The 115,343-nt window shown below is 56.2% G+C and carries 101 protein-coding genes (2 of these 101 running past the window's edge); 74 read left to right on the top strand and 27 right to left on the bottom strand.

The window, feature by feature from the left end:
* The 3 genes from ruvB to CI070_RS11895 all read left to right on the top strand — a co-directional run.
* Nucleotides 1-127, top strand: the end of a protein-coding gene (ruvB, locus tag CI070_RS11905) for a Holliday junction branch migration DNA helicase RuvB (protein ID WP_094136979.1). The gene continues 893 nt to the left of window position 1, outside the view; only the last 127 of its 1,020 coding nucleotides appear in the window; the start codon falls outside the window, past its left edge; it ends in the stop codon at nt 125-127.
* Nucleotides 128-248: 121 nt separating this feature from the next.
* Nucleotides 249-1,268 carry a beta-ketoacyl-ACP synthase III gene (locus CI070_RS11900; RefSeq protein ID WP_094136820.1) on the top strand — a complete coding sequence of 340 codons (1,020 nt, stop codon included), beginning with the start codon at nt 249-251 and terminating at the stop codon, nt 1,266-1,268.
* Between the two features lie 27 nt (nt 1,269-1,295).
* Nucleotides 1,296-2,426, top strand: a complete 1,131-nt coding sequence (locus tag CI070_RS11895) for a hypothetical protein (RefSeq protein ID WP_094136819.1) — start codon at nt 1,296-1,298, stop codon at nt 2,424-2,426.
* A gap of 305 nt (nt 2,427-2,731) precedes the next feature.
* Here CI070_RS11895 and CI070_RS11885 read toward each other — a convergent pair whose 3' ends face one another.
* Nucleotides 2,732-3,796 carry a glycosyltransferase family 2 protein gene (locus tag CI070_RS11885; RefSeq protein WP_143245674.1) on the bottom strand — a complete coding sequence of 355 codons (1,065 nt, stop codon included), beginning with the start codon at nt 3,794-3,796 and terminating at the stop codon, nt 2,732-2,734.
* Nucleotides 3,797-4,355: 559 nt separating this feature from the next.
* Between CI070_RS11885 and CI070_RS11880 the strand changes: the two genes are divergently transcribed.
* Nucleotides 4,356-4,703: a glycosyltransferase family 2 protein gene (locus tag CI070_RS11880; RefSeq protein ID WP_094136816.1), complete on the top strand. Its 348-nt coding sequence runs from the start codon at nt 4,356-4,358 to the stop codon at nt 4,701-4,703.
* 122 nt (nt 4,704-4,825) lie between these two features.
* Nucleotides 4,826-6,073 (top strand): hypothetical protein, encoded by a 1,248-nt coding sequence (locus CI070_RS11875; RefSeq protein ID WP_143245672.1) that lies wholly within the window; start codon nt 4,826-4,828, stop codon nt 6,071-6,073.
* A 56-nt stretch (nt 6,074-6,129) separates the two neighbouring features.
* Here CI070_RS11875 and CI070_RS11870 read toward each other — a convergent pair whose 3' ends face one another.
* Nucleotides 6,130-7,689, bottom strand: a complete 1,560-nt coding sequence (locus tag CI070_RS11870) for a sugar transporter (protein WP_094136814.1) — start codon at nt 7,687-7,689, stop codon at nt 6,130-6,132.
* A gap of 356 nt (nt 7,690-8,045) precedes the next feature.
* On the opposite strand from CI070_RS11870, the gene CI070_RS11865 reads away from it, so the two are divergent.
* From CI070_RS11865 to CI070_RS11820, 10 genes are all read left to right on the top strand, one after another.
* Entirely contained in the window at nt 8,046-9,269 is a 1,224-nt protein-coding gene (locus tag CI070_RS11865) for a glycosyltransferase family 4 protein (protein WP_143246916.1), read from the top strand.
* 22 nt (nt 9,270-9,291) lie between these two features.
* On the top strand, nt 9,292-10,437 hold the full coding sequence (locus tag CI070_RS11860) for a glycosyltransferase family 4 protein (RefSeq protein WP_094136812.1): 1,146 nt from the start codon (nt 9,292-9,294) through the stop codon (nt 10,435-10,437).
* Complete coding sequence (locus CI070_RS14240) at nt 10,437-11,054, top strand: acyltransferase (protein ID WP_297576291.1); 618 nt, start codon at nt 10,437-10,439, stop codon at nt 11,052-11,054. Before CI070_RS11860 ends, CI070_RS14240 begins: the two co-directional genes overlap by 1 nt.
* Nucleotides 11,055-11,102: 48 nt before the next feature.
* Entirely contained in the window at nt 11,103-11,867 is a 765-nt protein-coding gene (locus tag CI070_RS11850; RefSeq protein ID WP_094136810.1) for an acyltransferase family protein, read from the top strand.
* A gap of 63 nt (nt 11,868-11,930) precedes the next feature.
* Nucleotides 11,931-12,206 (top strand): hypothetical protein, encoded by a 276-nt coding sequence (locus CI070_RS11845; RefSeq protein WP_143246915.1) that lies wholly within the window; start codon nt 11,931-11,933, stop codon nt 12,204-12,206.
* Nucleotides 12,187-12,927, top strand: a complete 741-nt coding sequence (locus CI070_RS11840; RefSeq protein WP_094136808.1) for a GDSL-type esterase/lipase family protein — start codon at nt 12,187-12,189, stop codon at nt 12,925-12,927. Before CI070_RS11845 ends, CI070_RS11840 begins: the two co-directional genes overlap by 20 nt.
* Before the next feature lie 44 nt (nt 12,928-12,971).
* Nucleotides 12,972-13,916, top strand: coding sequence for a tRNA (adenosine(37)-N6)-dimethylallyltransferase MiaA (gene miaA, locus CI070_RS11835; protein ID WP_094136807.1), 945 nt, complete (start codon nt 12,972-12,974; stop codon nt 13,914-13,916).
* 278 nt (nt 13,917-14,194) lie between these two features.
* Nucleotides 14,195-15,268, top strand: a complete 1,074-nt coding sequence (mnmA, locus tag CI070_RS11830; RefSeq protein WP_094136978.1) for a tRNA 2-thiouridine(34) synthase MnmA — start codon at nt 14,195-14,197, stop codon at nt 15,266-15,268.
* Nucleotides 15,265-16,614, top strand: coding sequence for a tRNA uridine-5-carboxymethylaminomethyl(34) synthesis GTPase MnmE (gene mnmE / locus CI070_RS11825; protein ID WP_094136806.1), 1,350 nt, complete (start codon nt 15,265-15,267; stop codon nt 16,612-16,614). The genes mnmA and mnmE overlap by 4 nt, the downstream gene beginning before the upstream one ends.
* Nucleotides 16,615-16,667: 53 nt before the next feature.
* On the top strand, nt 16,668-17,216 hold the full coding sequence (locus tag CI070_RS11820; RefSeq protein ID WP_094136805.1) for an HNH endonuclease: 549 nt from the start codon (nt 16,668-16,670) through the stop codon (nt 17,214-17,216).
* 6 nt (nt 17,217-17,222) lie between these two features.
* Here the strand turns inward: CI070_RS11820 and CI070_RS11815 are convergent, their stop codons facing one another.
* Complete coding sequence (locus CI070_RS11815) at nt 17,223-17,885, bottom strand: trimeric intracellular cation channel family protein (RefSeq protein WP_179218458.1); 663 nt, start codon at nt 17,883-17,885, stop codon at nt 17,223-17,225.
* Between the two features lie 52 nt (nt 17,886-17,937).
* Nucleotides 17,938-18,717, bottom strand: coding sequence for an MBL fold metallo-hydrolase (locus CI070_RS11810; RefSeq protein ID WP_094136803.1), 780 nt, complete (start codon nt 18,715-18,717; stop codon nt 17,938-17,940).
* A 156-nt stretch (nt 18,718-18,873) separates the two neighbouring features.
* Here CI070_RS11810 and CI070_RS11805 point away from each other — a divergent pair, with 156 nt between their 5' ends.
* From CI070_RS11805 to CI070_RS11695, 23 genes are all read left to right on the top strand, one after another.
* A complete protein-coding gene (locus CI070_RS11805) occupies nt 18,874-19,329 on the top strand; it encodes a division/cell wall cluster transcriptional repressor MraZ (RefSeq protein ID WP_046437709.1) in 456 nt (151 codons plus the stop codon).
* Nucleotides 19,330-19,338: 9 nt separating this feature from the next.
* The gene (gene rsmH, locus CI070_RS11800; RefSeq protein ID WP_256943572.1) at nt 19,339-20,901 is read left to right on the top strand and encodes a 16S rRNA (cytosine(1402)-N(4))-methyltransferase RsmH; all 1,563 of its coding nucleotides are present in this window, start codon (nt 19,339-19,341) and stop codon (nt 20,899-20,901) included.
* A 22-nt stretch (nt 20,902-20,923) separates the two neighbouring features.
* On the top strand, nt 20,924-21,268 hold the full coding sequence (locus CI070_RS11795; RefSeq protein ID WP_046437711.1) for a hypothetical protein: 345 nt from the start codon (nt 20,924-20,926) through the stop codon (nt 21,266-21,268).
* A gap of 16 nt (nt 21,269-21,284) precedes the next feature.
* Nucleotides 21,285-23,384: a peptidoglycan D,D-transpeptidase FtsI family protein gene (locus CI070_RS11790; protein ID WP_094136802.1), complete on the top strand. Its 2,100-nt coding sequence runs from the start codon at nt 21,285-21,287 to the stop codon at nt 23,382-23,384.
* A 7-nt stretch (nt 23,385-23,391) separates the two neighbouring features.
* Entirely contained in the window at nt 23,392-24,897 is a 1,506-nt protein-coding gene (locus CI070_RS11785) for a UDP-N-acetylmuramoyl-L-alanyl-D-glutamate--2,6-diaminopimelate ligase (protein WP_094136801.1), read from the top strand.
* A gap of 22 nt (nt 24,898-24,919) precedes the next feature.
* A complete protein-coding gene (locus tag CI070_RS11780) occupies nt 24,920-26,293 on the top strand; it encodes a UDP-N-acetylmuramoyl-tripeptide--D-alanyl-D-alanine ligase (RefSeq protein WP_179218457.1) in 1,374 nt (457 codons plus the stop codon).
* Between the two features lie 5 nt (nt 26,294-26,298).
* Nucleotides 26,299-27,402, top strand: a complete 1,104-nt coding sequence (gene mraY, locus CI070_RS11775) for a phospho-N-acetylmuramoyl-pentapeptide-transferase (protein WP_094136799.1) — start codon at nt 26,299-26,301, stop codon at nt 27,400-27,402.
* 12 nt (nt 27,403-27,414) lie between these two features.
* Nucleotides 27,415-28,725 carry a UDP-N-acetylmuramoyl-L-alanine--D-glutamate ligase gene (gene murD, locus CI070_RS11770; RefSeq protein ID WP_094136798.1) on the top strand — a complete coding sequence of 437 codons (1,311 nt, stop codon included), beginning with the start codon at nt 27,415-27,417 and terminating at the stop codon, nt 28,723-28,725.
* Between the two features lie 23 nt (nt 28,726-28,748).
* Nucleotides 28,749-29,549: a LysM peptidoglycan-binding domain-containing protein gene (locus tag CI070_RS11765; protein WP_094136797.1), complete on the top strand. Its 801-nt coding sequence runs from the start codon at nt 28,749-28,751 to the stop codon at nt 29,547-29,549.
* Nucleotides 29,550-29,573: 24 nt separating this feature from the next.
* Nucleotides 29,574-30,716, top strand: a complete 1,143-nt coding sequence (locus CI070_RS11760) for an FtsW/RodA/SpoVE family cell cycle protein (protein WP_094136796.1) — start codon at nt 29,574-29,576, stop codon at nt 30,714-30,716.
* Nucleotides 30,713-31,837, top strand: coding sequence for an undecaprenyldiphospho-muramoylpentapeptide beta-N-acetylglucosaminyltransferase (murG, locus tag CI070_RS11755; protein ID WP_094136795.1), 1,125 nt, complete (start codon nt 30,713-30,715; stop codon nt 31,835-31,837). The genes CI070_RS11760 and murG overlap by 4 nt, the downstream gene beginning before the upstream one ends.
* Nucleotides 31,830-34,127, top strand: a complete 2,298-nt coding sequence (gene murC / locus CI070_RS11750) for a UDP-N-acetylmuramate--L-alanine ligase (protein WP_094136976.1) — start codon at nt 31,830-31,832, stop codon at nt 34,125-34,127. The genes murG and murC overlap by 8 nt, the downstream gene beginning before the upstream one ends.
* A 22-nt stretch (nt 34,128-34,149) precedes the next feature.
* Nucleotides 34,150-35,085, top strand: a complete 936-nt coding sequence (locus CI070_RS11745) for a D-alanine--D-alanine ligase (RefSeq protein WP_094136794.1) — start codon at nt 34,150-34,152, stop codon at nt 35,083-35,085.
* A gap of 44 nt (nt 35,086-35,129) precedes the next feature.
* Complete coding sequence (locus CI070_RS11740; RefSeq protein WP_094136793.1) at nt 35,130-36,080, top strand: cell division protein FtsQ/DivIB; 951 nt, start codon at nt 35,130-35,132, stop codon at nt 36,078-36,080.
* Between the two features lie 225 nt (nt 36,081-36,305).
* Nucleotides 36,306-37,346, top strand: coding sequence for a recombinase RecA (gene recA / locus CI070_RS11735; RefSeq protein ID WP_094136792.1), 1,041 nt, complete (start codon nt 36,306-36,308; stop codon nt 37,344-37,346).
* Between the two features lie 160 nt (nt 37,347-37,506).
* Nucleotides 37,507-38,526 carry an N-acetylmuramoyl-L-alanine amidase family protein gene (locus tag CI070_RS11730; protein ID WP_179218453.1) on the top strand — a complete coding sequence of 340 codons (1,020 nt, stop codon included), beginning with the start codon at nt 37,507-37,509 and terminating at the stop codon, nt 38,524-38,526.
* A gap of 35 nt (nt 38,527-38,561) precedes the next feature.
* Nucleotides 38,562-39,200, top strand: coding sequence for a lipoyl(octanoyl) transferase LipB (gene lipB / locus CI070_RS11725; RefSeq protein WP_094136790.1), 639 nt, complete (start codon nt 38,562-38,564; stop codon nt 39,198-39,200).
* 202 nt (nt 39,201-39,402) lie between these two features.
* Nucleotides 39,403-40,815, top strand: coding sequence for a 3-isopropylmalate dehydratase large subunit (leuC, locus tag CI070_RS11720; protein ID WP_094136789.1), 1,413 nt, complete (start codon nt 39,403-39,405; stop codon nt 40,813-40,815).
* A gap of 18 nt (nt 40,816-40,833) precedes the next feature.
* Nucleotides 40,834-41,442 carry a 3-isopropylmalate dehydratase small subunit gene (locus CI070_RS11715; protein ID WP_094136788.1) on the top strand — a complete coding sequence of 203 codons (609 nt, stop codon included), beginning with the start codon at nt 40,834-40,836 and terminating at the stop codon, nt 41,440-41,442.
* Between the two features lie 43 nt (nt 41,443-41,485).
* Nucleotides 41,486-42,607, top strand: coding sequence for a hypothetical protein (locus CI070_RS11710; RefSeq protein WP_094136787.1), 1,122 nt, complete (start codon nt 41,486-41,488; stop codon nt 42,605-42,607).
* A gap of 41 nt (nt 42,608-42,648) precedes the next feature.
* Complete coding sequence (locus CI070_RS11705; RefSeq protein ID WP_094136786.1) at nt 42,649-44,223, top strand: S1C family serine protease; 1,575 nt, start codon at nt 42,649-42,651, stop codon at nt 44,221-44,223.
* A gap of 5 nt (nt 44,224-44,228) precedes the next feature.
* Nucleotides 44,229-45,785, top strand: a complete 1,557-nt coding sequence (locus tag CI070_RS11700) for a PDZ domain-containing protein (RefSeq protein WP_094136785.1) — start codon at nt 44,229-44,231, stop codon at nt 45,783-45,785.
* A 39-nt stretch (nt 45,786-45,824) separates the two neighbouring features.
* Nucleotides 45,825-46,988: a 3-dehydroquinate synthase gene (locus tag CI070_RS11695; RefSeq protein ID WP_094136784.1), complete on the top strand. Its 1,164-nt coding sequence runs from the start codon at nt 45,825-45,827 to the stop codon at nt 46,986-46,988.
* Between the two features lie 212 nt (nt 46,989-47,200).
* Here the strand turns inward: CI070_RS11695 and CI070_RS11690 are convergent, their stop codons facing one another.
* From CI070_RS11690 to CI070_RS11675, 4 genes are all read right to left on the bottom strand, one after another.
* Entirely contained in the window at nt 47,201-47,989 is a 789-nt protein-coding gene (locus CI070_RS11690) for an ATP-binding cassette domain-containing protein (RefSeq protein WP_094136783.1), read from the bottom strand.
* A gap of 316 nt (nt 47,990-48,305) precedes the next feature.
* Nucleotides 48,306-49,184, bottom strand: a complete 879-nt coding sequence (gene tsf / locus CI070_RS11685; RefSeq protein WP_094136782.1) for a translation elongation factor Ts — start codon at nt 49,182-49,184, stop codon at nt 48,306-48,308.
* Nucleotides 49,185-49,213: 29 nt separating this feature from the next.
* Nucleotides 49,214-49,909, bottom strand: coding sequence for a 30S ribosomal protein S2 (gene rpsB, locus CI070_RS11680; protein ID WP_094136781.1), 696 nt, complete (start codon nt 49,907-49,909; stop codon nt 49,214-49,216).
* 237 nt (nt 49,910-50,146) lie between these two features.
* Nucleotides 50,147-50,869 carry a CbiX/SirB N-terminal domain-containing protein gene (locus CI070_RS11675; RefSeq protein ID WP_143245669.1) on the bottom strand — a complete coding sequence of 241 codons (723 nt, stop codon included), beginning with the start codon at nt 50,867-50,869 and terminating at the stop codon, nt 50,147-50,149.
* Between the two features lie 322 nt (nt 50,870-51,191).
* Between CI070_RS11675 and kdsA the strand changes: the two genes are divergently transcribed.
* The 10 genes from kdsA to CI070_RS11615 all read left to right on the top strand — a co-directional run bounded on the left by kdsA (nt 51,192) and on the right by CI070_RS11615 (nt 65,004).
* Nucleotides 51,192-52,007 (top strand): 3-deoxy-8-phosphooctulonate synthase, encoded by an 816-nt coding sequence (gene kdsA / locus CI070_RS11670; protein WP_094136779.1) that lies wholly within the window; start codon nt 51,192-51,194, stop codon nt 52,005-52,007.
* The gene (locus tag CI070_RS11665; RefSeq protein WP_094136778.1) at nt 52,004-52,483 is read left to right on the top strand and encodes a hypothetical protein; all 480 of its coding nucleotides are present in this window, start codon (nt 52,004-52,006) and stop codon (nt 52,481-52,483) included. The genes kdsA and CI070_RS11665 overlap by 4 nt, the downstream gene beginning before the upstream one ends.
* Before the next feature lie 12 nt (nt 52,484-52,495).
* Nucleotides 52,496-53,455, top strand: coding sequence for an LptA/OstA family protein (locus CI070_RS11660; RefSeq protein ID WP_094136777.1), 960 nt, complete (start codon nt 52,496-52,498; stop codon nt 53,453-53,455).
* Nucleotides 53,452-54,198, top strand: coding sequence for an LPS export ABC transporter ATP-binding protein (gene lptB / locus CI070_RS11655; protein ID WP_012419731.1), 747 nt, complete (start codon nt 53,452-53,454; stop codon nt 54,196-54,198). Before CI070_RS11660 ends, lptB begins: the two co-directional genes overlap by 4 nt.
* 20 nt (nt 54,199-54,218) lie before the next feature.
* The gene (locus CI070_RS11650) at nt 54,219-55,103 is read left to right on the top strand and encodes a haloacid dehalogenase-like hydrolase (RefSeq protein WP_094136776.1); all 885 of its coding nucleotides are present in this window, start codon (nt 54,219-54,221) and stop codon (nt 55,101-55,103) included.
* Between the two features lie 26 nt (nt 55,104-55,129).
* Complete coding sequence (gene mpl, locus CI070_RS11645) at nt 55,130-56,512, top strand: UDP-N-acetylmuramate:L-alanyl-gamma-D-glutamyl-meso-diaminopimelate ligase (RefSeq protein WP_094136775.1); 1,383 nt, start codon at nt 55,130-55,132, stop codon at nt 56,510-56,512.
* Between the two features lie 24 nt (nt 56,513-56,536).
* Nucleotides 56,537-57,856 carry an OmpA family protein gene (locus CI070_RS14000; protein ID WP_218823931.1) on the top strand — a complete coding sequence of 440 codons (1,320 nt, stop codon included), beginning with the start codon at nt 56,537-56,539 and terminating at the stop codon, nt 57,854-57,856.
* Nucleotides 57,857-57,940: 84 nt separating this feature from the next.
* Nucleotides 57,941-59,950, top strand: coding sequence for an ATP-dependent helicase (locus CI070_RS11635; RefSeq protein WP_094136774.1), 2,010 nt, complete (start codon nt 57,941-57,943; stop codon nt 59,948-59,950).
* Between the two features lie 834 nt (nt 59,951-60,784).
* Nucleotides 60,785-63,919, top strand: a complete 3,135-nt coding sequence (locus CI070_RS11625; protein ID WP_179218451.1) for an autotransporter family protein — start codon at nt 60,785-60,787, stop codon at nt 63,917-63,919.
* A gap of 656 nt (nt 63,920-64,575) precedes the next feature.
* Complete coding sequence (locus CI070_RS11615; RefSeq protein ID WP_143245668.1) at nt 64,576-65,004, top strand: PEP-CTERM sorting domain-containing protein; 429 nt, start codon at nt 64,576-64,578, stop codon at nt 65,002-65,004.
* Nucleotides 65,005-65,174: 170 nt separating this feature from the next.
* Here the strand turns inward: CI070_RS11615 and asnS are convergent, their stop codons facing one another.
* The 4 genes from asnS to CI070_RS11595 all read right to left on the bottom strand — a co-directional run bounded on the left by asnS (nt 65,175) and on the right by CI070_RS11595 (nt 69,206).
* The gene (asnS, locus tag CI070_RS11610; protein ID WP_179218497.1) at nt 65,175-66,542 is read right to left on the bottom strand and encodes an asparagine--tRNA ligase; all 1,368 of its coding nucleotides are present in this window, start codon (nt 66,540-66,542) and stop codon (nt 65,175-65,177) included.
* Nucleotides 66,543-66,650: 108 nt separating this feature from the next.
* Nucleotides 66,651-67,931 (bottom strand): C39 family peptidase, encoded by a 1,281-nt coding sequence (locus CI070_RS11605; RefSeq protein WP_094136769.1) that lies wholly within the window; start codon nt 67,929-67,931, stop codon nt 66,651-66,653.
* 229 nt (nt 67,932-68,160) lie between these two features.
* A complete protein-coding gene (trxA, locus tag CI070_RS11600; RefSeq protein ID WP_012419743.1) occupies nt 68,161-68,478 on the bottom strand; it encodes a thioredoxin in 318 nt (105 codons plus the stop codon).
* Between the two features lie 38 nt (nt 68,479-68,516).
* Nucleotides 68,517-69,206 carry a hypothetical protein gene (locus CI070_RS11595; RefSeq protein WP_094136768.1) on the bottom strand — a complete coding sequence of 230 codons (690 nt, stop codon included), beginning with the start codon at nt 69,204-69,206 and terminating at the stop codon, nt 68,517-68,519.
* A gap of 188 nt (nt 69,207-69,394) precedes the next feature.
* On the opposite strand from CI070_RS11595, the gene CI070_RS11590 reads away from it, so the two are divergent.
* The 6 genes from CI070_RS11590 (at nt 69,395) to CI070_RS11565 (ending at nt 75,414) form a co-directional block, all read left to right on the top strand.
* Nucleotides 69,395-70,075, top strand: a complete 681-nt coding sequence (locus CI070_RS11590; protein ID WP_143245667.1) for a hypothetical protein — start codon at nt 69,395-69,397, stop codon at nt 70,073-70,075.
* Between the two features lie 15 nt (nt 70,076-70,090).
* A complete protein-coding gene (locus tag CI070_RS11585) occupies nt 70,091-71,275 on the top strand; it encodes an HlyD family efflux transporter periplasmic adaptor subunit (RefSeq protein WP_094136766.1) in 1,185 nt (394 codons plus the stop codon).
* Nucleotides 71,276-71,294: 19 nt separating this feature from the next.
* The gene (locus tag CI070_RS11580) at nt 71,295-72,521 is read left to right on the top strand and encodes a prenyltransferase/squalene oxidase repeat-containing protein (protein ID WP_094136765.1); all 1,227 of its coding nucleotides are present in this window, start codon (nt 71,295-71,297) and stop codon (nt 72,519-72,521) included.
* Between the two features lie 3 nt (nt 72,522-72,524).
* Nucleotides 72,525-73,778, top strand: a complete 1,254-nt coding sequence (locus tag CI070_RS11575) for a prenyltransferase/squalene oxidase repeat-containing protein (protein WP_094136764.1) — start codon at nt 72,525-72,527, stop codon at nt 73,776-73,778.
* 8 nt (nt 73,779-73,786) lie between these two features.
* Nucleotides 73,787-74,920 carry a glycoside hydrolase family 43 protein gene (locus CI070_RS11570; RefSeq protein ID WP_256943570.1) on the top strand — a complete coding sequence of 378 codons (1,134 nt, stop codon included), beginning with the start codon at nt 73,787-73,789 and terminating at the stop codon, nt 74,918-74,920.
* An 86-nt stretch (nt 74,921-75,006) separates the two neighbouring features.
* Entirely contained in the window at nt 75,007-75,414 is a 408-nt protein-coding gene (locus CI070_RS11565) for a hypothetical protein (RefSeq protein WP_143245666.1), read from the top strand.
* Here the strand turns inward: CI070_RS11565 and CI070_RS11560 are convergent.
* Nucleotides 75,411-75,830, bottom strand: a complete 420-nt coding sequence (locus CI070_RS11560; protein WP_094136761.1) for a hypothetical protein — start codon at nt 75,828-75,830, stop codon at nt 75,411-75,413. The two genes, CI070_RS11565 and CI070_RS11560, sit on opposite strands and share 4 nt — an antisense overlap.
* Before the next feature lie 175 nt (nt 75,831-76,005).
* Between CI070_RS11560 and CI070_RS11555 the strand changes: the two genes are divergently transcribed.
* The 7 genes from CI070_RS11555 to CI070_RS11515 all read left to right on the top strand — a co-directional run bounded on the left by CI070_RS11555 (nt 76,006) and on the right by CI070_RS11515 (nt 84,655).
* Entirely contained in the window at nt 76,006-76,905 is a 900-nt protein-coding gene (locus CI070_RS11555; RefSeq protein WP_094136973.1) for a LysR substrate-binding domain-containing protein, read from the top strand.
* Between the two features lie 118 nt (nt 76,906-77,023).
* A complete protein-coding gene (locus tag CI070_RS11550; RefSeq protein WP_094136760.1) occupies nt 77,024-78,046 on the top strand; it encodes a YeiH family protein in 1,023 nt (340 codons plus the stop codon).
* A gap of 377 nt (nt 78,047-78,423) precedes the next feature.
* Nucleotides 78,424-79,497 (top strand): pyridoxal-phosphate-dependent aminotransferase family protein, encoded by a 1,074-nt coding sequence (locus CI070_RS11540; protein WP_094136758.1) that lies wholly within the window; start codon nt 78,424-78,426, stop codon nt 79,495-79,497.
* Nucleotides 79,498-79,826: 329 nt separating this feature from the next.
* The gene (locus CI070_RS11530) at nt 79,827-81,080 is read left to right on the top strand and encodes a DUF1015 domain-containing protein (protein WP_094136756.1); all 1,254 of its coding nucleotides are present in this window, start codon (nt 79,827-79,829) and stop codon (nt 81,078-81,080) included.
* A 19-nt stretch (nt 81,081-81,099) separates the two neighbouring features.
* The gene (locus CI070_RS11525) at nt 81,100-82,671 is read left to right on the top strand and encodes a 3-phosphoglycerate dehydrogenase family protein (RefSeq protein WP_094136755.1); all 1,572 of its coding nucleotides are present in this window, start codon (nt 81,100-81,102) and stop codon (nt 82,669-82,671) included.
* A gap of 144 nt (nt 82,672-82,815) precedes the next feature.
* A complete protein-coding gene (locus tag CI070_RS11520; protein ID WP_094136754.1) occupies nt 82,816-83,865 on the top strand; it encodes a hypothetical protein in 1,050 nt (349 codons plus the stop codon).
* Between the two features lie 106 nt (nt 83,866-83,971).
* Complete coding sequence (locus CI070_RS11515) at nt 83,972-84,655, top strand: 7-carboxy-7-deazaguanine synthase QueE (protein WP_094136753.1); 684 nt, start codon at nt 83,972-83,974, stop codon at nt 84,653-84,655.
* Nucleotides 84,656-84,748: 93 nt separating this feature from the next.
* Here CI070_RS11515 and rho read toward each other — a convergent pair whose 3' ends face one another.
* Nucleotides 84,749-86,722 (bottom strand): transcription termination factor Rho, encoded by a 1,974-nt coding sequence (gene rho, locus CI070_RS11510; RefSeq protein WP_256943569.1) that lies wholly within the window; start codon nt 86,720-86,722, stop codon nt 84,749-84,751.
* Between the two features lie 51 nt (nt 86,723-86,773).
* Nucleotides 86,774-87,529 (bottom strand): YebC/PmpR family DNA-binding transcriptional regulator, encoded by a 756-nt coding sequence (locus CI070_RS11505; RefSeq protein ID WP_094136752.1) that lies wholly within the window; start codon nt 87,527-87,529, stop codon nt 86,774-86,776.
* A gap of 537 nt (nt 87,530-88,066) precedes the next feature.
* Between CI070_RS11505 and CI070_RS11500 the strand changes: the two genes are divergently transcribed.
* Entirely contained in the window at nt 88,067-89,485 is a 1,419-nt protein-coding gene (locus tag CI070_RS11500) for a cation diffusion facilitator family transporter (protein ID WP_094136751.1), read from the top strand.
* A gap of 151 nt (nt 89,486-89,636) precedes the next feature.
* Here the strand turns inward: CI070_RS11500 and CI070_RS11495 are convergent, their stop codons facing one another.
* Nucleotides 89,637-91,382 carry a cation:proton antiporter gene (locus tag CI070_RS11495; protein WP_094136750.1) on the bottom strand — a complete coding sequence of 582 codons (1,746 nt, stop codon included), beginning with the start codon at nt 91,380-91,382 and terminating at the stop codon, nt 89,637-89,639.
* 508 nt (nt 91,383-91,890) lie between these two features.
* On the opposite strand from CI070_RS11495, the gene CI070_RS11485 reads away from it, so the two are divergent.
* Nucleotides 91,891-92,553: a hypothetical protein gene (locus CI070_RS11485; RefSeq protein WP_094136748.1), complete on the top strand. Its 663-nt coding sequence runs from the start codon at nt 91,891-91,893 to the stop codon at nt 92,551-92,553.
* 60 nt (nt 92,554-92,613) lie between these two features.
* Here CI070_RS11485 and queA read toward each other — a convergent pair whose 3' ends face one another.
* Nucleotides 92,614-93,603: a tRNA preQ1(34) S-adenosylmethionine ribosyltransferase-isomerase QueA gene (gene queA, locus CI070_RS11480; RefSeq protein WP_094136747.1), complete on the bottom strand. Its 990-nt coding sequence runs from the start codon at nt 93,601-93,603 to the stop codon at nt 92,614-92,616.
* Between the two features lie 93 nt (nt 93,604-93,696).
* Here queA and floA point away from each other — a divergent pair, with 93 nt between their 5' ends.
* The 3 genes from floA (at nt 93,697) to CI070_RS11465 (ending at nt 96,338) form a co-directional block, all read left to right on the top strand.
* Nucleotides 93,697-94,746 (top strand): flotillin-like protein FloA, encoded by a 1,050-nt coding sequence (gene floA / locus CI070_RS11475; RefSeq protein ID WP_022197821.1) that lies wholly within the window; start codon nt 93,697-93,699, stop codon nt 94,744-94,746.
* Nucleotides 94,747-94,797: 51 nt separating this feature from the next.
* The gene (locus CI070_RS11470; RefSeq protein WP_094136746.1) at nt 94,798-95,448 is read left to right on the top strand and encodes a hypothetical protein; all 651 of its coding nucleotides are present in this window, start codon (nt 94,798-94,800) and stop codon (nt 95,446-95,448) included.
* Between the two features lie 107 nt (nt 95,449-95,555).
* Nucleotides 95,556-96,338, top strand: coding sequence for a thiazole synthase (locus CI070_RS11465; protein WP_094136745.1), 783 nt, complete (start codon nt 95,556-95,558; stop codon nt 96,336-96,338).
* A gap of 42 nt (nt 96,339-96,380) precedes the next feature.
* Here the strand turns inward: CI070_RS11465 and CI070_RS11460 are convergent, their stop codons facing one another.
* Complete coding sequence (locus CI070_RS11460; RefSeq protein WP_179218449.1) at nt 96,381-97,685, bottom strand: APC family permease; 1,305 nt, start codon at nt 97,683-97,685, stop codon at nt 96,381-96,383.
* A 141-nt stretch (nt 97,686-97,826) separates the two neighbouring features.
* Between CI070_RS11460 and CI070_RS11455 the strand changes: the two genes are divergently transcribed.
* From CI070_RS11455 to fbaA, 4 genes are all read left to right on the top strand, one after another.
* Nucleotides 97,827-98,492: an HAD family hydrolase gene (locus CI070_RS11455; RefSeq protein WP_094136743.1), complete on the top strand. Its 666-nt coding sequence runs from the start codon at nt 97,827-97,829 to the stop codon at nt 98,490-98,492.
* 59 nt (nt 98,493-98,551) lie between these two features.
* Nucleotides 98,552-99,664 (top strand): AI-2E family transporter, encoded by a 1,113-nt coding sequence (locus CI070_RS11450; protein WP_143245665.1) that lies wholly within the window; start codon nt 98,552-98,554, stop codon nt 99,662-99,664.
* A gap of 3 nt (nt 99,665-99,667) precedes the next feature.
* Nucleotides 99,668-100,957: a diaminopimelate decarboxylase gene (lysA, locus tag CI070_RS11445; protein ID WP_094136741.1), complete on the top strand. Its 1,290-nt coding sequence runs from the start codon at nt 99,668-99,670 to the stop codon at nt 100,955-100,957.
* Between the two features lie 300 nt (nt 100,958-101,257).
* Nucleotides 101,258-102,289: a class II fructose-bisphosphate aldolase gene (gene fbaA, locus CI070_RS11440; protein WP_012419773.1), complete on the top strand. Its 1,032-nt coding sequence runs from the start codon at nt 101,258-101,260 to the stop codon at nt 102,287-102,289.
* A 402-nt stretch (nt 102,290-102,691) separates the two neighbouring features.
* On the opposite strand, the gene typA is transcribed toward fbaA, so the two are convergent.
* Nucleotides 102,692-104,527, bottom strand: a complete 1,836-nt coding sequence (gene typA, locus CI070_RS11435) for a translational GTPase TypA (RefSeq protein ID WP_094136740.1) — start codon at nt 104,525-104,527, stop codon at nt 102,692-102,694.
* A gap of 207 nt (nt 104,528-104,734) precedes the next feature.
* Here typA and ilvE point away from each other — a divergent pair, with 207 nt between their 5' ends.
* Nucleotides 104,735-105,601: a branched-chain-amino-acid transaminase gene (gene ilvE, locus CI070_RS11430; RefSeq protein WP_094136739.1), complete on the top strand. Its 867-nt coding sequence runs from the start codon at nt 104,735-104,737 to the stop codon at nt 105,599-105,601.
* Between the two features lie 291 nt (nt 105,602-105,892).
* Here the strand turns inward: ilvE and CI070_RS11425 are convergent, their stop codons facing one another.
* Together CI070_RS11425 and CI070_RS11420 are read right to left on the bottom strand one after the other, a co-directional pair.
* Nucleotides 105,893-106,765, bottom strand: a complete 873-nt coding sequence (locus CI070_RS11425) for a glycoside hydrolase family 16 protein (protein ID WP_179218447.1) — start codon at nt 106,763-106,765, stop codon at nt 105,893-105,895.
* Between the two features lie 278 nt (nt 106,766-107,043).
* Entirely contained in the window at nt 107,044-107,634 is a 591-nt protein-coding gene (locus CI070_RS11420; RefSeq protein ID WP_094136737.1) for an FHA domain-containing protein, read from the bottom strand.
* Nucleotides 107,635-108,138: 504 nt separating this feature from the next.
* On the opposite strand from CI070_RS11420, the gene obgE reads away from it, so the two are divergent.
* The 3 genes from obgE (at nt 108,139) to CI070_RS11405 (ending at nt 111,531) form a co-directional block, all read left to right on the top strand.
* Nucleotides 108,139-109,191: a GTPase ObgE gene (obgE, locus tag CI070_RS11415; RefSeq protein WP_094136736.1), complete on the top strand. Its 1,053-nt coding sequence runs from the start codon at nt 108,139-108,141 to the stop codon at nt 109,189-109,191.
* 30 nt (nt 109,192-109,221) lie between these two features.
* Nucleotides 109,222-110,379 carry a phosphotransferase enzyme family protein gene (locus tag CI070_RS11410; protein ID WP_094136735.1) on the top strand — a complete coding sequence of 386 codons (1,158 nt, stop codon included), beginning with the start codon at nt 109,222-109,224 and terminating at the stop codon, nt 110,377-110,379.
* A 180-nt stretch (nt 110,380-110,559) separates the two neighbouring features.
* Nucleotides 110,560-111,531 (top strand): hypothetical protein, encoded by a 972-nt coding sequence (locus CI070_RS11405; RefSeq protein WP_256943568.1) that lies wholly within the window; start codon nt 110,560-110,562, stop codon nt 111,529-111,531.
* 48 nt (nt 111,532-111,579) lie between these two features.
* Here the strand turns inward: CI070_RS11405 and CI070_RS11400 are convergent, their stop codons facing one another.
* From CI070_RS11400 to CI070_RS11375, 6 genes are all read right to left on the bottom strand, one after another.
* Nucleotides 111,580-112,620, bottom strand: a complete 1,041-nt coding sequence (locus CI070_RS11400) for a glycosyltransferase (protein ID WP_094136733.1) — start codon at nt 112,618-112,620, stop codon at nt 111,580-111,582.
* Between the two features lie 366 nt (nt 112,621-112,986).
* Nucleotides 112,987-113,460: a hypothetical protein gene (locus CI070_RS11395; RefSeq protein ID WP_094136732.1), complete on the bottom strand. Its 474-nt coding sequence runs from the start codon at nt 113,458-113,460 to the stop codon at nt 112,987-112,989.
* A complete protein-coding gene (locus CI070_RS14625) occupies nt 113,448-113,585 on the bottom strand; it encodes a hypothetical protein (protein ID WP_094136731.1) in 138 nt (45 codons plus the stop codon). The genes CI070_RS11395 and CI070_RS14625 overlap by 13 nt, the downstream gene beginning before the upstream one ends.
* A gap of 3 nt (nt 113,586-113,588) precedes the next feature.
* Nucleotides 113,589-113,987, bottom strand: coding sequence for a hypothetical protein (locus CI070_RS11385; RefSeq protein ID WP_094136730.1), 399 nt, complete (start codon nt 113,985-113,987; stop codon nt 113,589-113,591).
* Nucleotides 113,984-114,808: a hypothetical protein gene (locus tag CI070_RS11380; protein ID WP_143247173.1), complete on the bottom strand. Its 825-nt coding sequence runs from the start codon at nt 114,806-114,808 to the stop codon at nt 113,984-113,986. Before CI070_RS11380 ends, CI070_RS11385 begins: the two co-directional genes overlap by 4 nt.
* 124 nt (nt 114,809-114,932) lie before the next feature.
* Nucleotides 114,933-115,343 carry the 3' portion of a hypothetical protein gene (locus CI070_RS11375; protein WP_143247172.1) on the bottom strand. Its footprint extends 120 nt past the window's final position, so 411 of the gene's 531 nt are visible here — the last part of the coding sequence; the start codon falls outside the window, past its right edge — the gene reads right to left on this strand; the stop codon is at nt 114,933-114,935.

Here is a 115,343-nt window from a genome sequence, read left to right as displayed (position 1 = left end):
GCACGAACCTTTCCTGATTATGCAGGGGTATATCAGCCGCACCCCCAGGGGGCGCGTGGCGATGCCCTCCGCCTATCTCAAGATGGGCGCCGCGCCGCCCGCCAACGGCCAGGGGTGGCTGTTGTAGGCCATTCATTTACGGCATGGAAGGAGTGCTGCGTTTTGTGCTGGTCATCAGGCCCGCTTTCTTTTAGACTGTTTCCACATAAAACGTCAGGACGTTTTCTGTTCATCATACGCCCAAAGCTATGGCCGCACATTCTGATACTCCCTTTAAAAGACTGCCCGTCAAAATTATCGGTACGGGTTCCTATGTTCCGGAACGCCGCCTGACCAATGCGGATCTGGAAAAGATGGTGGACACTTCCCACGAATGGATTATTGAACGCACGGGCATTGTGGAACGCCGCATCGCCGCCCCTGACGAGTACACTTCCCATATGGGGACGAAGGCCGCCCAGCGCGCTCTGGAATCCTGCGGGCTGAAGCCGGAGGATATTGACCTGATTATCGTCGCCACCATCACGCCGGATACGTTCACCCCTTCCACTTCCTGCTATATCCAGGATGCCCTGGGCGCCAAGAATGCCGCCGCCTTTGACATTTCCGCCGCCTGCTCCGGCTTCCTGTTCGCTATGAAGACCGCCGTCCAGTACATCGGCACCGGCCAGATGAAGACGGCGCTCATCATCGCCGCGGAAAAACTTTCCACCGTCGTCAACTGGGAGGACCGCAGCACCTGCGTCCTGTTCGGGGACGGCGCCGGGGCAGCCGTGCTCCAGGCCTCCACAGGGGAAGAGGGGGAAGGCTCCGTGCTTGCCACGGATATCGGTTCGGACGGCTCCCTGCATGACCTGCTCCAGATTCCGGGCGGCGGCTCCCGTTGCCCCACCACCGCGGAAAACGCCCATGAACGCCTGGCCACCCTGGCCATGCGCGGCAATGAAACCTTCCGCCATGCCGTCACGCGCATGAAAGCCTCCGCCGCCAGCGTCATTGAACGCGCCGGCCTCACGGCGGACGATATTCAACTGATTATTCCCCACCAGGCCAATCTCCGCATCATTAACGCCGTAGCGCAGCGCCTCTCCATTCCTGAAGATAAGGTATTCGTGAACATTGAGAAGTACGGCAACACTTCCGCGGCCGCCGTCGCCATCGCCTTTGACGAAGCGCGCCGTTCCGGCAGATTCGGCAAGGGAGACAATGTCGTCCTGGTCACGTTCGGCGCCGGGCTTACCTGGTCCGCCGCCGTTATCCGCTGGTAATATTCTTTTTCATACTCCCCCATCATCATGACCACTGAACCATACGGCAAAAAAAATCCGTTTCCCGCTCCCGTCCTCTCCGTCAAGCACATCACCGGGGAAGGCAGTCCCAAGGAAACCATCCACATTGAATACAGCCTGGACGGTTCCGGGATGAATTACATTGCCGGGGATGCCCTGGCCGTCATTCCCTCCAATGATCCGGCCCTGGCAGACGCTCTGATTGACAAGCTCGGCCTCAGCCCGAATTCCCAAGTTCCCACGCCGGAAGGGGAAACCGCAAGCCTGAAGGACGCTCTGGTTCACTGCTATGACATTACCAATGTCAACAAAGCCCTGCTGACCAAATGGGGCGCCGCCTCCGGCAGCCAGGAGCTGGACGCGCTTCTGGCCGGGGATAAAGACGCCCTCAACGATTTCCTGTGGGGCCGGGACGTGCTGGATCTGGCCACGGAATACCCCGCTTCCTTCGAATCCGCGGAAGCTTTCACCGGCATTCTGAAAAAGATCATGCCGCGCCTTTATTCCATCGCCTCCAGCCCGAACGCCCATCCCGAACAGGTTCATCTGTGCGTGGGCGCGGTGCGCTACACGGCCCGTGACCGCAGACGCGGCGGCGTCTGTTCTACCTACATGGCGGACCGCCTCCAGCCGGGCCATACGGCCAGGGTATTCGTACATACCAACAAGAATTTCCGTCTGCCGGAAGACGGGGACACTCCCATCATCATGGTAGGCCCCGGCACCGGCATCGCCCCCTTCCGGGCATTCTGGGAGGAACGCATCGCTTCCGGCGCCAAGGGCGGCAACTGGCTGTTCTTCGGCAATCCGTACAGGGCTACTGACTTCTGTTATGAAGATGAGCTGACCCAATTGACCGGCACCGGTAAACTGAAGTTGTCCGTGGCCTGGTCCCGCGACCAGGAAAAGAAGGTGTATGTGCAGCACCTCATGGTTCAGGAAGGCGAAGAGCTCTGGAAATGGCTGGAAGCCGGCGCCTGCTTCTATGTCTGCGGAGACGCCTCCCGCATGGCGAAGGATGTGGACGCCGCCCTTCATGAAGTGATCCAGACCTGGGGCCATAAGACTCCGGAGGAAGCCGCAGAATATGTGGCGGACATGAAGCAGCACCGCCGTTACCAGCGGGACGTGTACTAATATCCGGGACACGCCCCTAATTTTGCTACCGCGCCTTTCCATCATTTTTGGGAAGGCGCTTTTTCTTTTTCCAGAGAAAACCGCTACGCATCAATCCGGCCTCTCTCCCGGCTTCCTCCATGACAGCTCCGGCTGTTTTCCCGTCAATCCCAGCCGGAATAAAACAACCTCCCCTGTCCGAAAGCCGGCTTCTTTCAATCCGGAAAAGCCATCTTCCGCTCCCCCTCTCCGTAAAAAATAACGCCGGCCTGAAAAGAACCCATCCGAGCAAAAATTCTCCCCCCGCTTCAAGCGTTTCCTTACCCTCACTCCAAAGTCTGCCGAGTTCCGCAAACGGCCCTTTTTACTTTCCTGAGCTTGAAAAAGAAGACCATGCAGAACAAATACAGCTTCTGCGGCAGGCAGTGGACGATCCCCATCCATCCCGGCCGCCTTAAGGCCCATCTCCGCCCAAAGGAATAACTCCACCAATCCTGCTGCCGGTCAATGCTGTTGATTATTTTTCTCCTCTCCTCCATTTCGGCAAGCAGTTCTTCCCGCGAACGAAAAATCGGAGCAAGGCCCTCCAGTAATTCCCCGCACAATTCCAGCCCCGCCTCCTTGCTTTTTTTCAACTGGCTTTTCATTTCCAGCTCCCTTTTTTCAAATGCCTCCGCTGTCCGCATGTCGGCAAACCGAAACGCGCTGTTGACGGCGCAAATATTTTTAAGGGCAAACCGGTAATAATATAAGGATATGCCCGGCATTTCATAAATATTGCCCTGAAGCCATGCGTGAAACCCCATCAAATCGTCTTCAAAACTGGCCGTCATCCGCAGGGAGTTGCCCCATTCGCAGGCGCTCTTCCTGATCATCATGCTTCCGCCGTAATGGGCAGCAGAAGAAAAGGCCCCCTCCTGAAGCGCAAGAGTCGGCATTTCCCGCGGAGCAGCAGGGAATGCCGGGAATTCAAACGCAACGCCCGGTTCCTCATAGACGCTGGTCATCTGGCTGACTATAGCCACGGCATCCGGGCGTTCCATCACCGCCCAGGCAAAAAGCCTGCATCTCCAGGGAAAAGAACAATCGTCCCCATCCTGACGGAGAATCCATTCATGGGAAGCCAGACCAATCGCCTGCCGGATATGAGGCCCGCGCCCCAGCGGCGTTTCATTCCGGTTCAGGACTACCCGGTACGGCCCCTTATATTGAGCCGCCATTTCCTGCATGACGGCGAAGGTCCCGTCGGAAGAGCCGTCGTCCGAAAGGATGATTTCAACCGGCCCTTCATAATCCTGCCCGAATACGCTCCGGATAGCATCCCTGATGCAGCTCTCCTCATTATGCCCGGTCAGGATAATGCTGATGGAAGGAAGTTCCGAAGGGTTCATGAAGAAAAAACACGGAAAAGAAAACGTCAACCATGAAGAGGACAATGTCCTTCTCTATTCATTAATAAGGCGTCACGTTCATACCGGATTCCAAATCCGGGGTCAAGGGTTGATTTTTACACCAAGGAACTTATGTGGCGCGGACGTTTTGTCATCAAGAATCTCCCCCCTTGCGGGCAGGGAGCCCGAAGCCAGGAAAACAGGGCGAAAGATTTTGCTTTCCATTACTGCCTCCAAACCACTCATTTTTTCATAAACAATTATTTTTTAAAATGATAGAACTCTTTGAACCAGACCGAACCGGAATACCTCAACAACCCGCTACGCTCCATGAGGTATTGGGATAATTTTCTTTTGATTCGCGATGAATACGGAATTTCCCAATCGGATTTGGAATTCGCTGTGAAAGGTTCATTCACGCGCCGATAAATCATGGAGGAGGGACGACGTATTTTACCTCCCGCCATTCACCGGTCATGATGCTTACAGAACCATCGGATCATTTCCTCCATATCCTGATTTCCATTCCATTCACAAAGCAGTTCATCATTCCCCTTACATGCAGAAACCGTTTTTCAGCATTATGATTCCGGCTTATCATCTGAAAGATGATATTGCTGCCGTCCTTCAGTCAGTACTGGTTCAAACATTTCAGGATGTTGAAATCGGTTCTTCCGATGAGCTCGCTTCCATCATCCCAACAGCATTCGCCAGGATAACGGATTGTTCTACAAATATTGAAAGAAATCTCCGCGATGCCTCCTGGAAAAGGGCAAACGGCTTTTACAAGGCCGGCATCTATAAAAATACGGAAGGAGATGCCTTATTTTTTTGTTACCCGGCCATTTACAAGCCGCCTTTTATGGGGAAATGCCAGAGCCGACTATTTTTTAACAAGCCGACTTAACTCCCCTCCGGAATTTTCCCGAATCCGGGAAAAATCGTCCGTATACGCCTTCAGGAACGCCTCAACGTTTTATGCCTGATGATTTTTCCGGAGTTTTATCAATAGTAAAAAATCATTCATTTATGAAAGTTGATACTATTAAGGGAAGTTCCTATGTAATGACCTGTACAAAAGCTTGTACTGTAAGCGCCATTTTCAATTCCGGAGAGACGTCCATGCTTATTCTGGAAGCAGAGAAAAAAGGGCAATACGGTTTTGCGGCCCCGACGGACGCCATAGAAGTATCCGATGAAGACGCTTTGATCACCCAGGTTTTCAAAACAGCCGTTCCAGGGCTGCCGGGCCAGAACGGCATCAGGCAAGGAGAAAATGCCGAATTAAAAAACCTGACGGCGGAATCCGGCACTTTTACGGGGACCGTCAACGCCAACGGCGGCATTAATATCCCGCTTGCCGTGGGGGCGGCAACGGATATGTCAGCGGTCAACCGCCTGTACGCCGCCGGGCTGGCCGCCGTGACGGACGCTTTTTCCGTCAGGTGTTATCCGCTCCCGGCGGATTGCTCGTCTTCCAACGGGACGGTTTTCAAAACAGACAAGGAACCCAATTCCCTTTATTTCAATGTTCCTCCCAATTCCTCTTTTACCGTGAAATGCGGCCTCGTGACCAACGCGAGACCCATGCACAATTATTCCAGCATCCGGGGGTGGGTGGCTCCGGTGCGCCTGCCTTCCGTCAGCGCTAAATTCACGGCCAGGTTCGGACAGATGACGACGATTGCGCGCATGGGACGGGACAGGGACGCGTTTACGCTGGCACCGGATCAGGCGGCGGGCGGATATAAGATTGGGGAGATTATTGACATTACGTTTGATCATGTCCGGGATGCAGCCGCAGGGGGGTATCATATTCGTGTCCGGGAGATTTATTATTCCAATGCCGAGCAGAAATGGAAGATGAAGACGACGCAGGCCCTCGCGCCGGAGGGGTCTATCAATTCCGGTTATCCCGTCTGCGTGTACGCGGTGGTTTACGAGCAATACCAGGACGGGGGATACGATACCGAAGACAGGGGAGCGTTATGGCTGCTACATGGCGGGAATTCCACCCGCGGCTGCGTCAAGATCGCTACGGTGAAGGGGGTTCATTGCTTTGAGAGTATTTATCCCTTTTCCGGATACTATCTTGATATGGAGAATGCCAATAGCTGGGCTCTGTCCGGAGCTTTCCTTCCGGCGACGATGCACTTGCATTGCAATAACGTCAATCCGGCGTATTACGGGTTTTCCTCGATGGAGAGCAATATCATTGTCTCCGAGGCGGTGGAGGATTTTGTTGACCCGGAAGCCGAAACGGCTACCGAAGAATGAGCATGAATAACGCAGCGTTCCCCTTCCCGCTGCCGGCAACGCCTCTACGTCCCTATTCAATTTTTCTTCCGCCACGGCAACCGGGTTTCCACAATCGCCAGCGCGCGGTGCGCCATGCCGCGCATGCCCTGCGTACCGCAATACATTAAAAGAACCGTCACTCCTCCATAGGAGACGGCCATGAGAAAGGCGCATAAAAACCAGGAGAAGAAAGATGCGGAAGGCTGCAGAGGAACGAATTTCCAGATCCAGTCCATGAACACGGCCGAAATCAAAATCAGCGCCAGCTGGTAACCGAATTGGAACCAGTAGTTCATCACATTTTTCCTGAATCCCCAGTTATACAGCATGAAAGGCTTCCATATGCCCACAATAAGTATCAGGCTGGAAATGCCCCCCAGCAAAACGCCGGGCAATCCCCATAAGTAACCTCCGATGATCGCCACGGAAATGTTGATCACGCTTTCCGCAAGAGGAGCCCACACATCCCAGAACAAACCGTAACCGTACAAAAACTGATCCACAACCCCCCGCGTAATGGTGATGAACAGCCTGATAACGAGCAGCAGCATGATTTCCCGGGGAAGGATATAGCCCGCTCCCAGCCAAAGCGTGATGAATGGCTCCAAAAGCTGGTAAAGGGGGAAACATACCGTCCCGGCAATCAGCATGCGCAGGGAAAACAATTCACTGAACACCTTGCGGATTTTTCCCGCATTTCCCTCCGCAATCAAGTTGCCCACACTGGCTTCCGTACTGCCGAGCAGATTATTGACCAGAAGGTGCAGTTTATCCACAATGGTGGAATAGTTGCCGAAATAGGCCGCCATCTGGAGGGAAACAAAGGCATATACCAGAAACGGCGTCATCTGAAACTGGAAAAAGCTTCCCAGCCGATGCATAAACAGCTGCTTGGTGTATTTAGTGACTTCAGGATATTTTTTGAACAGTTCCTTCCCCAGGGCCACATTGCTTTTCAGCCAGGGATATACCTGATTGATCTTCCAATTCAGGATGAAGGAGTAAATAATGCCGAAGAACAGTTCTATCCCTATCCATAGATAATAGCTTCCCGTATACCATGCTGACAGCATCTGGCATATGATTTTGATAATGGATGCCGTCTGGAAATAAAACGCCACCACGTAATTCCTCTGGTCCGCTCCCAAAAGGGTCTGCCTGTAGTTGGCGAAATACCCAATCAGGGAAGAGGCCAGAAAGGAATAATAAGCAAAATAGATGATTCCATAGGAAAAGCCCGTGGAAGGGAAAATAACCGGGAGGAAACAGGAAAGCGCTACTCCAGCCGCGATGATCAGCCGCCCTATCCACCGGTACATGTATCCCAGCACGGAGATAATTTCATTAATCCTGGTTTCATCATGCTCAAAGATAGGCTTGTAAAGCACATACCCGATAGCCGTGCTTATGCCAAGTTCCGCCAAATTGAGGAAATTCAGCAGACTCATTAATGTTCCCGTCAAACCGACAAAATCGGCACCCAGGCAATTCAAGAATATTTTCCTTGAAAAAAAGGAAATGAGAAGAATCAAAACATAAAAAATGAGATTGACCCTGGCGTTCAACAGGCTTTTCTTTACGCGGGATTCTTCCATATTATTTATTCCATCAATTTCATCCTTTCCCGGGAAAAGTTAAAAATACCTGTTTTATTGATAACCGGATTATTTATTCAACCGGCAATACGCCAACGGGATATTGCCGGCCATACGGGTACGGAAAGCGGTGCCAATCTAACACAACATTCTGCTGCATCAATATCTTTTTATGAAGCCCAGGCCAACAGGCCTTCACAGGGAATAGAAACCGGACAGAATTGTCCGTTCCCATGCCGCCTCCTTATCCGATCACCGGATAAAAAACAAATTCCGCATTTTTACAGGGCCATGATCCGGAACAGTTCCATAAAGTGTCCTTGTTTTATTTCTTCTTTTCATCTACATTACCGCCCGTGAGCAAGGGCAGGATTCTCATCGTTACATATGTTTTTCCTCCGGAAGAAGGAGGCGTGGGCATGGCTGCCTATGAGATGGCCTGCAGCCTGAACTCCCTGGGCTGGGACATCCATGTCCTCACACGCCCTCTGGATTCACCGGAGGATTCTTTCCGCTCCCGCCCATACAGCCCTCTCACCACCCTGCCGGACACCCTGACTAAGAACAGAGCCCGCTTAAGGGAATATCTGAACGGGTTTCTGGAAGATTTCCGGCCGGATGTTATTATCTACCACTCCTGGGCGGATTGGTGCCGGGAAGAATTGCTGGACGCGGCACGGGATTCAGGCATTCCATTTTTCCTCCGCTCCCATGGAACAGCCACCAATTTCCATTCTTTTTTCCGCCTTAACTACCCTCCTTTTTTCGGTCTGAAAAAATGGCTCTGCTCCTTTTTCCAAATACGCAGGAATATCCTCAACGTATGCCGGAAATCACCTCTAAACCGCCTCGTTTTTCTCGACCCTTACGGAACACTTTTCAAAAGCTTTGATTATTATTACGCATCCAGACGCAAACTTTCCAATTATTCCTGCATTCCCAACACCTTCCCGGCTCTGAAAAGAACCGCTCCTTTTTTCCGGGAAAAATACGGACTTTCCTCCGCCCCCGTTTTTACCTGCCCTGCCGGCGCCAGCATGAGGAAACGGCAGCTTCTCTTCATCCGCCATGTGAAACGCTCCCGTCTGCGGCATATCATTTTTCTTTTTCTGATTCCCCAGCACAATGCCTACGCGGAACAAATGGAACAAGCCATCGGGGATGACCCCAGATTCAGGATTCTCTACAGGCTCCCCCGTTTGGAAGTAGAAGCCGCCATTATGGAAAGCGATGCCGTTTTCCTTTACTCTTATCAGGAACAGCAGCCCCTCTCCATTCTGGAGGCGATGTCATGCGGCGTTCCCTGGTTCGCTCCGGACGCAGGAGCTCTTTCCACCCTGGAGGGGGGAATCGTCCTGAAAAACACTTCCCCCTCCGTGCTGGGAAAAGCCGTGGAATCGTTGACGGACGAAAAAACACGCAAACTACTGGGGAGTAAAGGCCGCCGGCAATGGGAAGCCTGTTACGCCCCCGACGCAGTAAACCAGGAATGGGAGCAACTGCTTTTTTCCTCCATCCGCCCGGAAGGAAAGCCTCCGTTCGCATCTTCCATCGTCCGGGAGCATTTACCCACCTGCTAACCTTGCCTCCTCTTTCCAATCCATGCCGTTCAAACGCCTCCGTCCCGTATTAGCCATAGCAGCGGACCTCCCTCTGGGCCGGCTGCTGACGTCTTTCCGTAACAAAGACCGGCGTACGATTCCCTGGATTTTTTCCCTTTTTCATGCTCTGGAATCTCAGGAAGATTTTGACATCCACTGGATCACCCTCAGCAAAGCCGTTTCTGCCCCGGAAACCATCCGGATGCGCAACCAGACCATCCACATTCTTCCCCTGGGCAGCATGGGCAGGAATATCCTGACGGCCCATTTCCTGACCGTCCGGAGAATACGCAAGACCCTGAACGATATCCAGCCGGACCTCCTGCACGTATGGGGCGTGGAGCAGGCTTACGCTCTGGCGGGGATTGCCTTCCGGGGAAAGAAGCTCCTTTCCTACCAGGGAGCCCTCACCGCCTACTGCCAGCGCGCTCCGCAGGCCTTCCTCCTCCATATGCAGGCCCTCTGGGAACGGATGGCCGTCAAACATTATGATCTTATCACGTGCGAATCCCCCTGGGCGTGCGGCCGCGTTGCGGAAATTGCCCCCCATGCCCGTCTATCCTGCATGGAATACGGCGTGGAACCTTCCTTTTACCATCTTGCCAGAAAACCTTCCCCGGAACCGTCCTGCCTCTTTGCCGGAACCATTTACGAGTTGAAGGGCATTTCCTACCTGGTGGAGGCTTTCACGCATCCGTCCCTTTCCCATGTCCAGCTGTTCATTGCGGGCAACGGAGCCCTCAGGGAAAGGCTGGAAGCCCTGTCCACTCCCAATATCCACTGGCTGGGCAGCATTTCCCGCGCAGAACTTCAGCAGCACCTCTCCACGGCGTGGTTCCTGGTGCATCCCACCCTGGGGGATTGCTGCCCCAACATCGTGAAGGAGGCAAGAGTCATGGGCCTTCCGGTAATCACCACGGAAGAAGGCGGACAGACTCAATATGTTCAGGACGGCGTATCCGGCTATATTGTCCCTGTCCGCAACAGCGCCGCCATCAGGGAGGCCGCGCAGAAACTTTCCGTCAGCCTGGATAAAACCATGTCCATGGGAATGGAGCGGCATCAGGAATGCCGCCGCCTGCTGGACGTAAAACAGACAGTAACCGGGTGCCTGTCACGTTATCATACCATGCTGTATCCACGCTGATGAAATTATTCCTTATCCATCTGCTTTCCGGGATAGGCCGCCTGCTGCTCAGGCTCAGGGGGGTGCGCACCGGAACAGGCATCATTCTTTCCGGATTTCCCCTCATTAAAAAATTTCCGGGAGCGTCCATCACCATCGGCAACGGAGTCACCATCCACTCCCTGACCCGGATGAATCCGGTACTTTCCCATCACACCTGCCTGGCCGCCCTTTCCAATCAGGCAAGCATCATTCTGGAGGACGGCTGCGGCATCAGCGGAGCCACCCTGGTCTGCGTCAACGGCATCCGCATCGGCCGCCACACGCTGATAGGAGCAGACGCGCTGATTCTGGACAACGACATGCACTATCCCCGGAGCGGCGCCAGGTGGGGATCAACCCTGGGACAGCCCGAACAGGGACAACCCATTTCCATCGGGAAAGGATGCTTCATCGGCGCCAGGGCCACCATCTTGAAAGGAGTCACCATCGGCTCCGGTTCCGTAGTCGCCGCAGGAGCCGTCGTCACCCGGGATGTGCCTCCCGGCTGCCTGGCCATCGGAAATCCCGCAGTAAATAAACCGCTCCCCGAACGTCTCATACATCCCCGGGAAACACAAAAAGCCATCTGCCCTTGAGCATTTCCCCTGCCTGCCTCAGGGGGCTCCAAAGGCAGACTCTCTTTCATGACACCGCAAAATCCTACAATTTTATTACCCTCATCCCGGGAACATTGGATTGACATATCCCGCTTCCTCGCGGCATGCCTGATTGTATGCGTCCACGCGCCGGCCTTCTCTTTCGCCAGCCTGTTCCAGCTTCCGGTTTTCAACGGCCGCGTGGCATTTTTCCTGATTCTGGCAGGCTATTTCATGGGCCGGAATAATTCCTGGAAAAAAGCGTTCAAGCGGGGTTATACGCTTCTCATTCCCTTTCTGTTCTGGAATGTAGTCATCTCTTTCCTCCATCCGGGAATCATGAATATGGGACTGCCGGAATACTTATGCAACCTTGCAGGCTTCCGCTCCCTTTTCACTCCCGATTTTATTCCTCTTTCCATCAATGGATTGACGGGAGAACCCTTTTCCCCTCCCACATGGTTTTTGAGGGATATCATTCTCTGTTCCCTCATTTCCCCCATCCTGCTGAAATTGAAATATCCGGTTTTTGTCCTGATCCTGATCTGCTTCAGCACGGACTGGCTCCAATACCCCGTGCCGGCCAACAAGATTACCCTTGCTCCATCCACCGTCTCCCTGTTCAGTCTGGGCCTTTTCCTGTCTTCCATCAAACTGGCTGAAGTAAAACACGTTTACAAAAATTCCTTTACTCCCCTTGTCCTGCTCGCCGTAGGAACCGGGTTTCTGCTCAGCATCACCAATTACTTGAGCGTTTGCCAGAATAACCCGGAATGGAACATGCACAAAATACTGGCATCCTATGGAGTATGAAATATCTCCTGGCCGGCTGTCCATTTGAATTCCCTCTGCCCTGTCTTCGGGGCTCTTCTTCTCATGGCCCTTGGAATCTGGCTGGAAAAGAAAATTCCCGTTGCCAGAAAGCTGTCCAACTATGCCCCCGCCTGTTTCCTGATATTCGTTCTTCATTATCCTTTGATCATGCTGATCCCCTCCCACATCTGGAAACAATCCTTTTTCGCACCCTTTGTATTAATACCGGCCATCATTTTCCTTATCGTCGCACTCTATCTCTTCCTGAGAAAATTCTTCCCGGCCTGCCTGCCCTACGTCGCCAACGACCGCATCACCCATGTTCCCAATAAAAATTAAGGCCTGGATCCTCTTTCTTCTTTTAACCGTTCCGGCCGCATTAGGCGCCGTCTGGTGCGCCAAACACGCCTACCGCTACCATTTGGCTGTCCATCCCCTTCCCTATTCCCCGGAACAGGGCGCCCTGCTGGAAAAACACCGGCAGGACAAACGCAATGCCCGGCTGAATCCCCATGCCCCCGTGTTGTTCCTGGGTTCCTCCACCATGGAATTCTGGCTGAAAGAAGGGAAACATTCCTGGGAAACCTGGTTTTCCCCTCTGGGATGCCTCAACCTGGGAACCAGGAGCGAGACCACGGGCAACCTGCTCTGGCGCCTCAATGACGGCCTGACAAGCCCTCTGGCGCCCAGAATCATCGTCCTGTATTCGGGAGTCAACAATCTGGGAGTACAAAAAAGCCTGGGATGGACGGCTTTTCAGGGAAACGTGGCCATCGTCAAAAAAATCAGGGAGATTTACAGCCCGGAAACGACTGCCATCATTGTCATTCCCCCGCTCATCGCACAAAAAGGGTCGCGCATGGAAACCTTCAGGAATTGTCTGCTGCAACACGACTTTGGAGAAAATGTCCATGTCCTCCCCCTCCATTTCTTCCTTCCGGGAAAAGACGCCAGCCTTTATACTTGGGACGGCCTCCATCTCAACGCCCTGGGATATGAAGCCATTTCGCCTCCGCTTTTCCGCTTCCTCCAACAGCTTTTAAGCAGGAGCAGCTTTTAGGGCTTCACAGGAACAACAAACTTTATCCGCCATTACTCCACGTGATGATTGAATCTTCTCCACCCCAGCAGGCAACATTTCCCATGACCCTGTTTCTGGCAGGTCCCACCGGATCGGGCAAATCCGCGGCAGCCGTGGAACTGGCGGAGATGCTGGACGCAGAAATCGTCAGTTCCGACGCTTACCAGGTGTACCGGGAGCTGCCCATCCTGACGGCGGCGCCTTCCCCGGCAGACCGGGAACGGGTCCCCCACCACATGGTTTCCATCATTCCGGTCCAAAGGAACTGGAATGCCACGGAACACTACCACCGCGCCATGCGCTGCATGGAAGAAATTCACGCACGCGGAAAAATCGCCATCGTCACGGGCGGTTCCGGCCTGTACTTCAAATTCCTCTCCCACGGCCTGTCGGAAGCGCCGCCGGGGGACGCTGCTCTCCGCGCCGCTTTCGCGAACTGTTCCACGGAAGCGCTATACGCCAGACTCTCTTCCCTGGATCCGGAAGGAGCGGCCTCGACGGATGCCTCCAACCGGCGTTATGTGGAACGCAATCTGGAAATCGTCCTTGCCGGAGGGAAACCTCTTTCCTTCTGGAAGAGGAACTGGCTGACCCCGCCGCGCGGGCCCGGCTGGGTCATCAGCAGGGATGTTCCTGAACTGGACGAAAGAATCGCCCACCGTGCCGCACGCATGATGCAGGAGGGGGCCGTGGAGGAAACGGCTTCCCTCGGCCCATGCTCCGCCACAGCGGAACGCACCCTGGGCCTGGCGTTGATACGAAGCATGCTGCGCGGGGAAATCTCCCGTGAAAACTGCCAGGGCCAGCTGGCCCTCGCCACCCGGCAATACGCCAAACGGCAGCGCACCTGGCTGAAACGCGAACAATGGCTTCGGAAACTTCCGGCTTCCCCTTCCGACTCTCCCCGGGCTCTTGCAGAACGCATCATGGAAGAACTGGAACATTCACCCTTGTCCATACGGCAGTAAATATCCGGAACCGTCCCACAACGGGGAAAATGCCAGACGCCATCCATGATGCATGCCGCAACGAACCTTGAACACAGGATGCGCATGGCAAATTGAGCTTACGCCACCCGCTTAAAAGCCAGAGATCTGTCGAAAGCTCCGCCGAATAACCGGATCAGGATGCCTGTCTTCCGCGCTTTTTGTCTTGGCTTACGGAAACATCTTTGGTTTACAGGGGCAGGCGGCAAAGCCTTTCTCAAAGCGGTCCGCCTTATCACCCCCATATCTTTTCCAGCATCGTGGCACGCATCCTTGTAGGCTTATCAGGCGGAGTGGACAGCTCCGTGGCAGCGGCCCTGCTCGTGGAGCAGGGTCATGACGTAGTGGGGGCCTACATGAAAAACTGGGTGAATGACGAAGGCATTCCCGGAGAATGCCCGTGGGAACAGGACATTCAGGACGCGCTGGCCGTCGCCAAAACAACAGGTATTGAATTCCGGGTCATCGACCTGGTGGACGAATACCGCGCCCGCATCGTGAATTATCTGATTGAAGGCTACCGCGCCGGATATACGCCCAACCCGGACGTATTGTGCAACCGGGAAATGAAGTTCGGCGTCTTCTTGGATTATGCCCTGGAACAGGGATTTGACTGCGTCGCCACCGGCCATTACGCCCGCAGGATGGACACGCCGCAAGGGGCTTTTATCCTGCGTGGGCGGGACCCGAACAAGGACCAGTCCTACTTCCTGTCCCTGATGCGCCCGGACCAGATAGCCCGCGCCGTATTTCCCCTTGGGGATCTGCTGAAACCGGAAGTGCGCGTTCTCGCGGAAAAATACGGGCTCCCCACGGCACGCAAGAAAGACAGCCAGGGCATCTGCTTCATCGGCCAGGTAAAAATGAGCGATTTCCTGCGCCACTACCTACCGGACAAGCCCGGCAAAATCGTGGACACGGAAGGCAGAACGCTCGGCACGCACAACGGCCTGCATCTGTTCACCATGGGCCAGAGGAAGGGGCACGGCGTCGCCTCCCCGAGGGAGGGAGTCGCCTATGTGGTGGTGGGAAAGGACGTCCAACGCAACCGCCTGATTCTGGGATATGAAGACGCGTCCACGCGGGGATTGTACGCGTCCCGCGCCGTGGTCGGCGGCATTTCCAACACGCTCGCCCCCCTGCCGGCCCGCGTCATGGCCCAGCCCCGCTACCGGGCCAAGGCGGAATGGGCATCCTGCGAATATCTGGAAGAAGGGAAAGTGCGCCTGGCCTTTGACACGCCCCTGCGGGCACTGGCCGTGGGACAGGTCTGCGCCTTTTACGACGGAGGCAAGTTGCTCGGGGGCGGCTTTTTTGAATCCATAGAACCATGACTGACCCGGAACGCACCATAGCCGCGCAGGCCACCGCCGCAGGACAGGGAGCCATCGCCGTCATCCGCATGAGCGGCCCCGGCTGCATGGACATCCTGAAACAATGCACCCCCGCGGCTTTCACGGAACGCCTCCGGCCGCGCAGGGCGACGCTGGTCCGCATCCGGGACGCGGAAGGAGCCGCCATTGACCAGGCGCTTGTCACCTGGTTCCCCGCCCCTGCCAGTTATACGGGGGAAGACACCGCGGAAATCTCCTGCCATGGCGGCATGCTGGTGACGGACCGCCTGCTGAAACGCCTTTACCAATGCGGGGCCTCCCCTGCGGAACCGGGAGAGTTCACAAAAAGGGCCTTCCTGAACGGGCGCATGGACCTGACCCAGGCGGAAGCCGTGATGGATGTGATTTCCGCCGGTAGCGACCTGGCTCTGAAAGCCGCGCAAACCCAGCTGGACGGAGGCGTCGGCGCCCAGGTGGACGCACTGAAAGACAGCCTGGTTCATGTGCTGGCCCATATTGAAGCCTATATTGATTTTCCGGATGAAGACATCTCCCCGGACACCGCCTCCGATCTGCTGGCGCGCCTCCGGAGCATGGAGGAAAAGCTTTCCGCCCTTCTCCGAACTGCCGAAGGCGGACGCCTGCTGCGGGAAGGCATCCGCACGGCGATCGCCGGACCTCCCAACGTGGGAAAATCCAGCCTGTTGAATACCCTGCTGGGGTATGACCGGGCCATTGTAAGCAATATTGCCGGAACCACGCGGGACACGGTGGAGGAATCCGTTCAACTGGCCGGGCTGGCCCTGCGGCTGATTGATACGGCAGGCATCCGCGAATCTTCCGACGTCATTGAACAGGCTGGCATTACCCGCACCAACAGGGCGCTTGAAGCCGCGGATCTGGTTCTGGAAGTGGCGGATGCCTCCATGCCCCGGGTAAAAGACCTCCCCTCCCCTGCTCTCACCGCCCCCCGGCTGCTTATTCTGAACAAGTGCGACCTCGGAATCCACCCGGACTGGGAGGCCGTGCCCGGCATCCGGTTTTCCTGCGCCACCGGGGAAGGAAGGAAAGAATTGGAGAAAGCCATTGTTCAGGCCTTTGCCTCCTCCCTGCCCGGTGAAACGGGCAGTTCCCTGGTAGCCATCAATGCCCGCCACCAGCATGAACTTGGCCTCTGCCGGGAGCATGTCCGGCTGGCTTCGGAATCCATTTCCCGCCAGGAAAGTCCTGAATTCACGGCCCTGGAGCTGAGGGAGGCCCTGACGCACCTGGGGGAAATCACCGGAGCCGTGGATACGGAAGACGTGCTGGGCGCCATTTTTTCCTCCTTCTGCCTGGGGAAATAAAGCTCCGGAAAATCCGGACATCTGATTCAACAAACAGCTCTTATCTTTTTACCATGCCTCCTCCCGCCGTCAAATCCGTCCGCCAGATCATTTATTACCAATATGCCAAAATCATTGCCTCATCTTCCGGTTTTGGGAAGGCTCATTACGGCATGGTTATGAGCAAATGGAAAGAGCTTTGCGCAGGGACCATACATTGGTCTTCCTCCGTACGCGAATGGGTCAGGGAAATGGAACATCCCGGGGAATGTATTTATTGCGGCGGAAAAAAGGATTTGACCACGGAGCATATCCTGCCGCGCAACTGCGGGGGAGAAGATACCACGGACAACGTCGTCAGAGTATGCAAGTCCTGCAATTCTTCCAAGGGGGGAAAACGGCTTTACGAATGGAAGGGATTAAAGGAAAAGGATAACCACCACCGTATCGCGGAAGGAAAATACCTGAAATACCTTTATTCCCTTCATGAAAAACGGGGAACCCTGGACGTAACAAATGTGCGGGAGCTGTGCCCGCATTGCAACATGCGCTCCTGCTGTGAACGGGACGGGTCAGTGGAGAAGCTTTCCGTTTACTGCATAGAAGGGTGCTTCCACAAGTAGCGCGCATTACCGCGCGCCGGGCTTCCCGGAAAAAATTTCCTTTTCCTCTTCCTCCAGAGCTTCCGGCTCCGCATCCGAGGTGAATAACGGAATGTAGGAAGGCAGGTTCCAGTTCCAGCGGATGGCCGCCAAACGCACGGAAAGCGTGACTATGAAACCAGCCACGAAGCAGGTGGAAGAATCAATTCCGGCATAGTAAAGCATGGCGTACGCCACGCCGCCCAGCAGGGCCGCGGTGGCATACAGTTCCCCGGGACGGAACACGTAGGGAACGTTGCCGGTAAGCACGTCGCGCAGCAGGCCTCCCGCCACGCCGGTACAAATGCCCATCATCACGGAAACAGTAGGCGTATAGCCGTGGAGATAGGATTTTTCCGTGCCAATCATGCCGAAAAGAGCCAGAACGATGGCATCCGCCACGCGGATAGTGCCCATGGGAGGCGGATATTTCTGGGCCACATAAAAGGTTGCCAGGCTGGTGACGACGGAGGCCAGAACAAAAATTTCCCCGGTGGGGAGCGTCCAGTACACCGGTATGTCCAGCAGGATGTCGCGCACGGTTCCTCCGCCCAGAGCGGCCAGGGTGCCGCAGACAATCACGCCGAACAGGTCCATCTTCACCCGCGAGGAAGCGATGGAACCCGCCAAGGCTCCAATGATCGTGCTCATGATTTCACAGGTGGAGAGGAACATGGCGAGAGGAACAGGAAAAGAGGCGTATTCAGCAGACCCGTATCCACGGCAGGCAGGAGTCCTGGCTGGCGCAGAACAGGGAGGTGGAAGCCAGCCCCATGTCATGCAGGGTATCACGCATCAGGCTTTCTGCCAATGCCGGAGAATTGCTTTCTGCGCTCAGGTGAGCCAGCACCACGTTTTTCAGGGCGTCATGGGCAATCCGCCTCAGCAGGTCGCACGCCTGCTCATTGGACAGATGCCCGTGCGCGGAGGCGATGCGCTGTTTCAGCGGCCAGGGCCTCTTGGGAGTGGCCGCCAGCATGTCCGGATCATAGTTTGATTCCACCACCAGACTATCCACCATGGCAAGATATTCCGCGATGCAGCCGGGAGCCTGCCCCGTATCAGAAATAAAACCCAGACTGGACCGTTCTGTTTCAAATTTGAATCCCACCGGGTCCACGGCGTCATGGTAAGTGGGGAAGGGAGTAATGACGATATCCCCTATTTTGAAAGACTGGCCCTTTTCAAAATAGGCCCAGGGGGCCTCCGGTGCTTTTTCCTGGACGCACATGGCCGTATGGCGGGTGGCGTAAACACGCACGGCATGCTTTCTGGTGAACTGGTGCACGCCTTTCATGTGATCCGCGTGTTCGTGGGTGAGCAGAATAGCGGCCAGCTCATCCGGTTCTACGCCGGCGGACTTCATCTTGTCCCGCAGTCTGGCGGCGCTGAACCCGGCATCCACCAGCAGGACGGTTTCCCCCGCCCTGACAATGGTGGCATTTCCCCCGCTGCCGCTGCCCAACACGCAAAACTGCATCATGCGCGGAATATAATACCGCCCCCGGTGGGGAGCAAGACCGTATCCATGCTTTTTTCAGGATATGGGCATATGAAAAAATACTTTTTTCCAGTACGGGATTGACATTTCAGGTGCATTAAAGTGTATTGAAGTCACTACGTAGTGTACTTGCATGCGATGAGCAGTGTATCAGACAACCTTTTTGGTGCATACACGCACAAGCTGGACCCCAAAAACCGGATTGCCATTCCGGCAGAATGGAGGCCCTCCGAAGGTTGCGCCCTGCTCCTGTTATCCGGCCGGCGCCTTGATTTGCCGACCGTCAAAGCCTATACGCGGGAAAAATTCCAGCAACTCATTGACAAGATAGAAGCAACTCCCGGCTATACGGAAGCGCAAATCGACCTGTTCATCGGCAAATTATACGCCAACTGTGTGGAGGCTGTCATCAACGCTCAAGGCAAGCTGCTGATACCCAAACAAATGTGCGAACACGCACAGCTCAGTTCCTCCGTCCGGCTCGCCGCACGGAGAGGATATTTTGAATTGTGGGAACCCTCTCTCTATGAAGAAGTTTCCCGGCGTGAGAACGCCAGCATCTCCGACATCAACCAATCCTACGGCATTCTCTGACTTTCCTTCATGCCACCAGATTCTTCCATTCCGCCCGATCCCCAGGCACGCCCCTGCGCAACGCTTGCATTGCGCCCGGGCTGGCTCGCTTCCGGCCTGGGCGTCGGCGCCAGAACCGGGTTGCATGCGGAACTCACGGCTTATTCCATCGTTTTCTGGGGGCACGACGCCCTTCCGGCGCAGGATATGGTTGCCTGGCAACAGGAAAAAGCACGCCTTATGGAGGAAATGTCCCTGGCCGGGCAAAAGGGCGCCTATGGCAAGCTGGGCGCATTGTCCTCCGACCTGAACCGGGCTTTTGACGACCATATTGAGCTTTCTTTACGCGCGGGCGCGGGTACGCACATCCGCACGGAGGAAGTGCAGGCCCTGGCAAACGGACTCGCGGAAGAAACGTCCTGCCGCGTACTGGCGTGGAGCGTCTGCCGCAACCATGTGCATGTGGTTGCGGAGCTGACGGAGGAGAAGGGAGTGGATGAACTGGTCTGCTCCTGGAAGGCGCTGGCCCCCTCCATGAACTGGGAAAACGCGTACCACACGGAAGCCCTGAAAGCCCGGGAAGCCGCGGCAAGGGCGGATGCCCTGATTTCCGAACTTGGGGATGACGCCGTTGCCGCTGTTGACGCGGAAGCGGACGAAACCGTCTCCGGAAACGGTTTCCGGCACATTACCGTTTTGCTGCATGAGACGGTGGACATGCTGAAAGCGGGCCCCGGCAAATTCATCGTGGACTGCACGCTTGGCGGCGGAGGCCACACGGAGCTTCTGCTGGAACAGGGCGCCACCGTCTGGGGCATTGACCGCGATGCGGATGCCCGCCGCGCCGCCATACTCAGGCTGGCGCGCTTCGGTTCCCGTTTCAAGGCGCTCGCCGGCAACTTCCAGGATGTGGAAAGCATTCTTTCCCAGCAGGGGGTTTCCCGGGTGGACGGGCTGCTGGCGGATCTGGGCGTTTCCTCCCACCAGCTTGACACCGCCTCCCGCGGTTTTTCTTTTCGGGAAGACGGCCCTCTGGACATGCGGATGGATACCCGCGCCGCCTTTTCCGCCCGGAACCTGGTGAATGAGGCCCCGGAAGAAGAAATCGCAGCCATTCTCTGGCAATTCGGAGAGGAACGCGCTTCCCGCGCCATTGCCCGCGCCATTGGGAAAGCCCGCGCCCAGGCCCCCATCACCACTACCGCACAGCTTGCCCGCATCGTGGAATCCGTCCTGCCGCGCAAAGGAAGGCAGCACCCCGGCACCCGCACGTTCCAGGCCCTGAGAATAGCCGTCAACGGCGAGCTGGATGCTCTGGACGCCCTGCTGGATTCCTCCGTGCGTCTGCTCGGGCAGGGAGGCCGCATGGCCGTCATCACCTTCCACAGTCTGGAAGACCGCCGGGTCAAGCAGTTCTTTGAGCTGCGGAGCCGTCCGGAAATAGACCGCCCGGAATGGCCGGCTCCCCGGCCCAACCCGGATTACTGCTTCCGCCCGCTTTCCCGCAAGCCCGTCACTGCGGGAGAAGAAGAACTTTCAACCAACCCCCGTTCCCGCAGCGCCAAGTTGCGCGGCGTGGAAAAAATCATCTGACTATCTCTCTTTCCCCACCGCCATGAAAAGATTCAAACAGCGTTTCACCGGCCACCAGATCAGCGTGAGCATGATCATGTGGCTCATTGCCTTCGCCTCCCTTACCTGCGGAGCGGGCATCACTTATGCCGTTCTGAAAAACGACCAGATCCAGGTCGCGCGCGACATCAAGCAGATGAATGAAGAGATCGCCTCCTGCGAACTCACAAAGGAATATTACCGCTCCAAGACTTCCTCCCTGACCAGCCGCTGGGCCATCCGCGACAGGCTGGCTCAGGACAAGTCCAATCTACAGCCTATCGAGCCCTCAGCCGTAGAATACATTTCTTCCGAAAACGCCTCCCGAATCGCCGCGGCAGGCCATTAAACGCGTTGAGCCGTTCATGATCACGATCACGAAGTCCAGATTCGCCAGAAGAAGCCTCGTCCTGTGCGGCGTGGCGGGCGCGGCGGTCATCTGGCTGATGTTGTCGCTGGTCAATCTTCAGCTGGTTTCCCCCCAGAAAACGAGCGGCGTTTCCAGCGGCGGCATTATTGAACGGGAGGTTCTGTTGCCCCAGCGCGGACGCATCATGGACGCCAATGAGGAAATCCTCACCAGCAACATGCAAAGTTCCGAGCTGATTGCGGACGGCTATCACCTGAACGATCCCAAGACCATCAGCTGGGCTCTGGCCTATTCCAAGGCCGTCCATTCCCCCTTCTGGGAGAAAGCCGCAACGGATAAGGAAAAGGAAAAGCTCGTTTCCGGCTTCCGCAGCAAGATTCTGGGGCAGGCCGCCAGTAAAAAGGATGGCAGCAAGGAACACAACCTGGCGAAAATCCTGCTGGAAGAGCCTGAAAACGGACCGGAAGGGGTGGACATGGCCAGGAAAAAGCTGGAAGAGCTTTATGAGCCGGAAATGGTAAAAGAATACGTGCAGGCGCACCTGGAATACGCCGCCAAAGTGATTGCCCCCTTCCTGCCGGACATGAATGTGCAGGATATCATCAATACGGTGGAAAAAGACGGGGCGATTCCCAAGAAGCGCATCGTCATTGCCAAAAACCTGTCTGAGGAAAAAGCGGAACTGCTGCGGCAGGCTATCCAGAACGCCCGCGTCCAGGGGTTCCGTTTTGAGACCTCCTCCAAACGCGTTTATTCCGTGCCGGAATGCATGGTGCATATTCTGGGCTACATCGCCCAGACGAAGGACAGCGGCCCCCGGCCCGTGGCCCTTTCCGGCCTGGAAAAACAGCTGGACGACCAGCTGCTGGGCCACAACGGCATCAGGGAGTACCGGAAAGACAGCCGCGGACGCATCATTCCCTCCGCGGATTCCCGCTTCAAGGATGCCGTTGACGGGCTGAACGTGCGCCTGACGGTAAACATGGAGTACCAGACGATCGTGGAGGAGGAGCTGGACGCCGCCATCTCTTTTTACACGGACCAGACCCACAAACCCCGCGGCTGCATTATTGTGGTGGAACCCAAGACCGGAAGCATTCTGGCGATGGCCAGCCGGCCCCACTATAATTTAAATACGCGCGAGGGCCTTCAGGAAGGCGCCTACCATTTCGCCGTGCAGTCCCTGTACGAACCCGGCTCCACTTTTAAAATCGTTTCCGTCACATCCGCCGTGGACAGCGGAAAGGCCACGTTTGACACCATGATCAACTGCACCCCCTATCCGGTTCCCGGTTCCCGTCCCGTCACGGATGCCCCCCGTTCCTATGGCGGTCTGACCGTAGCGGGCGTGCTGAAAAAATCCAGCAACCCGGGCGCTTTCCGCATTGCGCTGAAATCGGGCTGGCCCACGTATAAAAAATACTTTGACCTGTACGGATTTTCCTCCAAAACGGGCATCGACCTGCCGGGGGAAACCAACAGCCAGTGCCAGGACGGAAGCAACTTCGTCAACTTTTCCCGCATCAGCTTCGGCTATTCCCTGATGGTCTCCCCCCTGCAGGTCGCCATGGCTTACGCCGCCATCGCCAATGACGGCGTGCGCATGCGCCCCCGGCTGGTTGACGGCATTTACGTGGATGACAAGAACTTCCAGCCTTCCCCTCCCGTGGAGGTATGCCGGGTCATGAGCGTCAAGACGGCCCGGGACCTTCGGAACGCCCTGTTCCACGTCACGGATCTGGACGGAACCGCCAAAAGAGCGCGGATTGAAGGCTACAACGTGGGAGGCAAAACCGGAACCGCCCACAAGGTGAAGCCTACAGGCGGCTACTTTGAAAACCGCTACACCGTCTCCTTCGTAGGAATGCTCCCGGTGGAGGACCCGGCCTTCGTCTGCCTCGTCGTCATTGACGACCCCACTTCCAAGCATTGCCACCCCGGAGGCGGCACCGTATGCGCCCCGGTCTTCCAGAAGCTGGCCACCCGCCTGGCGGCCGCCATGAACATCCCCAAAAATTCCCCTTCCGCGGAGACCAATAAAAAAGCCTCCCGAACCCAGACCTCTTCTACTCCATCCAAACCGCCGCGCAGATAATCCCGTCATGAAGCTACTTACCTTACTCAAAGACCTTCCCTCCCATACGCTCACCGGCTCCCCCCAGGTGAAAATTTCACATCTGGAATGCGATAGCCGGCGCATTCTGCCCGGCTCCTGCTACATTGCCCTGAAGGGGACCCGGGCGGACGGCCACGAATTCATCCCGGAAGCCATTCGCCGCGGGGCCTGTGCCGTCGTCGCGGAAATGCCCTGCACGCAGGAAGCGAGGGAGGCAGGAGTCAGCTGGGTGGAAGTAAACGATTCCCGTCTGGCCGTCAGCCTGATGGGCGCGGTCTGGAACGGGCGCCCCTCCCGCCACATGACCATGATCGGCGTGACGGGAACGAACGGAAAAACCACAACGGCCTACATTGCCCATTCCCTGCTCAAGCAGTCCTGGCTGCGCGCGGGGCTGATCGGCACCATCGCCTATGACAACGGGGAGGAAATCATCCCTTCCACCCATACCACGCCCGGTCCGCTGGAACTGGAACACCTGCTGAAGGAAATGTATGAAAACGGCTGCCGCGGCGTCTCCATGGAGGTTTCCTCCCACGCGCTGGATCAGGAACGCGTGGCCGGCATCAATTTCAACGTGGGCATTTTCACCAATCTGACCCAGGACCACCTGGATTACCACCATACCATGGAGAATTATTTCCAGGCCAAAGCGAAATTGTTCGAACAGATGGCGCAGGACACCGGATCCCGGAGAAAACCCGTGGCCGTCATCAACATCGACGACGCCTACGGCCGCCGGCTGGCGGAAATGTTTTCCGGCCGCATGACCGTAAAGACCTACGGGTCCGCCCTGGGGGCGGATTTCCGCATGCTGGTGCACCACGCCACCGCCAAAGGCAGCGAGTACGAACTGGAATACAAAGGGAAAAGCTATCTGGTCCGCGTTCCCCTGATCGGCAAGTTCAACATGTACAACAGTTTGGCCGCGCTGGCCGCCGTCATTTGCGCCGGCATCCCCGTGCGGGACGCCATTGCGAACCTTCAGAATATTCCGCAGGTTCCCGGCAGGCTGGAACTATTCACCCACCCCGGAGGAGCCCAGATTTTCATTGACTACGCCCACACGCCGGACGCTCTGGAAAACGTCTGCAAGACGCTCAAGGAACTGTGCTCCCGCCGCCTGATTACCGTATTCGGCTGCGGAGGGGACCGGGACAGGGGAAAACGCCCGCTGATGGGAGCCGCAGCCGCGCGCCTGTCGGACGCCTGCATCGTCACCTCCGACAATCCCAGAAGCGAGGAACCCCTCTCCATCATCAACCAGATTGCGGCGGGCATGCCGGAAGGCAGATACGCCATCATTCCGGACCGCGCCAGGGCTATTGCCACGGCCATCGACCAGGCCCGCCTGGGGGACATCGTCCTCATTGCGGGCAAGGGTCATGAAAATTACCAGGAACTTTCCACCGGCCGCATTGATTTCAGCGACGCCAAGGAAGTGCGCCGCAACATGTTCATCAAGGAACGGGAAGAATTCCCCCAGGCATAACACGTTATTCCATCTTTCTTTCATGATTTCCCTCACGGCACACGGCATCTGCAACGTCATCGGCGGAAAACTGGTCAGCGGCCCCTTCGACAGGGTCGCTTCCGGAGGCGTGTGCACGGACAGCCGCCATCTGCCCCCACATGCCGTTTTCTTCGCGCTGGGGGGAGAAAAATTTGACGGCAACCTGTTTGCGCCGGAGGCATCCCGCACTGCGGCCGCCGCCGTCGTCAGCCGTGTGGAGGAAGGCATGGATCCCTCCTGCGCCGTCATTCTGGTGGAGGACACGCTGAAAGCCCTTCAGAAGCTGGCCGCCTGGTGGCGTTCCGAGCTGCCCCTCACCGTCATCGGCCTGACCGGTTCCAACGGAAAAACCTCCACCAAGGACCTGACGGCTTCCATTCTTTCACAGGGGCTCCGCACCATCGCCACGCAGGGCAACCTGAACAACCACATCGGCGTTCCCCTCAGCATCCTCCGCGCCGCGCCGTCGGACGAAGCCGCCGTGTGGGAAATGGGCATGAACCACTCCGGGGAACTGGCCCCCCTGTGTGAGATGACGCGCCCGAAAATCGGCATCATCACCAGCATCGGCACTTCCCACATGGAATACCTGGGCTCCCGGGAAAACATCGCCCGGGAAAAATGCACGCTGGCACGCTGCCTGCCGGAAGACGGCTTCATGATTTTTCCGGCGGACTGCGATTATGCGGATATGATCCGTCAATCCACCCGCGCCGCCTGTATTGACTGCGGCATTGGCGCCGGAACCGTTCGCGCGGAAAATCCCGTCTCCACGGAAAAAGGGACACGCTTCACCCTTTCCATTCCGAATTTCTGCTGGGAAGAGGTGGAATTGCCCATCCACGGGCGGCACATGGTAACCAACGCGCTTCTGGCCGCCGCCGCCGGCTGGGTGGCAGGTCTTGCGAAAGAGCAAATCGCCTCCGGTCTCACCCAGGCGCGGCTCACGAACGGAAGGCTTCACTGCGCCCGGATCAACGGCATTCTGGTAGTGGATGACACCTACAACGCCAACCCGGATTCCATGCAGGCCGCCCTGCGTACCTTAGCAGAGCTTTCCTGCGCCGGCAGACGCTTTGCGGTGCTGGGCAAAATGGGGGAACTGGGCGTGTTTTCCGAGGAAGGGCATGTTCTGGTGGGCCGCACGGCGGAAGAGCTCCATCTTGACTGCGTCGTCAGCGTGGGAACGGACGCCGCCCGGATTACGGACGCTATTTCTCCCAATTCATTCACTCAACGCCTGAACTTCGGCTCCGCGGAGGAAGCGGCCGAATGGCTCCGCGGCCATACGGCGCAGGGAGACGTCGTCCTCTTCAAAGGCAGCCGTTTTACCCGGATGGAGCAAGTCATGAACCTCACCTTTCCGCCACAGTAAATTGTATGCATTCCCTCATTGAACAGTTCAGCCCCTCGGGGGCATTTGCAGGACCGGCAGGGAGAGCCCTTCTGGCCTGCCTGGTTTCTTTTGTCCTGACGATGATCCTCGCCCCACGGGTCATCCGGGAGCTGATTTCCCTGAAAATCGGCCAGCCCATCAGGACGGCGGAAGAGGTGCACAAACTGGCGGAACTCCACGGGGCCAAGGCGGGAACGCCCACCATGGGCGGCGTGCTGATCGTGGGTTCCATGACGGCGGCCACCCTCTTGTGCGCCAGAATGGGCAATCCTTTCATCATCGCCTGCCTGATCGTCACCCTGGCTCTGGGCCTGCTGGGATTCCGGGACGATTACCTGAAGGTGGCGAAAAAAACCTCGGACGGCATTTCCGCACGTAAAAAACTCCTCGTCCAGTTCCTGGCCGGCCTGGCCGGCGTCACCTTCCTGTACCTGTACCCTGAAGGCAGCCCCCGGGTGGAACTTCACGACTACATATCCTCCCTGTTCATCCCGTTCTACGGCCAGGTAAACCTGCCATGGTTCGTTTACATTCCCTTTGGCGTCGTGGTGGTCATGTCCGCCTCCAATGCGGTGAACCTGACGGACGGACTGGACGGCCTCGCTTCCGGCTGCTCCGTCGCCACGGGCATCTCCTACGCCATCATTGCCGCCCTTTGCGGAAGCTGGCTGACGGCGGATTCCCTGGACATCCCCTTCCATCCCGGCGCGGGAGAAATCAGCGTCTTCATGATGGCCCTGGTAGGGGCCTGCCTGGGCTTCCTGTGGCACAACTGCTACCCGGCCAGGGTATTTATGGGAGACACCGGTTCCCTGGCCCTGGGCGGCGCGTTCGGCATGGCTGCCGTCTGCACGGCGCAGGAGCTTCTCTTTATCGTCATCGGGGGCGTCTTCGTCATGGAAGCCGTGTCCGTCGTCCTGCAGGTGGGCAGCTACAAGCTGCGCCACGGCAAACGCATCTTCGCCATGGCCCCCATCCACCACCATTTCGAACTCAAGGGCTGGAAGGAAACGCAGGTGATTGCCCGTTTCTGGATGATCAGCCTCCTGTTGGCTTTCCTGGGCCTTTTCCTGATAACCACCGCCTGACAAACCACGAACATGCAGCTCAATAACCTCAACATCGCCGTTCTGGGAGCGGGAAGAAGCGGACGCGCCGCGGCGCGCCTCGCCATGAAGCATGGCGCACGGGTATGCGTGTTTGACGCTTCCGCCTCCATTGGCGGATGGCCGGAAGACATTCCCCTGCATACCGCCGCCACGGAAGAAGGCGGGCGCGCCTTCCACGCGGACCTTGTAGTCATCTCCCCCGGCATTGAGACGGACAGCCCCTTTGTCAAATCCTTTAGCCGGGAAGGCGTGGAAACCATCGGTGAAATGGAGCTGGCATGCCGCTTTTACCATGGCCGCATCATCGCCATCACCGGAACCAACGGCAAAACCACCACCACATCCCTGGTGGAAAAGATTTTGCTGCGTGCCGGAAAGACCGCCGTTGCCTGCGGCAATTACGGCGTGCCGATGGCGGAAATCCTGCTCCGGGATTCCGTGCCGGACGTGCTGGCGCTGGAGGTCAGCTCCTTCCAGCTGGAAACCATCCGCGATTTTCATCCGGACGTGGCCGTATGGCTCAATTTTGCGCCGGACCACATGGACCGCTACAAATCCGTGGAGGATTACCACCGCGCCAAACTCCATATCTTTGACAACCAGACGGGACAAGACCTGGCCGTCGTTCGCTCCGGAGAACGGCTTCCACACCTGAAAGCCTCCGTGCTCACCTTTAGTCCGGAAGATCCGGCGGCTGACCTTTATTACCGCGAACCGTTGATCATGGAGGGCGACGCCCCCCTGCTGAACCTGGAAGGGACCGCCCTGAACCAGCGCCATAATGCGGAAAACGTCATGGCCGCCGTCCTAGCATGCCGCCACCTGGGAATTCCCGCAGAAACAGCCGCAGAAGTATTGAAGGAGTTCACGCCCCCCGGCCACCGCTGCGAAACCGTCCGAACACTGGACGGCGTGCTGTGGCTGAACGATTCCAAAGCCACGAATCTGCATGCGCTGGAAGCGGCTCTGAAATCACAGCATTCCCCCGTCATCCTGATTGCCGGAGGCAAGGACAAGGGGCTGGATTACGTGCCCCTGCAGCCCATGCTGAAAGAAAAAGTGCGCGCCTGCGTGGTATTCGGCCAGATTGCGGACCAGCTCCAGCATGCTTTTTCCCCCGCAGTCCCCACGGAAAAAGCCGCAGATGTAGAGGCCTGCGTGGCAAAGGCCCGCTCTCTCGCCCGGCCGGGAGACACCGTCCTCTTCTCCCCCGGCACTTCTTCCTTTGACATGTTCACCGGGTATGTCCAGCGCGGCCAGGCCTTCCGGGACGCGGTGAACGCCCTCTCCCCCCTTTCCTGACAATTCACCAGAAAACGACCATCATGAAAACGACCAAGACACCTGATCACAATCCGACCGGACGCACCCGTCCGAAACGCAAAATGGGCACCGTACTCCGGGCCAAACTCAGCAAATACCGCGCACGCGTCTCCGAATTTGAAGACGATGCGCCCAGCAGCACCGTCGTGCGCTGGCTCGTCGTCCTTCTTCTTCTTCACCTTCTCGTCATCGGCGGCGTTTACGTCCGCAGCACCTGGTTCAGAAACACGACGGAAACCGTAGAAATGGCGGCCGCCCTGCCCGCGCCGCCCACCGTCCCGCAGCGTCCCGCTCCCACAGCGCCCCCGGCAGCCCTGCCCCAGGTTCCCCAGGCCCAACCCGCGGCCCCGGTCACCATCACGCAGCCGGAACAGGTAGTGGACGCGCGCCCCAACAGGCAGCCGGCCCCCGTGGCGGAGGAACACATTCCGGATGCGGCTCCGGTGGCAGGTCCTGCGCGCCACATCGTGCGCACGGGAGATACCTGGGAACGCGTCGCGCGTGACAACCAGGTGGCCGTCAATGACCTGAAAGCCGTCAATCCCAAAGTGCAGCGCCTTGTCAGCGGAAGCACGCTCGTCATCCCGGCACGGCCCGGAGACAAACTTGAACCGGAAAAGCCCGCCGCGGAGGAAATGGAGCCGGAAGGCGTGCCCCACATTGTGAAGAAAGGGGAAACCCTCTCCGTAATCGCCCGCAAATATAAAATGAACTGGCGCGCCCTCCAGAAATTCAACAAGATGAATGACCGGGACGTAGCGCGTCTCAAGATTGGGCAAAAAATCATGATCCCCAAAAAGTAGGCCTCTTCCTGCCCTTCCGCCGCCATGTCTTCCAAAGTCTGCATGATTCTGGTCTGGTTTTTCGTCATCTGCCTTCTGGTCGTAGGCCTGGTGATGGTATCCAGCACGGCGGCGTGGGCGGAAGAAACCAAGCACCCGTACGAACCCCTGTTCAAGCAGACCGCCTTTGCCTGCGCCGGTCTGGTGGGGGCCATGATTCTTTCCCGTATAGATTACCGGATATGGAGGAAATATATCTGGTGGATTCTTGGAGGGGCCTGCTTTCTGCTGGTTCTGTGCTATGTGCCCGGCATCGGGAAGGAAATCAACGGGGAACGCCGCTGGATCACCATCGGCATGCAGTTCCAGCCCAGCGAATGCGCCAAACTCTGCATGATGATGGCCCTGGCCAACTGGCTGGCCCTGTACCGGGACCGCACCACCTCTTTCTGGTGGGGGTTTGTGATGCCCGGCCTTATCTTCGGCCTTCCTCTTGCCCTGATTCTCTTTGAAAAGGACATGGGAACCTCCGTAGCCCTGGCCCTGGCCGCGTTCTGCGTCATGTTTGTAGCCGGGACGCGCAAAATTTACCTGGGCGGGGCTTTCGCCCTGGCCGGAACGGCCCTGTACGTTCTGGTGCAGAGCAACGCCAACCGCCTGGAACGTTTCCTGGCCTGGAAAGACCTGGACGCCCACCGCCTGGGCGCCGGCCTCCAGCAATACCGGGCTTCCATCGCCCTGTCCCGTGGAGGGCTGGACGGGGTGGGCCTGGGAAACAGCGCGGAAAAGCACGGCACGCTTCCCTTTGCTCATACGGACTTCATTTTCGCGCCGCTGGGAGAGGAATTCGGCTTTTACGGGACCATGTTCGTCCTGCTTTGCTATTTCCTGATGACGTATGCCGGCATCGGCGTAGCCATGCAGTGCCGGGACGCCTACGGACGGTTTCTGGCCGTGGGGATCGTCGCCACCATTTTCTGTCCCGCCATTCTGAACATCGCCGTAGTAACCAACGCCGTGCCCAACTCCGGCCTGCCTCTGCCCTTCATCAGCTTCGGGGGCACCAACCTGGTTTTTACGCTGGCTGCCCTGGGCATGCTTACCAGCATCCAGAGATTTTCCACCGGAGCCCAGCCCAATTGTGAAATCACCCGCAAAGACGAACGCTCCATTGACGTAAGATTATGACTGAACCCTCTCTCAAACATCCCCCCCTGAACATCGTGATCGCCTGCGGCGGCACGGGAGGGCACCTTTTTCCCGGCATAGCCGTAGCCCAGGAACTTAAAAAGCGCGGTCATCGCGTCACGCTCCTCATCTCCCAGAAGAAAGTGGACGCTCAGGCCAGCAAAAATTACGGGGATCTTGATTTCCGCACCATTGAGGCCATCGCGATGCCCAAAATCCCATCCCTGGCCCTGCTGGGCTTCGGCGTCAGGCTGTATCAGGCCGTCCGTTTCAGCCGCAGTCTTCTGGATGAGGTGGAAGCGGACGTCGTCATCGGCATGGGGGGGTTCACTTCATTCCCTCCCGTTTACGCCGCCCACCGCAAGGGAATCCGCACCTACGTGCACGATTCCAACGCGCTGCCCGGAAAGGCCAACCGCATGACCGCCAAATTCTGCACGAACGTGCTGCTGGGCATTGAAGAAGCCGGGCACTACTTCAATCCCGCCAAATGCATTGTCACCGGCACCCCGGTACGCCAGGAAATGGTGGCCCGGAAAGACAAAAACGAATCCAGGGCGGAACTCAATCTGCCCCGGGACCGCCGCGTGGCCCTGGTGATGGGCGGTTCCCAGGGGGCCAGGAATCTGAACTCCCTGGTCATTGAAGCCGCCCGTCAATGCGCAGACCTGTGCGACTTCCTCATCATCACCGGCTCCGCGGACTTTGCGCGCGTCAGTCAGCTGACGGCGGACATGCCCCACGTGCACGTCATTGAATTCTGTTCCGCCATGGCTGCCGCGTACGCCGCAGCGGATGTGGTCATTTCCCGTTCCGGGGCATCCAGCCTGACGGAACTGGCCCACATGGGGAAGGCCGCCCTGCTGGTTCCCTATCCCTTCGCCGCAGACGATCACCAGGCGCACAATGCACGCGTTTTCGCGGCCCACGGAGCGGCGCGCATGATGCGTGAAAACACCCTCACGCCGGACGATATTACGGCCTTTCTGAATGAAGTACTCAAGGATTCTTCCCTGCTGGCCTCCATGAATGAATGTGCTTTACGTCTGGACATGCCTGATGCAGTATCCCGCATCGCCAACGTCATTGAACATACGTCCCATGCAGCCCCCCATGATTGAGACCTTACGCAAACGACTGACAGACAGGGAACACCCGGCACGCCTCCATCTCATTGGAGTAGCCGGGTCAGGCATGTCCGGCCTGGCGCTCATGCTGATGGAAATGGGGCACCGGGTGAGCGGCTGCGACCGGGTGACCAGCGCGGAGACCGAACGGCTCCAAAGCCTGGGACTGTCTTTTTCCTGCCCGCATTCCGCAGACGCCGTTTCCGATGCGGAAATTGTCATTTATTCCAGCGCCATCCGGGCGGACAATCCGGCCCTGGCGGCAGCTCGCAAGCTGAATATTCCCTGCATGCGCCGCGCGGAATGCCTGGCGGCCATTCTGAACGGGAAGAAAGGAGTCGTGGTCTCCGGCACGCATGGGAAAACCACCACTTCAGCCCTCTGCGCGCACCTGATGAGGGAAGGCCGCATGCGCCCGTGCCACTATGTGGGGGCGGAAATTCCCGTGCTGGGAACCAACGCCCACTGGAATGAAGACAGCGAATACCTGGTGGCGGAAGGGGACGAAAGCGACGGCACGCTGGTCAATTACATTCCGGAACACAGCATTGTCCTCAACATTGAACCGGAACACCTGGACCACTACAGGGATCTGGATGAAATCAAAGCCGTGTTCGACCAGCTTTGTTCGCAGACGCGCGGCAAGATTATCTATTGCCGCGCGCATCCCGGCGCTGCGGATGTCTGCGCCAAATACCCCAATTCCATTTCCTACGGCTGGTCCGATGCGGACTATACCGCTACGGACGTGCAGGAACGCCGCGGCCGCACCCTGTTCACCGTATTGAAGGGGAAAGAGGAACTGGGCCGCGTGGAACTGGGCATCCCCGGACGCCACAATGTCCTGAATTCCCTGGCTGCGATTGCGCTGGCAACGGAACTGGGCGTGGATTTCCCGGCGGTGACGCGGGGCCTGGCCTCCTTCGCGGGAGCCAAACGGCGCTTTGAAACCAAATATCTTTCCACCTCCATCCGGATTGTGGACGACTACGGCCACCACCCCACGGAGATAGCCGCCACGCTCCAAACTGCCCGTTCCCTCCAGCCGAACCGTCTGGTAGTTTACTTCCAGCCGCACCGCTACACGCGCACGCAGCTCCTGGCGGATGACTTCGGCAAGGTGCTTCAGGAAGCGGACCTCGTTTTTGTGGCGGACGTGTATCCCGCCAGCGAACTGCCCATTGAAGGGGTAAGCGGGCAGACGATCATTAACGCCATGCACAGGCACGGCCCTGTGGAAACCCGTTACCTTCCCGACCTGGGCACAGCCCACCATGCCATCGGCAACGAACTGAAACCGGGAGACCTGTTCCTGACGCTGGGAGCCGGGAACGTCCATGAATGCGGCATGCGCATCGCGCACGACCTGGCCCTGCTGGAAGACCTGGAACGCACTGCGGGCGGCTCTCTGGAAGGCAAGCTGTACGAACCCATGTCACGCCATACGACCATGGGGGTAGGCGGCTGCGCCCAATACTGGCTGGAACCTTCCACCTTCTCCGGAATGCAGGCTGCCGTCAATTATTGCCGGGACAGGAATATCCCCGTACACGTCATTGGCCGCGGCTCCAACATCATTGTCAGGGACGGAGGCCTGCGCGGCGCCGTCATCCACCCCTCCGGGGGAGAATTCGATGTGCTGGAAATCCAGGGGAACCGCCTCACCGCCGGAGCGGGCGTGCGGCTGAAAAAACTGGTTTCCGCCGCTGTCCAGAACGGCCTTGGCGGCCTGGAATGGATGGACGGCATCCCAGGCAACGTGGGGGGAAGCCTCCGCATGAACGCCGGAGCCATGGGCACGGACATGGTCAACAACCTCGTCTCCGTCACCTGTCTGGATGAAGACGGGGAAATCCGCAGCCATACAAGGGAAGAATTGAATGCCCAGTACCGTTCCATTCCGGACCTGGTCCACAACTTTGTGCTTCAGGCCGTGTTTGAGGCGCGGCCCGCCCCTGCGGAAGAAATGGAACGGCTTCTGGAGGCGGCGCGGGCCAAGCGGAAGCTTTCCCAGCCCGTCGGGGCCAGCGCCGGCTGCATCTTCAATAACCCGCCGGAAATCCCGGCAGGCAGGCTCATTGATGAACTGGGGCTGAAAAGCGCCTGCGTGGGAGACGCCTGCGTATCAGACGTGCACGCCAATTTTATCATCAACCGGGGTCATGCCAGAGCGAGGGACATCACCATCCTGATCGACATGATCCGCAAGGAGGCTATGGAAAACCGCGGCATCGGCCTGAAATCGGAAGCCCAGGTCATCGGAGACCGGGACCCTCAGTTTTAACCCACTCACTATTTATTCTCATATGAACACTCTCAAGCGCGACCTCAAAATCGCCCTCCTGCTCGGCGGCCCGGGGGCAGAACGAGAAGTATCCCTCGTTTCCGGCAACTCCGTTTACGACGCCCTGTGCCGGGCCGGATTCACCGATGTAACGAAGGTGGACGTGCACGGCCCGGATTTCCGGCTGCCGGAAGGCACGGAGCTGGCCTACAACATTATCCACGGCACGTTCGGCGAGGACGGAACCCTTCAGGCTATTCTGGAAGAACGCGGCATTCCGTACACAGGGGCCGGCTCCCGTGCCAGCGCCCTGTGCTTTGACAAATCCGCATCCAAGAAAGTATTTCTGGATGCGGGGGTTCCTACACCGCAAGCGGAAATTCTGGACTGTTCCAACGGCATCGTGATGCCGTCCCTTCCCCTGCCCTTCGTCATTAAGCCTCCCTGTGAGGGCTCCAGCGTAGGCGTTCACATCGTCCGCAGGCAGGAGGATGTGCTCCCCGCCATGGAGGAAGCCGTAACCCACGGCACCACCGTATTGGTGGAAGAGTTCATTCAAGGCAAGGAACTGACGGTCGGCATCCTGGACGGGAAAGCCCTTCCCGTCATTCATATCTGCCCCCGCTCCGGCTTCTACGACCTGAGCAACAAATACCCGTGGATGAATATGGGCGGCGGCACGGATTATATCTGCCCGGCGGATCTCCCGGAAGAAACCGCCGCCAAGGTGCAGGAAGCGGCCCTGAAAGCCTACAAGGCCGCCGGCGTGGAAGTGTACGGCCGCGTGGACGTCCTGCTGCGCGAAGAAGACGGCGCCCCCTTCGTGCTGGAAATCAACACCATTCCCGGCATGACCCCTTCCAGCCTGCTTCCCAAGGCTGCGGCGGCCTCTGGATGGCCCTACGAAAACCTTTGCGAAAAAATAGCGGAATTATCGCTAGCCACCCCCCGTAAATAACGTAATATCTGACAGAGGGCGGGGAGTCGCCCCCGCACCCCCCGATGTCGCACAAAGCCACAACGCCAGTCCCCCGTTCCGCCAAAAGGCCGGAAATGCTTCTTCTGGAACGGGAGGCCAGAAGAGAGACCATCGAACGCAAGGGCAAAAACTACCGTTTTTGGCTCTTCCGGCGCAAGCTGTACCACACTGTCACCGTTTATGCGCTTATTTTCGGCCTGATCGGGGCGATCGTTTTTCTCTGGAAAGATTATATCCTCAAATACGACTGGCTTTCCATCGATACCGTCACCCTGAAAAGCAACGGCATTTTCAACTCTGAACAGGCCTTTTCCGTCATGGGCATAGGTCCACAGGACAATATTTTTTCCATAGACGCCGAAGAGCTGGAACAGCGCCTGGAAAAATGTCCCGCCATCCGCCGGGCTTCCGTCAAGCGCCAGATATCCTCCAACCCCACGCTGCTGGTGGACATTGACGCGCGCATCCCCGTAGCCTGGATTGACTGCCCGGAACTCGGAATTCACCCGGGAGACGCCAAATACGGCGCTTTGGCAGACAAGGAGGGCGTTATCTTCCCCTGCATGGAGCAAGTCCACATGCCTTATATCCGGGAAAAGCGCATGCCTTCCGTGACGCTCAGGCCGCCCAGTTCCGGCAAACTCAGCTATGGCGTCAGCATCCGGGAACTGGAAGCGCCCATGAAACTGATTGAGCTGCTTTCCGGCACAGTAACGGAATACCTCCCCAGCATCGTCTCCATCACGACACCCAACGACTGGTCTTTCTGTGTGCGTTTTACTAATGACTGCCAGGCTACTTTCAGCCACTACGGCCTGGAACACCAGGTGGAAAAATTGTCCCGCGCCCTCCGGCACGCACGCCAGACGCACCGTAAAATCAGTTCCATCAACCTGATTCCGGAGCACAACATTCCCGTCATCTTTGACGATTCCTACGAAGATATTCCCCTCGCGGAGCCGATTGCAGAATAATGCTGCCCGGACGCTCTCCGGAAAAGACGGGTTCTTCCCCGGTTCCAGACTTCTTTTCCTCTCCCGTTTCCCGGTTTTCCCTAATTTCCAGCCGAACGGGCCACCCGGTTTTCACAAGATTCTCCCCATGTCAGAATTCTGTTCTTTCTCAATGGGGAATGCGTCTGTGAAGACCTACAGAACACTTGCCAATAAAGCTGTGCCGGCTATACTGTGCCACAATATATGAGCAACGAAACACCTTTATCCCCCGAAGCGGAAAAACTGGCGGCAGCCCGCAAGCGCAACCTTGACCTGGCCCTCTCCCAAATCCAGAAAGACTTCGGCGAAAACGCCATTATGCGCCTTGGAGACAACGCCAAAATGGAAGTGGACGTCATTCCCACGGGCAACCTCCTGATTGACCGCGCCCTGGGTGTGGGCGGCTTTGCCCGCGGCCGGATTGTGGAAATCTACGGCCCGGAATCCTCCGGTAAAACCACACTGACCCTGACGGCTATTGCTCAGGCCCAGAAATCCGGAGGCCTGGCTGCGTTCATTGACGTGGAACACGCGCTGGATCCCCAGTATGCCGCCCGCCTGGGAGTGAACCTGGACGACCTGCTGGTTTCCCAGCCAAGCTCCGGCGAAGAAGCCCTGCAAATCTGCGAGGCTCTTGTCCGCTCCAACGCCATTGACGTCATCGTGGTGGACTCCGTGGCCGCACTGGTCACCAAGCAGGAGCTGGAAGGAGAAATCGGGGATTCCACGGTAGGAGCCCAGGCCCGTTTGATGTCCGCCGCCCTCCGCAAGCTCACCAGCTTCATCTCCAAGGCCCGCACCGTCTGCATCTTCACCAACCAGATCCGTGAAAAAATCGGCGTTATGTTCGGCAGTCCGGAAACCACCCCCGGCGGCCGCGCCCTGAAATTCTACGCCTCCGTACGCGTGGACATCCGCCGCACCGGCCAGATCAAGGGCAGCGACGGCGTTGTGGCCGGAAACCGCACCAAAATCAAGGTAGTCAAGAACAAGGTAGCCCCTCCCTTCACGGAATGCGAATTCGACATCATGTACAATGAAGGCATCTCCTCCGTGGGCAGCCTGCTGGACCTGGCGATGGAATATGACATCATCCAGAAGCGCGGTTCCTGGATCAGCTATAACGGCAGCCAGATCGCCCAGGGCCGCGACGCCGCCAAGGAAGCCCTCAAATCCAACCAGGAGCTGTACGCGGAAATTGAAGAACAGGTCAAGGCCAAAATGGACGAGAAAACCGCCAAATAATCCCGCCTGTTCCCGCCCCCTCACCGCCATTCCAGGGCGGCTCCCCCTCCCGGGAGCCGCTTTTTTTCTTTCCGGAACCAGAAGCGCAAAAGAATCTTTCATGGGAACTTTTCCCTTGTGCGTCATGAAAAATCCGTTAGTCTGGATGCGATATCTTCCTATGTATCCGACCTCTCGCACATCATTTGCAGCCGTGCTCGGCGTTGTGGGCATGTTTCTGCTGACGTTGTCCACGGCCTTCGGATGGAATCCGGAAATCATTAATGGAGTGCAGTATATTCCGATGTCCGAGGTGCGCACCCATTACAAACTGACCAGGGAACGCACGGAAGGGCGTCAAAAAGTTTACGAGGTGCCGGAAAAGGTTCAAATCCGTATCCAGGCGCGCAGCCAGGATATGTTCATGAACAACATGAAGTTCGTGCTGTCCTATCCTGTGGCTGACCATCCCTCCAAGGGGTTGATGGTTTCCAATATGGACCTGCACAAAATCATTGATCCGGTTCTGCGTCCCACTTACATCGCCAACCGCCGCAGCTTCAACACAGTAGTCATTGATCCCGGCCACGGCGGACATGACAGCGGCACGCGCAACCGCATCAACAGGGAAGCGGATATCAACCTCTCCGTGGGCAAAAAACTGCGCGATCGCCTCAAAGCCATGGGCTACCAGGTGGTGATGACCCGTGACACGGACAACTTCATTGCCCTCCAGGACCGCGTCCGCATTGCCAACAGGCACAACAACGCCATCTTCATCAGCATCCACTTCAATGACGGGGGCTCCTCTGCCCGCGGGGTGGAAACCTTCACGCTGGCGCCCGCGGGCACTTCCTCCTCCATGTCCCGCAATATCCGCCACGACGCTCTGCAGGGCAACGCCCAGGACAGCATGAACATCGCCCTGGCTACAGCCGTTCAGGGGCACATGCTGAAAGGGCCGCTTGCCATCAAGGAGGGTATTTCCATGGTGGACCGCGGCATCAAGCGCGCGCGCTATTCCGTGCTCTGCACCATCAAGCATCCCGCCATTCTGGTGGAAGGCGGTTTCATGTCCAACCCGCAGGAGGCCCTGCTTATCGCCACGGAGCGCTATCAGAATTTCATGGCCTCTTCCCTGGCCGCCGCCGTGCATCAATACCGCACCGCCCTTGGCCAGCAAGTGCGCAGAACGCGCTGAGTTCCCTAACTGTCCCGGGGCCTCCCTTCAGCAGCATGAACATCATCCGCATTCCCGGCCTGGCAGATTACCAGGAAACCCTGCGGCTCCAGGAACAACTGGTTCAGGCTCATCAGGAAGATCCGGACAGGGAAAACGACCTGTTGCTGCTGGAACATGCCGGGGTTTATACCATCGGACGCACGCGGAATCATGCCAGCCTGCACCCCGGTTCCGTGCTTCCCTTTCCCGTTCATGAAATCAACCGCGGCGGCCAGGCCACCTACCACGGCCCCGGCCAGCTGGTCGGATACCCCATTACGGATTTGAACCGCTGCGGCAGGGATCTGCACCGCTACGTCACCACCCTGGAACATACCCTGATTGAAACCTGTGCCCGGTTCGGCGTGCAGGCCCGCATCCGGGAAGGGCTGGTAGGCGTCTGGGTGGAAAACCGCAAAATAGCCTCCATCGGCGTCGGGGTGAAAAAATGGATTGCCATGCACGGCTTCGCCCTCAATGTAACCCGGGAATCCCTGCCTCCCTTCCTTGCTATTACCCCCTGCGGCATCCAGGGCGTACAAATGACCTGCCTGGAGGATGAAATGTCCTCCCCCCCGCCGGAAGGAAACCTGTTGAAATGTTTCGGAGACGTTTTTGCAGCGCTGTGGGAAGAAAAATTTCACCGGCATTAAAAGAATCCGAAACGTGCAGAGGGCACGAAAACCATCCTTTCCTTAAAGGCGGAAAGGCGCCAAAGGCTGGAAAGAGGCCCAATCAGACCATGAATGCAGAGGAAATGTTCAAAAAAACGCCTTCTGTAAGACACAGACCGTGTCAGCAATACGTCCTTGCATCTTGACGCGGTTCCCGAACGGACGGATGCTTATGCCAGCTATGGGGAAAACGCTTTTCCAAAAAATCTGGGACGCTCATACCGTCGGCATCCTGCCGGATGGGAGAACGCAAATATTCATCGCCACGCACCTGCTGCATGAAGTCACTTCTCCGCAGGCTTTCGGAATGGTCCGGGACCTGGGCCTGACCGTGCGTCACCCGGAACGTACCTTTGCCACCGTGGACCACATCATTCCCACGGACAACCAGGCGGAACCGTTCGCGGACGCCACGGCGGACGCCATGATCAGGGAACTGCGCCGGAACTGCGCTGAAAACGGCATCCGTTTCTTCGACATCCCCACCGGCCTCCAGGGCATCGTGCATATGGTGGGGCCGGAACTCGGCATCACCCAGCCGGGCATGACTATCGTATGCGGAGACTCCCATACGGCCACGCACGGAGCCTTTGGCTCCATTGCCATGGGCATCGGCACCACGCAGGTGCGCGATGTGCTGGCCACGCAGACCCTGGCCCTCAGCCCGCTCAAGGTGCGCCGCATCAATGTGAACGGAAAACTGGCCCCCGGCGTACGCGCCAAGGATGTGGCCCTGCACATCATCGGCCTTCTGGGAGCCAAGGGCGGCCTGGGCTTCGCCTATGAATATGGCGGCGACGTCATTGACGCCATGAGCATGGACGAACGCATGACCCTTTGCAACATGTCCATTGAAGGCGCGGCGCGCTGCGGCTACGTGAACCCCGACCAAACCACGGTGGAATACATCAAAGGACGCCTGTTCGCCCCCACCGGCACAGACTGGGACAAAGCCGTGGAACGCTGGCTGGGCTTCGCCTCCGACGCAGATGCGGAATACGATGAAATCGTGGAAATTGACGGGGCCTCCATTGAGCCTACGTTGACATGGGGCATTTCTCCGGACCAGAATACGGGCATCAGCGGCAGCACGCCCAATCCTTCCGACGCCGCGAACGACGATGAACGGAAGATGATCAACGAAGCGCTGGAATACATGAAATTCCCCGCGGGCATGCCTCTTAAAGGACTGCCGGTTCAAGTGTGCTTCGTAGGTTCCTGCACCAATGGCCGCATTTCAGACTTCCGGGAAGTGGCCGCCCTCATCAAGGGTCGCCATGTGGCCCCCGGCATCAGGGCTCTGGCCGTTCCCGGTTCCCAGATGACTGCCCGGCAATGCGAGGAGGAAGGCATCGCGGACATTTTCCGTGAAGCCGGCTTTGAATGGCGCCTGGCGGGCTGTTCCATGTGCCTGGCCATGAATCCGGACAAACTCCAGGGAGACCAGCTTTGCGCCAGCTCCTCCAACCGGAACTTCAAGGGACGGCAGGGAAGCCCCACCGGGCGCACCCTGCTGATGAGCCCGGCCATGGTGGCCGCCGCCGCTCTGACCGGGAAAGTCTCCGATGCCCGCGAAGTATTCTCCCTGAATTAACTTTCCAATTTTCTCCTTATGTCTCTGACCCAATTCACCTCCATCACCGGCACCTGCGTTCCCGTCCCGGGACCGGACATGGACACGGACCGCATCATCCCTGCCCGCTTCCTCAAATGCATCACGTTTGACGAACTGGCGGGAGTCATGTTCTGGGACGAACGCTTCGACGAAAACGGGCAATCCAAATCCCACCCGGTGGACGATCCCCGCTTCAAAGGGGCTTCCATCATTCTGGGCGGCTCCAACTTCGGCTGCGGTTCTTCCCGCGAACACGCCCCGCAAACTATCAGGCGTTCCGGCATCAAAGCCGTCATCGCGGAGTCTTTCGCGGAAATCTTCTTCGGCAACAGCACCGGCATCGGTTTGCCCTGCGTGTGCGCGTCTGCCGCCGATATTGCCGCTCTGGCACGGCACATTTCCGATCACCCGGAAACGGAAGTGACGATTGACCTCCTGGACATGACAGTTTCCTGGAAGGAAGGCTCCTTCCCCATCCGGATGCCGGCGGAAGCCCGCGAAGCCCTGACCCGGGGCCGATGGGATTCCATTGCGGAACTGCTTGTCAACATGGACGCCGTAGAAAAGAAAAACGAAGAACTGCCCCGGGTCTCAGCCTCCTGCTGATTCAGCATTCACCTTTTTCCTCCCCTTCTCCCCCCTTCCCCATATGATTTTCAGAATTACAGACTACGTCCACTACGGCACGCTGGACAACCGCGAACGCGGAACCGTCCATCTTACGCTGCAGCTCATGGGGATGCCTCATCCGGTAAACATCACCCTGCAGGGGGACTGCCTCCAGGATCTGGCCGGTTGCGTGATTGACTTCAGGAATCCTTCTCCCCAAATGCTTCCTGCGGAACTTACCCAGATCCCGGAACATATCCTGGGGGTGGTGGGAGATATGACGGCCAGCCGGCGCATGCCTGTCAAAGGCAGGAAAACCATGGAAAACGCCCTGTACCTGGAATGGTTCACCAGCCACCACGATATGGTGCTGCTGGAAAGTACGGCCTTCTCCATCAAAGTCTCCCTTCCCGAATGGATAATGGATTCCTGCGAAGAACAGGCCCAGATCATGGCGAACCAGCAGATGCTGCGGACTCAGGTAAAGGAATGGTCCAGGGCCTATTCCAACCACCAGGAGGACGGCAACCTGCCCGACCACCACTGGGACAAACGCCTGCGGGAAGCGGAAGCCATCGCCATCGCCTACCAGGAGGTATTCCAAAAATACAGGCTGAACCCCAGCGGCGACATCCGTGTGGCTTTTGTCATGGGCTGGGACGAAGTGCTGGACAACATCGCCCAGTCGGAAGAAACGGGGACGCCCTGCTCCTGCAAAAGCACCGGCATGCTCAGCCTGTTTGACATTCTCAACGAACAGGAAGCCCAGGAAGTGCAGTCCTGCATGTTCCACCCCCTTTTCCAGCAGGTGATGGAGCTGACGGACCTGTGCCAGCACCGGTTCAGCCGGGAAATCAACAAAGCCCAGAGAAACAGGACAGGGCCGCCGGAACCCCTGAACCAGATTTTTTACTGCATCCGCTACATCACCCCGCGCATTCTTTCCTGCCTCCTCCAGGAGAAGGAGGACGCTGCGGACTACTGCACCATGGCCGCCCGCATGGCCCTGTGCGTGGAACAAACGCGCCAGACGGTAGCTGCGCTGGACAACTGCGGCTGCCAGGTGGACGGCGAAGTGGCGGAACGTTTTTCATCCCTGCTGGAGGAAGTCAATTCCTTCCAGGAAAGCCTGGCAACCCAAAGCCGCAAAAGCAACCTGTAACAACAATACCTTCCCTGGCAACACAATCTTCATCTTTGCGTATGATACATTCCCATACCTGTTTTCAAGGGCTGTGCGCAGTCCTGGCCGCCGCCGCTCTTTCCCACGCGGATGAGCCGGCCGTCTCCATTTCGGACTTCGGGGTGGACAAGGTCATGTCCGGCCCCGTCGTTTCCATCAATGACCAGTACAAGGGCGTCGTGAAAATTGAAGTGGATTCTCTGACGCCCGATTATGCCACCCCATGGAACGCCGGCCGGTACCAGAGCAGTTTCGGCACCGGTTTCCTGATCGGGGAAAACGCCTTCATGACAAATGCCCACGTCGTCAGCAACGCGGAACGCATTTACATCTCCATGTACGGAGATTCCCGCAAAATCCCCGCCAGGGTCAAATTCATCGCTCATGACGCGGACCTGGCCCTGCTGGAAGCGGCCCCCCCTCACTCCTTCAAAGGCATCAAACCCTTTGAATTCAGTAAAAGCCTGCCTCATCTGGAAGACGAGGTAAGGGTGATCGGCTACCCTATCGGCGGCAACAGGCTTTCCGTCACGCGCGGCGTGGTCTCCCGCATTGATTTCACCGCGTACGCCCACCCCCGCAACGCGGAACACCTGACCATCCAGGTGGACGCCGCCATTAACCCGGGCAACAGCGGCGGTCCCGTCCTGATGGGGAACAAAGTCATCGGCGTGGCATTCCAGGGCCTGAACAACGCCAATAACACGGGGTACGTGATTCCAACCCCCGTCATCCGCCACTTTCTGGAAGACATCAAGGACGGCGTCTATGACGGCTATGTGGACATGGGCATTCAGGCTGCGCCCATCCTGAACCCGGCCATGCGCAAGGCGTTCGGCCTGCCGGACGACGAAAAGGGCGTTCTCATCGGCAAAGTGCTCAAGGGGTCTTCCGCCGACGGCGTGCTCCGCAACGGGGATCTGCTGATGAAAGTGGACGGCTATGATGTGGACAGTTCCGCCATGATTGAACTGGACGGCCAGAAAATCAGCATGAAGGAACTCATTGAGCGCTGTTTTAAAGACGACCGGCTTCCGCTGGACATCATTCGCGACGGCAAGCCCATGAAGGTGGAAATGGTGATAAAACCATCCCCCTCCAGAGACCTTCTGATGGCGGAATACGATAAAATGCCCCGTTACGTCGTCTTTGGCGGCCTGGTGTTCCAGCCCATCCAGCGCAACGTGCTCGCGGCGGCGGCCATCTCCATGCTGGACGTCGCGCTGGATATTCGGAACTACCAGGAAGACGGCGGCTGCGTGGACCATGAAGACATGGTCATCATCACCAAGGTGCTGGATGACGAAGTAAACGCGCGCCTGTCCGGCGCCGTCTCCAACTCCATTGTGGAAAAAATCAACGGCGTGAAAGTTAAGGGCCTCACCCACGCCTATGAACTCCTTTACCCGGAGAACATGCCGGAATACGTCGTCATCGAACTGAAAAACGGAGAACGCCCCCTCGTCTTTGAAGGCAAGGCCATGGAGGCGGCCAACAAGCGCATCGCCAAAACCTACAACATTCCGAAAAACGCCCGACTGGACAGCGCCATTCCCGGCCGCCAGCCTGACCGCAACACCACTCCCGCCCGTTAACCGCCATGAAAATTCTTTCTGCTTTCTTCCTCGGTTCCCTGATCCTGCTTGGCGGCTGCCAGCCGCGCGAAGCCGGCCGGACTGCTCCCGCACCCCAGCCTGAACAACAGGCGGAAACGCCCGAACCGGCCCCGCTTCCCTCCCCCACCGGCTCCATGGTCGGCATCAACGCCACTAACCAGGGCTATGCCATGATCCAGCCGTGGAGCAAGGAAAACCCGGCATACAGCCAGGGTTTCGGTATTTATCTGGGAGACGGCAATATCCTGACGGCCGCCAACATCGTTTATTCCGCCAGTTTTGTGGAAATAACTTCCGCGGACGGCGCCCGGACGGTTCCCGTGACCGTAACCGCCTTTGACCCGGAAGCCAATCTTGCCCTTCTGCGTCTGAAAAACGGGAAAGATGCCTCCTTCCTGGACAAGCTGGTCCCCGTTACGCTGGGAGAGGCTCCCCGCCTGGGCGACAAGGTGACTTTCTGGCAATTCAATGACGACGGTCTTCCCATCACCACCTCCGGGACCCTTCTGGCGACGGAAAGCGCCTGCCCGTTCACGAATGGGGAACCCTTCGTCCTGTATAACGTCAAATCCTCCGTCACTCCCCTGAAAGGCGGCGCGGGGAACCCCGTCATGAGGGGCAATGAACTTGTGGGCCTCAGCGCCAGCTGCGATCCTCCCGCCCAGAAAGTGCTGGCCGTCACCCATACCATGATTTCCCGGTTCCTGGAGCAGGCCCGGGCCGGCAGCTACATCGGTTTCCCGGCGGACGGCACGCAGGTCACGGAACTGACCGACCCCGTCTTCCGCAAATTCCTGGGCCTGCCTGAAACTGGCGGCGGCTTTTACGTGGCGAAACTTCCTGTTTACGGCTCTTTCTACAAAGCCGGAGTGCGTCCCGGAGACGTGGTGGAAAGCGTGAACGGCATTCCCCTGGACAGTAAAGGATTAATCAAGGATCCCGCGCTGGGCCCCGTTTCCGCCAACTTCCTGTTCCGTGACTCCGCCAAACCGGGGGACACCATTACGCTGGGCATCCGCCGCAAGGGAAAGGACGGCTCCAGCCAGCCCATGACGCTGGATGTCAAACTGGACAGGAGCGCCCTTGAAGGCGACCTGGTCAATCCGGCCCCCTTCATCTCCAATCCGCCCTACCGCATTTACGGGGGGCTGGTATTTGTCCCGCTGACGGGAGCCATGATGGGAGAAATCAACAAGCTCAGCAAGAACCACCCCCCCCTCAACCTGGTGGAAGCCACTCAAAAGAAAGAGGAGATACGGAAAAAAGGCGTGGATGAAATCGTGGTCTTCCTGATGGCCCTGCCCACGCAGGCTACACTGGGATACGCCCAGATGAGCCCTTCCATTGTGGAAAAAGTCAACGGCGTGCAGGTGAAAAGCTTCAAGCACCTCAACCAGCTTCTGGACCTACCCGCCCCCGGCGGCACGCACCGCATCGAAGTGACCCAGCAGCCGTACACCATGTACATGTCCCAGAAAGAAGCTGCCAAAGCGGATCGCTTCATTCAGATGAGGGCCGTTCCCGTGCTCCGCAGGGACTAGGAATCCTCAAGCCATGTTCACTTGTGCCGACCGCCTGAAATGTCCCTTCACACGCTGAATATCCGGCTTGATTTTCCCTACAGGACAGGCTTTACCCATGGAGCCTTCCGCCCGGAAAACGAGACGCTGGCCAGCCTGATGGAACAGAGGCCCGGAAGCCGCGTCCTCGTTCTCCTGGAAAAAGGGCTGGAACAGTTTTATCCGCAGCTTCCGGCGGACATTGACCGCTATTTTGAAAAAAACGCCGGGGTACTGGCCTATGCCGGCTGCCGTTCCGTTCCGGGCGGGGAGGAAGCCAAAACAGGTTTTTCCGCATGGGAAACGGCCCTGCGCCACATTGTGGAAGCAGGTATTGACCGCCATTCCTACATCATCGCCGTGGGCGGCGGAGCGTTTCTGGACGTAGCAGGCTTCGCCGCCGCCACCGCCCATCGCGGCATCCGGCTGTTGCGCATCCCCACCACCACCCTCTCCCAGGCGGACTCCGGAGTGGGTGTTAAAAACGGCATCAATTTCATGGGCCGGAAAAACTATCTGGGCACCTTCGCCGTCGCGTGGGCCACGCTTGACGACTTCCTGTTCCTCCATTCCCAGCCCCTCTCCCTGAAAAGAGCCGGACTGGCGGAAGTAGTGAAAGTGGCCGTGGTGAAAGACGCCTCTTTCTTCAACTGGCTGGAAGCGAACGCCTCCGCGCTGGCCGGATGCGAACGGGATGCTCTGGAATATGCCGTGGAGCATTCCGCTTTGCTGCACGCCTCGCACATTGCATGCGGAGGGGACGCCTTTGAACTGGGTTCCAGCCGTCCCCTGGACTTCGGGCACTGGGCCGCCCATTACATGGAAACCATGTCCGGCTACACACTGGGGCACGCGGAGGCCGTTTCCGTGGGCATGTGCCTGGATATTCTTTATTCCGTCAGGAAAGGATGGCTGCCTGCCGCAGAGGCGGAAAGAATCGTCTCCGTGCTGAAAACCCTGGAACTGCCCGTATTCCACCCCCTGCTCTCCCGCAGGACGGAAGACGGCGCCTGCGAAGTGCTGAAAGGTCTGGAAGCTTTCCGCGAACATCTCGGCGGCCACCTGACGGTATTGATGCTCACCGGAATAGGCCGGGGAAAGGACGTCCATGAGATAGACGCCGCTCTGATAGAGGAATGCATCCGGGAAATGCAGGAGGCTGCCGGAGATTCCGTTCAGGAATAGCAGCCCTTTCCTCGCAGCCTCCCCGTCAGGAAACAAACAGGAAGATATCTGCGTATTACAGAGAAATACCGGCTGGACGGCAATATGGAAAAATCAACAACGTTTTTCCTTCCTGCGATCTCCATATAACCGTTTCTTTTAAACCTGTGCGGATAACTCCACGGGAAACGGGCTTTTCCGTATTCGTCCAGACTGACGCCGTGCCGCCCCGTTTACAGACGCGGCACGGCGGCGAGAAGCGCCTTCGTGTATTCGTGGGCAGGGGAAGAAAACACTTTGTCCGCCTCCCCGTATTCCACAATGCGGCCTCGGCGCATCACGGCAATGCGGTCCGCGATGTAATGAACCACGGACAAATCATGGGAAATGAATATCATGGTCAGGTTCAAGTCGCGGGCCAGGGCAATAAGAAGGTTCAGAATCTGGGACTGGATGGAAACGTCCAGCGCGGAAACGGGTTCATCCGCAATCACCAGCCTGGGTTCCGGAGCCAACGCGCGCGCAATGGCGACGCGCTGGCGCTGGCCGCCGGAAAATTCATGGGGATATTTGCGCATCAGGGAGGGGCTCAGCCCTACCTTTTCCATCAGTTCCGCCACATCATCCCTCGTCTGGGCAAAAGTCCTTTTGCGGCGGCGGCACTGCAACGCCTCCTTTAATGTCGCATATACCGTAAAGCGGGGATTCAGGGAAGCGTAAGGGTCCTGAAAAACCATCTGGAAATCCGGACGACGCTTCCTGACTTCGGATGCGGAAAGAGCCGTCAATTCCTCCCCTTCCAGAAAGATGCGGCCCTCCGTGGGTTGCTGGAGCAGCATCACCGTGCGGGACAGCGTGGATTTGCCGCAACCGGACTCACCCACCAGCCCCAGGATTTCCCCCTTTTCCACGGACAAAGACACCCCGTCCACCGCCACAACGGAGGCGGATTTGCGGGATGAGAGCAGCCCCTGCACCGCAGGGAAGACAACGCTCACATGATCCAGTTCCAGAAAAGCCATGCCGCCACCCTAACAAGCCTTCCGGTGCAAGACAAGACCCCAACCGCGCCAGTTCCTCCCATATCGGGACATCCATGCGCACCTCCCATGCCATTCCCCCCCACAGAAAAGCACCGGAGACCGCCTGTCAGGATGGAGGCCGTCATCAACAGCAGGACTGGATCTTTTCTCTCCCGCACATTCTGATGATCCATATCCGGGCTTCCGGGTTCTCTCTGAATCAGGTTCATGAATAAATCCCCTTCATGGAGCCGTATCAAGCAAAAGAACCGTTCCCCGCAAAGGGAACGGTTCCAGAGATATTCTGACTCAGAGCTTACGCGCCGAGCTGGTAGCGGACGAAGGAGACGACGGAGATATCGTCGCCGAGTTCCTTGCCGGTCTGATTGAGAAGGGCCTCCACCGTCATCTTTCCGGCAGGGTCTTTCACAAATACCTGGTTCAGCAGGCAGGACTGGGCGTACAGAGCCTTCAGCTTGCCGGGAAGAATCTTTTCCAGCAGGTGTTCGGGCTTGCCTTCCTGAATGAGCTGCTGCTTGGCGATTTCCTGTTCCTCGGCCACGAAGGCGGGATCCAGGCTATCGGAGCTGACGCTCTTGGGAGCGGCGGCGGCGATGTGCAGGGTCAAATCCTTGGCAAGGGCCTTGAACGCATCAGACTTGACGGTTTCTTCCTTGCCGGCCTTGATGGACAGCAGAACGCCCACTTTGCCGCCCATGTGGATGTAAGAGACCACGGCGCCAATGCCGTCCGCCGTCAGGCGGGCGAATTTGCGCAGAGCCATGTTTTCGCCAATGGAGCTGCACATGGCCTTGATGTATTCTTCCGTGGTGCCTTCCGTCATGGGGACCTGGAGGGCTTCCTCCAGCGTGGAGGCCTTGGAATCCATGAGAGCCTTGGCAACGTCATTCACCAGCCCCTGGAACTTGTCTCCCTTGGCGCAGAAGTCCGTTTCACAGTTGAGTTCAAGAATGATGCCGGAGCAGCCGCAGGGAGCCACAGCGGCGCGGATCACGCCTTCCTTGGCGTCACGGTCGGCCTTGGCCGCAGCCTTGGCAATTCCCTTCTCACGAAGATACTTGACGGCGGCGTCCATGTCGCCGTTGCATTCGTTGAGGGCTTTCTTGCAATCCATCATGCCGGCGTCCGTTTTGTCACGGAGGGCCTTGACGAGAGCTGCAGTAATTTCTGCCATAGTGTTTCTGTTCTTTCTAAATGGTTGGTTTAGGCTTCGGCGGAAGCGCCCTTGCCTTCGTTGATGGCCTTGACGATGCAGTCAAGAATCAGGCGGATGGAACGGACGGCGTCGTCGTTGCCGGGAATCGGGAAGTCGATTTCCTTCGGGTCGGCGTTGGTGTCAACCAGAACGCAGACGGGAATGTTCAGGCGGTGGGCTTCGCGGATGGCGATGTCTTCATGGTCGGCGCCGATGGCCACCATGGCGTCCGGAGCGCCGCCCATGTTGCGAATGCCCTGAAGGTTGCGTTCCAGCTTCTGGCGTTCGCGGTCCAGAGCGGCCAGTTCCTTCTTGGACATGCTCTTGAATTCCGGGCTCTTTTCAATCCCTTCCAGATAGGCAAGGCGTTCGATGCTCTTGCGGATCGTGCTCATGTTGGTGAGCATGCCGCCCAGCCAGCGGTGGTTGACATAGTACTGACCAGTGGCTTCCGCGGCTTCGCGGACGGCTTCCTGAGCCTGGCGCTTGCAGCCGACGAAGAGGATTTTCTTATTGCGGCGGGCCAGATCAGCCAGGAAGGAGCAAGCCTTGTCCAGGCATTTTTCCGTTTCTTCAAGGTTGATGATATGGATACCGGCCTTGTCCTTGAGAAGGTACTTTTTCATGCTGGGGTGCCATTTGCGGGTCTGGTGGCCCAAATGAACACCGGCTTCAACCATCTGGTTAATCAGATCATTAATCATATATGTATGTAGGTGGCTTTCCTTGCGGCAGGAAAAGCAGTTTTTGGGGACTTCGACGCTTGTTACCCCTCCGATCCCCGTTGTTTAGTTGCGCCGAATCACGCGAGGGACGGGCAATATACTTCCCGCCCTTCCTCTTGTCAAAGCATAAATCATTGATTTACGAAACTATTCCGCCGTTCGCGGAACCCTGTCGAGCGCAGGCCCATGGAGAGGGTTGCCGTTTCCGCGGAATACTTATCGTACCGGCCGGTCAAAACCGTTCCCGGCAGGCTCTCCCCTGCCCGCTTTCCGGTATTCCCGTTCCGCCTGCAAATAAAACACACCGAACGGAGGCAGGATTTTTAACGTTTTTCCATGTCGTGCGGCCAGTTCAGGAGCGGGCATGTCCTCCCGCACATGCTTTCCTTTTCCAATCAGGAACGGCAGCACTACCACCTTTCGCCCCTTTAATTCAGGCAATACTTTTTCTACAGAAGGAGGTGCGCCAAAGTATGCAAGAGCCATGTCCGTTCCTTCCGGAAGCAGGAATTTCAACTGCCGGAGGAATTGCGCCGGCTCCGGGGCCGCCTCCCTTCCCGTTACCCCGTGGGCCACCACCAGCAGGGAAGCGTCCCCCTCCAATTCCTGTTGCAAGGCGGCGGCGACCCCAAAACCAATGCCGCCGCGACCCGCTCCCCATACGGGTTTAAAAACAAGTTCCGGATGCTGTCCGTTCCCGGCATACAGCGCGCGAAGCAATTCCGGCAATGTCTCCGTCACCGTCACGCCGCTCTGCATGAAGACAGGGTAAACCCAGACCACACCATCGCCCGGAGGCAAATCCTCCGCCGCCAGGCCGCGGAAAGACGCCTGCCAGACGCAGTCGCCCGGGTATTGAAACTGCTCCGCCACATGCCGCCGCAATTCAGCCCCTGCTTCATCATAGGAAATAAAGAGTTTGTAAATCTTCCTGGGCATTTCGGTAAGACCACTGCGGGGGAACGGCGTTCGGAACATCCTGTCATTTATTCATGCGGAAGGGATGCATGATTGCCGTTTGTAACAGAAAGTCCGGATGGCGGCAACTCCATACGTTTTTTCCAATCCATGCGCCCCTCCCTTTACACGCGCCTATCCAAAAAATATTTACCATATTTATAACAAACTCATTATATCGAACATCAAAAGATACTCCCGGAAAAATAAATCTCCGTCTCCGAATCTCCGCGCGGAGGCAGGATAGCGGCTTGACCGAAAGGCCTGAAACCGTCATGATGCAAGGACATACAGGTTTTGTTTTATGTCGTTTTATATTCAATCCGTTGAAATCGGCGGCCCGCGGCCGTTCTATCTTCTGGGCCCCTGCTCTCTGGAATGCGAATCTTTTGTATGGGAGATGGCCCGGTCCATCAAGGCTATTGCGGAAAACCTGGATGTGCCGCTGATTTTCAAAGCTTCCTACGACAAGGCGAACCGCACTTCCGTCACCTCTTTCCGCGGTCCCGGCGTGCGGGAAGGCTGCCGCATCCTGTCGGAAATCGGCAGGGAGCTGAAACTGCCCGTCGTCACGGATGTGCATACGGCCCAGGAAGCGGAAATCGCCGCCGAATACGTGGACCTGCTCCAGGTCCCCGCTTTTCTGTGCCGCCAGACGGACCTTCTGGAAGCCTGCGCCAAGAGCGGCCGGCCCGTGAATATCAAGAAAGGGCAGTTCCTGGCTCCGTGGGATACCGTGAACATCGGGGAGAAAATGCGCGCCTTCGGCTGTGACGAGTTCATGATGTGCGAACGCGGCACCACGTTTGGTTATAACAATCTGGTGGTGGACATGCGCTCCCTGTACTGGATGAAACAGGCAGGCTTTCCCGTCGTATTCGACGCCACTCATGCCGTTCAGAAACCCGGAGGGCTGGGAGGAACCACGGGAGGAGACAGCGAGCTGGCCCCCGTGCTGGCGTCCGCCGCCATGGCGACGGGCAGCATTGACGGCGTATTCATGGAGGTGCACAAGGACCCGTCCAAAGCGCTTTCCGACGGCCCCAACCAAATTCCTCTCTACCTGCTTGAAGGGGTGCTGAAACGCCTTCAGTCCATCCGCCAGGCGGTTCAGTCATGATGAAATTACTGTCCACATGCCTTTTGACGGCCGCCCTGTACGGCATGGCGACGCAAGCGGACACCAGCCTGCCCGCGGCTACGCCTTTTGCCGGCGTAGATAAAAAATTGCCTATGCTGGAGCTTCTGCCCGTAGGCCAGAGGCTTCCCAAAGTCAGCCTGTCACGGTATGAAGGGCCGCGCCTTTCCATGTTGCTGACGGCTTCAAGCGTGACCGTGGCCGCCCCGCAGGAAATCGCCGCGAATATCCTGAACGTGTACCTGTACGGGAAAAATAATCAGACTTCCCATCTTTTCACGAAGGCCGCCTCTTATTTTCTGGATAAAAAACTGGCCGTCTCCCATACGGAAACCACCCTCAGGGAAGAGAACCTTTCAGCCAGAGGAACCGGCCTTTACCTGGACACCAATATCAAGAGGGGCATCATTCCGGGTCCCGTTCAAACCACCATCCGCATGGCTCAACGCAACAAGTAACCATTCCTTTTTATGAAGAAAATTTCCTCCCTGCTGCTGGCCCTGGCCGGAAGCCTTGCCTGCAGCGGCGCCGACGGCGTTCCCTCCCACATCGTCCAGCCCCTGCCCAGGGAACTGGATCCCCGCCTGGAACAACCTCTCACCCCGCCCTCCCATATCGTACGCCCCCTGACGGCGGAAGAAACAGCCCGGAGGGAACGGGAACTGGCCCCCGTTCCGACTGCCGGCTTGAAAGAAGACGGGGAAAAGGCGATTGAAACATACAACGCGCAGGCAACAGCCGTGGACGGGCAAATCCAGGAATTCCGCCGGCAGCACCAGGCCGACGGAAATGCCTCCGCCCCGGCGGCGGAAACACCTTCCTCTCCCGCAGCATCCGGCCCGGAGGAAGGCTTCCTGCAGGCCAATTCCCCAAAAGACCTGTATACCATAGATTGTGACGGAGACTTGTACTTCGATATGGAAGAAGGCGTTCTGGTGTTCATGAAAAATGTCCGGGTGCGCAACCCCGGCCTTTCCCTGGACTGTGCGGATCATCTGAAAATTTACGCGGAATTCGTGCCGAAAAAACCGGGCGATAAAAAACCCTCCGACATTAAAAAGGAAAAGGGGAAAGAGGGAGACCAGGCTCAGGTGGCTCTCCCCAACGGAGGCAATTTCGACTACAATTCCATTAAAACGGTCGCGGCTTCCGGCAACGTGAAAGCCAGTTACACCAACAAACAGGGAGAAACAAGCAACGCCCAGGCGGAAAAAATCACCTACAACGCCAAAACCGGAGAAATCATCCTGACGGGCGCCCCGGTCATCGTCACTCCGGACGTCATCGTGAAAAATCCGAACAAGGATGCTTTCATTCGAGTGTACTCCAACGGAAACATGTACGGCAGCCGCGGAACCAAGACGACGTTCCGCCACGTGGACAAAAAGCTTTCCGACCGGGAAAACCAGAAAACCAGCCGCAAACCGTGAGTTCGTTCCACTCTTCTCCTCTGCTAAGCGCCGAAGGCATTTGCAAAACCTACAAGACGCGGACCGTCGTGGATCAGGTCAGCCTGAAGGTGGGCCACGGCGAAATTGTGGGCCTGCTGGGACCGAACGGCGCCGGGAAAACCACTTCCTTTTACATGGTGGCGGGTCTCGTGCGCCCGGACGAAGGCCGCGTGATTTTTGCGGATGAGGACATTACGGAACTGCCGATGAACCTGCGCGCCAGGCGCGGCATGGGTTACCTGCCGCAGGAAGAATCCATTTTCCGCAAGCTTTCCGTGGAGGATAATCTTCTGGCGATTCTCCAGACCCGCAAAGACATGACTTCCCGCCAGCAAAAGGACCGCGCAGTGGAGCTGATGGACCGCTTCGGCATCACCAAGCTGCGCCGCTCCATGGCCATTCAGCTTTCCGGCGGGGAAAAGAGAAGGCTTACCATCGCCCGCGCCCTGGCCACCAGCCCCAAACTGCTGATGCTGGACGAACCGTTCAGCGGCGTGGATCCCATTGCCGTTTCAGACATTCAGAAAATCGTCATGGAACTGCGTGACACGGACGGCCTTTCCATCCTGATTACGGACCACAATGTGCGGGAAACCCTCCACATCGTGGACCGCGCCTACATTCTGTTTGAAGGGAAGGTGATCAAGCACGGCACTTCCGAGGAAATCGCCAATGACCCCATCGCCCGCAAGCAGTATCTGGGCGACCAGTTCCGCATGTAACTCCATTTTCCGTTTTTCCCATGTCCTCTCCGCAGAATACGATCGCCCTGGTCTTCGACTACGACCAGACCCTGAGCCCCTTTTACATGCAGGATCAGGCCATTTTCCCGGAATTCGGCATTTCTCCGCAGGAATTCTGGGCCAAGTGCAACGCCACCGGAGAAAGAGAAGGCTGGGACGGGGAACTGATTTACATGAAAAGCCTGCTGGACGCCCTTTCCCTGGACCGCGTCAGCAACGCCCGGCTCACCCAGCTTGGAGAACGCCTCACCTTTTACCCCGGCCTGCCGGACTTTTTTGACGCTTTTCCGTCCATGACCCTTTCCTCCCTTCATACGGATCTGGGCATCAGCATTGAATACTATATCATCTCCTCCGGTCTGAAAGCCCTGATTGACGGCTCCGCCCTGCGTCCTTATTTCAAGGCCGTATTCGGATGCGAATTCAGCGAGGAGAACGGCTACATCAATTTTCCCAAGAGAGTCATTTCCCACACTACGAAAACCCAGTACCTTTTCCGCATCAACAAGGGAATGCTGGATTACAACCAGGACGTAAACGACCACATGCCGGAAGACATGCGCCCCATTCCTTTCGCCAACATGATTTACATCGGCGACGGCCCTACGGACGTCCCCTGCTTCACCGTCATGCGCCGGAACGGCGGCCACGCCGTAGCCGTATATAATCCGGAGGATGAAACCGGACGCAGTTTCCGCAAATGCTATAACCTGGCCTCCAATTCCGACCGCGTGAACTTCATCGCTCCGGCGGACTACACGCCCGGCAGCCATCTCACCCGCCTGCTGGCCGGCATGGTCACGGATATCGCCAACGGCATTGTGCGCCGCCGGGACCGGGCTCTGGCGGATTCCTGTACTGCGGCGCCTTCCTTTTCCAAATAAAAACCCGCTCTATTCCTCTCCCCGTCATGAACAGCCATTTCCACTTTCTCGGCATCTGCGGAACCGCCATGGGCGCAGTAGCCGCCGCCATGGCCCGCCGCGGCTTTACCGTCACCGGTTCCGACGCCAACGTCTATCCCCCCATGTCCACTTTTCTGGAGGAGGAAGGCATCACTCTCTTTGAAGGCTACAAGGCTTCCAACATCCCGCCGGATGCGGACGTCATCGTCATCGGCAACGCCATGAGCCGCGGCAATGAGGAAGTGGAAGCCGTGCTCCAGCGGCGCCTGCGCTATCTTTCCCTGCCGGAGACGATGAAGGAATACTTCCTGCGCGGCAAGCGCAACTATGTGGTAACAGGCACCCACGGAAAAACCACCACCACATCCATGCTGGCGTGGCTGATGGAGGATTCCGGACTGAACCCCAGCTTCATGATCGGCGGCATTGCCCGCAATCTTGGCCGCGGCGGCCGTTTTACGGATTCCGATTTTTCCGTGCTGGAGGGGGACGAGTACGACACGGCGTTTTTCGACAAACGCTCCAAATTCCTGCACTACCTCCCGGAACTGGTGGTCATCAACAACATTGAATTCGACCACGCGGACATTTACCATTCCCTGGAGGAAATCAAGCTGAGCTTCCGCCGGCTGACCCAGATCATCCCCCGCAACGGCCTGGCTCTGGTCAACGCGGACGATCCCAACTGCCTGGACGTGGTTAAAGGAGCCCCGTGCCCCGTCAAGACGGTGGGCTTTTCCGACTCTTCCAACATCCGCATCCTGGATGTGGAGACCTCCACGGACGGCAGCCATTTCACGCTGGAAGGAACCAGGTACTATGTACCGATGATTGGGGAGTTCAACATCCGCAACGCCGCCATGGCGATTGCCGCCGCACAATTCGCGGGGCTGAACGTCAGGCAGCTGGCGGATTCCATGAGCCGCTTTGAAGGCGTAGCCCGCCGCCAGGAAGTCAAGGGCGTGGTCAACGGCATTTCCGTAGTGGACGACTTCGCCCACCATCCGACGGCCATCAAACAGGCCATCCTGGGCCTGCGCCAGCGCTATCCGGAATCACGCATCTGGGCCATTTTCGAACCGCGCTCCAACACCACGCGCAGAAATATTTTCCAGAATGAACTGGCGTTATCCCTCGCTACGGCGGATTTCCCCGTGGTAGCCGCCGTGGATCATCCGGACAAGGTGGCCCTGGAGGAACGCCTAGATCTCACTAAACTTTCCAGCGACCTTTCCGCTCTGGGCAAGGACGCTCTAATCGGCGGGCATGCCCAGGAAATCGTCTCTGCCGTCTGCAAGAAAGCCCAGCCGGGAGACGTTATTCTGGTCATGAGCAACGGCGGTTTTGAAGGCATTCACGCCAAATTGCTGGAAGCGCTGAACGCCTGACCCTTCTTCATACATCCACTTCCAATGAAAAACGCATCTACCATCACCGCTTTCATCATCAGTTTCCTGGTCGTAGGCAGCCTGGCCCTGGTCTTCCTGTTCCTTGGCAACAAGGAAGAGGAACCCGCCGCCGCAGAACCGGCAGCGCAAACGGAAGCGCCGGCGCGCCAGACGATAACGCCCCAGCCCACTGTCGAGCCGCTCAGCAAGGAAGATATCATCCGGCAGACGGCTACGCCGCCCTCCCTGATCAATCTCAACTCCCCCCAGGCACTGGCGCAGGCGATTGCCAAAGTCATTCAGGACCGGGATGAAGACACCCTGAAATCTCTGGAAATCCAGCAAGCCGTGACGGAGAACCAGAGCCGCCTCATCCGGGAGCTCATGGCAGCCCGCCATGTACGCCTTTCCTCCCCCGGCATCACCAGCATCGGCGCGAACAACCAGGGAGCCAATCCCACAGCCAGATACACGCTCAATTTCAGCAGCGGCGCGCGCGGCTATCTGGATATGAAGCGCAATGACAAGCAACAGTGGGCGCTGGATACCCTCACTTTGCCCAGCAAGCAGGCTCTGGCCAAGGACAAGGCCGCCCCCATGGCGATGAACGACCCCATGGGCGTCGTCAGCTCCTTCATGGATGCCGTCGCCAAGGCGGATTTCCGCGGGGCGCGGAAGTTCGTGGACGGGGCTAAGGTGCAGGATGCCACGGTAGCCGGGCTGTGCATTCTGTTTGAGGAAGGAGCTTTCCGCCTCCGGGAAGACGCTCCCATCAAAACAGCCTACGAAGCGCCCACCAACGCGGGGTTCTTCGTTCATCTTCAGGACGCCCAGGGCAGGAAGGCCGGCAATGTGGGTCTGACCGTGGCTAAAACGGACGGACAATGGCTGGTTGCGGAAGCTTCTCTGGACAGCATGCTGGAAGCCTATACGAAACGGCAGGGAGCCGGGGACGACATCTTCATCCCCATTGTAAAAAATCCCCAGGGCGGCGATTCCCTGGCCCTGTTCTTCGGCTTCAATGAAGATACCCTTTCCAAACGTTCCGAACGCCAGCTTCAAATCGTAGCGGAAGCGATCAAGATGGACGGCGGCAAAAAGCTGGAAATCAGCGGCCACACGGATGACGTGGGGAGCGAACGCTACAACCAGGGACTCTCCGAACGCCGCGCGGCCGCCGTGAAAGCCCAGCTCGTCCAGTTCGGCGTTCCTGCGGAAAGAATCGTCACCAGGGGATTCGGCAAATCACAGCCGCGCCGGACCTATTCCCCCACGGCAGATGAAGGAACAAGGGATGAAGTCCGCAAGGAAAACCGCCGTGCGGAAATGTACCTGGACTTTTAAAAAAGTAATCAAAAAGCGGAGAAGGGAGGAAGCCCCTTCCACCTTTTCTATTAACTGTTTCCCGTCAATTATCAACTAACCCTCATGGCCCGCCGATACGTCATCAGGCAGGATGCCGAGCCGGTCGCCCCCGTCTCCGGGATCGACTACCGTACGGCCCTCAACGAGGAACAGTACGCCGCCGTTTCTTCAGAACCGGGGCCGGCTCTTGTCATCGCAGGAGCCGGATCGGGAAAAACGCGCACGCTGACCTATCGCGTGGCCTGGCTTCTGGATCACGGTACGGACCCATGGAACATTCTGCTGCTCACCTTCACCAACAAGGCGGCGCGGGAAATGACGGAACGGGTGCGTTCCCTGATTCCCCTGGACTTGTCCCGCCTGTGGAGCGGCACGTTCCATTCCATTGCCAACCGCATCCTGCGCCAGCACGCGGAATACCTGGGATATACCCCGGCTTTCACGATCATGGACTCCGACGACCGCAAGTCCATGATCAAAAGCGTGGTGAAGTCCCTCAAGCTGGATGAAAAATCCGCCCGCTTCCCCAAGCCGGAAGTCCTTTCCTCCCTGTTCAGTCTGGCAGACAATGAGGGAGCCAACATCCGGGAAACGCTGGAAAACGCCTATCCCTACCTTTCCAGCCATCTGGACGCCATCCTGGAGGTGCATGGCCAATACGTGGCCCGCAAGCAGGAAACCAACAGCATGGATTTTGACGACCTGCTTCTCAACGTCGTAAGGCTCTTTCAGGAACAGGAGCACCTGCGCGCCCTGTACGGCTCCCGCTTCCGGCATATCCTGGTGGATGAGTACCAGGACACCAATTACCTCCAGAGCCGCCTCATCGACATGCTGGCCCGGGAACACGGCCAGCTGATGGTGGTGGGGGACGATGCCCAGAGCATCTACTCCTGGCGCGGCGCGGACATGGAAAACATTCTCAGCTTTACTACCCGCTATCCGGCGGCAAAGACTTTCAAGATAGAAACCAATTACCGCAGCGTGCCGGAGATCCTGGAGCTTTCCAACGCGGCTATCGCCGCCAACGAAGTTCAAATTGAAAAGCAGCTCCGCTCCGTGCGCCCCACCGGGGAAATGCCTCCCGCCCTCGTCCCGCTCAATGACGACCGGATGCAGGCCAAATTTGTCGTCCAGCGCATCAGGGACCTTATTGAAGAAGGCACGGACCCCAGTGAAATAGCCGTGCTTTACCGCGCCCACTTCCACAGCATGGAATTGCAAATGGAACTGACCCGTGGAGAAATACCTTTCCGCATCACCAGCGGCATCAGGTTTTTCGAACAGGCCCATATTAAAGACGTGGTGGCATTCATGCGTTTTGTGGTCAATCCCAGGGACGAATTTTCCTTCCGCCGCATGGCGATGCTGCTGCCCGGCATCGGCCCCGGCATGGCCCAGAAACTCTGGATGCGCTGGACCGCCTGCCCGGAAAGCCGGCAGGAAACCCCTCCGGAATCCTTTTCCGCCCTGATGCTGGATTTTCCGGTCCCCGCCAAATCCAGAACGGCTTGGACGCAGCTCTGCTACACCCTGGATGAACTGGCCCCCGCCGGAAAACTGGCCGGGCCTGCCTCCATGCTCCTTTCCATCAATGAGGCCGTGTATGACGAGTACATGCAGGCCGCTTTCGACAATTACGACCAGCGCAAACAGGACCTTCTGCATCTGGCCGGATTTTCCGAACGCTTTGAATCCACGGAGGATTTTCTCTCCCAGCTTTCCCTTCTGGGCAACACGGATGATGAAAGCGCCGCAGCGGACCTCTCCGGAGGCTCCGTCACCCTGTCCACCATCCACCAGGCCAAGGGACTGGAATGGTCTGTCGTTTTTCTGATCGGCCTGTGCGACGGCATGTTTCCGCACCAGCGGGTAATTGACGACGGGGACCTGTCCGGGCTGGAAGAGGAACGCCGCCTCTTTTACGTAGGAATTACCCGCGCCAAGGATCAGCTTTACCTGACCTACCCCCGTTGGAACTGCCGCGCCCAGGGAGGAACCTTCATGCAAATGCCCTCCCGCTTTCTGGATGAATTTCCAGCCGGCCTGGTGGAGGAATGGGAGGTAGAATAATCCTGCTCTCTTCTCCCTGGCCATATCCGAAAACGCCGGACTCTCCGTCTTCTTCCGGCCGGGAACACGCGGCGCGAAGCCTCCGAAAAGTTCTCCTTCCACCCACTTGAATTCTTACGCCTACCCCTCATCCGGGGATGTTTCCTCCTTTCCCGGAAAAAGGAATTCCCCGGTGGCCCCGCCATATTCCGAACACCCTGACGCCGCGGCTCTTACCGCCATACCCGGCAAAGCCCATAGGGGAAGGTCCCTTCCGGCTGGAATTCCCCGCCCGCATATTCGGGCCGCTTCAAAAAACAGCCTGGCCAGATTTTTATTCGCAGGGCTTCACAAGCCGCTCCTCTTCATCCGGGAGATGCCCCGGCCTCCATCCTCCCCGGATTTTCTAATTAATTATATAATCTATTAGAAACAACGTATTTACCTGTCCGGCCAGCGTTGAATACGTCTCTTCCTATGGAACCGTTACCTCAGCTCCTCCTGAGCCGGCGGGAAAACGTTGCGACCGGACCATGTTAACATATTATAACAATTTCATTATCAATGGAAACAGATTAATCTTTCCAGCAAAAATGAATTGACCTGAATGTTCTTGAAATTCCTTTCCGGCCCAAGACCGCAGAATCCTGTCATGATTGAACCCTTTGAATAATAATCATAAGCAATTCATAACGAGCCATTTTAATTATTATTCTCATTAAAATTTCTCATGTCATCCCGGTGAACAGCCTGAAATGGGAATCATCTAAAACCTCGGGCGCCGTGATTGTCACGAACGCATAACCACCTAATCATTAAACAAATAAAAAAAGCATGAAATTAAGACTCCCACATATGCTGCTGGCAGCTGTCATCGCCTGCCTTGGCAGTTTTTCCATTACTACGGCAGCCGACTATACAGTCAACAGCGCCGATGAATTCGTTACTGCCTGGAACCAGGCTGCCGCTTCCAATGAAGCTTCAACCATCACGATTACGGTACCTTCCGGCTCCGACAACATCACGCTGACCCAGGAGCAACGAGCCCAGTTGAACGCCATCTCCGGAACGGGGAATGTTACCGTCCAAATGGCGGACGCCAGCAACAAACTGGTTAATTTCAATTACGATCTGGTTAACAACCAGGTCAGCTTCAACGACATCACCTTGAGCGAACCTCTGGGAAGCGACAATGACATTGTGGTGACGAATGCTTCAGCTACCACCACTATTGACGGCAGGAATATTGCCATCGAAGGTACGAATGACGCCGCCAATCCCAGGACGGTGGGAGCAACCGTCACCTCCACGAACGGACAGGTAGGCATCGGCGACAATGTTTCCATGGAAAAAGCCGTTACCGTCACTGGCCAGGCAGTTCAAACCGTAGACCCGGCAACGCCGCCGGCGGGACAAGCCTATACCAGGACGACGTACAATACTTACAATAATTCCAATGAGCGGGCCGTGGTCCTGGGCAACAACGTCACGATGCAGGATGCCGTAACGGCGACAGGCCAGATCGTAAGCGATCCGGCGTCCAAAGTTGCCCTGAACGGAGATGTGACTTCCACGGCGGGCATTGGCGCCGTAACTACGGAACAGTTTGACGCATCCGGCGCTCAGACCGGCAAAACCGTCATCGACTCCATGGATGACAGCGTTTCCGGAGGCATCATCCTTGGAGAAACCGCAGCCGGCGCCGTCACCCTTAAAACCGAGGGCGGCAATATTTCCCTGGGAGACAATTCCGTCCTGGACGGCACTGCTGTTTCCGCGGAATCCATCGACCTCAACAAAACCGTTTACAGCAATGACGACGGCAGCTGGAACACCGTCGCAAGCACGGAAAAGCTGGGCTCCATCGAAGGCAGCGTCACACTTGGCGAAAACACGACCGTCAAGGGAAATTCCACCCTGGCGGCGGATGACAATATCGCCATTGGCAACAACAGCGTCATCACCGGCAATACCGCTGCTGACGGCGTGATTTCCGCAGGCGGCCAGATCTCCATCGGGGACGGCGTCCAGGTCCTGGACAACACCGCCTCCACCGCCGGCAAAGCCGCCATCAACCTGGCGGACGGGCAGACCCTGTACATCGGCTCCGGCGCAATTCTCTCCGGCAATACGTCCAACGGAGTTTCCGGTTCCGTGCAGGCGGGCCAGAACACCCAGATCAACGTTTATACGGACGCCACCGCCTACACGTTCATCAATGACGGCATCTCCACCGCGGCCCCCGCTCCCACGGCTGACGCCGCCCCGCTGGCTGCCGACCAGACCGTGATGACGAAGACCGGAGCGGGCACTCTCGTTTACGGCGGAGCTGAAGCCGCCGATACGTTCGGAGGAACCTACCAGCAGCTTGAAGGCAACCTGATCATCGGCCATGCCGCCTTCGGCGCCGCTGACTCCGCCACCGGAAAAGCCGGTCCCCTCCAGTCCATGGACGGCGCCGTGATGGGAACGGACGATACGGTTTACGACATTCGGACGGGACAGGTGACCCTGGCGAAGAATTCCACCATGAAGGGAGCTTCCGCCACCTTCGGAGGCGACTCCACCCTGTTGCTGAGCGACGGTTCCGTACTGGACTTAGGCACTCCCGCCACGTTCCAGGATAATTCCCGCGTAGGCATCCAGGTGTCCGACGCCAGCGGCAACCCCGTTCCGCTCGCCCAGCTCCACAAGGGCACGGAAAGCGTGACGGCCACGCTGAACGGCACGGACATTTCCGGCCGTCTGCTGAACAACGTATTCCTGAGCACCACCATGGCTCCGGGAACGGCGGAAGGCACCACCATCATCACCCAGGACATGAAGGGCATTGACGGCCCCATGTCCGGCTACAACGGCAACGTTTACACCGTAGCGGCCGCCCTGGAAAACAACCGTCTGAACGTGGCCGCCGGTTCTCCCGCCTCCCAGTTCTACGAAAACCTGTTCCGGGCCGCGAGCGCGGATGAAGCTGCCCGCATCATCCAGTCCGTCAGCGGTGAACACGTGGTGAACTTCACCTGGGCGGCCAGCCGCACCGTGCGGAACTTCGCCGACCTGGGACGCATTCAATCCGCCGCCTCCATGGCGCGCCAGACGGAAGACACCGTTGAAGTAGTGGACGCCAAAGGTTCTCCCATCGCCCGCAAGACAATCGCCAGGGGCAACGGCAATATCTGGGTAGGCGGCATGGGCATCTGGGATGACCAGGACGCCCGCGACGGAGTTTCCGGTTATAAGTACAATGCCGGCGGTTATGCCGTAGGCATTGACTACAAGGCTGCGCAGGGTTCCCTGATCGGCATCGCCGCCGGCCAGAGCTTCGGCGACTTCAAGGACAAAACGGGCATCGGCGCCGACTATGACGTGGACTCCTTCCTGGCCATGATCTACGGACGCATGCATCCCTTCAAGGACAGCAAGTTCACGCTGGACGGCTACGGCGCTTACGGCCGCTCCCGTTTCAAGGGCGATTCTTACATGATGGGTTCCGCCGCCAACGGCAGAGCGGATGCGGACACCTTCAGCGGCGCCCTTTACGGCACCTGGACGGAACGTTTCGCGCTCGGAAAAGCCTTTGTCACGCCCTACACGGGTATTGAATTCATGACGTCCGAACTCAAGGGTTTCTCTGAAAGCGGGCCTTACGGACGCACCTTCGGCCACGCCCGGGCCCAGAACTGGACCATTCCCGTCGGCATTACGATCGCCCGCTCCTACCAGACGGACGGAGGCACCACCATCACCCCGGCCCTGACAGTAGCAGTATCCCAGGATGTGAGCCGCATGAATCCCAAATCCAATGTCTCCGGACCTCTTGGGACCTGGAATGCCCGCGGCGTCAACGTTGGCCGCACCGCATTCCGCCTGAACGCCGGCGTTGACATGATCTTCTCCAACAAGTGGGGAGCCCGCGTCTGCTACCAGTTCGAGACCCGCAACCAGCTGACCGCCCACGGCATCAACGGCGCCATCAGCTATACGTTCTAAGTAGGCAGAGCGCTTCAGCGCATGTTTTTACTTGGTTATGGTAGGCCCTTTCCCGCCCCGCGCGGGAAAGGGTTTTCCGTATATTTCCGCATCCGTTCTTTGAAATAACATTTCCTGACAAACAGGAAATTCCTTTGCGGATTCTCAATCCGGCATCTTTTTATTCAGGAGCAAATATTTAACAATAAAAATATTATGATTAGCTCCACTCTCATATTCCTCTTCTCATTCAAGTGATCATAAAAATATTTCCGGCCGATATGCCCCCTTCTCAGATATTTACATTGACAACGGATTGAGAATCCGTTATGTGCTCTTTTCTAAAGTATCTGCTGAATATGAAGTTATCTACATTCTGCATCTTATGCTGCCTTTCCGCGGGTCTTTCCTAGGCTGCCGTCTATGTCTGGAGCGGAGCGGCAGGAAACGGAATTTATGGAGACGCCAACAACTGGACGGTAAATGGCACGCCGAACGGCTATTTCCCGCAAAGCAGCCGGGATGAAGCCATCATCGGAGAAAATGCCGGAACGATCACCTGGTCCCCCGCCCAATCCTATTTCGGGGAAACCAGCATAGTTGGAATAGGGTCTGGAAGCACCCTGCTTTGTACCACGGGGACAGGAACGGGAGATATCAATGTTGATCTGTTCAAAGTGGAAGAGAATGCCCAATTGGTGTTTGAATCCAGCAACACCCTCGGACTGCAACGCGACTTTACAATGGACTTCGGCGTTTTTACGGCGGAAGAACACGGTTCCTGGATTGCCACGAATCTCGCCAACTTCTGGACCAATGGAAGAACCGTCACCTTCTTCGGCACATTGGATATGCGTAAGCTTTCCGGGAGCGGAACCATTGAACTTGCTTCCCTTAAATCTTCCCAAGAGGGAGGCAATATCAACCTGGACTTGAGTAATCTGCAATTCGTCGGCAACAAGAAAATACAAGCGACCGCTGAACAGGTTACGGAGAACGACGTCACCAAGGTAGTGATCAGCTATGAAATGATTCCGGAACCCGCAACGGCCACGCTGAGCCTTCTGGGACTGGGCGGCCTGCTGCTGAGAAGAAAGAGACAGTAGCCCTTTCCGCACGTTAATTCCACCCCGGCTTATTCCCAAAGGAAAGCCGGGGTTTTCTTTTGCCGCCGCCCCGGTTCTTCGCACGCTCCTTCCTCCTCCATTACCGCAACATTATCCTGCGGAACCGGGCAGCGCCCTTCCAGACGGGGAAAATCCGTGTTCCGGGCAAGTCAGAACTCGCAGTTCCGCGGGGTACGGACAAAAGGCAGGACGTCGCGGATGTTGGTCACTCCGGTCACGAACATCAGCAGACGTTCAAACCCGGCCCCGAATCCGGCGTGCGGCACCGTGCCGTAACGGCGCAGATCCGCATACCAGCGGTACGCTTCCGCATTCATGCCCATGCGGCGCATGTTTTCCTCCAGAATGTCCAGCCGCTCTTCACGCTGGCTGCCGCCCACGATCTCACCGATGCCGGGCACCAGCACATCCATGGCGGTGACGGTCTTCCCGTCTTCGTTCAGGCGCATGTAGAAGGGTTTAATCTCCTTCGGGTAGTTATAAACGATGACGGGGCATTTAAAATGTTCCTCCGTCAGGAAGCGTTCGTGCTCGCTCTGCAGATTGATGCCCCAGGAAACGGGGTAATCAAATGTTTTGCCGCTCTTGAGCAGAATATCAACGGCTTCCGTATAGGAACAGCGCACAAACGGAGTTTCCTTCACATGCTCCAGGCGTTCCCGCAGCCCCTTGTCCACAAAACGGGTCAGGAATTCCACTTCTTCCGCGCTGTTCTCCAAGGCGTCCCCGACGAGAAAACGGACAAACTCTTCCGCCATGTCCATGTCTCCATACAGATCGCAGAAAGCCATTTCAGGCTCCACCATCCAGAATTCCGCCGCATGGCGCGTGGTGTTGGAGTTCTCCGCCCGGAATGTGGGACCAAAGGTATAAATGTTGCTCAGGGCGCATGCGAACGCTTCCCCTTCCAGCTGGCCGCTTACCGTGAGGTAGGCCGCCTTGCCGAAGAAATCCCGGGAGGCGTCACGGGAGGCGGCGTCTCCCACATCCAGCGTCGTCACACGGAACATTTCTCCGGCCCCCTCGCAGTCACTGGCGGTGATGATGGGAGTGCTGACCCAGGAAAAATCCCTTTCCTGGAAAAAGCGGTGAATGGCGAAGGCCAGCCTGCTGCGCATGCGGAACACGGCTCCAAACAGGTTGGTGCGGGGGCGCAAATGAGCGATGGAACGCAGGAACTCCGGCGTATGCCCTTTTTTCTGCAGGGGATAGGAATCCGGAACAGCCCCCACCAGCTCCAGGGAGGCGGCGCGCAATTCCCACCGCTGCCTCCCCTGCCCGGCAACCAGAGCGCCGCGGATGCTCACGGCAGACCCCGTAGCCATTTCCCCAATCCGTTCATAGCCGGGAATGCCTGCATCCGCCACCACCTGGAGAGAGGCGACGGAGGAACCGTCATTTACCTCCAAAAAGGAAAAAGCCCTGGAATCACGGCGCGTACGCACCCATCCCTGAATCAGGACGTCCGGCATTTCCGCCTCGCTGGCCAGGACATGTTTCACCAATGTTCTGTTCATCATGGCGCAAGTATAATACAGCGCCCTGCCCATGCCAGAAGAATTGCTCTACCACAGAGAGAATATTCCGTATCTTCCGGCAGAGAAGGAGGAATACGCCGCACTCTGTTACTTGGAAGGCTGCATGACCTGCCGCCCCGTCGTAATGGCGATGGCATCCGCCAGCGGCATTTCCTTTTCCGTGTGGGCAGCCCCCCAGGAATCTGAAAAGATAAGCGTTTTCTTTTCCTCGTCAAAACCGATAATCAGCCTCAAATGGCCTCCGCGCGTCTGGGACAAACGCAGCGGTTCCGGAACAATGCCAAGCTGTACGGACCAGAACACGGGGATGCCCGCCATGATATAGGGTTTAATGGCATTGAGCCACCTGTCCACCTGGGACGGTGACCCCGCGCGCGCCAGCTTCAGGACTTCCCCGTCCGCATTGTCCCAGAAGCCGGACCAGTCATGTTCATTTTCCACCTTCTCTTTTTTCAGCTTGGAGGCGGCGCGGTTATAGGCTTTCAACAGATTCTTGAAATCACGGGAATTCGCCAAGGAATCCAGCACTTTAATCCGTATCTGGAAGCGTGTCCCGATTTTTTTCAGGTTTTCCGCCATTGCCGCCGTATTAGTGCCTCCGCCCGCAGAGGTATTGGCCAGGGAAGCCAGTTCATGCTGATCCACATAATCCATTCCATAATAGGCAAAAATGCGGGCGGCCGTAGCCACCACGCAATAACCTTTCTGGCCCTGGTCCACCATGGGAATATCCTGAATCACCACCCGCTTTCCTTCTTTCCTGACGTGCTGTTTGATATCCGCCTTTCTGGCCCGGGAAGAAGCATCGCTCCTCGCGATGGAATCTTCCGTGGGGCCGGCCTTCATCCGGATAAATTCCGCTTCAAATTCCCTGCCCTCCCGCGATGTATTGATTTCCAGGGTAATGGCCCCGTTATCCCAAATCCAGGACCAGCCGTTGACCTTGACCACCGCCTCCTTGCGGGAGGCCCGGTACTCCCTGGGCTGAATTCCGGTAAGAGCGGTCAGGGATTCCTTGATGAGCTCCAGGCGTTTGTCAAATTCATCCTTGCCAATAGCCCCGTTGTCCCCCTTGTTGTACATCATGATCGTCATTGACTGGGGGGCTCCTTCCTTCCAGTTCACCAGCATTTCCCCCGGGGACATGTCCCCTATCTTGATGGAGGGCTTCGCAATCCGGAGCTGGGTCTTGCCTTTGTCCACCCAGCCGCCGGACTCTCCGTTAAAATATTTTCCGAACAAATCCGGCTGAGGCAGCTTCCAGAACGCGCCAGACTTCAAATCCGGCGCCATGTCGCCCGCGCCCCAGGCGGAGGGAAGAAAGCAGCAGACTGAAAGGAAAGGCAGAATGGAAGAAATAAGTCGCATAACGGCAAAGAAGGCGGAGAATGATCCCGCTGCACGGAATCTACGCTGGTCATGTTATTCTCCCATGATGGTTCTGCCAAGAAAAAATGAACCTTCCTCCGGCAAACTATCCCTTCTTTCCCTTTGCCCCAATTTGCCTTATTCCCATAATCCTTCCCGGTAAAAAAACCGGCTTGCCGCAGTGAATTCCGCAGCAGGCCGGCCTGAATAAATCAACCCCGGTCCAGTTTTACATGAACGGACGCAAACGCTGCATGATGGCATCCTTGGAAGAGGCGCCCACCATCGTATCCATGATTTCCCCGTCCTTGATGATCAGAAGGGTAGGAATAGTGCGCACGCCATAGGTGGCAGCCAGTCCGTTGTTGGCGTCCACATCCACTTTGCCCACCTTGATCTTGCCTGCCAATTCCGTAGAAAGCTGGTCGATAATCGGGGCGATCATGCGGCAGGGACCGCACCATGTAGCCCAGAAATCGACAAGCACAGGAATGTCGGACTTCAGAACTTCATCCTCAAAATTTGCTTCGGAAAATACGTTTGCCATAGTACCGCTTAGAGTATTTCAACAGTTATTACGTTCACTTATTCTTCCGCATCGGCGCCATCATCGGAAGGCTCGTCGGCAGAAGTTTCGGAAGAATCGTCATCCTCCATCTCTTCATCGGCGGCCGCCGCGGGGGCAGGCTTGGAGTCTCCGCCCAGCCAGCCGGTCATGCTGCGGGCTTCCAGGGTATCCGTAGCATATTGATAACCGACGAAAATAAGCGCAAAGGCAAGGGCTACAAAGGAAAGGACATTCAGCAGCGTACTGGGAGCCGCTTCCGTATCTTCCTGAAACTTCCTGGCCGTAAAGGATGTGGAAGAAACCGGGGCGGCAGCGGGTGCGGTCTTCAGCCCGATGGTGGCCTGCGGAAGCTGGGCCGTCGCCATGCCTGCTCCGGGAGGAGTCAGGGGAACGGTAGGAGCGACAGCGGCAGGCGCAGCGCCAGCAGGAGGAACCACGGGGGCCACGGGCGCCGTGGCGGAACCGAGGGCAACCGTTTTCAAACCGCCGCCAAGCTTGATGCCTCCGCCGAGGCCGGCGGGACGAAGGGGAATGGTGGGCGCAGCAGCGGCGGGCGGAGCAGCAGGCGCAGGGGCCGGCGCGACGGCTACCGGCGGAACAGCGGGAGCGGCGGGCGCCTTGGGCACGGCAGGAGCGGCCGGCGGAGTCGGAATGCTGGGCGGAGGCGGAGTACCGCCCGGAATGGGGGGGGGAGGTGGATTACTCATATCGGAAAAATAACTGTGCTGAACGATAGCTCTCGCTTATTTCAGCCCGTAAATCAAGAAAAAGAATGCGCAAAACCTGAATTCCGCGCAATTTTTTTTAATTTGAAGCGTATTCCATCTCAAACACGCTGTCCAGACTTGCCCTGAAAAGCGTTCTTTCCTACGCTGTGTATCCGGCATTATTTCATATGAAACCCATTACCAAACTAGCTTCCTCCACGCTGCCCGACGGCTCCGTTCTCGACCTATGGGAACGGGACGGTTTCCATTTTCTTCTGCGCGACGGCGTACAGATGGCGTCCAGTTTTTCCCACGGAAGCAATGAAGCGGCGGCGGCCATGGCGGCGGCGCCGGTCAAAAGGGCCAACCAGCCTTCCTTCCTTCTCGATGGCCTTGGCCTGGGATTCACCCTGTTTGCCCTGATGGATCAGATCCGCAGGGAAAAAGCCCGCTTCATCGTGGCGGAACCCTGCAAACCGCTCCTCGACTGGCACAAGGAACTGATGGACCAGGAACGGCCCGGCTTCCTGCACGATCCCCGCGTCAGCGTGGAATTTGCCCCGGCGCTCCAGATCGCACGCAAGAATCCGAAGAGCTTCCACGCCATTCTGTCCCATTCCACGCACGAGCGCATGAACCTGAGCGTCGCCGAGGCTTCCGACTATTTTGCCGCGCTCAAGCAGGGCGGCCTGCTGGTCATCACGGTAGCGCGCCCGGACGCCCGGCTTTCCCGGACACTGCAAAAAGCGGGGTTCGAAGTAAGCACGGAAGCCGTTCCTGCCTCACATAAAGGAAAGAAAACCGCCTTTCACACCGTTATTCTTGGAAAGAAGGGCCGCTTCGTCCCCTTCTCCGCTCATCAGTCCTGATCCCATTTTATTTTTATGAACCGCACCTCCCTCACCATGGCCGGATTTCTGGCCGCCCTGTTCATGGGAATTCCCTCCCTGGCGGATTCCATTGCCCCGGGCATCCTTCTTCCCAAAAAAAATACCAAATCCATTTCCTTCTCCCCCCAGGGAAGCTCGAACATTTTCCTGCTCGGCATCATGCCGCAGGGAAGCTCCATCAAGAAAGGGGAATCCGTAGCCCAGGCGGACTTCCGCATACTGGACAGGAGCATTGAGGATTATGAACGCGCCATTAAGAGCAAAAACCTGGAAGTGCTGAAGCTCCGGTACGCCCTGGACCAGCAGAAGGAACGTTCCGCCCTGGCCCTGCAAAAATACCAGACGGCCCTGGCCCGGACGGAAGAGGATCAAAAGGATTTCCTGGAAAAACGGAAGGCCCGCATGCTGGCGGAAGAAGAAGAACGCGTCAACAAGGCCCTGCGCCACATGTCCTACAAGCAGGAAGAACTGAACCAGCTTACCAAGATGTACAAGGACGACCAGGTGGCGGAGGAAACGGAAGAGATTATTCTGAAGCGCCTGAAAAATGAACTTGGGGAAAGCGAATTCGCCGTTCAGGGGGCCAGGCTCGTTGCGGAGCTGGCCAAACTGCGCAATATCCACCGCCTGGGGGAAGACTACGCGACGGCGGTCAGGGAAAAGCAGATGGATCTGGAACAGGCCCGGAAGCAGGCGGATGTTGACCTGGAACAGAAGAAGATAGCCCTGACGGAGGCGGAAGTGTCCCTGCGGCGCCTTCAGGACAAGTACAATGAACTGAAAGCGGACCGGGAAATGGCCTCTTTCAAGGCTCCGGAAAACGGCATCCTGCTGTACGGCGGATATGTGGCGGACAAATGGGTGGCCATCCCGGTGGCGGAAAAGCTGAAACCCGGCGGCAAACTGGAAGCCTTTGACAAAATCGCCACCATCGTTCCGCCGGATTCGGAACTGATTGTCCAGGCCACTCTTCCGGACTCCACCGCTACGCCCAAGGTGGGGGAACCCGTCGTCATCAAAATAACGAACATGCAGATTCCCGGCATTATTACGGAAGCCAGCCCCATTCCGGGAGCAGACGGCAAGCGCCGCATTATCATCACGCCCAAGGTTCCCGCCAGCCAGATTTTCGCGCCCGGACTTCCCGTCCAGGTGACCATCAAGGACCAGCAGACCTGATTTCCCTTAACGGATACTCATGAATAAAGCCGTCCTTTTCCTTGCCGCTCTTGGAGCCAGTACGGCGCTCTGCGCTCCTGTCCCGGCGAAAAAAACGGAAAAAAGAGATACCATTCCCATTGCCAGGGTTCCGGACGTTCCGCCTCCCTCCCGGGAAACGCTGGACGCTTCTATCCGGAAGGCGGCTGACTTTCTGTTGAAGGAACAGAACAGGGATGGTTCCTGGGGAAACCATACGCGCACCAAGGGCCTGAACGTTCTCTGCCCCTATCCGGAAGGCCCCAGGTCGTTCAGAACGGCTTCCACCTCCCTGTGCGTCATCGGCCTCCTGACCAGCCCCCTGAAAGAAGACCCCGCCGTCAAGGCAGCCCTGGACAAAGCGGTGCAATACCTGCTGACCACGCTGCCCACCCTGAAACGGGGAGACACCCGTACCGTGCTTGGCGTATGGGGCCACGCCTACGGCCTTTCCGCCCTGAGCCGGGCGGCGCTAAACCTTCCCGCGAATGCCCCTCTGCGCGAAGAACTCAAAAAGACAGCCTCCCTTCAAATCAACGCGCTGGACCAGATGGCGGACGTCCAGGGCGGCTGGGGCTATTACACATTTAAAACTTTCTCCAAACGCCCCATTGGGGAACCCACGTCCTTCCTGACGGCCACCGTCCTGCTTGCCTACAAGGACGCGGAACTGGCCTTCGGCCTCAAGCCGGAAAACCGCGTCGTCAAACGCGCCGTCGCCTGTCTGGAAAAGCTGAGGACGCCCGCCGGCAGCTACGTTTATTCCCTTTCCCATTCCTTCTATCCCGGCAGGCCCATCAACCGCCACACCGGCAGCCTGGCCCGCACCCCCGCCGGGGATCTGGCCCTGATGCGGTATGACCCGTCCTTTATTTCCAGGAGGCAGCTGGAAGACGGCCTGGAACGCATCTGGAGCCGCGGCGGCTGGCTTTCTCTGGCCGTCAAGAAACCCATTCCCCATGAAAGCTTTGCCCAGAACGCAGGCTATTTTTTCTATTACGGGTATTATTACGCCGCCCGCTGCCTGGAGGAAGTGGCGCCGGAACATCTGGCGCGCCATGCAGCCCATCTGGCAAGCGACCTCCTGCCCATGCAGGAAAAAGACGGGTCCTGGTGGGACTACCCCCTGTACAACTACCATCAATTCTACGGCACCGGATACGCCCTGTATGCCGTCTCCCGCGTCAGGGAATCCCTGTATCCCTCCGATACTGCAACAACTTCATGACCCATGTTCCGCCTGCTGACGACCAGTTTTTTCGCCGCCTTGTGCCTGCATCTTTCCGCAGCGCAGGGGGAATCCGCGCCGGAGGAAAAGGCGGATGTCATTCCGATTGCCAAAACCCCGGATATCCCCCCCGCGAAACCCGGACAATTTGACAGGGCATTCCGCCGCGGCGTGGATTTCCTGCTGAAAACGCAAAATAAGGACGGCTCCTGGGGCGACCACCGGGTAATCGGCACCTGGAACATCCTCTGCCCCTACCCGGACGGGCCGCTCACTTTCAAAACGGCCAGCACCGCCCTGTGCATTGCAGGGCTCAACGCCAGCCCCCTGCATCATGAACCCGCCGTGCAGGAAGCCATGACCCGTGCGGAAGACTACCTCATCCGCACAATGCCCCATCTGAAACGCGGCGACGCCCTGTGCGTCTACAACACCTGGGCGCATACCTATGTGCTGGACGCCATGAGCATGAGGGCCGCAAGACTGGCCCCGGACAGCCTGCGCTACCGGGAACTGAAGGAATGCGCCCGCTCCCAGGTGAAAAAACTCAATGAACTGGCTTCCGCCATGGGGGGCTGGGGCTACCTCACTTATTCCGGCTTCAGCAAACGCCCCGCGGCCCAGCCCACCTCTTTTCTGACGGGAACCGTCCTCATCTCCGCCTGGATGGCAGGAAAATCATTCGGCCTTTCCCTTGACGACAAAATATTCGCCCGCGCGCTGAAATTTCTTAAATCCCAGAGAACGCCCGCGGGGACCTACGTTTATTCCCTTTCCCATGCCTTCTATCCCGGCAGGCCCATCAACCGCCATACCGGCAGCCTGGCCCGCACGCCCGCCTGCGATTACGCCATCAGGCTCTGGGAACCGGAGGGCATCTCCCTGCGCCAGCTTGTGGACGGCCTGGACCGCCTGTGGAGCCGCAGGGGATGGCTGACGATGGCCCTGCACAAACCCACTCCCCACGAGAGTTTCGCCCAGAATTCCGGCTATTTTTTCTATTACGGATACTATTATTCGGGAATGTGCCTGGGCATGCTGGCTCCAAACCAGGCAAAACGGCACGCGTCCCTATTGGCCAACGATATCCTCACCCGCCAGGGAACAGACGGGGCGTGGTGGGACTACCCCCTGTACAATTACCATAAATTCTACGGCACCGGATATGCCCTGTACGCTCTTTCCCGCGCCTGGGACAGGCTGTACGGACAACCGGAACCGCTTCCAGCCTCTGTTTCCACACTATCCCGGCCATGACAAACACCATGAAATCGCTTCTGGCGCTCTGCCTGTTTTGCAGCGCGTCTTCCGTCTCCACCGCGGAAACTCCGGTTAAACACACCTCCTTCAGGCCCGGGGAAATCTGGACGGACAACAACGGCGCGCACATCAACGCCCACGGCGGCGGCATCCTGTACGACAAAGGCACCTATTACTGGTATGGAGAGCACAAGGTGGAGGGGGACGCGGGAAACTATGCCCAGGTGGGGGTTCACTGCTATTCCTCCAAAGACCTCTATAACTGGAAGGACGAAGGAATCGCCCTGAAGGTGGCGGAGGGGGACAACGCCCACCCCATCGCCAGGGGCTGCATCCTGGAACGCCCCAAAGTGGTTTACAACAGGAAGACCGGAAAGTATGTGATGTGGTTCCATTTGGAACTCAAGGGGAAAGGATACGGTTCCGCTTACGCCGGGGTGGCAACGGCCGCAACACCCACGGGGCCATTCAAGTTCCTGAAGGCCGGGCGCGTCAATCCGGGCAAATGGCCCCTGAACATGGATCAAAAGAACCAAACCATGGAGACGTTCAAGGGAGTCCCCGGACTGACTTCCAGCGCGCTGCCCGAAGGCGTACGTTCCGAGGATATGTTCAAGAAGGACTTTGAAAAAGGACAGATGAGCCGGGACATGACCATCTTTGTGGACGACGACGGCAAAGCCTACCACATCTATTCTTCCGAAGAAAACAGCACCACCCACATCGCGGAGCTGACGCCGGACTACACGGGGCATACGGGAAAATTCGTCCGGGTATTTCCCGGACGCTTCATGGAAGCTCCCGCCATCTTCAAACACAAGGGCAAATATTATTTCATCGCCTCCGGATGCACGGGCTGGGCTCCCAACGCCGCCCGCAGCGCCGTGGCCAGAAACATCACCGGCCCATGGACGGAACTGAAAAATCCCTGCGTGGGGCCCAGGGCCAGCATCACGTTCGGCGGCCAGAGCGCCTTCATCCTGCCCGTGCAGGGCAAACCCGGCAAATTCATCTTCATGGCGGACATCTGGCGGCCCAAAAACGCCATTGACGGCCGCTATATGTGGCTTCCCATCCAGTTTGACGGAGACCAGATCAAACTGGAATGGAAGGACGAATGGACGCTGGATGACCTGTAAATTCACCCCTTCCCCCTTCCATGCGGAATACGGTTTATTGTTTCCATCTTCTTGCCGGAAGGCAGAAGCGAAGCTTTCTGTATGCCTTGTGCTCCGCTCTCCTTGTCGCGGCAGTCTGGCTGTTTCATCCGGAATGGCCTTTCTGGGCGGGTTATATTGCCTGGGCGCTCGCTTACGCAGCAACGCTGATTGTCCAACACACCGTCCCCCTTCCCATCCGCTGCCCGCACTGCGGAAACGCCGGGCTTCACTCCGCCCAGCAAACTCCGGAAGAACAAAGCAAGCCGGATACGGGAATCATGCTGGAATGCCGGGGCTGCGGTTCCACCTTTTACACGGACGCCTATTTGCCCCGGCCGGGAAAAATTATCCGCCGGCGTCCCATTTCCCCGGAAGAATGGGAAGAAAAGTCTGTCCGTAAACAAGCCGGGCCCGCTTCCTCCGGAGAGGAAGGCAGGCCGGAAAGGTCTTTCGCCAACGGAGGAAAAATCTAACGGGCTTTTTTGGAAGCCATCACATAATTCCTCATGCGCTGGTCTGCGGGGGTGGTGGGGCGCACGCTGGTAACCCAGTTGCCGTCTTTATCCTTCTTCTTGATTTCCGTTCTGTCGCGGTACAATTTCGCGGAGAAATCGCTGGAATCAAGAACAACCGGACCCGGGCCTTGCGCGGCGATGGGAGCGGGCGGCACCTCCGCAACCACCGTCATCGGCGCGGCAAGGGAATTATACCAGTACACCAGTTCCTGCTGGCCGACAGGGTTGTCCGGATAAGGGGCATAAGCTCCGTTGTTGGTGGAAACCTTCACATAGGCCGGTTCCGGAAATGTGGTTTGATAGGAAGAAGGGGAACAGGCCCCCAATAACAAAAGGCCGGCTCCGCCGGCAATAATCATGGAATGCAGTTTCATATAAACGTTGGACTCTTTTCCGCCCGCGGTCGTTCAGAGGATGTACGGCTCCGGCCTATTACGGGCAGTCACGGGCCTCACGCTTTAGCGCCCTGTCCAGCGCCGCATACTATCATACGGAGGAAAGGAGCTTGCCGTCCCCCCTGGAGGCATGGTTGAATATTATTTTCTCTCCATGATTACGGATTTCCGGCTGAAAGTGTTTGAAACCGTCGCACGGCGCCTGAATTTTACCCGCGCGGCGGAAGAATTGTTCATCACGCAGCCGGCCGTCACCCGGCATATCAAGGAACTGGAACGCCTGCTGGACGCCCGTCTGTTCAAAAGGGAGGGACGGGGGATTGCCCTGACGGCGGAAGGGGCGCGCCTGCTGGCCCATTCCCGCCGCATCCTTAAGGAATATGAAACGCTGGCGGAAGAAATATCCTTTGGCCGGGATGCCCCTGTTTCCGGAGAATTGAGCCTGGGAGCCAGCTCCACCATGTCCCAGTATGTGCTGCCTCCGCTGCTGGCCCTGTTCAACCGCCATTACCCGGAAATACGCATATGGCTGAAAAGCGGCAATACGGAAGAAATAGAACAGGCCGTTCAGGACGAATCCGTGCAGCTTGGCATCGTGGAGGGCACGGCAACGCGTGCGGACCTGCATTACCAGCCATTTATGGAGGACGAGATTATTCTGGCGGGAGGCATGCAGGCCGCTGTGCCCAGTGAAGGGCTTTCCCTCACGCAGCTCTCCCATGTTCCCCTGATTATGCGTGAACCGGGGTCCGGCACGCGCCGAGTGGTGGAGGAGGCGTTGAAAAAACACGGAATCTCCGTTTCCGACCTCCATATTCTGATGACGCTGGGCAATACGGAAAGCATTAAAATGTACCTGGAGCATTCTACGGCGTGCTCTTTTCTTTCTTCCCTTGCCGCCCGGGGAGAATTCAAACGCGGGAATTTGAAGAAAATACATCTTCGCCACCTGGAAATCCGCCGCACCTTCCACTTCGTCTCAGGACATGGAGACCATAGCAGAATCAATGAACTGTTCATCAAGTTCTGCCGCCATTACCATAACAAAATCTAATTGGCTATAATATTTTTTAATTAGATTTAATGATAATTGCATCGTATATCATTCAGTAGCCGCCCCGGTACGCTCCCGGCCAGGTACCACGGGCGGACGCAACCATCACTCACCGATCATGTCTCCCAAACATCTAGCCAATCCCCTCCACGGCATCTTGCTTATTATTCTGTTTTCCTTTTCCGCGTTTTACATTGCGGACTTTGAATGGGTGAAGCATCTTTCCCTCAGCCCGCTGATCGTCGGCATCGTGCTGGGGATGCTTTACGCCAACAGTCTGCGCAACCACCTTCCGGAAACATGGGTTCCCGGCATTCAGTTCTGCACCAAGCAGGTTCTGAGAACGGGCATTGTCCTGTACGGGTTCAAACTGACTTTTCAAAGCGTCATCGACATCGGCGGCTCCGCCCTGGCGCTCGACCTTATTGTGGTCACTCTCACCATTCTTCTGGGAGCCGGGCTGGGACGCCTGCTGAAAATGGACAGGGACACGGCCCTGCTGACTTCCATCGGCAGTTCCATTTGCGGGGCAGCGGCCGTCCTGGGAGCAGAGCCCGTCGTCAAAAGCAAACCTTACAAAGCCGCTGTGGCCGTTTCCACCGTGGTCATCTTCGGCACACTCTCCATGTTTCTGTATCCAGCCCTGCACCGGGCCGGAATACTGGATCTGACGCCGGAACAAATGGGGCTTTTTACCGGAGCCACCCTTCATGAAGTGGCGCATGTGGTGGGCGCCGGCAACGCCATGGGGCAGGCTATTTCCGATCCGGCCATTATCGTCAAGATGATCCGGGTGATGATGCTGGCCCCGGTGCTGGTCGTCCTGAGCATTGTCCTGGCCCGGAGGGACTCCTCTTCCGGCGCAAACGGGGAAAAACGGAACATTACCATTCCCTGGTTCGCCTTCCTGTTTCTCGCCGTCATTGGCTTCAATTCCCTGCACCTGCTGCCTGCCGGACTTGTAGACGCCATCAACGCCCTGGACACATTCCTGCTGACCATGGCGATGACGGCCCTGGGCGCGGAATCCAGCTTTGAGAAGTTTAAGAAAGCCGGAGCGCGGCCTTTCCTGCTTGCAGGCTTCCTGTATATCTGGCTTTTCTTCGGAGGCTACTGGCTGGTCAAGCTGATCAGCTTCTAAACTCCAAAACATCCCTTCTGCGGAAAGGGAGCAGGGCCTCCGCCTTCCCTTTCCGAACGGGAAAAAACCGTCTCACGGGCAGGACGTGAAAACCGTTTCAGCGCAGGTTCACCGTACCGCTCCATCCCGGTTCCCTGCCAGAAAATCCGGTTGAAAAGAATCAACGAAGGAACCATGCCGCCAGGAATGAGGGAACATGCGATGCGCCGCATGCTGCCCGCATCACTCCCGACTGGCCGTCCGGGCCGCCCCATACAGGCATCCCCTCTTTACTTTCTCCGCTGCTGCTGCGGATTTTCCCGGCAAGACTCAACAAAAATTCATAGTCAAACCGTTTGGAGACGCTTATAGTATGCGTACCCAGTTCTTAAAAACAAATGGCAACCAAATTATTCATTCCCGGACCCACTGAAGTAGCACCTGAAGTACTTGCCGCCATGAGCGGCCCGATGATGGGGCACCGATCCAAAGCGGCCTCCGCCCTGCAGCGCCGCATTTCCAACAATCTGCGCCGCATCCTGCTGACGGAACAGGAAATTCTGCTTTCCACTTCCTCCGGGACGGGCCTGATGGAAGGCGCCGTGCGTTCCTGCACCGCCAAACGCGCCGCCATTTTTTCCGTGGGCGCCTTCGGCGACAAATGGTACAAGATCGCCACGGGCAACGGCGTTCCCTCCGATATTTTCAAGAGCGAACTGGGGCAGCCCACCACCCCGGAAATGGTGGACGCCGCCCTCTCCACCGGCAAATACGACACCATTTGCATCACGCACAATGAGACGTCCACCGGCATCCAGAACCCGGTGGAGGAAATTGCGGAAGTGCTTAAAAAATACCCGGATGTCGTGTGGTGCATGGATGCCGTGAGTTCCGCCGCCGGTTCCCGGATTGAAACGGACAAGCTGGGCGTGGACGTACTGGTAACTTCCACCCAAAAGGCGCTTGCCCTGCCCCCCGGCATGGCTGTCTGCACGCTGTCCCAAAAAGCGTACGAACGCACCGCCTCCGTTCCCAACCGCGGCTGTTACTTTGACCTGCGTTCCATTTACGACACCATCCAGAAGAAGGACTACCAGTACACGAACACCCCCTGCGTCTCCATCATGTACGCCATGGACCTCCAGCTCCAGCGCATCATGCAGGAAGGCGTGGAAAACCGCTTCGCGCGTCATGAAGCCATGGCGGAATTCGTGCGCTCCTGGGCGGATGAATATTTCAGCGTCTTCGCCAACCGGGACCACCTTTCCCGCACCCTGACGGTGATCAGCAACACGAGGGACATCGACATCGCCGCCCTGAACAACGCCCTGATCGAACGCGGCATGCAGCTCGGCAACGGTTACGGGGACTTGAAGAACAAAACGTTCCGCATTGCCCACATGGGTGAACTGACGATGGATGACATGCGCTCCATCACATCCAACATCGTGGATATCCTGAAACTCAAATAAGCGGGTATCCCTCCCTCTTTTCCGGCTCCGTCCGGAAAAGAGGGAAGAACGCCTCCGCCGGAACATAAACGGAACCATCGCCGGGAACAGGAGACTTCGCGAACATCCTAGAGCTTGTTCATCTTTGGTCTCTTCCGCATCCCGGCGGCATTCATCATCGTCCAAGCCTTCAATCAGGCAGGAGCTTTCCGGGGCAACCGGTTCTTTCAGGACTCCATTTCACGTTATTTGCTGCTGTTCATTGCGGCATGCATTTTAGCCGGGCTTGTTTGCAGCATTCGTGCGCTATATCATCCTCCCCATTACTGACTTTCCGAACTTCTCCTACCATGTCCATTCTCCATCCCTTCCCCGCCCTGCGCCCTCCCCGGGAACTGGCCGCGCGGGTCTCCTCCCTCCCCTATGATGTCATGAACCACCGGGAGGCCAAGGAAATGGCCGCCGGAAACGACGCCTCCTTCCTCCATATCTGCCGTTCCGACATCGACACGGGCGAAGCCGCCATTCATGCCCCGGAAACCTACGCCAAAGCCAGGGAAAACCTGGAAAGGTTCGTCCGCGAAGGTTACCTCCTCCGGGATGAACGGCCGTCTTTCTACATCTACCGCCAAATCATGTGGGGGCGCGTACAGACGGGCATCGTCGGCTGCGCCTCCGTGGATGAATACGCCAGCGGCGCCATTAAAAAGCACGAACTGACCCGCAGGGAAAAGGAACTTGACCGGATCGAGCACTTTGACGCCTGTTCCGCTCAGACGGAACCGGTATTCCTGGCCTACCGCAAACATGAGGGTCTTTCCGCCATCATCCGGGAATGGATTAAATTCCACAAACCCGAATATGATTTTACCACGGAGGACGGCGTCACCCATATCCTGTGGCCCGTTTCCGAACCCGGCACGGTGGAAGACATCCGCAAAAGCTTTGAAGAAGTGGACGCCCTTTACATTGCGGACGGGCACCACCGCACGGCTTCCAGCGCCGCCGTTTCCGCCAGACGCCGCCAGGAACACCCGGACTACACGGGGCAGGAAGAATTCAATTACCTGATGGCGGTCGTCTTCTGTGATGAAGACCTTTTCATCATGGACTACAACCGCGTCGTGCGCGACCTGAACGGCCTGACTGAAGAGGAATTCATGGAAAAACTCCGTGCCTCCTTTGACGTAAATCCTGTGGATGCCATTCCCGGAGAAGGCTATGCCCCCCGCGCCAAACACGAATTCGGCATGTACCTGAATGGACGCTGGTATTCCGTCACGGCCAAACCGGGAACCTTCCCGGCCGACCATCCTATCGAAAGCCTGGACTGCGCCATTCTCCAGGCGAATTTGCTGGCCCCCATTCTGGGCATTGACGATCCGCGCACAAGCGACCGCATCGACTTCGTAGGAGGAATCCGCGGCCTGGGAGAACTGGAACGCCGCTGTTCCGGAGAAATGGCGCTCGCCTTCTCCCTGTATCCCGTCACCATGGCCGACCTTTTCCGCGTAGCGGACGCCGGGGAAATCATGCCTCCCAAATCCACCTGGTTTGAACCCAAGCTGCGCAGCGGTCTTTTCATCCATACCATTGAACAATAATCTCTTTCACCGTACCAACATGAACAAGGTCCTTATTCCCACCAAACTCTCCGACGTAGCGGCCAACACGCTTAAAACGGCCGGCTATGAAGTCATCCAGGACGCTGATACGCCTCTGGAAAAACAGGTAGCCGCCCATCCGGATGCCGTGGCTCTGATCGTCCGCAGCGAAAAAGTCACTCCGGAAATCATGGACGCCCTTCCTTCCCTGAAGCTGGTCGTCCGCGCCGGAGCCGGTTACGACAACATCGACATTGTGTACGCCCGCAAAAAAAACGTGGATGTCATGAATACCCCCGGGGCCAATTCCAATGCCGTGGCGGAAGAGGTCATGGCCATGATTCTGGCCTACTACCGCCACATCGTCCAGGCGGACGCCACCACCCGTGAAGGCCTGTGGGAAAAGAAAAAATACATGGGCAGCGAGCTGACCAAAAAGACGGTGGGCATCATCGGCCTGGGCAACATCGGCCGCAACCTCGTCAAGCGCCTTCAGGGATTTGAACCCATTCTGCTGGGCTACGACCACTTTCTGGCACGCCAGCGCGCCCTGAACATCGGCGTCACCCCCACCAGCATTGAAGACATCTTCTCCCAGTGCGACATTATTACCCTGCACGTTCCGGGCGGTCCCTCCACCCACCACATGGTGAACGCGGAACTTATCGGCAAAATGAAAGACGGCGCAGTGCTCATCAACTGCTCCCGCTACGGCGTGGTGGATGAAGAGGCGCTGGCCGCCGCCAAGGCCGCAGGCAAAAACATCGGCTACTTGACGGACGTCCACCCCAAGGACGCGCCCGGAGAGAAGCCTTCCGCCCCCATTGCGGACCTGATTCTTCCCCACCTGGGAGCCAACACCCGGGAGGCCAATACGAAAGCGGCCAAACGCGCCGCGGAGCAGATGATCGCCTACTTTTCCGACGGCGACACCTCCTGCGTGGTGAACGGGGAATCCCCCAGCGGCCTCAATCCGGCCCATCTTCAACTGGCGTTTCTGCTCGCCTCCCTGGCGCGCAAGGCCGGCGGCAACAAGCCCATCCGCCGCGTGGAATGCACCTTTTACGGCAACCTGCGCATTTTCCGCAAATGGTTTACGGCCCCCATTCTGGAAGGCCTTCTGCCGCATGCGGAAAAAGGGCTCATGCCTGCCGCCGCGGAAGAATCCCTGCGGGAGCACGGCATCGTTTTCAAAGCGCGGGAACCCAAAGACGACAAACCTTATGAAGATTCCATCACGCTGGACGTGGCCATGGAAGAGGAAGAGGAATATTTCCACACCAGCGTGCGCGGCGTGGTGACGGAAGGCATCCCCATGATCTCCCGCCTGAACAATTTCAACGGGTTGTACGCGGACCTGCGCGGCACGACATTATGCCTGCGCTACAAGGACCGTCCGGGCGTTATCGCTCGCATCGGCTCCGCCCTGTCTTCCCATGGAATCAACATTGACAACATCGCCGCCCCGGCCGACCACGCCACCAGGGAGGCCCTGACCGTGATCAAGACGAACCAGCCGGTTTCCGATGATCTGCTGGATAAAATCGCGAAAGAGATAGATGCTATCTCCGCGTTCTCCCTGAATATTTAACAGGGAAAAACGCGTTTCCGGAAACCTGCTTTCCAGATAGCCCGCTTCCTCCATCTCCGGAGGGAAGCGGGCAATTCTTATTGATGCCATATTGACAGGGCTCACCCATTTTTATACCGTTATCCGAATCGTCGGAACATGTTCATGCGTTACGTACTGCTTCTCCTGACCCTGTTAACCGCCGGATTTTCCGTCTGGTATTATCAACACCACATTTCCCCGGAAGGAAAGGAACTGGCCGCCCAAAAAACTGCCCTGGAACAGAAGGCCGCAATATTGGAAAAAGCCGTTATCCAATCCCGAAAGAAACTGGATGTTGCCCAGGAAGCCTCCCGGGCGGCGGAAGAGGACATAGAAAAATTCCAGCAAGCTTATCTCGAACAAAAAAGGCAGCAGTATCAGGAAATCCAGGAGGCCGCTTACCAGAAAAGCGTGGCGGACCAGCAGGAAGAAGTGAAGGAACACGACCAGAAAATTGACCGGCTGCGCCGCCGCATGAAAAGGCAAAGGGAAAGCGCCAAATCCGCCAGGGAGGAGCTGCTCCGGAAGAGGGAAGGAATGAGAAACCAGCTTGACAGGCTGACCGACCAGCAGAGGAGCATTCAGACGGAACTGGAACAGGCGGAACGCGAACTGGCCCAAAAACGGGAAGAGGCCAAAAGCAGGAAGAAATTGTCCGGGACTGCTCCCCAGAAGGGGAATATCTCTGAACTTCAGGCACAAATGAACCTTATCCGCCAGAAAACCGCAGATGCTAAGGAAAAAATGAGGGCCGCAGATGCTGCGCTGGAAACTCTGGAAGAGAAATCAGGCAAACAGGAACGCCTGATGCAGAAAGCGGAGGAAAGACTCACCGAACAGAAAAACAAGGTTCTGACGGACGATGACTGGGACGAACCTGCCGTCCCGGAACCGGGCGACGAAGACTTACTGGCTGCGGCCGAATACAGGGAACTGTCCAGAGACGTGCGGAAAACTCTGCAACAGGCCCGTGAAAAAGAAGAACAGGCATCCCGGGCCTATGACGAAGCCCGCGCGGCCATGCGAAAAGCCTCCAGGGAAGAAGTGAACAAGCTGGCAAAGAAGGAAAAAGACCATGTCTCCTTTCAAAAGCTGTTCACGGGCGCCGCCTCCGTCGCGGGATTCATCCTGCTCCTGTTCACGGGTGCGGCCTTCCGCAGCAGCAACAGTTGAACGCGCGCCGGAAAATAAAATGCGCGGAGAAAAAAGAAGCCCTCACCTTCCTGCAGGGAGCCGTTGACGGGAGACGGGGATATGATAGTCTCAGGCCAGCCCGATCATGCTCACACTGGCCCAGATTCACGGACAACCGGAAATTTTTCATTCCATCCAGGGGGAAGGAGTCTCCCAGGGAACACCCTGCGTTTTCCTGCGCCTGGCGGGCTGCAATCTGGCCTGTTCCTGGTGTGATACAGCGTATTCCTGGAACGGAACGGCTCCCGTAGTGCGGCTCACGCCTGAAAAAGCGGCAGAGCTGGTGCTCCATTATCCCTGCCGCCGCCTGGTCCTGACCGGAGGGGAACCGCTTATTCAGCAAAAAGAGCTTCCCGTCCTGCTACGCCTGCTGCCGGAGCATGCCGTGGAGATGGAAACCAACGGAACCATTATGCCGAATACGGCGCTGTTGAAACGCGTCACGCAATTCAACGTGTCTCCCAAACTGCCCCATTCAGGCAATAATGCCGTTAAAACGTGGAAACCGGATATCCTGCGCCGTCTGGCGGGTACGGAAAAAGCCTGGTTCAAATTCGTCGTGGCGTGTGAGGACGATGTCAGGGCTGTTCTGCGGCAGGCTTCCGAAACAGGCATCCCCCCGGAACGAATTCTGATCATGCCCCTGGCCTCCACACGGGATGAATTGGACGCCATGCGTGCGCAGGCGGTGGAATGGTGCCTCCGCTACGGTCTTCGTTTTTCAGACCGTCTGCACATCGCCATCTGGGACAGCAAAAAGGGCGTTTGAAGACGCGCCTGATTCAATCAGGAAAGACCATGCTTCCCGCTTTTCCGAACGGAATTCCGCAAGCCTCCCAAAGCTCCGCGTCATTTGGGAAGCTTACGCTTTCTGTTTCAAATCCAGCAGCATCTGGGCATTGTTGGGGTACTTGTTCAGGAAGAACAGGAAACGCTCCATGGCTTCTACAGGTTTATGCCCGGCTAAAGCGCGGCGGATCAGGTTCATCTTGTACAGCCATGCTTCCGGCATAATCAGCTCTTCCCTCCGCGTCCCCGATTTCAGAATATCCACGGCCGGGAAGATATATTGCTCCGCAATGCGGCGGTTCAGCACCAGTTCCATATTGCCCGTCCCCTTGAATTCCTGGAAAATCAGGTCATCCATGCGGCTGTTGGTTTCCACCAGGGCGGTGGCAATAATCGTCAGGGAACCGGCCTGGCGCGTATTGCGGGCGGCGGCAAAAAGGCGCCGGGGCATTTCCAGAGCGCGGGCGTCAATACCGCCGGACATCGTGCGGCCGCTTCCCTTGTCAGCGTTATTGTAGGCGCGGGCCAGGCGCGTAATGGAATCCATCAGCAGGAAGACATGCTGTCCCGCCTCTACAAGCCGCTTGGCGCGTTCAATGCAAAGTTCCGCCATACGGCAGTGATCGCGCACCCTTCCATCATTGGAAGAAGCGTACACTTCGGCTCCGGGGAGGGAACGTTTGAACTCCGTCACTTCTTCCGGACGTTCGTCCACCAGAAGCACCATCAGATGAATGGAATCCCTGTAATTCTCCAGAATAGCTTCCGCCATGTGCTGGAGCAGCGTCGTCTTCCCTGCGCGGGGCGGAGAAACAATCAGTCCGCGCTGGCCGCGCCCGATTGGAGCAATCAGATCCAATGTGCGGGTGGTATAGCGCTCCGGCCGGGTTTCAAAGGAAATGCGCTTGTTAGGATTGACCGCCTTGAGTTCTTCAAAGTGCGGGTTTTTGCGCGCCTTTTCCGGAGCAACCCCGTTAACGGAGACAATCTCCGTCAGAAGAATGCCGCGGTCATGGCGGCAGGCCTGCCCATGCACCCACACGGCAGGGCGCAAACCGAACTTGCGGATCATATCCTGCGGCACATAGACGGCTTCCGCAAAAGCGTCAAAATCATTATCCGGCTTCCTTAAAAAGCCGAACCCCTTATTCGTAATTTCCAGCAGCCCGTCCACCGGTTCCGGCGGAGCCAGCTCACGGGGGGCGCTGTTCTGAGGGGTTCCGCCCTCCTGGTGATTATTATTCCAGCGGTTTTTAACCCGGTCATTGCCGTTTCTGCCATTGCGGCCATCCTGGCGGTTATTCCGGTTTTTGTTGAAACGGTCGTTGTTATTCCGACGGTTCTGCCTGTCAAAACGTTGCCTTTGAGGCTCATTCGTCCGGCGCGGTTCCCGGGCGGCATCTTCGGAAAAATCCGCCGCACCTTCCTGCACCACCTTGATGGACGGAGCGGAAGCATCCGCCTCCGGCTCCTGTTCCCTTGGTTTCCTCACAAATCTCTGGCGAATAACCTTCGGCCTGCCTTCCGCGGGCTGCTCCGGAACAGAATCGGAAGCCGGCTCGGCAGGAGCTACATGGGCGGCCATTTCCGCCTCGGGGCCTGCCGAAGCGCCGTTCTCCGGCGCAACAGCCTTGACAGCACGCCTGCGCACCGGTTTGACGGGGGCCTCCGTCCCGGAGACGACCGGAGAACCGTCAGTTTCCGGGACCTCCTCCACAGGCTTCTTGCGCGGACGTCCACGCCGGGGCCTGGCAGGGACATCCTGCGCCTCTTCAACCGGGATTTCAGCACTGTTTTTACGGGCAGTCTTCTTCCTTGGCACATCAACACTTTCCACCCCGCCATCCGCCAATTCAGCGGCCTTCTTCCTTACCGCCCGCTTGCGGGGCGCCGGGGAAGAATCCTGTTCCGTCCCGGGCGCTTCCGCAACGGATTGGGGCTTTGCCGGAGCTTCCGCCGCAGACCTGGCTTTGCGGACAATGCGTTTTTTAGGCGCCGGCTCCGGAGAAACCTGTTCCGGAGTCAAATCTGGGGGGGTATCAGACATGGAAAAGAAAATTGAACTGCAACAACAGGCGTCTTCTGAAAGACAACAGCGTTAATCAAGCTGCTCAAGGATTTCTTCCGCCACATCGAAATTGGAGAAGACATTCAGCGCGTCATCATAGTCGTCCAGCGCTTCATACAGGCGCAGGGCGGCTTTCGCCGTTTCCAGATCATTAATCACGGAAGCATTCTGCGCCACGGAAATCAGCTTCATGGAAATCACCGTATGTCCGGCTTCCCGCAGGGCGGCGCACACGTTATTCAACTCCGTTGGATCCGTAACAAACACCCATTCATTGTCGGAATCACCCTGTTCCACATCATCCGCGCCGCATTCCAGCGCCAGATCCATTGCGGAATCCTCCGTAAGGCCTTCCGCCATAATGCGGGCCTCTCCCTTGCGTTCAAACTGGTAAGCCACGGAACCGGGGGTGCCGATGCTGCCTCCGTTTTTGGTGAACAGGGTGCGCAGCTCGGAAGCGGAACGGTTCGTGTTGTCCGTTGCCACTTCAATCAGGAAAGCCGTACCAGAGGGGCCGTAGCCTTCATAAGTAATCTCCTGGATAGTAGCTCCCCCCAGTTCCCCGGTGCCCTTCTTGATGGCGCGTTCGATATTTTCCTTGGGGGTGGACACGGCCTTGGCCCCGTCAATGGCGGCGCGCAGGCGCGGATTCAGATCAGGATCTCCGCCGCCGCTCTTGGCGGCCAGCATGATTTCATGGGCAAAGCGGGCAAAAACCTTACCCTTCTTGGCATCTTCCTTAGCCTTAACGTACTTGATCTTAGACCATTTATTATGTCCTGACATAGAATTGGGAATAATAGTAAGTGTAGGTGAAAAGAGAAAAACTAACAAGTGGAACTGTTCTTCAACCCGGGCAACACATTGTCATTTGCAAATACCACGCAGGAAGGGAATCAGGGTGCGGCCATCCGTAAATACGCTACAGGTACCGGATACTCTGCCGGGGAACATGCCGCGTGCTCTCAGGAGCTCCGGCTACCGCTTGGCAGTCACTCTCAACACACGCAAAATAACGTATTCCCCAGCATTGGCAATACTTTTTTAGGTCACGGCGACCGGCTGCTTTCAGAACTATCTCCTTCTGCCTTCAATGAATTTTTAATATATTTTGATTATTTAAAATAATAACTGCTATTTTTTTAATAGTGGAAATAAAAAAATATATCCGCGCAGCAGGCTCTTATTATGCCGTCCTGCCCCGATGATGAAGGGGGTGATTCCGTCATGGGTCAGAGCCTAAGTTTTAACGCCGCCTCTGTTATCATTGACTAAGAAAGGGAGGCGGGCTTAGATGTGCTCTTCTTTCTTTTCCCCTGTCTTATGGAACAAGCAGCGCACCAGGAAAAATCACATGCGGCCCTTTCCTCCGTCCTGTGGTCCGCCTTTTTGACGGTCATCAAGCTCTGGGCCGGCATTGTAACCGGCAGCCTCGGCATTATTTCCGAGGCGCTGCACAGCGGGTTGGACCTGATGGCGGCGGCCATGACTTTTTACGCCGTAAAAGTGGCGTCCCGCCCTGCGGATGAAAGCCACCCCTACGGGCACGAGAAGGTGGAGAATCTGTCCGCCCTGGCTGAAACAGCCCTCCTTTTAGTCACTTGCGCCTGGATTGTCTGGGAGGCCGTGGACCGGCTGTTTTACAACGAGACGGAGATTACCCTCACTTGGTGGGCTTTTGCCGTCGTGGCCGTTTCCCTGCTGGTGGACGTGAACCGTTCCGCCATGCTCCGCCGGGTAGCCAAGAAGCACAAGAGCCAGGCCCTGGAAGCGGATGCACTTCATTTCACCACGGACATCTGGTCTTCCGCAGTCGTGCTCCTGGGTCTTTTCTGCATATGGCTGTCTCATCTGATTCCCGCAGAATCAGCATGGCACGGCCTGCTGGAGAAGGCGGACGCCATTGCGGCCCTGTTTGTGGCGGCTCTGGTTTGTTCCGTGGCTTTCGGCCTTGCCAAACGCTCCATTCACGCCCTGATGGACGGAGGTTCTTCCTCCCTGACGCAGCAGGTGCTGGACGCCATGAAAAAGAATGCCCCAGATTATCCGGTCAAACGCATCCGCCTGCGCGACGGCGGCGCGCGCATCTTCGTAGAGCTGGACGTAGAAGCGCCTGCGGAACTGCACGTGGACGACGCCCATGACGTGGCGGAATCCATTGAAAACATTGTAAAGCATGAATTGTCGGAAGCGGACGTCATCGTTCATATCGAACCGGCGCGGGGGAATCCTTCCCATATGGAACCGGATATGATTATCCACCGGCTGGCCTTGCGCCATCACGTCCGCATTCACGGTTTTTATGCAAGCCACGGCAAACATGCCCCCTGTTATTTCATGGATGTGGAAATTCCTGCGGATTGGCCCCTGGAACGCGGTTACCAGGTGGTGGAGGCTTTCAGGAATTCCGTTCTGCATGAGCTCAAACCGGAGAAGGTGATTTGCCGCATTGAACCGGATTGCCGCGACATGGAAACAAACGCCATTATGGAACAGGTTTCTCCGGAGGAAGTATGCCTGAAGGTAAATCTCATTCTCCAGCAGCACGGGAACATCCGCAAGGTTCTCAAGCTGGACCTGACCAGGGAGGACAATTTCCCGACCTTGATCTGCGTATGTTCCGTGGACGCTTCCCTGACTATCAGGAAATGCCACCAGATCGCCTCACAGCTGGAAAACCAGATAGAAAACGCACTGCACCACCTGGGACGCGTTACCGTCATTCTTAAACCGTCCAAATAGAACAACAGTGGAATGACTGTTGCCGGATTCCCGTAAAAACATATTCCGAATCCGGAGGAAGGCGGGTTCAGCAAACGCTGCCGGCATACGGAAGGAGCACGGGAGCGCTCCGGGCATGGACGTCTCCGCCCGAACAAAGCGGAGCCAACAGTTATGAATGACCCGCAACGGAAACTCCGAGCCTTTCCCTGTCCAGCTCCGCACGAATGCGCAGGCGCTCGGAAACGATCTGCTCGTCGTCCGCGCCGCCTTCCCGCAGGAAATATTCCGCCATGGACAAGGCAACTTCCGATTCCGAGGAAAAAACCTGGGAAGCGCCGGCTTCCTTCAGAATATCCACATCCCTCATGTACTTGGTATGAATCATCACATCAATATGAGGGTTGAGATCCAGAGCCACGCCTACTATTTCCTTGGCATTCGGAATGGAAGCGGAGAGAATCAGGCTTTTCGCATATTCAATGCCCGCATGGCGCAGAATTTCCCGCTGGCTGGCATCCCCGTAAACAATGTCCCCTCCCTGCTCCCGTATAGCGGTAACCGTGTCTATGTTCATTTCCACGATGACGACTTCCACCCCGTTGTCATTCAGTATCCTTTTAAGGATGCGCCCCGTGGGGCCAAACCCTACCAGCACTACGCGCCGCGCATCCGTTGACGGGAGCGCCAGGCTGTTCACGCCTCCCAGGTCCGCAAGGCCGATGCCGCGCTTTTGCAGCCATTTGACTGCAGGCCCAATCTGCCGGTACAGGATGGGATTTAAGGAAATGGAAACGACCGCCGCCAGAATGATGGCCTGATTGGCATCCGGAGGCAGGATGTTGTACATGAGGCCTATTCCGGCGAGAATGAAGGAAAATTCACCCACTTGCGCCAGGGCCACGGATACGCTCAGCGCCAGCGGCACCGGCCGTCTCAGACAGCGGACAACCACATAAGCCGCCAGCGGCTTGCCGATCATCACCACCCCCAGCGTTGCCAGGGCCAGAGGCCAGCAATCCCCCACGGACATCGGGTCAAACATCATCCCCACGGAAACAAAGAAGAGAACCGCAAAAGCATCCCTCATCAACATGGCTTCCGCCGCTGCGCGCGCGCAGAAGTCCGACTGCCCTACAACCATCCCCGCCAAAAACGCCCCCAAAACCATGGAAGCGCCAAAAAATTCCGCGGAGCATACCGCCACGCCCAGCGCAATGACCAGCACAGCCAGCGTAAACAAGTCGCGCGCGCCCGTCCGCGCCACGTACCGCAGCACCAGCGGAATGACTTTTTTCCCGGCAAAAAGCGTCAGGGCCACCAGCAGCGCCAGCTTAACGAACATCCAGCCAAGCCCGGAAAGAATGCCGCCCCAGTCTCCGGCGCCGTTCTGGCGCGCTTCCATCACGGCGGGGATAAGAACCAGAAGCAGAATGGTAAACAGGTCTTCCACCACCAGCCATCCCAGGGCCACATGACCGCCGGGCGTATGGAGGTTCTGGTTGTCTTCCAGCACCCGCGTCAGCACCACGGTACTCGCCACGGAAATCGCCATGCCAAACACCAGCCCGGAAATCGTGGACCATCCGAACATCCACCCGACCAGCACACCCAGCACGGTAGCCACGGATATCTGGACAACCGCTCCCGGCACGGCCACTTTTTGCACGGCAATCAAATCCTTCAAATGGAAATGGAGCCCCACCCCGAACATCAGCAGAATAACGCCCAGCTCCGCGAATTGTTCCACCGTATGGGAATCCGCAACAAATCCCGGCGAGTACGGACCAACCACCACTCCGGCCAGCAGATAGCCCACCAGCGGAGATAAATGCAGTTTTCTGGCAATAAGGCCGAAAAGAAGGGCAGCGGTTAATCCGCCGACAAAAGTGAGAATGAGACTGAAATCGTGATCCATACGCGCGTGACAGGGATAAGGGGTATCTTTGACCGTCGAGTCGTTTTTACGCTATCGCGTTTTATTTTACCTCACAAGAACGCATTACGCCGCATGGAAATGCAGTCGCACTTTTTACATGAAAAAATGACCCCGGCAAATTTTCGCCATATTCTATTTGCGACCGCTCCCAATTGCATTTTCCCACACGGGATTCCTATCAAACGTGTTCATAAATTTTCGTCCTGTTCACCCTCGTGAATCTGTCGGGCCATTGTTCTGCACTGGCGGCCGGACAAACGGCCATGCATCGCCATCGGAAACTTTTACATCCCGTTTCCGGATAACGGAAATGATCCGGCGGCCCGGAAAAAATCAAACCGGGAACGGCGGCCGGCCAGATGCCTTCGTTCTTGTATTCGGACATTCTCTACGCCCGCATGACGGAATTGGGAAGAATTTACAAAATTATATCTGGATTTTCCATGAATTAATTTATTTTATATTGGAAATAATTGTTTTTTAATCTATGCCTGAAGATGCCATATTCAAGGAGCTGTGGAACCTTCTCAAGAAGGAAATGGCCATGGGAGACGCCCCACTCCAGCAAAAACTGGAACAGTTCATTTTCCGCCAATACGGCCGGGCGGTCCTGGCGCATTATATCAAAGCCCTTTCAGCCCTGGAACTCAGCCGCCATTTCTACCTGCGGTTCCGCAGGAGGAGCCGTTCCGTCACGGAGCCCATTCTCTACTGGACCGTGCTTGCGGAAACAACCATCCACATGACGCTGGAAGGGGTAAAAGACATGCACCCCTTCATCTCCCTTCCGGCATGCGCCGGCGCAACCTTCCAGCTCGACATGTTGAAAGACTGCTACCTTCTTTATTTGAGGGACCGGGAATATCCCTGCTGGCCGCGGGCCTCCCGCAGAAGACGCATCATCCGGAATAAATGGAACGCTCCAGAGCTGGAAGCCTCCTATTTCCCCCGGTTGTGCCGGAACAGCACGGACCGCCATTATGCCAACATGATGCATATTCTGCTGGAAGAAATACTGCATGCCTTGATTACCCTCCGCGAACTCAGGAACCACGGAAGGAGCCTGCTGGAATTCAGAAGAAGACAGCATCCCCATTCTTCTCCGGGCGGCGTTCCGCCGCCATCCCTCCGTCCGCAGCGCCCTTCGTAAAACAGGCTTTAACAAACATCCGCGCTTTTTCCAAAGGACATTTGAAAAACCGCCGGGATGTTACAGAATCAGCATGCAGTCTCCGTAGGAAAAAAATCTGTACCGTTCCCGGATAGCTTCCAAATAGGCTTTCATGATCAGTTCCTTGCCCGCGAAAGCGCTGACAAGCATCAGCAGCGTGCTCTGCGGCAAATGGAAATTCGTGATCAGGGCGTCCACCACCTTGTAGTTGTAGGGAGGATAGATGAAGATGTTCGTTGAACCGGCGCACTCCCTCAACGGCAGACCTTCCGCCGTCGCCACATGTTCCAGCACCCGCACGCTGGTGGTGCCCACGGCAATGACCCTTCTGGCGTTATTGACCGCCCGGGCGGCGGCTTCAGGAAGAAAAAAATGCTCCGTGTGCATCTGATGGTCTTCAATCCTGTCCGCCTTGACGGGACGGAATGTTCCCACGCCCACGTGCAGGGTCAAAAAATCATGAGGTACGGACGCCAGCAGCTCCGGCGTGAAATGCAGCCCGGCCGTAGGGGCGGCAATGGCCCCTTCATGCCTGGCGTAAACGGTCTGATAACGCTCCTTGTCGGAGGGGTCGCTTTCCCGGTTCATGTAATGGGGAAGAGCCAGGCGGCCGTATTTTTCCTCATCCACTTCCCGGTCAAACCGGATGAGGCGGTATCCCTCCCCATCAATGTCTTCCACGATGCCTACCGCCTCCCCGATGACAATCGTACGCCCAAGCTTCATTTTGCGGCCGGGACGCACCATGCACTTCCATAAGAGGGGATTAAGCGCCTCTGCGCGCACTACTTCAATGGAACCGTCGTTGGAAAAATATCTTGCCGGAACCACTCTGGTGTCATTCAGGATAAAATGATCCCCTTCCCGCACATACTCCGGCAAATCGCAAAAATGCCTGTGCTCAATCATGCCCGTATCCCGATGAATGACCATCATCCGGGACGCGGCGCGATCCGGAAGGGGACGGTCCGCTATCAGTTCTTCCGGCAGCGGATAATCAAAATCAATGGTGCGCACGGCCAAGTGCATTGCCACGAATCCACTGAAAGGTCAATACCTTTAACCGCAGGTAACGCAATTATATCTTTACCCCGCTTCGGCTCATATGGTATGGGAGGACACATGAACAACTTGCTGTCGGCAAACATTTCCAACGCGACCGCGTGGGGAACCATTCTGGTCGTCGTCCTCGTTATCTTTCTGGTCATTTTCTTCGCCATCATCGCCAAATTCTTCAAAACATGGCTGCGCGCCCGTCTGGCAAAAGCGCCCGTCTCCATGAGCAACATGCTGGGGATGTGGCTCCGGAAAGTGCCCTACCCTCTGGTGGTGGACACCCGCATTACGGCCGCCAAAGCAGGTCTGGACATCAGCACGGATGAACTGGAAGCCCATTTTCTGGCCGGCGGTGACATTGTGGACTGCGTGCTCGCCCTGATTGCGGCGGAAAAGGCCGGCATCCCGCTGAGTTACGACCGCGCCTGCGCCATTGACCTGGCCGTGAAGGGCACCTCCAAAACCGTGCTGGAAGCCGTGCGCACCTCCATTAATCCCCGGGTCATCGACTGCCCGAACCCCAGCTCCGGCCAAACGCGCCTGACGGCGGTGGCCCGTGACGGCATCGCGGTGGCGGTGCGCGCCCGCGTAACGGTGCGCACCAACCTGGATCTCTTCGTAGGGGGCGCCACGGAAGAAACGGTAGTCGCCCGCGTTGGGGAAGGCATCGTTTCCGCCGTAGGTTCCGCCCCCTCCTACAAGGATGTTCTGGAAAAGCCGGAAGTGATCTCCCGCACCGTAAGCGACAAGGGGGTGGATGCCGCCACGGCGTTTGAAGTGCTTTCCATTGACATTGCGGATGTGGACGTAGCCGGCAACGTGGGCGCACGCCTCCAGGCCGAGCAGGCGGAAGCGGACAAACAAATCGCCCAGGCCAAAGCGGAAGTCCGCCGCGCCGCCGCCGTAGCCACGGAACAGGAAATGGCTGCAAAAACGCAGGAAATGCGCGCCAAGGTGGTGGAAGCGGAAGCACAGATTCCCATGGCCATGGCGGAAGCTTTCCGCAACGGCAATCTGGGAGTGCTGGACTACGCCCGTTACCAAAATGTGGTGGCTGATACTAAAATGAGAGATTCCATCGCCCAACCGGATACTTCCCCCTCTTCCATCAAATAAATTCCCCGGCTTCCGGAAAGGCAGGTTCTTTTTCGGAAGCCTTTATTCTTTATGGATTTACCGGCATACATGCTCGCCTCCGGAGGTGACGACAATAGCTTGAAACTCTGGTTCTGGCTGATTGTCGGGGTGATTTTTCTCATCAAAAAAGTAATCGAATTGTTGAAACCGGATGAAAAGGATGAGGAACCGCCTGTTCCGAATACGGAGGACCATCATGAAAAACGCGTCAAGGAAGTTATTGCGGAAATGCGCCGAACCAAGCCGCAGCCGCGGCAAATCCAGCCGAATCAATCTGCTACACCTTCCCGCGCACCGCGCCCCTCAGCCTCTTCTGTAGAGCTTCCCTCCCCCGCCGTGACCCGCAAAACACGGCAGACCCCTACGCCAGAAGCCGCTCAACCTGTGGAAGCTGCCCGGCAGACGGCGCAAAATGTACTGGAACGCTATGTGAAAGCTACGGAAGAAGCCCGGCAGTCCATCCACTCCCTTTCCGATGCGGAACAGGAAGCTCTGCAACGTTTGCAAAAGAGCGGGAGGAAGGAACCTCAGCCTGGTTTTCTTCCGTCATCAGCCGCAGTGGAATCTCTTTCCCTGAAAAATTCCCTGCACCACCCCAACTCCCTGAAAGCGGCTGTTCTTTATCAGGAAATCCTTGGGAAACCCAGAGCCTTACGAAGCGCTTCCTTCAGCGGCGAATAAAGCATGGCCTTTCTTCCCGGATTATGTTCCGGCCAGCCGTCATGCGCTCCCTTTCTATCCATTCTCCCTTGCCTGGAGAGGCAAGCAGAGGTACTTTCCATTCCGCAATGACAGACACACCTTTGCAGATAGCCGGACGTCAGTTTACCTCCCGCCTGATGATGGGAACGGGGAAATTTTCTTCCAATGAGAGCATGAGAGAAGCTCTGGAAGCCTCCGGCTCCCAAATTGTGACGGTGGCTCTGCGCCGGGCGGATCTGACGGGGTCCCACGATCCCGCCGCCAATATTCTGGATTTCATTGATCCGGAAAAATACCTCCTGCTCCCCAACACCAGCGGAGCGACTACGGCAGAAGAAGCCGTGCGCCTGGCGCGTCTGGCGGCAGCAGCCGGACTGCCCAACTGGATCAAGCTGGAGATCCACCCGGACGCCCAGTATCTGATGCCGGATCCCATTGAAACGCTGAAAGCAGCGGAAATTCTGGTCAGGGAAGGCTTCACCGTGCTTCCCTACATTAATGCGGACCCTGTGCTGGCCAAACGCCTCCAGGAAGCCGGAGCGGCGGCCGTCATGCCTCTTGGCGCCCCCATCGGCACCAATAAGGGAGTTCTGACCCGGGAATTGATTAACATCATCATTGAACAGGCTGTTGTCCCCGTGGTGGTGGACGCCGGGCTGGGAGCGCCCAGCCACGCGGCGGAAGCTCTGGAAATGGGCGCGGATGCCGTGCTCGTCAATACGGCTATCGCCGCCTCCGGCTCTCCCTCCGCCATGGCGGAGGCATTCGCGCTGGCATGCCGGGCCGGACGCACGGCTTATCTGGCCGGCCTTCCCGCCGTTTCCTCCAAAGCCGCAGCCACCAGCCCCCTGACGTCCTTCCTGCATTAAAAAGGCCGGAAAAGGGCCCCGGTTTTCTCCCTCACCTGCGGCTCAAGAAACTTTAGGAGCATTTTTCGCGATCTTTCTGCGTATCAGGAATTCCAGAATGAAACAGGCGGCCACAAACAGCACAATCAGCGGAATCAGGTAAGGCTGGCTAAAGAACATCTGGTAAAAGAACGCCCCCAGAATAAACAACATCAGAAGAAAGCCCAGGATGATAAGCAGCACATTTCCCCGCGTCTCTTTCCGGAGCCGCCAATGGGCGACAAACACCGCCAGGTAGCTGATCAGGAAACAGGCCCCCGCCAGATTGGCGATGGCTACCAGATTAAAGGCATTCGTCATCACCAGAATCCCCAGCAGGAGATAGAAAAACCCCTCCGTCCCGTGTCCCCAGAAAGGCTGTTTAAAAATAGCTCCCAGCTGGCCGTTGCGCGCCAGCGCCCGGGAAATGTCCAGCATGCTGAACATGGTGGCATTAATGGCTGATGCCGTGGCAATGAGCGCCGCTACGGATACGGCCATGAAGCCCCACATGCCTAAAACCGGATAAGCGGCCTGAGCCACGGCTGTTTCCGTATGGCTCTCCAGGGAAGTGGCCGGAACGTTGGACAGTACTACATAGGAAAGGATCAAATACAGGACCAGCACAAGGCCAATAGCCAGAAAAATGGCTCTTGGCAGCGTTTTGGAAGGATTTTTCAGATTGCCCGCCGTATTGGCCATCATTCCGTAGCCGGCAAACGCGAAAAATGTCAATCCCACGCTGCCCAGCAAACCGTCCAGCCCTTTCACCGGAATGGAATCCGCTCCCACTGGCACGGAAGAACCGAAGCTGGCAAGCATTAAAACAGTCAAAATCAACAACTTGAACGCGACCATGATCACTTCCGACTTTCCGACGGCCCTGGCTCCCCCCATATTCAATGCTCCCAGCAGCAAAATAGCCACACTGGCAAAAAGGGCCGTGGAATAAATGGTGACTGCCCTGTCCGGCAAAAACAGGCGGGACGCATAAGCCCCGAAGGACTTGGCCACCAGGGCCACGGTAATGACCAATGTCCCCAGATAAATAAGAGTCAATGCGCCGGACAGGGTTTTATGGGAAAAAGCTTCGTTGAAATAATCCATAATTCCTCCGGAACCGGGATAACGGGACCCCAGTTTGGCGTAAGTGTACCCGGAAAGCAGGGCAGCAACGCCTCCCAGAAAAAAGGACCAGTACACGTTTTTTCCCGCCATCAGGGTTGCCTGCCCCATGAGGGCGAAAATCCCCGCTCCCACCATGGACCCTATTCCCAGCGCGATGACGCTCCACAGGGACAGATATTCTTTTGGGGTCTTCCCGTACATAAGGGATTTAGAAAGACTACGGGAATGAAACGTTGACCTTTCCGCACGGGATGACACGTCCTGCCGATTCAGTTTCATCATGACTATTCCGGCACGGCTTTCCCCTTGAACCGGCCGTTGTCGGCATGTAGGGTACGGCTGATGATCAAAACCGCCATTTTTGATTTTGACGGAACTCTTGCGGACACCATACCCCTGTGCCGGGAGGCTTTCCGCCGCGCTATCCGGAAGCTGGACGGCAGAATATTGACGGATGAAGAAATTGAACTCCAATTCGGCCCGGACGATCTGGGAGTTATCCGGAAATTGATTCCCGGGAAACCGGAACTGCATGAACGCGGCAGGGAATTATTTATTCACTATTACCGCAAGCTGCACGCAGACCTGGCGCCCGTCCCCTTCCCCGGAGCAGCCGAACTGCTGAACACTCTCCGCAACCTCGGCATTCGGCTGGCCATGGTCACAGGCAAACGTCTGGAAAGCGCGGAAATATCCCTCCAGTTTTTCCATCTGTCCGAATTCTTTCCCATTCTGGAAACAGGTTCCCCGGAGGGAGGCGTAAAACCGGATCGCATCAAACGGGCTCTGGCCCGTTTGAATTCCGTTGCCTCGGAAGCCATCTATATTGGAGACGCCCCCACAGACGTGGACGCATGCCGATCTGTCCCTATCCGCATTCTCGCCGCAGGATGGGCTGCGGAGGCGGACATCAACGGCCTCAGGGAAAAAAAGCCGGACTTTCTCCTGACCCGTTTTGAAGACCTGGAACGTTTCTTCCGGGAACATCATGGGAATAAAGGCCTTTAAGATTGCAATCCCACAGAAAACAGGCTATTGCTATCCACCCCGTTCACATCAATCCTTCCATGACTTCCCAGAAAGAATCCGGAAAAGAGGGCCTGAAAGTTCTGCTCATGCTCGCCAGTGTCATTGTCATCACGGCCGGGTTGCAGGCGGGGAAACCGGTGCTCCTGCCCATTGTTCTGTCCAGCTTTCTGGCAATCGTCAGTTATCCGCTGACGACCTTTTTCAAGGGCCGACTTTGCTTCCCGCACTGGCTGGCGGTGACTTTCACGGTCATCATGGACTTTGGAATTCTGGTGGGCCTGGGCTATCTGGCCCAATATCTGGGGCAGGATTTAGCCAAAACGGCCACGGTCAAATACCAGCCCCTCATGATGGAGAAAATTCATGAACTTCGCGCTTTCCTGATTGAACGGGACTGGAACAACCTGGCTGACCAGATGCTTCAGGAACTTCCGGATCTGCTCAACGGGCAGCGCATCGTGGCGTTTTCCACAGGGGTGATGGGGCAGTTGGCTTCCATGCTGACCTTCACTACCCTGATTCTGATCCTGATGACCTTCTTTCTGGGGGAAGCACCCCGCTTCCGTGCGAACATCAACAAGCTTGGGCATAACAGCGACACTGGCATCCGCAAATTTTCCAAAGCTCTGGCCGGAGTTCAGAAATATCTGATTATCAAAACATTCATCAGCGCAGTTACAGGGCTTCTGGCATTCCTGCTTTGCTATTACATGAACGTGGACTTTCCGCTGCTGTGGGGCATCGTGGCTTTCGCCCTCAACTTCATTCCCACCTTCGGCTCCATCATCGCTGCTATTCCCCCCACGCTTCTTGCCATGCTCCTGATCAGCCCTACTGCGGGCATCATTGTAGCCGGCGGCTACCTGGTGATCAACACAGCTCTGGGGAGCTGCCTGGAACCCATGCTTCTGGGGCGGCAATTCGGCATTGTGACCAGTATGGTTTTGCTCTCCGTCATCTTCTGGGGCTGGGTATGGGGCCCCATCGGCATGTTGCTGGCCGTACCCATTACCATGTTGATTAAACTAGGGCTGGAAAGCTCCAAGGATCTCGCCTGGATCGCCCAGCTCATCGACAACCCTCCCACTCCCAGATTCCCTCTCCCTCCTCTCCATTCCGGGAAAACCAACGAAAGCACAACCAAGGAATAATCCATGCATTCATTCGCTTACAAAAACGGCACGCTCTACTGTGAAAACGTCAACCTTCAGGAACTGGCGGACAAGGAAAGCACACCCTTGTACGTTTATAGCAAACAAACCATTTTAAACCACTTTCACCGTCTCAGGGAAGCTCTGGCGCCGCTTAACGCGGAAGTGGCCTACGCCGTCAAGGCCTGCTCCAACATCGCCATCCTGAGCCTCATGGCCCGCAACGGGGCGGGATTCGACATCGTCTCCGGCGGAGAACTCTTCCGCGTTCTCAAAGCCGGCGGGGATCCGTCCAAATGCACTTATGCCGGCGTGGGAAAAACCGAGCAGGAAATCCGTTATGCCCTGGACCAGGGCATTTATTGCTTCAATGTAGAATCCGAAGCGGAACTGCGCGCCATTAACGCCATTGCCGCCTCCATGGGAGTCAAAGCCCCGGTAGCCGTGCGCGTCAATCCCAACGTAGAGGCGGGAACGCATAAATACATTACTACCGGCAAGGCTGAAAATAAATTCGGCGTGGATTTCGAACGCATTGAATCCCTCTATGAAATGGCGGCGCGCGAGCTTCCGAACCTGCATCTGAAAGGGCTGCAAATGCACATCGGCTCCCAGCTCACCCAGGCGAACCCCTTCCTGGAAGCCGTCAGGAAAGTTGCCCCCCTGGCTGCTTCCCTGAAAGAAAAATACGGCATTGAATTCTTATCCATCGGCGGAGGCATTGGCATCGTTTACCAGGGCACGCTGGATTCCGGCGTTCAGGAATGGTGGAATGAGGACTGCGCTCAGCTCACGCTGAGCACGTACGCCCAGGCCGTCGTCCCCACACTGCAACCGCTGGGATTACACATTATTGTGGAACCGGGCCGTCTTATCGTAGGAAATGCAGGAGCGCTCATCACGCGTTGCCTGTATGAAAAAACCGGAAAAGCCAAAACCTTTAAAATTGTGGATGCAGGGATGAACGACCTTATCCGCCCCGCCCTCTACCAGGGATATCATGAAATTATTCCGGTCAAAGAACACCCCTCAGAACCCTGCGTCACAGCGGATGTCGTGGGTCCCATCTGCGAATCAGGAGACTTCCTTGCCCAGAACAGGGACATGGCGGATGTGCGCCAGGGAGAGCTTCTGGCCGTACTGTCCGCCGGAGCCTATGGTTTTTCCATGTCTTCCAACTACAATTCACAGCCCATGGCGGAAGAAGTCCTGGTGGACGGGGACCAATGGAACGTCATTCGTAACCGCCAAAGCTGGGAAGACCTCATCCGAGGAGAATCCATTCCGGAATAATATCTCTCATCCCACCCCCATCTTTACTACGGGATGCCCTTCTAACGGCAAAACGAAGGAGGGGCATCTCCTTTCAGCCGTACTGAGCGGAAAACAAAGCAGCATTTTCAGGTCCGCCAGTCCACGCGGAGCCCTTTCCGGAAACGCCGCACGCCACTGCCGTACGGACTCCGGAGGACCGGTTCGACCGCAAGTAAAAATGCGCCGGACATGAACATGCCCCCAAGAGCGCCGCAACCCCGGCGTGCACCTGAGTTCAGCCTTGCCCTCCCGGAAAAAAACACCTATCATATCCCCGTTATGCCAATAGCCACACCAGAACAATACATTACCATGCTTGAAACGGCCAAAAAGGAAGGCTACGCCTATCCGGCCGTTAACGTGACCACGATCGAAGTCATCAACGGCGCCCTCCGCGCTTTCTCCGAAGCCAAAAGCGACGGCATCATTCAGGTTTCCATCGGTGGCGGCAAATTCGCCTCCGGCAGCTCCGTAGGCAATTCCGCCCTTGGCGCCATTGTTCTGGCGGAAGCCACGCGCCGTCTGGCTGAAAAGCACAACGTTCTTGTGGCCCTCCACACGGACCACTGCCAGCCCGAACACGTGGATACCTTCCTGCGTCCTCTGATCGCCGAATCCCGCCGCCGCGTGGAACGCGGTGAAGCCCCCCTCTTCAATTCCCACATGCTGGACGCCTCCACGCTTCCCATGGCGGAAAACCTCAAGCTTTCCCGGGAACTGCTGAAGGAATGCGCCGAACTGGGCATCGTTCTTGAAATCGAAATCGGCGTTGTGGGCGGAGAAGAAGACGGAGTGGACAACTCCGGCCATCCCGCCGACAAGCTTTACACCTCTCCGGAAGACATGCTGATGACGTATGAAGCCCTTGCTCCCCTCGGCAAATTCATGCTGGCTGCCACTTTCGGCAACGTGCACGGCGTGTACAAGCCCGGCCACGTCAAGCTGAAACCCAGCATTCTGCGGGACGGCCAGGAAGCTGTGGTCGCCAAACACGGCGAAGCGGCTCGCATGCCCCTCGTCTTCCACGGCGGTTCCGGTTCCGAACTTTCCGATATCCGCGAAGCCGTTTCCTACGGCGTCGTCAAGATGAACATCGACACCGACACGCAATACGCCTTCACCCGCCCGATCGTCTCCCATATGTGCGAACACATCAACGGAGTGCTCAAGATTGACGGTGAAGTGGGCAACAAGAAGGATTACGATCCCCGCTCCTATCTCGCCAAGGGTGAAAAGGGAGTCGCCGCCCGTCTTCAGGAAGCCGCAGACAACCTCATGTCCGCCGGCAAGACCCTCTTTGGCAAAATCTAAAAAGAGTTCTCTCAACGAATTTGATGCCATGCCCGGTTTCTTAAAAGAAACCGGGCATTTTTTGTGGAAAAGCCCGCCAGCAGGGTAAGGAGGGAAACACTTTCACCGGGTATCTATCCCTCTGAGACGACGGGAAAAACGAACCGTTCTCCGTCTTCTTCTTTTCTGCCCTCCAGGTTCCTCCCCCTCCGATTGATTATGGGGGGGACCATTAACACGCATTCTTCCACAAGGGAACAGTCACGGGCATATAAAACGATAGCCGTACAGGAAAAAAGGGAAATATTTACAATGGAACAAGGATATTCCTCCGCTCAGAGGAATACAGAAAATCCGGCAGCGCGGCTCTACCTCGGCACCGCTTGTAAAACACAGGCACCTTTCCCCAGCGCTTCAGGCCCCTTAATTTCCAGCTTTGCGGGATTCTCTTACCCGGTCATTGGCGTTCAGGATGCGCTTGCGCAAACGGATAAAATGAGGCGTAGCCTCCACCAGTTCATCAGGTTCAATGTATTCAATGGCACGCTCCAGGGAAAAAATGACGGGAGGGGAGAGCTGGATGCCGTCTCCCTTCGTGGCTGAACGGATGTTGTTCAGGTGCTTTTCCTTGCACGGGTTGACCGGCATATCCATCTGCCGCGGGTTTTCACCTACAATCTGTCCTTCGTAAATATCTTCCTGCGGCCCCACGAACAGACGTCCGCGTTCTTCCAGCGCCACCAGCGCGAACGGAGTGGAAACGCCCGTTTCCATAGAAACCAGGGTGCCGGTGGTACGCGTCGTGATGTCCCCGGCGTAAGGCCCGTAATCCCGGAACAGGTGGGAGAAAATGCCGTGGCCGGACGTCAGGTTAACCAGCTCAAATTCAAACCCGATAATACCGCGGGTGGGAATATAAGCCTGAATGAACGTATGGCCCGTGCCTTCCCTGCATACCATGTCTTCCATCTGTCCCTTGCGGGCGTTAAGGAGTTTCATGACGCCGTTGGCTTGTTCGTCCGGAACTTCTACGTACATCGTTTCATACGGTTCCGTAAGACGGTCGTTTTCATCCCTCTTCATGATCACGGTGGGACGGGAAACGCACAGTTCGTAATTCTCACGGCGCATAGTCTCCACCAGCACGGCAATCTGCATGGCGCCGCGGGCGGAAACGGAGAAAACGCCGGCCTTGTCCGTATCTTCCACCTGAATGGAAATATTCGTCCGCATTTCCCTCATCAGGCGGTCGCGTATCACGCGGGAAGTCACGTTCTTGCCGTCTCGTCCCCCGAAAGGCCCGTTGTTGATGGAAAATTCCATGGAAATGGTAGGAGGATCAATCGCCACGAATGGCAGGGGCTCCGTATCCGCGGAACCGCCCAGGGTTTCCCCGATGTTGACGTTTTCAAACCCCGCCACCCCTACGATGTTGCCTGCCACGCCAATGGCCGAATCCGTAGTGTTCAATCCGGAATATTCAAACATGCGGGTCACTTTTCCGGAAATGCAGGAGCCGTCGCTCTGATGGAGCCACACGGTATCCCCTTTCTTCACGGTGCCGGAAGTAATGCGCCCGATGGCCACACGGCCCACATAATCGTCCCAGTCAATATTGGAAACGAGCATCTTGAATTCACCCTCCGGATCGGCATCCTTCGGAGCGGGGATATGTTCCACAATCTTGAACAAAAGAGGCGTGCAGTCCACGGGGGGATCCCCTTCCATGGAATTCATGAAGTAGCCGTCGCGGGCGGAACCGTACACGAAGGGGGCTTCAAATTGTTCATCCGTGGCGCCCAGCTCCAGAAAAAGCTCCAGCACCTGGTCATGCACGGCGGCGGGATCGGCATGCGGACGGTCAATCTTGTTAATGACGACAATGGGCATCAGCCCTTCCTGCAGGGCCTTGCGGAGCACAAAACGCGTCTGGGCCTGCGGCCCTTCAAAAGCGTCCACCACCAGAAGCACGCCATCCACCATTTTCATCACGCGCTCCACTTCCCCGCCGAAATCCGCGTGGCCGGGAGTATCCACAATGTTGATCGTGTACCCATTCCAGAGGATGGATGTATTCTTGGCCTTGATCGTGATGCCTTTTTCTCGTTCCAGATCCATGGAATCCATGGCGCGTTCCTGCACGGCCTGGTTGGCACGGTAGGCGCCCCCCGCCTGCAAAAGTTGGTCAACCAGGGTCGTCTTCCCATGGTCAACGTGAGCGATAATGGCGAGGTTGCGGAACTTGGAAGGGTCTGACATTGCGCGCGAGAGCTAAAAACACTGGAAAATAAATGTCAAGCCTGCTCCATGAATACCGCTTATATTTTCAGCATTTGCAAGTCACCCTGCCCTTATTGCCGCAAGTGCTGGAACTTTTATGTTCCTCCGGTGCATTTATAGCTTTCCCCCCTCCTGAAATAGGAGTATTCTGCTTGGGCACAAGTAATTTCTCAATTCTAGATAACAATGAAGATTTGGTTAGATGGAAAGCTGGTGGAACAAGAAGAAGCGAAAACCTCGGTTTTTGACCACGGCACACTCTACGGAGACGGCATCTTTGAAGGTATCCGGTTCTATAACAAACGCGTTTTCCGCTTGGAAGACCACATGGACCGCCTGTACGACTGCGCCCATTATCTGTTGCTGGATATTCCTTACACTCAGGAAGAACTCTCCAACGCCGTATGTGAAACGGTCGCTGCCTCCGGCCTGAACGACGGCTATATCCGTCTGGTTGTTACCCGCGGCGTCGGCAATCTGGGACTCAACCCATTCAACTGCAAACGTTCCTGCGTCTTCATCATTGCGGATAAAATCTCCCTGTACGATCCGGCCGTATATGAAAACGGACTGGCCCTGATTACCAGTTCCGTACGGCGCAACCGTCCGGATACTGTCTGTCCGCAGGTCAAGTCGCTCAATTATCTCAACAACATCCTGGCCAAAATGGAAGCTGTTCGCCAGGGTGCGGCGGAAGCCCTGATGCTGAATGACCTGGGTAATGTGGCCGAATGCACGGGCGACAACATTTTCATTGTGAAGGACGGCGCCGTATTCACGCCGCCAGTTACAGACGGCTGCCTGGACGGCATCACGCGCCGGGTAGTGCTGGAAATCTGCCGGGAACTGCAAATCCCGGCGAAGGAAAAAACCATGAACCGCTTTACCATCACCTGTGCGGATGAATGCTTCCTGACCGGTACTGCTGCGGAGTGCGTTCCCGTAACCAAACTGGACGGCTATCAGTTGGGTTCTGGAAAAATCGGTCCTGTCACGGCCCGAATCCTGGCCCGCTTCCAGGAACTGACCCAGACCACGGGAACATCCTGCTAGAATCGGCATCTCCCCCTTTGATTAAAGAAAACGGTCCCGTCATCCGGCGGAGCCGTTTTTTTGCGTTACTGCGTAAATATAAAAAGAAAACACAGGTAAACACATTCCCAAGGCGGCAATACGGCAGGCTCCTCTGGAAATAAAAGCCCGCAGCTTTCATGGCCTCCCCATCCCGAGATGCAGCAGAAAGCTCAAACACTAAGAACCGCTCCGCTTGTGACGTAACAAGGCAAGCGGCATCTTGCATGTCCGGCCACCGCGCCGGACATGCCTCAACCCGGAAAAGCAACGCTATTTCTTTTTGGGCAGGCCGGTTTCCGGATCAAACTGCTTGGCTTGCCGGGCATGTTCCTTCGTCTGATAGAATCGAACGTAATCAATCAGGAATTTTACAGGATACCCTTGCCCGTCTTGAGGAGCTTTCTCGCACCAGGTGCCGCCCACGGCGGAATTGAGAATGAGGTAAAACGGCGTACGGAACGGATTACCCGCCCCATTGGCATAATTGGTGGTGTTCAGGTCAATGGACTTCACCAGCTTGTCATCCACCATCAACTTGATGGAATCTTTGTCCCATTCCATGACATAAGTATGAAAATCATCGGAAAGATGATCAATCTTCACCGTCCCTCCGCGGGAAGCATCCCTATTGGACACGCCGTCCGGACTTAAGTGGAAAGTGGAATAAACCACATCCGGCTGTTGGGAAATATTCTCCAGCATATCAATCTCTCCGTTGGCGGGCCAGCCCCATTTATTCTTGCCAAGCAGCCAGATAGCTGGCCAGATGCCCTTGGTCTTGGGAACCTTGGCACGCACTTCCAGCCTGCCGAACATGAAATTTTTGGTCTTGATCGTCGTAACGGAACCGGAGGTATAAGGCATGAACTTGGTATTCTTGATCCAATCCGCCGAACTTTTTTTGTAATTGATATTAGCGAACTTTTCAAAATGGGTTTCCAAAACAAGGCAGCCATCCTCCAGTCTCATATTCTTGGGCCGGCCTGTATAAGTCTGCTGGGATCCCTGGTTGCGGATTACTCCCAACTCCGGCTTCCATTTCTTGGCGTCTATCCTGGAACCATTGAACTCGTCACCCCAGACATAAACCCACCCGCCTGGGAGGGTCTTCGGTGGTTTGGAGTCTTCTCCTTTTACAGACATGCAAAGGCATGCAGTCAACAACACGGCAAACAGGCTCTTCTTCATACGGAGCAATACTGCACCTGATTCCGCAGCCTTTCAAACAAAATACATCTATCCGGGGTCTCACGCCTCCTTTCTCCTGCCAAATGATGAAATACCATGCAAAATGAAAATACCTGTTGGAATTGGAACAGAGCGTTGTCACTCCTTTCACGCTGTTCCCGGATGTGGAACGCATATCAGGAGACATCCTGGCCAGTTCATAAAATGGCAGGACTGAGAAATTCCGGTCAATATTACATGCCGTTTTCCGCCTGGTGAAGAGACATGGTTTTCAAGGCGGCCTTGGGAGATTCAATACCCAGCCATTGAAGAGGCAGCAATTCGCCCGTCACTCTGTAATGTTTGTAGGTTAATCCGGCAAAAACAGCCAGAAAAAATATCAGGACGGCATAAAGGGACATCCATAAATAATGATTCCGGGTCGTACGGGCGGCTTCATCCGCCAACTGCTGCAAATTCCGCATGGCGGCCGAAGGAGCGGCCTTTTCCTCCTTTCCAGAAGATTCGGCAGGAAATCCCGGAGAAGGCTCTTCTGCAAACCGGAGCCTGGCATCCCCCAGAGCGATTTCATCGCCATCGTAAAGAGTGACGGCGCCCATCGGCGTCAGGCCGTTGATTTTAGTCCCATTAGTAGAGCCAAGATCTTCCAGGACATATCCCCCTTCCTTGAACTGAAGCAAAGCATGCTCTCCGGAAACCGACTGAAAGGGAAGCGCTATCTCGCAATGCTCGTCACGTCCGATGCGTGCGAAATATTCACCGTTCTTCGGAAGCACTATGGTTTTTTCGGAACCGTCGGGAAGGTAGATGAAAAGGCGTGGCATGATTTCCGGGAATCATGCCACGCCCATGTTCATTTTCAATCCAAAAGACCGTTCCCCCGTCACGTATAAGAAGAAACGTCCATATCCTCCTTCTCTCTGAGACAGAATTCCATGCGGATTCATGCTACGGCCCCATACTCCCCGATTTCTGTTTTTCCCGCCCCTCCTCCGGCATGAAGCCTTTTTACTCCCGGCCCCTCTCCGTCCGTCACGCGCAGAGACTGCATGGCGCCAATAAAAAAGCGGCATGTTGCCGCTATCCCCGGGTTTCTTTAACAGGAGGAATCTTTTCTTCATCTATTGCTGTGAAAACAGCCGGCACGGCACAAACCCATCCGGGCGGGCCATCGTAAAAACATCCGGAGTTTCCATGATGAATATGAACTCCTTTTTCATCAAAAAGCCTTCCGGCGCATCGGAAAAATCAGCGGCCCACACCATGGAAAAGCCGTGCAGTCCTGCACATGTCTTGCGTTTTGAAGAAAAATGATTCATATTTAGAACATGTTCGTTGACAACATCCGCATATTCGCCAGGGCAGGAAAGGGAGGAAACGGGCTTGTCAGCTTCCGAAGGGCCAAATTCGTGCCCAAGGGAGGCCCGGACGGCGGTGATGGAGGCGATGGCGGAAGCGTCATTCTGGAAGTAGATCCGCACACGAATGACCTGCGTTCTTTTTTTTATGATCCCAAATTAATCGCCACAGACGGAGTAGGCGGCCAAAGCGCCAAGAAACATGGCAAGAACGGCAAATCCGTCATCGGGAAAGTGCCTCCCGGCACCATTATTTACCGCAGCAATGCCTCCTCCATGGCGGAGGCAACCTGGCTGGAACGGGAAGGTGAAGGCATTGAACTGGAAAAAATCGCGGATCTGACGGAAATCGGCACCCGGTTCACGTTGTGCCAGGGAGGCCTCGGCGGCAAGGGAAACTGGCATTTCCGCTCCGCGACCAACCAGGCGCCTACGGAAGCCGAGATGGGAACGGAAGGGGAGGAAGGCGTCTTCTTCATGGAATTGCGCCGCATTGCGGACGCCGGGCTGGTAGGCTACCCCAACGCGGGCAAAAGCACATTGCTGGGAGACATTTCGGAAGCCAAGCCCAAAGTAGCCAGCTATCCTTTTACCACGCTTCAGCCTATCATTGGAGTGGTGGAATTCGACAGCTTTCGCCGTTGCATTGTGGCGGACATTCCCGGCATCATTGAAGGCGCGCACAACAACCGAGGCCTGGGGCATGAATTCCTGCGCCACATCACGCGCTGCAAAGTGCTCGTCTTCGTCCTGGACATGGCTGGCAGCGAAGGCCGCGACCCCATTGAAGACCTTCAGAACCTCCGCACGGAAATTAAACTGTACAGCGAAGACCTGGCCAAACAGCCCTGGTTCGTCGTCGCCAACAAAATGGACCTGGAAGGAGCGGAAGAAAATCTGACTAACTTCCGCATGCGTTTTCCGAAAGTGGACGTCATCCCCATTTCCGCGCTCAACGGGGACGGTGTTTCCCGTCTCAAAAGCAAGCTTGATGAGCTTGTAGGTTACAAATTCATTCGTTAACTCCTTCACTCAACTCTCTCAAAATTAGACATGACTGACCATCCCTCCGTAACGACAGACCCTGACCAGATTTTGAACCGCATCGCCGGAATTGGAGACCTCTTCGCCATTGAAGGGGAATTCGTCATCGGCAAGGAAATCCCCAGCGGGCACATCAACACCACTTACAAGGCCACCTATCGTAAAAGCGACGGGCGAAAAGACTCCTACATCCTCCAGCGCATCAACGATTACGTCTTCAAAGACCCCAAAGCAGTCATGCGCAATGTGGAAAAAGTGACGCGTCACATCAACTGGAAAGTCCTGCGTCGTATAAAACATTCTGCCGGGCAAACCCTCAACCTCTATCCGGCGCGAGGAGGACGCAACTACATTGACATTCCCGGCGACGGTATCTGGCGCTGTTATAACTACCTGGCAGGCACCCACACTTACGATGTGGTGGAAAACACCCGCCAGGCCTATCAGGCCGGGTTTGCGTTCGGCTCCTTTCAGGATTTAGTCAGTGACATGAACCCGGACGACATTGTGGAAACCATACCTGGCTTCCATCATACCCGGAACCGCTTCAACCGCCTGATGGAAGTGGCGGCACAGGATCCTCAGGGACGTCTTTCCTCCTGTCTGCCTGAATTGGAATTCATCAAAGCCCGTGAGCAGGATGTGGACCGGTTGCTGGATCTTCAGAAAAACGGCGTGCTTCCTACCCGCATCACTCATAACGACACCAAAATCAACAATGTCATGCTGGATGAGGACACCGACCACGCCGTCTGCGTCATTGACCTGGATACGGTCATGCCCGGTCTGGTGCTTTACGACTTCGGCGATATGGTGCGCACCGTCACTCCGCCTACAAAAGAAGACGAAGAAGATCTGGACAAGGTGCGCATGCGCATGCCCATGTTCCAATCCATTGTAGAAGGCTATTTGACCGCTGCCCACGGTTTCCTCACCCAGGCGGAAATAGACCAGCTCGCCTTCTCCGGAAAACTCATCACGCTGGAAATAGGTATCCGGTTCCTGACGGACTATCTGGAAGGAGACCAATACTTCAAGGTCTCGCGCCCTAATCACAATCTCATCCGTTGCCGTACGCAGCTCAAACTGGTGGAATGCATTGAACAGGAACTTCCGGCCATGGAACAATATGTTCAGCGCGTCGCCAGGGGAATGTCCAAAAAATAAGGAAGAGATTCTCCCCTTTCTATTCCACCTCCTCCGGGGACGGCTATGCCGTCCCTTATTTTTTATATTTGAACATGGCGGCCAGTTCCATAATCCAAAAAACATTGCACGCGACAGCCACAAGCCATGTTTGAAATACCAGACATCCAACTCAATCAATATGGCAAGCCGGCAAGGATCATGTTCCTGGCTCCATATGCACCCGACGCTCCCGATTTTTCCAAAAAACCTTACACCGGCAATGGAGGCTATCCCCAATACCACTACAACATTTATAAAGCCATTCAGGACATAGGCTACGACGTCGTCTCCTCCTCCAAACCCTATTCCGTCCAATTCGCCAAAGGAAACGTGGACTACGTATTCTCCCTGATGAACAGATTCGCCATGTCCAGGCCTGAAATATTCATTTCCTCCTACTGCGAATTCATTCAGATTCCCTACTTGGGCGCCCCTCCCAACATCCGCGCCATAGCGGAAGACAAATTGCTGACCAAGATGGTGTTCCGCTCCCTGGAATTAAACGTTCCGGAAGGCATTGGACTTTCCGGGGAAAAAGGCATTCCGGCCCAGGCGCCCTTCCCTGGACCCTATTTTGTCAAAAAGCGTTTTGGAGCCGCTTCCGGCGGCATCCGGGAAGACAGCATCTGCAGCTCATGGAAAGCCGTGGGAGCATGTGCCCGGCGCCTGATGGAAGAAGGGCACGAAGTGCTCGTGGAACAATACTGCGAAGGCATTGACGTCACCGTTCCCGTACTGGGCGGGGAAAACCCCGTCATCCTGGGATATGTGCAGCCGAAATCCGACAAACCGGGCAGCATTATCACGGAAGACCTGAAACTGCACGACCATCTGGGTTATCAACTGGTCTCCGTCCGGGATATGGAGCAGGACATCGCCAGTGACGTCCGGAAAATCTGGAACGCTCTGGGGCCGATGGACTATTTCCGCATCGACTACAGAATCGACTCCGAGACGGGAGAACGGCGCATTCTGGAAATGAACATCTGCTGCCACCTGGGTAAAAGCGGATCCATCTGCCTGGCGGCCGCGGAACACGGCTACTCCCAAGCAGACCTTCTCAAATACATCATTGCCTACAGCATGAACAGGCAGAAAAACCTTCGCCAATACGGCACATGGCTCATCTGACCCACAGAGAGGAAGCGGTTAGCATTCCGGTCAGAGCAAAAGCGGCACTCACGAATCCGGTATCCGGCTGATTGCCTCAAACACCTCCCGCCAGCTTTCCATGGAAGCTTCCTTCCCGCCCAGGGTCATGCCCCGCTCACGGGCGGCGGCGGCCATGTCCTCCCGGTAGTGGGGTTCCCAAGCCATCTTAGTGGCGTACGTGATGAAATCACCGGGGCATTCGCACAGCCATCCGGTCTTCCCGTGTTCCACCATCTGTTCCCACCCTCCGCGCCTGTCCACAATAAGCACACTCCCGCTTGCCATGGCCTCAAAACCCACACGCGGCCAATTCTCCGTCGTATCGGTGGGTTGCAAAACGATGTGGCAGCGCCGGTAAAACTCCTGTTGGGACAAAGACTTTTGATCATGGAAAGTCTCCACCCAATCGGGAGGCCTGCCGGTCTTCGCCTCGCTCCGCCGATCAAAACCGAGAAACGTGCCCTTCTTCCGGACAGGAGAAGCAAAATGCTCGTAAATATGCCACGTATCCTTGCTGAACTTATCTTCATCCTGCCGGGAAATGTGTCCGGCTCCAAACCAGTCCGTGGAACGCCCTGCAACAAAAGGAAAATCTGCCGCATCAAAATACGGTCTAAACGTCATGAACCGGATGGCCGGATCAGGATTTAAAGCCCTCAGGCGTGGCATGACGTTTCCCATTACGTTGCTATTTTGATAAAGAAACAGGGAAATATCTCCCCGCCTCATGGCTTCCTTTTCCCTGCCGAAAAGCCAGGTCATGCAATTGACGAAAACTGTCCTCCCCGTCCGTTTTCGTATCTTCGGTAGAGCAGCTAAAAACTCTTCATTACAGAAGCTGATGACGGGAGCCCCTGCCGGAATGGCCTCCCAATCATAGCCTTCATGCACCGCAACACCCAATTTCACCATCTCCGGATAAAGTCCAGCACCGTGTGCATTTTTCTGGGTGGGGATAAGATGCATTTCCACCCCCATCTGTCTCCAAACCTTAATCTGGTGATAAAGCTCGGCCCCCGCACCGCCGTAAAGTGAAGGAAATCCAATGATGTAGAGAGAATATGCCATTAATTAATTCATGCCTGAATGATATTTCCCCGGAACTGCATGGAATAGTCTTGCCGCAAGGTTTCCAGAACACTTTAACTATTGACAATCAATAAATTGATCCGAAAAAATCAATAAAACAAGACTAAAGTAAACAATTCCGTATTATTAACTATTGCCATTTGTTAGATGAACCGTCTCTTCGACAGTAGGGCTTTCTCTTCATAGACGACTTTTTTCATATCATTATGAATGATTTTCTTTCCTCTTGCCCAAATCGATCATTCCAATTTGCCAATGCTGAATAACTATTGAACTATGATAATTTTTTATAACTCTTAAACCGGATCCATTGATAACAAAGAAAAAAATAATTACAATATTACTCTATATAGTTTCAATGCTCTTCTCCTCTATTAATAGTGATAACCAAGTAACGCATTCTTTATAGTCATATGGATTAAGTCCGCTATTCTCCTCGCCAAGATCAAGTAGCCATTCCCGGATAGTTTGCAACTGGATAAAAGAAAATTTTCTAAATATATCCAAATCGTCACGCATTCTACCGATCATATTCTGACATGTGCAATCTACTAAGAGATCTGAATCTTTCAATTTTTGAAATTTAATCAGATCTTCAAATGAAATATAAATAACAGCAGGCAAATAATATCTAAAAGCCTCGTTGCTGAAAACAGGAAAAAAATCCCATATATACTTACAATCATTAGATTTCAAAGATATCCACGATTTCCCTTGAATATATGTTATATCTCCAAATTCATTTTCATCTTTAATGTTATTTGGAATCGGCAATATCGGAAAATTTATCTCTAAAGATTCTTTTTTTAATAATTGCATTTTTCTTCTATGAATTTTTTACATTTTGATAAATTATTCCAAGCATCTTTCGCTTGTTCTTGATGAGTTTTATTTCCACCCTTAAAACATTTATTATTAATATGACTCCTAGCACTAGCAAGCATTAATCATGCTTTCTTTTTCATTTTTAATATATAGCAACAGTCATCGTCCGTACACTTTCCACTTTTACCAATCTCTTTCTTTGCTCTATTCACTTTGTCTTGTAAATATTTTTGTTCTGCTTCCGAACAATCACCAGGTTTTGGAATATCTGAATAAGGCAAGGCAATTGGCTCGACTTTAGGAATTACATTCTCAGATATTTTTTTAATAACTTTTTCTGTCGTTCCTGGGGCAATAACTTCAGTAATGGCTACGGTGGTTACTGCAACAGCTGCAACTGTCAATCCAACTGGATTCAACAACGCCGGCAATGCAAACCCAAATTTTCCTTGTACGTCTATAAAAGCGCTGGGGAAATTTCTCACATAGCCATACAGATTTTCCTGAAGCCTTTCCATCATCGGCTCCCGGGACAACCATCCAAAGTTTTAGCAGTTCCAAAGAGAGAACTATTCAAAATGATTTTTTCAATATTTGAATTTAATCCATTAATAAATAACGAATCACATCTAGGTATATCATTATTCTTCAAATTCTCAAAATATGCCATCATTGAGTTGAATAGTGAATAAATTTTAAAGGCTGTTGAATCCTCACGTGGTAATAACAGCCCCCCAAAAACTACTCCAAAAATTTTTGAATTGTATCCGTATGCAACCAGAGGAGTTCCAGAAACTTCATTTCCATATGCTCCAAATAAATTAATTATAAACTCCAGATTTTCTAACGACACTTGCTGATTAATCATATTTGATAATTTATATTGTTTCATTATTTTCATCAAAGCGCTACTGACGACGTCTTCAGAATCGGAAACCATAATAGAATATTGTTTCATCATTTTATTTTCAAGAAGACATATATAATAAAAATATATTTTATTATCATTCAAAAATAAAATATTATATTTTTTTCTTTCTTCATCTGCTTTCAAAAATAAAATATCATACTTATCAGGAAATTCAGCCTTTAAACAAGGATGTTCTCCAACCCAACATTCATAACCAAGAAAAGGCAAAATACTTCTCTCTTCACATGAAAAGGGAATGTATGTAGACAGACTTTTATTTATTATTTCAATATCTGAACTGATTTCTTTTATCTTATGCAAAGCGGTTTCTACAGCTGCATCCAACGGGGTAATATTATTGTTTCCCGCAAATAAAATATTACCCGCCGAAATAAAAAATAATAAAAATAAATAAATAATATTCATAGTCACTGTCTTATTCCATTAATAAATGTTGCATTCGTTTTTCCTGCAGATCTGTTAGGATTATAGAGATGGATACGCATATTATCCCCCGATTTCTTACTAATACCGTAATTATTACTACTGAAAAATTTTAACATTTTCTTTCATTTTTAATATTTTTCATTGCCGAATCTAATATTTTAAGAGCGTTGTCACAACTATCTGCAAAATAATTATCTTTATTTTGAAACAATATCCACTTCCTTACAATTTCAAGCTGATTTTTTGTATAAGAACGGTATATATAATTTAATTCTTTTTGCACATAAGTACGTATTCTCTCCGAAAAACAAACGACAATAAGTTTATTCATCATCCATTCCTCAGAGTCAGCCATATAATTATTTACCCCTGATATTTCTTCCATATAAGAATTCCTTATGATAGAAGGAAAAAAATAGGAAATAGCGCGATTAGATGAAAAATTAACAAATTCTGAATTATGATACCATTGGATGGCAGAAACGTCAATCCAACGTTTATTTAAAAATGCTTCAGCACA

It is taken from the genome of Akkermansia muciniphila (assembly GCF_900184965.1).
GTDB lineage: Bacteria > Verrucomicrobiota > Verrucomicrobiia > Verrucomicrobiales > Akkermansiaceae > Akkermansia > Akkermansia muciniphila_A.
Note: the sequence above shows the minus strand (reverse complement) of the source record. Positions and strands in the feature narration are given on the sequence as shown.

Bases quoted from the DNA above. Each gene is read 5' to 3' on its own strand.
- CI070_RS11395 (WP_094136732.1), bottom strand. From the start codon at position 113,460: ATGCAATTATTAAAAAAAGAATCTTTAGAGATAAATTTTCCGATATTG.
- CI070_RS11790 (WP_094136802.1), top strand. From the start codon at position 21,285: ATGATCACGATCACGAAGTCCAGATTCGCCAGAAGAAGCCTCGTCCTG.
- leuC (WP_094136789.1), top strand. From the start codon at position 39,403: ATGGGGAAAACGCTTTTCCAAAAAATCTGGGACGCTCATACCGTCGGC.
- CI070_RS11410 (WP_094136735.1), top strand. From the start codon at position 109,222: ATGACTGACCATCCCTCCGTAACGACAGACCCTGACCAGATTTTGAAC.
- CI070_RS11885 (WP_143245674.1), bottom strand. From the start codon at position 3,796: ATGAACCCTTCGGAACTTCCTTCCATCAGCATTATCCTGACCGGGCAT.
- ilvE (WP_094136739.1), top strand. From the start codon at position 104,735: ATGAAGATTTGGTTAGATGGAAAGCTGGTGGAACAAGAAGAAGCGAAA.
- CI070_RS11895 (WP_094136819.1), top strand. From the start codon at position 1,296: ATGACCACTGAACCATACGGCAAAAAAAATCCGTTTCCCGCTCCCGTC.
- CI070_RS11465 (WP_094136745.1), top strand. From the start codon at position 95,556: ATGACAGACACACCTTTGCAGATAGCCGGACGTCAGTTTACCTCCCGC.
- CI070_RS11870 (WP_094136814.1), bottom strand. From the start codon at position 7,689: ATGGAAGAATCCCGCGTAAAGAAAAGCCTGTTGAACGCCAGGGTCAAT.
- CI070_RS11705 (WP_094136786.1), top strand. From the start codon at position 42,649: ATGATACATTCCCATACCTGTTTTCAAGGGCTGTGCGCAGTCCTGGCC.
- CI070_RS11555 (WP_094136973.1), top strand. From the start codon at position 76,006: ATGATTACGGATTTCCGGCTGAAAGTGTTTGAAACCGTCGCACGGCGC.
- CI070_RS11730 (WP_179218453.1), top strand. From the start codon at position 37,507: ATGTATCCGACCTCTCGCACATCATTTGCAGCCGTGCTCGGCGTTGTG.
- CI070_RS11660 (WP_094136777.1), top strand. From the start codon at position 52,496: ATGAAGAAAATTTCCTCCCTGCTGCTGGCCCTGGCCGGAAGCCTTGCC.
- CI070_RS11485 (WP_094136748.1), top strand. From the start codon at position 91,891: ATGCCTGAAGATGCCATATTCAAGGAGCTGTGGAACCTTCTCAAGAAG.
- CI070_RS11560 (WP_094136761.1), bottom strand. From the start codon at position 75,830: ATGAAACTGCATTCCATGATTATTGCCGGCGGAGCCGGCCTTTTGTTA.
- CI070_RS11505 (WP_094136752.1), bottom strand. From the start codon at position 87,529: ATGTCAGGACATAATAAATGGTCTAAGATCAAGTACGTTAAGGCTAAG.
- mnmE (WP_094136806.1), top strand. From the start codon at position 15,265: ATGACTGACCCGGAACGCACCATAGCCGCGCAGGCCACCGCCGCAGGA.
- CI070_RS11540 (WP_094136758.1), top strand. From the start codon at position 78,424: ATGGCAACCAAATTATTCATTCCCGGACCCACTGAAGTAGCACCTGAA.
- CI070_RS11665 (WP_094136778.1), top strand. From the start codon at position 52,004: ATGATGAAATTACTGTCCACATGCCTTTTGACGGCCGCCCTGTACGGC.
- CI070_RS14240 (WP_297576291.1), top strand. From the start codon at position 10,437: ATGAAATTATTCCTTATCCATCTGCTTTCCGGGATAGGCCGCCTGCTG.
- CI070_RS11590 (WP_143245667.1), top strand. From the start codon at position 69,395: ATGAAACCCATTACCAAACTAGCTTCCTCCACGCTGCCCGACGGCTCC.
- CI070_RS11385 (WP_094136730.1), bottom strand. From the start codon at position 113,987: ATGATGGAAAGGCTTCAGGAAAATCTGTATGGCTATGTGAGAAATTTC.
- CI070_RS11675 (WP_143245669.1), bottom strand. From the start codon at position 50,869: ATGCCCAGGAAGATTTACAAACTCTTTATTTCCTATGATGAAGCAGGG.
- rsmH (WP_256943572.1), top strand. From the start codon at position 19,339: ATGCCACCAGATTCTTCCATTCCGCCCGATCCCCAGGCACGCCCCTGC.
- mraY (WP_094136799.1), top strand. From the start codon at position 26,299: ATGCATTCCCTCATTGAACAGTTCAGCCCCTCGGGGGCATTTGCAGGA.
- obgE (WP_094136736.1), top strand. From the start codon at position 108,139: ATGTTCGTTGACAACATCCGCATATTCGCCAGGGCAGGAAAGGGAGGA.
- CI070_RS11585 (WP_094136766.1), top strand. From the start codon at position 70,091: ATGAACCGCACCTCCCTCACCATGGCCGGATTTCTGGCCGCCCTGTTC.
- CI070_RS11805 (WP_046437709.1), top strand. From the start codon at position 18,874: ATGAGCAGTGTATCAGACAACCTTTTTGGTGCATACACGCACAAGCTG.
- CI070_RS11450 (WP_143245665.1), top strand. From the start codon at position 98,552: ATGACTTCCCAGAAAGAATCCGGAAAAGAGGGCCTGAAAGTTCTGCTC.
- floA (WP_022197821.1), top strand. From the start codon at position 93,697: ATGAACAACTTGCTGTCGGCAAACATTTCCAACGCGACCGCGTGGGGA.
- CI070_RS11460 (WP_179218449.1), bottom strand. From the start codon at position 97,685: ATGTACGGGAAGACCCCAAAAGAATATCTGTCCCTGTGGAGCGTCATC.
- CI070_RS11575 (WP_094136764.1), top strand. From the start codon at position 72,525: ATGTTCCGCCTGCTGACGACCAGTTTTTTCGCCGCCTTGTGCCTGCAT.
- CI070_RS11745 (WP_094136794.1), top strand. From the start codon at position 34,150: ATGAACACTCTCAAGCGCGACCTCAAAATCGCCCTCCTGCTCGGCGGC.
- CI070_RS11900 (WP_094136820.1), top strand. From the start codon at position 249: ATGGCCGCACATTCTGATACTCCCTTTAAAAGACTGCCCGTCAAAATT.
- trxA (WP_012419743.1), bottom strand. From the start codon at position 68,478: ATGGCAAACGTATTTTCCGAAGCAAATTTTGAGGATGAAGTTCTGAAG.
- CI070_RS11635 (WP_094136774.1), top strand. From the start codon at position 57,941: ATGGCCCGCCGATACGTCATCAGGCAGGATGCCGAGCCGGTCGCCCCC.
- CI070_RS11700 (WP_094136785.1), top strand. From the start codon at position 44,229: ATGAAAATTCTTTCTGCTTTCTTCCTCGGTTCCCTGATCCTGCTTGGC.
- CI070_RS11425 (WP_179218447.1), bottom strand. From the start codon at position 106,765: ATGTCTGTAAAAGGAGAAGACTCCAAACCACCGAAGACCCTCCCAGGC.
- recA (WP_094136792.1), top strand. From the start codon at position 36,306: ATGAGCAACGAAACACCTTTATCCCCCGAAGCGGAAAAACTGGCGGCA.
- CI070_RS11420 (WP_094136737.1), bottom strand. From the start codon at position 107,634: ATGCCACGCCTTTTCATCTACCTTCCCGACGGTTCCGAAAAAACCATA.
- CI070_RS11500 (WP_094136751.1), top strand. From the start codon at position 88,067: ATGGAACAAGCAGCGCACCAGGAAAAATCACATGCGGCCCTTTCCTCC.
- miaA (WP_094136807.1), top strand. From the start codon at position 12,972: ATGATTGAATCTTCTCCACCCCAGCAGGCAACATTTCCCATGACCCTG.
- CI070_RS11690 (WP_094136783.1), bottom strand. From the start codon at position 47,989: ATGGCTTTTCTGGAACTGGATCATGTGAGCGTTGTCTTCCCTGCGGTG.
- CI070_RS11710 (WP_094136787.1), top strand. From the start codon at position 41,486: ATGATTTTCAGAATTACAGACTACGTCCACTACGGCACGCTGGACAAC.
- tsf (WP_094136782.1), bottom strand. From the start codon at position 49,184: ATGGCAGAAATTACTGCAGCTCTCGTCAAGGCCCTCCGTGACAAAACG.
- rho (WP_256943569.1), bottom strand. From the start codon at position 86,722: ATGTCTGATACCCCCCCAGATTTGACTCCGGAACAGGTTTCTCCGGAG.
- CI070_RS11605 (WP_094136769.1), bottom strand. From the start codon at position 67,931: ATGCGACTTATTTCTTCCATTCTGCCTTTCCTTTCAGTCTGCTGCTTT.
- CI070_RS14000 (WP_218823931.1), top strand. From the start codon at position 56,537: ATGAAAAACGCATCTACCATCACCGCTTTCATCATCAGTTTCCTGGTC.
- CI070_RS11765 (WP_094136797.1), top strand. From the start codon at position 28,749: ATGAAAACGACCAAGACACCTGATCACAATCCGACCGGACGCACCCGT.
- CI070_RS11875 (WP_143245672.1), top strand. From the start codon at position 4,826: ATGAAAGTTGATACTATTAAGGGAAGTTCCTATGTAATGACCTGTACA.
- CI070_RS14625 (WP_094136731.1), bottom strand. From the start codon at position 113,585: ATGCTTGCTAGTGCTAGGAGTCATATTAATAATAAATGTTTTAAGGGT.
- CI070_RS11405 (WP_256943568.1), top strand. From the start codon at position 110,560: ATGTTCCTGGCTCCATATGCACCCGACGCTCCCGATTTTTCCAAAAAA.
- queA (WP_094136747.1), bottom strand. From the start codon at position 93,603: ATGCACTTGGCCGTGCGCACCATTGATTTTGATTATCCGCTGCCGGAA.
- CI070_RS11580 (WP_094136765.1), top strand. From the start codon at position 71,295: ATGAATAAAGCCGTCCTTTTCCTTGCCGCTCTTGGAGCCAGTACGGCG.
- CI070_RS11625 (WP_179218451.1), top strand. From the start codon at position 60,785: ATGCTGCTGGCAGCTGTCATCGCCTGCCTTGGCAGTTTTTCCATTACT.
- CI070_RS11570 (WP_256943570.1), top strand. From the start codon at position 73,787: ATGAAATCGCTTCTGGCGCTCTGCCTGTTTTGCAGCGCGTCTTCCGTC.
- rpsB (WP_094136781.1), bottom strand. From the start codon at position 49,909: ATGATTAATGATCTGATTAACCAGATGGTTGAAGCCGGTGTTCATTTG.
- CI070_RS11400 (WP_094136733.1), bottom strand. From the start codon at position 112,620: ATGGCATATTCTCTCTACATCATTGGATTTCCTTCACTTTACGGCGGT.
- CI070_RS11650 (WP_094136776.1), top strand. From the start codon at position 54,219: ATGTCCTCTCCGCAGAATACGATCGCCCTGGTCTTCGACTACGACCAG.
- lysA (WP_094136741.1), top strand. From the start codon at position 99,668: ATGCATTCATTCGCTTACAAAAACGGCACGCTCTACTGTGAAAACGTC.
- CI070_RS11840 (WP_094136808.1), top strand. From the start codon at position 12,187: ATGTTCCCAATAAAAATTAAGGCCTGGATCCTCTTTCTTCTTTTAACC.
- CI070_RS11820 (WP_094136805.1), top strand. From the start codon at position 16,668: ATGCCTCCTCCCGCCGTCAAATCCGTCCGCCAGATCATTTATTACCAA.
- CI070_RS11785 (WP_094136801.1), top strand. From the start codon at position 23,392: ATGAAGCTACTTACCTTACTCAAAGACCTTCCCTCCCATACGCTCACC.
- CI070_RS11515 (WP_094136753.1), top strand. From the start codon at position 83,972: ATGCTCACACTGGCCCAGATTCACGGACAACCGGAAATTTTTCATTCC.
- CI070_RS11520 (WP_094136754.1), top strand. From the start codon at position 82,816: ATGCGTTACGTACTGCTTCTCCTGACCCTGTTAACCGCCGGATTTTCC.
- CI070_RS11810 (WP_094136803.1), bottom strand. From the start codon at position 18,717: ATGATGCAGTTTTGCGTGTTGGGCAGCGGCAGCGGGGGAAATGCCACC.
- CI070_RS11760 (WP_094136796.1), top strand. From the start codon at position 29,574: ATGTCTTCCAAAGTCTGCATGATTCTGGTCTGGTTTTTCGTCATCTGC.
- fbaA (WP_012419773.1), top strand. From the start codon at position 101,258: ATGCCAATAGCCACACCAGAACAATACATTACCATGCTTGAAACGGCC.
- CI070_RS11880 (WP_094136816.1), top strand. From the start codon at position 4,356: ATGCAGAAACCGTTTTTCAGCATTATGATTCCGGCTTATCATCTGAAA.
- murD (WP_094136798.1), top strand. From the start codon at position 27,415: ATGCAGCTCAATAACCTCAACATCGCCGTTCTGGGAGCGGGAAGAAGC.
- lipB (WP_094136790.1), top strand. From the start codon at position 38,562: ATGAACATCATCCGCATTCCCGGCCTGGCAGATTACCAGGAAACCCTG.
- CI070_RS11695 (WP_094136784.1), top strand. From the start codon at position 45,825: ATGTCCCTTCACACGCTGAATATCCGGCTTGATTTTCCCTACAGGACA.
- CI070_RS11530 (WP_094136756.1), top strand. From the start codon at position 79,827: ATGTCCATTCTCCATCCCTTCCCCGCCCTGCGCCCTCCCCGGGAACTG.
- CI070_RS11455 (WP_094136743.1), top strand. From the start codon at position 97,827: ATGATCAAAACCGCCATTTTTGATTTTGACGGAACTCTTGCGGACACC.
- CI070_RS11495 (WP_094136750.1), bottom strand. From the start codon at position 91,382: ATGGATCACGATTTCAGTCTCATTCTCACTTTTGTCGGCGGATTAACC.
- CI070_RS11595 (WP_094136768.1), bottom strand. From the start codon at position 69,206: ATGAGTAATCCACCTCCCCCCCCCATTCCGGGCGGTACTCCGCCTCCG.
- typA (WP_094136740.1), bottom strand. From the start codon at position 104,527: ATGTCAGACCCTTCCAAGTTCCGCAACCTCGCCATTATCGCTCACGTT.
- mpl (WP_094136775.1), top strand. From the start codon at position 55,130: ATGAACAGCCATTTCCACTTTCTCGGCATCTGCGGAACCGCCATGGGC.
- murC (WP_094136976.1), top strand. From the start codon at position 31,830: ATGATTGAGACCTTACGCAAACGACTGACAGACAGGGAACACCCGGCA.
- CI070_RS11845 (WP_143246915.1), top strand. From the start codon at position 11,931: ATGGCCCTTGGAATCTGGCTGGAAAAGAAAATTCCCGTTGCCAGAAAG.
- CI070_RS11550 (WP_094136760.1), top strand. From the start codon at position 77,024: ATGTCTCCCAAACATCTAGCCAATCCCCTCCACGGCATCTTGCTTATT.
- CI070_RS11470 (WP_094136746.1), top strand. From the start codon at position 94,798: ATGGATTTACCGGCATACATGCTCGCCTCCGGAGGTGACGACAATAGC.
- murG (WP_094136795.1), top strand. From the start codon at position 30,713: ATGACTGAACCCTCTCTCAAACATCCCCCCCTGAACATCGTGATCGCC.
- asnS (WP_179218497.1), bottom strand. From the start codon at position 66,542: ATGAACAGAACATTGGTGAAACATGTCCTGGCCAGCGAGGCGGAAATG.
- CI070_RS11860 (WP_094136812.1), top strand. From the start codon at position 9,292: ATGCCGTTCAAACGCCTCCGTCCCGTATTAGCCATAGCAGCGGACCTC.
- kdsA (WP_094136779.1), top strand. From the start codon at position 51,192: ATGTCGTTTTATATTCAATCCGTTGAAATCGGCGGCCCGCGGCCGTTC.
- CI070_RS11715 (WP_094136788.1), top strand. From the start codon at position 40,834: ATGTCTCTGACCCAATTCACCTCCATCACCGGCACCTGCGTTCCCGTC.
- CI070_RS11850 (WP_094136810.1), top strand. From the start codon at position 11,103: ATGACACCGCAAAATCCTACAATTTTATTACCCTCATCCCGGGAACAT.
- CI070_RS11815 (WP_179218458.1), bottom strand. From the start codon at position 17,885: ATGAGCACGATCATTGGAGCCTTGGCGGGTTCCATCGCTTCCTCGCGG.
- CI070_RS11740 (WP_094136793.1), top strand. From the start codon at position 35,130: ATGTCGCACAAAGCCACAACGCCAGTCCCCCGTTCCGCCAAAAGGCCG.
- CI070_RS11795 (WP_046437711.1), top strand. From the start codon at position 20,924: ATGAAAAGATTCAAACAGCGTTTCACCGGCCACCAGATCAGCGTGAGC.
- CI070_RS11780 (WP_179218457.1), top strand. From the start codon at position 24,920: ATGATTTCCCTCACGGCACACGGCATCTGCAACGTCATCGGCGGAAAA.
- CI070_RS11525 (WP_094136755.1), top strand. From the start codon at position 81,100: ATGAACAAGGTCCTTATTCCCACCAAACTCTCCGACGTAGCGGCCAAC.